General features: G+C 62.7%; 98 protein-coding genes, 3 pseudogenes and 1 riboswitch (1 of these 102 running past the window's edge). Of the genes and pseudogenes, 36 read left to right on the top strand and 65 right to left on the bottom strand.

What is annotated here, in order from left to right; all coding sequences use genetic code 11:
• The coding region annotated (locus tag ACK59Z_RS09290; protein WP_409292866.1) for a diguanylate cyclase crosses the window boundary (this coding region is incomplete at its 3' end): on the bottom strand, positions 1 to 458 show 458 of its 1,678 nt. 1,220 nt of the annotated region lie to the left of the window's left edge.
• A 152-nt stretch (positions 459 to 610) separates the two neighbouring features.
• Between ACK59Z_RS09290 and ACK59Z_RS09285 the strand changes: the two genes are divergently transcribed.
• Both ACK59Z_RS09285 and ACK59Z_RS09280 read left to right on the top strand, forming a co-directional pair.
• Entirely contained in the window at positions 611 to 1,111 is a 501-nt protein-coding gene (locus ACK59Z_RS09285; RefSeq protein ID WP_409292864.1) for a DUF4142 domain-containing protein, read from the top strand.
• A gap of 8 nt (positions 1,112 to 1,119) precedes the next feature.
• Entirely contained in the window at positions 1,120 to 1,371 is a 252-nt protein-coding gene (locus tag ACK59Z_RS09280; protein ID WP_108190842.1) for a hypothetical protein, read from the top strand.
• Between the two features lie 112 nt (positions 1,372 to 1,483).
• Here ACK59Z_RS09280 and ACK59Z_RS09275 read toward each other — a convergent pair whose 3' ends face one another.
• Together ACK59Z_RS09275 and ACK59Z_RS09270 are read right to left on the bottom strand one after the other, a co-directional pair.
• The gene (locus tag ACK59Z_RS09275; protein WP_108190843.1) at positions 1,484 to 2,470 is read right to left on the bottom strand and encodes a DNA-binding protein; all 987 of its coding nucleotides are present in this window, start codon (positions 2,468 to 2,470) and stop codon (positions 1,484 to 1,486) included.
• 305 nt (positions 2,471 to 2,775) lie between these two features.
• A pseudogene (locus ACK59Z_RS09270) lies at positions 2,776 to 2,949 on the bottom strand (transposase); the annotation flags it as partial.
• A gap of 40 nt (positions 2,950 to 2,989) precedes the next feature.
• Between ACK59Z_RS09270 and ACK59Z_RS09265 the strand changes: the two are divergent.
• Positions 2,990 to 3,206: pseudogene (locus ACK59Z_RS09265) on the top strand (IS5/IS1182 family transposase); the annotation flags it as partial.
• Here the strand turns inward: ACK59Z_RS09265 and ACK59Z_RS09260 are convergent.
• Positions 3,203 to 4,009 carry a membrane protein gene (locus tag ACK59Z_RS09260; protein WP_019751605.1) on the bottom strand — a complete coding sequence of 269 codons (807 nt, stop codon included), beginning with the start codon at positions 4,007 to 4,009 and terminating at the stop codon, positions 3,203 to 3,205. The pseudogene ACK59Z_RS09265 and the gene ACK59Z_RS09260 sit on opposite strands and share 4 nt — an antisense overlap.
• Before the next feature lie 656 nt (positions 4,010 to 4,665).
• On the opposite strand from ACK59Z_RS09260, the gene ACK59Z_RS09255 reads away from it, so the two are divergent.
• The 9 genes from ACK59Z_RS09255 (at position 4,666) to ACK59Z_RS09215 (ending at position 13,713) form a co-directional block, all read left to right on the top strand.
• The gene (locus ACK59Z_RS09255; protein ID WP_108190844.1) at positions 4,666 to 5,691 is read left to right on the top strand and encodes an ABC transporter substrate-binding protein; all 1,026 of its coding nucleotides are present in this window, start codon (positions 4,666 to 4,668) and stop codon (positions 5,689 to 5,691) included.
• A gap of 38 nt (positions 5,692 to 5,729) precedes the next feature.
• A complete protein-coding gene (locus ACK59Z_RS09250; RefSeq protein WP_070095452.1) occupies positions 5,730 to 6,755 on the top strand; it encodes an aromatic ring-hydroxylating dioxygenase subunit alpha in 1,026 nt (341 codons plus the stop codon).
• A gap of 65 nt (positions 6,756 to 6,820) precedes the next feature.
• Entirely contained in the window at positions 6,821 to 7,669 is an 849-nt protein-coding gene (locus ACK59Z_RS09245) for an ABC transporter ATP-binding protein (protein WP_104961692.1), read from the top strand.
• Positions 7,670 to 7,754: 85 nt separating this feature from the next.
• Positions 7,755 to 8,483: an ABC transporter permease gene (locus tag ACK59Z_RS09240; protein WP_014862030.1), complete on the top strand. Its 729-nt coding sequence runs from the start codon at positions 7,755 to 7,757 to the stop codon at positions 8,481 to 8,483.
• A gap of 38 nt (positions 8,484 to 8,521) precedes the next feature.
• Positions 8,522 to 9,952 (top strand): amidohydrolase family protein, encoded by a 1,431-nt coding sequence (locus tag ACK59Z_RS09235; protein WP_108190845.1) that lies wholly within the window; start codon positions 8,522 to 8,524, stop codon positions 9,950 to 9,952.
• The gene (locus ACK59Z_RS09230; protein ID WP_108190846.1) at positions 9,949 to 10,893 is read left to right on the top strand and encodes a PDR/VanB family oxidoreductase; all 945 of its coding nucleotides are present in this window, start codon (positions 9,949 to 9,951) and stop codon (positions 10,891 to 10,893) included. The genes ACK59Z_RS09235 and ACK59Z_RS09230 overlap by 4 nt, the downstream gene beginning before the upstream one ends.
• A gap of 187 nt (positions 10,894 to 11,080) precedes the next feature.
• Positions 11,081 to 11,686 (top strand): transcriptional regulator, encoded by a 606-nt coding sequence (locus ACK59Z_RS09225; protein ID WP_004374393.1) that lies wholly within the window; start codon positions 11,081 to 11,083, stop codon positions 11,684 to 11,686.
• Positions 11,687 to 11,779: 93 nt separating this feature from the next.
• Positions 11,780 to 12,769, top strand: coding sequence for a threonine/serine dehydratase (locus ACK59Z_RS09220; RefSeq protein ID WP_019751628.1), 990 nt, complete (start codon positions 11,780 to 11,782; stop codon positions 12,767 to 12,769).
• Entirely contained in the window at positions 12,766 to 13,713 is a 948-nt protein-coding gene (locus ACK59Z_RS09215) for an ornithine cyclodeaminase family protein (RefSeq protein WP_108190847.1), read from the top strand. The genes ACK59Z_RS09220 and ACK59Z_RS09215 overlap by 4 nt, the downstream gene beginning before the upstream one ends.
• A gap of 13 nt (positions 13,714 to 13,726) precedes the next feature.
• Here ACK59Z_RS09215 and codA read toward each other — a convergent pair whose 3' ends face one another.
• The 5 genes from codA to ACK59Z_RS09190 all read right to left on the bottom strand — a co-directional run bounded on the left by codA (position 13,727) and on the right by ACK59Z_RS09190 (position 18,990).
• On the bottom strand, positions 13,727 to 14,968 hold the full coding sequence (gene codA, locus ACK59Z_RS09210) for a cytosine deaminase (RefSeq protein WP_004374387.1): 1,242 nt from the start codon (positions 14,966 to 14,968) through the stop codon (positions 13,727 to 13,729).
• A gap of 4 nt (positions 14,969 to 14,972) precedes the next feature.
• Entirely contained in the window at positions 14,973 to 16,190 is a 1,218-nt protein-coding gene (locus tag ACK59Z_RS09205; protein WP_108190848.1) for a PucR family transcriptional regulator, read from the bottom strand.
• Positions 16,187 to 17,452, bottom strand: coding sequence for a cytosine permease (gene codB, locus ACK59Z_RS09200; protein ID WP_108190849.1), 1,266 nt, complete (start codon positions 17,450 to 17,452; stop codon positions 16,187 to 16,189). The genes ACK59Z_RS09205 and codB overlap by 4 nt, the downstream gene beginning before the upstream one ends.
• 228 nt (positions 17,453 to 17,680) lie before the next feature.
• Positions 17,681 to 18,346, bottom strand: a complete 666-nt coding sequence (gene tenA, locus ACK59Z_RS09195; RefSeq protein WP_409292858.1) for a thiaminase II — start codon at positions 18,344 to 18,346, stop codon at positions 17,681 to 17,683.
• A complete protein-coding gene (locus tag ACK59Z_RS09190) occupies positions 18,343 to 18,990 on the bottom strand; it encodes a TenA family protein (protein WP_108190851.1) in 648 nt (215 codons plus the stop codon). Before ACK59Z_RS09190 ends, tenA begins: the two co-directional genes overlap by 4 nt.
• 78 nt (positions 18,991 to 19,068) lie before the next feature.
• Positions 19,069 to 19,183, bottom strand: a riboswitch (TPP riboswitch).
• A gap of 241 nt (positions 19,184 to 19,424) precedes the next feature.
• Between ACK59Z_RS09190 and ACK59Z_RS09185 the strand changes: the two genes are divergently transcribed.
• From ACK59Z_RS09185 to ACK59Z_RS09170, 4 genes are all read left to right on the top strand, one after another.
• Positions 19,425 to 22,820, top strand: a complete 3,396-nt coding sequence (locus ACK59Z_RS09185; RefSeq protein ID WP_108190852.1) for an Ig-like domain-containing protein — start codon at positions 19,425 to 19,427, stop codon at positions 22,818 to 22,820.
• 55 nt (positions 22,821 to 22,875) lie between these two features.
• A complete protein-coding gene (locus ACK59Z_RS09180) occupies positions 22,876 to 23,859 on the top strand; it encodes an SCO family protein (protein WP_070095460.1) in 984 nt (327 codons plus the stop codon).
• 81 nt (positions 23,860 to 23,940) lie between these two features.
• A complete protein-coding gene (locus tag ACK59Z_RS09175) occupies positions 23,941 to 26,256 on the top strand; it encodes a putative bifunctional diguanylate cyclase/phosphodiesterase (protein WP_409292855.1) in 2,316 nt (771 codons plus the stop codon).
• Between the two features lie 60 nt (positions 26,257 to 26,316).
• Positions 26,317 to 27,297, top strand: coding sequence for a site-specific integrase (locus tag ACK59Z_RS09170; RefSeq protein WP_020192552.1), 981 nt, complete (start codon positions 26,317 to 26,319; stop codon positions 27,295 to 27,297).
• On the opposite strand, the gene ACK59Z_RS09165 is transcribed toward ACK59Z_RS09170, so the two are convergent.
• The gene (locus tag ACK59Z_RS09165) at positions 27,287 to 28,327 is read right to left on the bottom strand and encodes an SMP-30/gluconolactonase/LRE family protein (RefSeq protein WP_108190854.1); all 1,041 of its coding nucleotides are present in this window, start codon (positions 28,325 to 28,327) and stop codon (positions 27,287 to 27,289) included. The genes ACK59Z_RS09170 and ACK59Z_RS09165 overlap by 11 nt on opposite strands.
• Before the next feature lie 127 nt (positions 28,328 to 28,454).
• Here ACK59Z_RS09165 and ACK59Z_RS09160 point away from each other — a divergent pair, with 127 nt between their 5' ends.
• Complete coding sequence (locus ACK59Z_RS09160) at positions 28,455 to 29,354, top strand: LysR family transcriptional regulator (RefSeq protein WP_004374362.1); 900 nt, start codon at positions 28,455 to 28,457, stop codon at positions 29,352 to 29,354.
• 19 nt (positions 29,355 to 29,373) lie between these two features.
• Here ACK59Z_RS09160 and ACK59Z_RS09155 read toward each other — a convergent pair whose 3' ends face one another.
• Both ACK59Z_RS09155 and ACK59Z_RS09150 read right to left on the bottom strand, forming a co-directional pair.
• The gene (locus ACK59Z_RS09155; RefSeq protein ID WP_108190856.1) at positions 29,374 to 30,513 is read right to left on the bottom strand and encodes a glycerate kinase; all 1,140 of its coding nucleotides are present in this window, start codon (positions 30,511 to 30,513) and stop codon (positions 29,374 to 29,376) included.
• Between the two features lie 141 nt (positions 30,514 to 30,654).
• Positions 30,655 to 31,752 (bottom strand): sugar diacid recognition domain-containing protein, encoded by a 1,098-nt coding sequence (locus tag ACK59Z_RS09150; RefSeq protein WP_019751640.1) that lies wholly within the window; start codon positions 31,750 to 31,752, stop codon positions 30,655 to 30,657.
• Positions 31,753 to 31,915: 163 nt separating this feature from the next.
• On the opposite strand from ACK59Z_RS09150, the gene ACK59Z_RS09145 reads away from it, so the two are divergent.
• The 4 genes from ACK59Z_RS09145 (at position 31,916) to ACK59Z_RS09130 (ending at position 37,205) form a co-directional block, all read left to right on the top strand.
• Entirely contained in the window at positions 31,916 to 33,244 is a 1,329-nt protein-coding gene (locus ACK59Z_RS09145; RefSeq protein ID WP_108190858.1) for an MFS transporter, read from the top strand.
• Positions 33,245 to 33,408: 164 nt separating this feature from the next.
• Positions 33,409 to 34,929 carry an FAD-dependent oxidoreductase gene (locus ACK59Z_RS09140; protein WP_108190859.1) on the top strand — a complete coding sequence of 507 codons (1,521 nt, stop codon included), beginning with the start codon at positions 33,409 to 33,411 and terminating at the stop codon, positions 34,927 to 34,929.
• A gap of 72 nt (positions 34,930 to 35,001) precedes the next feature.
• Complete coding sequence (locus ACK59Z_RS09135; RefSeq protein WP_108190860.1) at positions 35,002 to 36,012, top strand: aldo/keto reductase; 1,011 nt, start codon at positions 35,002 to 35,004, stop codon at positions 36,010 to 36,012.
• Positions 36,013 to 36,107: 95 nt separating this feature from the next.
• The gene (locus ACK59Z_RS09130) at positions 36,108 to 37,205 is read left to right on the top strand and encodes an alkene reductase (protein ID WP_108190861.1); all 1,098 of its coding nucleotides are present in this window, start codon (positions 36,108 to 36,110) and stop codon (positions 37,203 to 37,205) included.
• 42 nt (positions 37,206 to 37,247) lie between these two features.
• On the opposite strand, the gene ACK59Z_RS09125 is transcribed toward ACK59Z_RS09130, so the two are convergent.
• From ACK59Z_RS09125 to hisN, 14 genes are all read right to left on the bottom strand, one after another.
• Complete coding sequence (locus tag ACK59Z_RS09125) at positions 37,248 to 38,228, bottom strand: LLM class flavin-dependent oxidoreductase (RefSeq protein ID WP_004374344.1); 981 nt, start codon at positions 38,226 to 38,228, stop codon at positions 37,248 to 37,250.
• A gap of 100 nt (positions 38,229 to 38,328) precedes the next feature.
• Positions 38,329 to 39,240, bottom strand: a complete 912-nt coding sequence (locus ACK59Z_RS09120) for a LysR family transcriptional regulator (protein WP_070095469.1) — start codon at positions 39,238 to 39,240, stop codon at positions 38,329 to 38,331.
• A gap of 68 nt (positions 39,241 to 39,308) precedes the next feature.
• Positions 39,309 to 40,388, bottom strand: a complete 1,080-nt coding sequence (locus ACK59Z_RS09115; protein WP_108190862.1) for a metal-dependent hydrolase — start codon at positions 40,386 to 40,388, stop codon at positions 39,309 to 39,311.
• Positions 40,389 to 40,462: 74 nt separating this feature from the next.
• Positions 40,463 to 41,713, bottom strand: a complete 1,251-nt coding sequence (locus ACK59Z_RS09110; protein WP_004374339.1) for an OprD family porin — start codon at positions 41,711 to 41,713, stop codon at positions 40,463 to 40,465.
• Positions 41,714 to 41,767: 54 nt separating this feature from the next.
• A complete protein-coding gene (locus tag ACK59Z_RS09105; RefSeq protein WP_409292849.1) occupies positions 41,768 to 42,967 on the bottom strand; it encodes a benzoate/H(+) symporter BenE family transporter in 1,200 nt (399 codons plus the stop codon).
• 146 nt (positions 42,968 to 43,113) lie between these two features.
• Complete coding sequence (gene catA, locus ACK59Z_RS09100) at positions 43,114 to 44,028, bottom strand: catechol 1,2-dioxygenase (RefSeq protein WP_004576272.1); 915 nt, start codon at positions 44,026 to 44,028, stop codon at positions 43,114 to 43,116.
• 29 nt (positions 44,029 to 44,057) lie between these two features.
• A complete protein-coding gene (locus ACK59Z_RS09095; RefSeq protein WP_014859580.1) occupies positions 44,058 to 45,386 on the bottom strand; it encodes an aromatic acid/H+ symport family MFS transporter in 1,329 nt (442 codons plus the stop codon).
• Positions 45,387 to 45,443: 57 nt separating this feature from the next.
• Positions 45,444 to 46,205, bottom strand: a complete 762-nt coding sequence (locus ACK59Z_RS09090; RefSeq protein WP_409292846.1) for a 1,6-dihydroxycyclohexa-2,4-diene-1-carboxylate dehydrogenase — start codon at positions 46,203 to 46,205, stop codon at positions 45,444 to 45,446.
• Between the two features lie 194 nt (positions 46,206 to 46,399).
• Positions 46,400 to 47,410: a benzoate 1,2-dioxygenase electron transfer component BenC gene (benC, locus tag ACK59Z_RS09085; protein WP_014756669.1), complete on the bottom strand. Its 1,011-nt coding sequence runs from the start codon at positions 47,408 to 47,410 to the stop codon at positions 46,400 to 46,402.
• A gap of 72 nt (positions 47,411 to 47,482) precedes the next feature.
• Positions 47,483 to 47,968, bottom strand: a complete 486-nt coding sequence (benB, locus tag ACK59Z_RS09080) for a benzoate 1,2-dioxygenase small subunit (RefSeq protein ID WP_004576276.1) — start codon at positions 47,966 to 47,968, stop codon at positions 47,483 to 47,485.
• Positions 47,965 to 49,323 (bottom strand): benzoate 1,2-dioxygenase large subunit, encoded by a 1,359-nt coding sequence (gene benA, locus ACK59Z_RS09075; RefSeq protein WP_409292844.1) that lies wholly within the window; start codon positions 49,321 to 49,323, stop codon positions 47,965 to 47,967. The genes benB and benA overlap by 4 nt, the downstream gene beginning before the upstream one ends.
• Positions 49,324 to 49,482: 159 nt before the next feature.
• Positions 49,483 to 50,439 carry an AraC family transcriptional regulator gene (locus ACK59Z_RS09070; protein ID WP_012052360.1) on the bottom strand — a complete coding sequence of 319 codons (957 nt, stop codon included), beginning with the start codon at positions 50,437 to 50,439 and terminating at the stop codon, positions 49,483 to 49,485.
• Between the two features lie 299 nt (positions 50,440 to 50,738).
• Positions 50,739 to 51,470, bottom strand: coding sequence for a hypothetical protein (locus ACK59Z_RS09065; RefSeq protein WP_012052361.1), 732 nt, complete (start codon positions 51,468 to 51,470; stop codon positions 50,739 to 50,741).
• Between the two features lie 188 nt (positions 51,471 to 51,658).
• Positions 51,659 to 52,450 carry a histidinol-phosphatase gene (gene hisN / locus ACK59Z_RS09060; RefSeq protein WP_108190866.1) on the bottom strand — a complete coding sequence of 264 codons (792 nt, stop codon included), beginning with the start codon at positions 52,448 to 52,450 and terminating at the stop codon, positions 51,659 to 51,661.
• Between the two features lie 125 nt (positions 52,451 to 52,575).
• Between hisN and ACK59Z_RS09055 the strand changes: the two genes are divergently transcribed.
• Positions 52,576 to 53,466 (top strand): universal stress protein, encoded by an 891-nt coding sequence (locus tag ACK59Z_RS09055; RefSeq protein WP_014756665.1) that lies wholly within the window; start codon positions 52,576 to 52,578, stop codon positions 53,464 to 53,466.
• Between the two features lie 254 nt (positions 53,467 to 53,720).
• On the top strand, positions 53,721 to 55,841 hold the full coding sequence (locus ACK59Z_RS09050; RefSeq protein WP_409292842.1) for a TonB-dependent siderophore receptor: 2,121 nt from the start codon (positions 53,721 to 53,723) through the stop codon (positions 55,839 to 55,841).
• A gap of 31 nt (positions 55,842 to 55,872) precedes the next feature.
• On the opposite strand, the gene ACK59Z_RS09045 is transcribed toward ACK59Z_RS09050, so the two are convergent.
• The 3 genes from ACK59Z_RS09045 to ptrR all read right to left on the bottom strand — a co-directional run bounded on the left by ACK59Z_RS09045 (position 55,873) and on the right by ptrR (position 58,083).
• Complete coding sequence (locus ACK59Z_RS09045) at positions 55,873 to 56,394, bottom strand: acyloxyacyl hydrolase (RefSeq protein ID WP_004374308.1); 522 nt, start codon at positions 56,392 to 56,394, stop codon at positions 55,873 to 55,875.
• 252 nt (positions 56,395 to 56,646) lie between these two features.
• Positions 56,647 to 57,090 carry a hypothetical protein gene (locus ACK59Z_RS09040; protein ID WP_004374305.1) on the bottom strand — a complete coding sequence of 148 codons (444 nt, stop codon included), beginning with the start codon at positions 57,088 to 57,090 and terminating at the stop codon, positions 56,647 to 56,649.
• A 126-nt stretch (positions 57,091 to 57,216) separates the two neighbouring features.
• A complete protein-coding gene (ptrR, locus tag ACK59Z_RS09035) occupies positions 57,217 to 58,083 on the bottom strand; it encodes a putrescine utilization regulator PtrR (protein WP_004374302.1) in 867 nt (288 codons plus the stop codon).
• A 107-nt stretch (positions 58,084 to 58,190) separates the two neighbouring features.
• On the opposite strand from ptrR, the gene ACK59Z_RS09030 reads away from it, so the two are divergent.
• On the top strand, positions 58,191 to 59,576 hold the full coding sequence (locus ACK59Z_RS09030; protein ID WP_004576278.1) for an aldehyde dehydrogenase family protein: 1,386 nt from the start codon (positions 58,191 to 58,193) through the stop codon (positions 59,574 to 59,576).
• 37 nt (positions 59,577 to 59,613) lie between these two features.
• On the opposite strand, the gene ACK59Z_RS09025 is transcribed toward ACK59Z_RS09030, so the two are convergent.
• Both ACK59Z_RS09025 and ACK59Z_RS09020 read right to left on the bottom strand, forming a co-directional pair.
• Complete coding sequence (locus tag ACK59Z_RS09025; protein WP_004576279.1) at positions 59,614 to 61,524, bottom strand: AAA family ATPase; 1,911 nt, start codon at positions 61,522 to 61,524, stop codon at positions 59,614 to 59,616.
• Between the two features lie 78 nt (positions 61,525 to 61,602).
• Positions 61,603 to 62,502 carry a helix-turn-helix domain-containing protein gene (locus ACK59Z_RS09020; RefSeq protein WP_004374296.1) on the bottom strand — a complete coding sequence of 300 codons (900 nt, stop codon included), beginning with the start codon at positions 62,500 to 62,502 and terminating at the stop codon, positions 61,603 to 61,605.
• A gap of 183 nt (positions 62,503 to 62,685) precedes the next feature.
• On the opposite strand from ACK59Z_RS09020, the gene ACK59Z_RS09015 reads away from it, so the two are divergent.
• The 4 genes from ACK59Z_RS09015 (at position 62,686) to ACK59Z_RS09000 (ending at position 67,341) form a co-directional block, all read left to right on the top strand.
• Positions 62,686 to 64,044, top strand: coding sequence for a glutamine synthetase family protein (locus tag ACK59Z_RS09015; protein WP_004374294.1), 1,359 nt, complete (start codon positions 62,686 to 62,688; stop codon positions 64,042 to 64,044).
• An 81-nt stretch (positions 64,045 to 64,125) separates the two neighbouring features.
• Positions 64,126 to 65,214, top strand: a complete 1,089-nt coding sequence (locus ACK59Z_RS09010) for a polyamine ABC transporter substrate-binding protein (protein ID WP_004374291.1) — start codon at positions 64,126 to 64,128, stop codon at positions 65,212 to 65,214.
• A gap of 13 nt (positions 65,215 to 65,227) precedes the next feature.
• A complete protein-coding gene (locus tag ACK59Z_RS09005; RefSeq protein WP_409292839.1) occupies positions 65,228 to 66,523 on the top strand; it encodes an NAD(P)/FAD-dependent oxidoreductase in 1,296 nt (431 codons plus the stop codon).
• Positions 66,524 to 66,663: 140 nt separating this feature from the next.
• A complete protein-coding gene (locus tag ACK59Z_RS09000; RefSeq protein ID WP_004374288.1) occupies positions 66,664 to 67,341 on the top strand; it encodes a DUF3313 domain-containing protein in 678 nt (225 codons plus the stop codon).
• A gap of 69 nt (positions 67,342 to 67,410) precedes the next feature.
• Here the strand turns inward: ACK59Z_RS09000 and ACK59Z_RS08995 are convergent, their stop codons facing one another.
• Positions 67,411 to 68,787, bottom strand: a complete 1,377-nt coding sequence (locus ACK59Z_RS08995) for an L-serine ammonia-lyase (protein WP_070095475.1) — start codon at positions 68,785 to 68,787, stop codon at positions 67,411 to 67,413.
• Positions 68,788 to 68,933: 146 nt separating this feature from the next.
• On the opposite strand from ACK59Z_RS08995, the gene ACK59Z_RS08990 reads away from it, so the two are divergent.
• A complete protein-coding gene (locus ACK59Z_RS08990; RefSeq protein WP_012052371.1) occupies positions 68,934 to 69,875 on the top strand; it encodes a LysR substrate-binding domain-containing protein in 942 nt (313 codons plus the stop codon).
• A gap of 33 nt (positions 69,876 to 69,908) precedes the next feature.
• On the opposite strand, the gene ACK59Z_RS08985 is transcribed toward ACK59Z_RS08990, so the two are convergent.
• From ACK59Z_RS08985 to ACK59Z_RS08935, 11 genes are all read right to left on the bottom strand, one after another.
• Positions 69,909 to 71,330 (bottom strand): undecaprenyl-phosphate glucose phosphotransferase, encoded by a 1,422-nt coding sequence (locus tag ACK59Z_RS08985; RefSeq protein ID WP_004374281.1) that lies wholly within the window; start codon positions 71,328 to 71,330, stop codon positions 69,909 to 69,911.
• A 177-nt stretch (positions 71,331 to 71,507) separates the two neighbouring features.
• Positions 71,508 to 72,260, bottom strand: a complete 753-nt coding sequence (locus ACK59Z_RS08980) for a WecB/TagA/CpsF family glycosyltransferase (RefSeq protein WP_070095477.1) — start codon at positions 72,258 to 72,260, stop codon at positions 71,508 to 71,510.
• A complete protein-coding gene (locus ACK59Z_RS08975) occupies positions 72,260 to 73,447 on the bottom strand; it encodes a glycosyltransferase family 2 protein (protein WP_409292837.1) in 1,188 nt (395 codons plus the stop codon). The genes ACK59Z_RS08980 and ACK59Z_RS08975 overlap by 1 nt, the downstream gene beginning before the upstream one ends.
• Positions 73,444 to 74,646: a glycosyltransferase family 4 protein gene (locus ACK59Z_RS08970; RefSeq protein WP_054888341.1), complete on the bottom strand. Its 1,203-nt coding sequence runs from the start codon at positions 74,644 to 74,646 to the stop codon at positions 73,444 to 73,446. Before ACK59Z_RS08970 ends, ACK59Z_RS08975 begins: the two co-directional genes overlap by 4 nt.
• Positions 74,647 to 74,695: 49 nt before the next feature.
• Complete coding sequence (locus ACK59Z_RS08965) at positions 74,696 to 75,700, bottom strand: VirK/YbjX family protein (RefSeq protein ID WP_019751663.1); 1,005 nt, start codon at positions 75,698 to 75,700, stop codon at positions 74,696 to 74,698.
• Between the two features lie 9 nt (positions 75,701 to 75,709).
• Positions 75,710 to 76,687: a glycosyltransferase family 2 protein gene (locus ACK59Z_RS08960; protein WP_012052376.1), complete on the bottom strand. Its 978-nt coding sequence runs from the start codon at positions 76,685 to 76,687 to the stop codon at positions 75,710 to 75,712.
• Positions 76,688 to 76,692: 5 nt separating this feature from the next.
• Positions 76,693 to 77,217: a serine O-acetyltransferase gene (locus tag ACK59Z_RS08955; RefSeq protein ID WP_054888344.1), complete on the bottom strand. Its 525-nt coding sequence runs from the start codon at positions 77,215 to 77,217 to the stop codon at positions 76,693 to 76,695.
• Between the two features lie 8 nt (positions 77,218 to 77,225).
• The gene (locus tag ACK59Z_RS08950; protein WP_108190875.1) at positions 77,226 to 78,182 is read right to left on the bottom strand and encodes a glycosyltransferase family 2 protein; all 957 of its coding nucleotides are present in this window, start codon (positions 78,180 to 78,182) and stop codon (positions 77,226 to 77,228) included.
• Positions 78,175 to 78,792: an acyltransferase gene (locus ACK59Z_RS08945; RefSeq protein WP_004374256.1), complete on the bottom strand. Its 618-nt coding sequence runs from the start codon at positions 78,790 to 78,792 to the stop codon at positions 78,175 to 78,177. Before ACK59Z_RS08945 ends, ACK59Z_RS08950 begins: the two co-directional genes overlap by 8 nt.
• Before the next feature lie 103 nt (positions 78,793 to 78,895).
• Positions 78,896 to 80,362 (bottom strand): GMC oxidoreductase, encoded by a 1,467-nt coding sequence (locus ACK59Z_RS08940; protein ID WP_409292833.1) that lies wholly within the window; start codon positions 80,360 to 80,362, stop codon positions 78,896 to 78,898.
• Between the two features lie 236 nt (positions 80,363 to 80,598).
• Positions 80,599 to 81,975, bottom strand: a complete 1,377-nt coding sequence (locus ACK59Z_RS08935) for an oligosaccharide flippase family protein (RefSeq protein ID WP_064328556.1) — start codon at positions 81,973 to 81,975, stop codon at positions 80,599 to 80,601.
• A 95-nt stretch (positions 81,976 to 82,070) separates the two neighbouring features.
• On the opposite strand from ACK59Z_RS08935, the gene ACK59Z_RS08930 reads away from it, so the two are divergent.
• The 3 genes from ACK59Z_RS08930 (at position 82,071) to galE (ending at position 87,274) form a co-directional block, all read left to right on the top strand.
• The gene (locus tag ACK59Z_RS08930) at positions 82,071 to 83,597 is read left to right on the top strand and encodes an O-antigen ligase (protein ID WP_004374249.1); all 1,527 of its coding nucleotides are present in this window, start codon (positions 82,071 to 82,073) and stop codon (positions 83,595 to 83,597) included.
• A 5-nt stretch (positions 83,598 to 83,602) separates the two neighbouring features.
• Entirely contained in the window at positions 83,603 to 86,203 is a 2,601-nt protein-coding gene (locus ACK59Z_RS08925; RefSeq protein ID WP_409292831.1) for a glycosyl hydrolase family 5, read from the top strand.
• Positions 86,204 to 86,308: 105 nt separating this feature from the next.
• Entirely contained in the window at positions 86,309 to 87,274 is a 966-nt protein-coding gene (gene galE, locus ACK59Z_RS08920) for a UDP-glucose 4-epimerase GalE (RefSeq protein ID WP_012052384.1), read from the top strand.
• Positions 87,275 to 87,337: 63 nt separating this feature from the next.
• Here the strand turns inward: galE and ACK59Z_RS08915 are convergent, their stop codons facing one another.
• The 9 genes from ACK59Z_RS08915 to ACK59Z_RS08875 form a co-directional block, all read right to left on the bottom strand.
• A complete protein-coding gene (locus ACK59Z_RS08915; RefSeq protein WP_004374244.1) occupies positions 87,338 to 88,144 on the bottom strand; it encodes a CpsD/CapB family tyrosine-protein kinase in 807 nt (268 codons plus the stop codon).
• An 11-nt stretch (positions 88,145 to 88,155) separates the two neighbouring features.
• Complete coding sequence (locus ACK59Z_RS08910) at positions 88,156 to 89,718, bottom strand: Wzz/FepE/Etk N-terminal domain-containing protein (RefSeq protein WP_019751668.1); 1,563 nt, start codon at positions 89,716 to 89,718, stop codon at positions 88,156 to 88,158.
• A gap of 19 nt (positions 89,719 to 89,737) precedes the next feature.
• Entirely contained in the window at positions 89,738 to 90,853 is a 1,116-nt protein-coding gene (locus ACK59Z_RS08905) for a hypothetical protein (RefSeq protein ID WP_019751669.1), read from the bottom strand.
• Positions 90,854 to 90,877: 24 nt separating this feature from the next.
• Complete coding sequence (locus tag ACK59Z_RS08900; protein WP_004374240.1) at positions 90,878 to 91,435, bottom strand: polysaccharide biosynthesis/export family protein; 558 nt, start codon at positions 91,433 to 91,435, stop codon at positions 90,878 to 90,880.
• A 260-nt stretch (positions 91,436 to 91,695) separates the two neighbouring features.
• Complete coding sequence (gene eppA / locus ACK59Z_RS08895; RefSeq protein ID WP_004374238.1) at positions 91,696 to 91,872, bottom strand: EPS-associated small membrane protein EppA; 177 nt, start codon at positions 91,870 to 91,872, stop codon at positions 91,696 to 91,698.
• 248 nt (positions 91,873 to 92,120) lie between these two features.
• Complete coding sequence (locus ACK59Z_RS08890; RefSeq protein ID WP_004374236.1) at positions 92,121 to 92,663, bottom strand: helix-turn-helix domain-containing protein; 543 nt, start codon at positions 92,661 to 92,663, stop codon at positions 92,121 to 92,123.
• Between the two features lie 76 nt (positions 92,664 to 92,739).
• Entirely contained in the window at positions 92,740 to 94,158 is a 1,419-nt protein-coding gene (locus ACK59Z_RS08885) for a short-chain fatty acid transporter (protein ID WP_004576289.1), read from the bottom strand.
• A 154-nt stretch (positions 94,159 to 94,312) separates the two neighbouring features.
• A complete protein-coding gene (locus ACK59Z_RS08880; RefSeq protein ID WP_004576290.1) occupies positions 94,313 to 94,969 on the bottom strand; it encodes a CoA transferase subunit B in 657 nt (218 codons plus the stop codon).
• A 35-nt stretch (positions 94,970 to 95,004) separates the two neighbouring features.
• Positions 95,005 to 95,703, bottom strand: coding sequence for a CoA transferase subunit A (locus ACK59Z_RS08875; RefSeq protein ID WP_004374230.1), 699 nt, complete (start codon positions 95,701 to 95,703; stop codon positions 95,005 to 95,007).
• 140 nt (positions 95,704 to 95,843) lie between these two features.
• Here ACK59Z_RS08875 and ACK59Z_RS08870 point away from each other — a divergent pair, with 140 nt between their 5' ends.
• Positions 95,844 to 96,749: a LysR family transcriptional regulator gene (locus ACK59Z_RS08870; RefSeq protein ID WP_004374224.1), complete on the top strand. Its 906-nt coding sequence runs from the start codon at positions 95,844 to 95,846 to the stop codon at positions 96,747 to 96,749.
• Entirely contained in the window at positions 96,737 to 97,558 is an 822-nt protein-coding gene (locus ACK59Z_RS08865) for an aldo/keto reductase (protein WP_012052390.1), read from the top strand. The genes ACK59Z_RS08870 and ACK59Z_RS08865 overlap by 13 nt, the downstream gene beginning before the upstream one ends.
• Positions 97,559 to 98,250: 692 nt before the next feature.
• Here the strand turns inward: ACK59Z_RS08865 and ACK59Z_RS08860 are convergent.
• Genes ACK59Z_RS08860 through lexA form a run of 4 tightly spaced genes read right to left on the bottom strand, consistent with a single transcriptional unit; the run spans position 98,251 to position 103,990 of the window.
• On the bottom strand, positions 98,251 to 101,331 hold the full coding sequence (locus ACK59Z_RS08860) for an error-prone DNA polymerase (RefSeq protein WP_100773936.1): 3,081 nt from the start codon (positions 101,329 to 101,331) through the stop codon (positions 98,251 to 98,253).
• Complete coding sequence (locus tag ACK59Z_RS08855; protein ID WP_004374216.1) at positions 101,328 to 102,746, bottom strand: DNA polymerase Y family protein; 1,419 nt, start codon at positions 102,744 to 102,746, stop codon at positions 101,328 to 101,330. Before ACK59Z_RS08855 ends, ACK59Z_RS08860 begins: the two co-directional genes overlap by 4 nt.
• Before the next feature lie 6 nt (positions 102,747 to 102,752).
• Positions 102,753 to 103,373, bottom strand: coding sequence for a translesion DNA synthesis-associated protein ImuA (gene imuA / locus ACK59Z_RS08850; protein ID WP_004374214.1), 621 nt, complete (start codon positions 103,371 to 103,373; stop codon positions 102,753 to 102,755).
• Positions 103,373 to 103,990 (bottom strand): transcriptional repressor LexA, encoded by a 618-nt coding sequence (lexA, locus tag ACK59Z_RS08845; RefSeq protein ID WP_012052394.1) that lies wholly within the window; start codon positions 103,988 to 103,990, stop codon positions 103,373 to 103,375. Before lexA ends, imuA begins: the two co-directional genes overlap by 1 nt.
• Positions 103,991 to 104,081: 91 nt before the next feature.
• On the opposite strand from lexA, the gene ACK59Z_RS08840 reads away from it, so the two are divergent.
• Complete coding sequence (locus tag ACK59Z_RS08840; RefSeq protein ID WP_014862049.1) at positions 104,082 to 104,765, top strand: HAD family phosphatase; 684 nt, start codon at positions 104,082 to 104,084, stop codon at positions 104,763 to 104,765.
• Here the strand turns inward: ACK59Z_RS08840 and ACK59Z_RS08835 are convergent.
• Genes ACK59Z_RS08835 through ACK59Z_RS08820 form a run of 4 tightly spaced genes read right to left on the bottom strand, consistent with a single transcriptional unit; the run spans position 104,762 to position 109,057 of the window.
• Positions 104,762 to 106,147, bottom strand: a complete 1,386-nt coding sequence (locus tag ACK59Z_RS08835) for an MFS transporter (RefSeq protein WP_108191976.1) — start codon at positions 106,145 to 106,147, stop codon at positions 104,762 to 104,764. The genes ACK59Z_RS08840 and ACK59Z_RS08835 overlap by 4 nt on opposite strands.
• Before the next feature lie 44 nt (positions 106,148 to 106,191).
• Positions 106,192 to 106,518, bottom strand: a complete 327-nt coding sequence (locus ACK59Z_RS08830) for an NIPSNAP family protein (protein ID WP_004374204.1) — start codon at positions 106,516 to 106,518, stop codon at positions 106,192 to 106,194.
• Entirely contained in the window at positions 106,518 to 108,233 is a 1,716-nt protein-coding gene (locus ACK59Z_RS08825; protein WP_017147617.1) for an FAD-dependent oxidoreductase, read from the bottom strand. The genes ACK59Z_RS08830 and ACK59Z_RS08825 overlap by 1 nt, the downstream gene beginning before the upstream one ends.
• Entirely contained in the window at positions 108,230 to 109,057 is an 828-nt protein-coding gene (locus ACK59Z_RS08820; RefSeq protein WP_012052398.1) for an SDR family NAD(P)-dependent oxidoreductase, read from the bottom strand. Before ACK59Z_RS08820 ends, ACK59Z_RS08825 begins: the two co-directional genes overlap by 4 nt.
• Positions 109,058 to 109,233: 176 nt before the next feature.
• Here ACK59Z_RS08820 and ACK59Z_RS08815 point away from each other — a divergent pair, with 176 nt between their 5' ends.
• Positions 109,234 to 110,106: a helix-turn-helix domain-containing protein gene (locus tag ACK59Z_RS08815; RefSeq protein WP_409292826.1), complete on the top strand. Its 873-nt coding sequence runs from the start codon at positions 109,234 to 109,236 to the stop codon at positions 110,104 to 110,106.
• Positions 110,107 to 110,184: 78 nt separating this feature from the next.
• Here ACK59Z_RS08815 and ACK59Z_RS08810 read toward each other — a convergent pair whose 3' ends face one another.
• From ACK59Z_RS08810 to ACK59Z_RS08790, 5 genes and pseudogenes are all read right to left on the bottom strand, one after another.
• Positions 110,185 to 110,958, bottom strand: coding sequence for an IclR family transcriptional regulator (locus tag ACK59Z_RS08810; RefSeq protein ID WP_004576295.1), 774 nt, complete (start codon positions 110,956 to 110,958; stop codon positions 110,185 to 110,187).
• A 64-nt stretch (positions 110,959 to 111,022) separates the two neighbouring features.
• Positions 111,023 to 112,480 carry an amidase gene (locus ACK59Z_RS08805; RefSeq protein ID WP_409292824.1) on the bottom strand — a complete coding sequence of 486 codons (1,458 nt, stop codon included), beginning with the start codon at positions 112,478 to 112,480 and terminating at the stop codon, positions 111,023 to 111,025.
• The gene (locus tag ACK59Z_RS08800) at positions 112,477 to 113,787 is read right to left on the bottom strand and encodes a citrate-proton symporter (RefSeq protein ID WP_098090242.1); all 1,311 of its coding nucleotides are present in this window, start codon (positions 113,785 to 113,787) and stop codon (positions 112,477 to 112,479) included. The genes ACK59Z_RS08805 and ACK59Z_RS08800 overlap by 4 nt, the downstream gene beginning before the upstream one ends.
• Positions 113,788 to 113,870: 83 nt before the next feature.
• Positions 113,871 to 115,046, bottom strand: coding sequence for a M20 aminoacylase family protein (locus tag ACK59Z_RS08795; protein WP_060545162.1), 1,176 nt, complete (start codon positions 115,044 to 115,046; stop codon positions 113,871 to 113,873).
• 171 nt (positions 115,047 to 115,217) lie between these two features.
• A pseudogene (locus ACK59Z_RS08790) lies at positions 115,218 to 115,343 on the bottom strand (sugar-binding protein); the annotation flags it as partial.

The raw sequence follows: 115,343 nt of genomic DNA, 5'->3' as shown, positions 1-115,343 counted from the left end.
TGATAGGCGAAGTAGTCCCGGTCGGCGTTATTGGCGTTGGGCGGGATGGCCGCCTGATCAGTGACGATCCAGCTGCCGTCCGGGCCGTAAACGAAAAGCCCGTGCAACTGCGGCATGATGCTTTTTTGCTGGGCCAGCAAGGCGTGCAGGCGGGGCCGGTCGATGTGATCGAAACCATCGCCTTCCAGCCGCTCGGCCAAGGCTGCGGTAATGGCGTCGACCTGGCGGATGGCGTCCTCGGCGTGCTGCGCCGTGGCTCGGGCCAGGTTGCTGACCATGTTCTCGGCATTGTTATAGGCAAAGCGGTAGTCGCGCCAGATGCGCCAACCTTCCACCAGTACAAATGCCAGCATCACCACCAGCATGAACGCCAGTACCAGGCGGAACAGCGCCACCGCGCGGCCCTCGCCACTTATGGCGTAAAGCCCATCGTCGTCCTGTTTCCTGGCTGCGCACATTGGAATCCCTGGCCGTACCGCGTTCGCCGTCTTCACTATAGATCAGCGTCGCACGGTCGGAACCGGCGGCAAAAAAGATTAAACCTTTGCCCCGCCTTCCCCCTCAACCGTACGCGACATTGAGGTCGCGCCACGGTTTAAAGGAGTGAAGCATGAAGAGTCTCTTCATCAGACGCGTTGGTTTTTCCATGGTGTTGGGCCTGGCATCGGTGCAAGCAATGGCCGCGACTTCCGATGATTTCGTCGATGCAGCCACCGAGGCCGGCATTGCCGAAATGGTGACTGGCAAGCTGGCTCAGGAGAAAAGCCAAAACGCCGAGATCAAGACATTCGCCCAGCAAATGGTCACCGACCACACCCAGGCCAACCAGAAACTCGGCGACATTGCCCGCAAACTGGACATTTCGGTTCCGGATGAAGCCGCGATGACCGACAAGATCAAGAAAATGATCCTGGAGTGGCGCGATGAGTCCTTCGACAAGTCGTACCTCAACAACCAGGTCGACGCTCACGAAAAAGCGGTGGAGCTGTTCAAGAAAGAGGCTGCATCGTCCGACAAGGCTGAACTGAAGGCCTTTGCCAGCGAAACGCTGCCCAAACTCGAACAGCACCTGGAGCAGGCCAAAGCCCTTCAGTCCAAGCACGGCAAGTGAGGCCGCACATGAGTAACGATGCATTGAAGACCGAAGTACTTACCCGCCTGCTGCATGCGCACCCCGAAGGGCTAGGCAAGGAAGTGCTGGACAACTACCGCGGCGAAAAGGCGGTGGCCGGCATGCTCAAGACGTTGCAGGAAGCCGGCTTGATTCACGACGGTAGCGTGGCGATAAGCAGTGATCATCAGATCAGCGTGCACTACCCGATCAAGCTGTCGGCGGCAGGCGTAGAGGCCGCCAGGCGCGCTGAAGGCTGACAGTCGTCTGTGGTGACCGTCGCCGGCAAGCCGGTTCCCAAGGGATCGCACATGGCTTGCCGGCAACGAGACCAGTAATCAAGGAAGAAACCACCCACCAGGAAACGCCTGATTAATCTGCGACCGGGGCCAACTGCGCGCGACACTGCGCCAGCGCCTCGTCACGCGCCTTCAACTGCTCCTCAAGCCACTGCAACTGCCGCGCCTGCTCGGTGCACACGTCGCGCCTGGCTTCAAGGCTCTGGGCTTGCACATCCAGCTGCCGGCGCATCTCTTCGCTGGCGCCTTGTGCCTGGGCCAGGATCGTGCGCAGGCCTTGGATCTGCGCATCGCGTTGTTCCAGCAACTCATCCTGCGCCCGGCATTCACTGGCCGCCTGACGATGCTCTCCCAGCAAACGCTCATTGTCACGGTGCAAGCGGGTAAGTTCGTCCTGCTTGACGATCATGCCCTGCTGCATCTGACGTAATTCCACCTGCATCTGCTGCAACTGCGCTTCGTGGCGGCGCTGTTCCTGCTCACGCTGTTCACGGCTGGCATTGCGGTAGTGCTCCAGGGCGTCGCGGGCATGGCGGTGCTTGTCTTCCAACGATTTGACCTGCTCGTCCTTGTCAGCCAGGCGCACCTGCAACTCACCCAGCGACTGGTTGAGGCTGGCACTGCGCAGCTGTTCAGCTTGCAGCGTGCTCTGCGTGGACAACAGTTTTTCTGTCTCTGCAGCCAATGCCGCTGCATCGATCTTGTGTTGCTGGTGCGCTGCAGCCAGTGCCTGCTTGGCGATTTCCAGCTGCGCCTCAAGCGTCTCGCGCTGTTGCGTGAAGGTGCTCTCGGCCTGCTCGATCTTCAGGTCGGCCTCGTCCTGCAGCTGGGTTGCCAGTTGCCCAACCAAGCGGCTCAGCACATCGCTCAGCGCAACCCCGCCTTCGGAAGCCACCGGCTGCTGGCCGTTCAGTTCCTTGAGGTAGCGGTGAATCGTGGTTTTGGAGCCGGTATTACCCAACTCGATACGTATGGCATCGATGCTGGGGTTCTCACCCCGGGCGATCAGTGCCTGACGCGCCTGCTGCACTACCACCTTGTTGATACCGCCACGGGCCATGCTTGCTCCTACGATTTTGTACTGTGTTATGTACCATGTAATTACGTACCAATTATGGCGATAGCAAACCTCTCCTGCAAACATTTCCTCAGGTGGAATAATCACGGCTTATCGCATGTTAGTCTAAAAATCACTTGGATTTAGCTGACGCAGCAGCGCTCATGACTAAACCTGTGAACAATCGCGAACTGAAGGCTCTGATACAGGCGAGCGGACGTGTTAGTGATAATGAGCCGCTAGGCATCTCGCGAGGGTGGTGGCTGGCCCAGATTAGCTTCACAGCCGTGACCGCCTCGAAGGCCTGCATCGGTTCGGCGTTTGATCTCTGCGTTGAGCCGCTCAAGCGGATTGGTATCGCGCAACTGCCGCCGGCGCGCCTTGGGAAATGCCGTACGCGCCAGCACTTCATCCTCGCAGCCGTCCATGAGCATCGCGATCTTGGGATACTTCTCGCGATCAGCGATACCCGGCCACTGCTGGACGAGCGCAGCGTTAAGCCAAGCCAACATGGGCACCCGCATGCGCTCAATGAAGTGCAATCCAAAGCGTGGTTTACCCAGACTGTTTGATCGGCCCAAGTACCAACAGCACAACATCATCGAGCGCATGTCTGGCTGACTGAAGGGAACCGCCGGGTCGTGACACCCTTCGACAAGCTTACGAAAAGCTATGCCGCAGTTGTCTCGCTGGCTTGTCCATGCGGTGTTTGCGACATCTGCATTCGTACAGAGCCTAGAAATGCACCTTGATCAATGCACTCAATGCGTTCTGATCGGTCGGAAAACCGTGGCTGTCTTCAATGCCATATTTGTCGGACCAATAGTCCCACTCGATTCCCGCATAGAAACGCGCCGGCGCTTGCCCCATCGCCTTACCAACGTCGTACTTGATCTGGGGGTTGAAGTGGAAACTCTTGGCTACATAGTTCGAGGTACCCTTCGTCCCCACATCATTGACGTACCACTCCAGATAACCGTCGAACAGAATGTCTGAGCGGCCGAGCGGTATCGTCATGGCCCAGGTCGGGTTGATCTGCCACTGTCCAGACGCTTTGCCGGTTATCCCATCGGGCTTGCGGTAGTAAGTGTTCAGTGAAAAACGATCAAAACCAGGCAGGTTCAGGTCAACAGCGGGCCCAAGCAGGTACTTTCGATTGCGCCCTTCTCCGCGCTCATAGGTGGCAGCGATCAACACATCCTTGACGATGCCATAGCTGAGACGGTGGCCACTGATTTTGCCGAGCGACAGTCGCGGTGAAAACTCGCCGTAATAGGTGTAGCCATCGTTGCCGGACAAGCCGTTGGACCACTTGTTATCGACGAACAAGAACATGTCGCCCCACGTCCAGCCACTGGCGTGCTCGAAGGTGATGGTTTGCTGGATATCGTTGCCGGTGCCATCGACTTTATAACCATGCCCGTAGAGGTAGCTGAGGCTGTTGTTGCTCCACATCAGCGGATTCGCCTGGGCACTGCCCGTGGCCAGCGCGCAGAGTGGGACGACGCTGTGAAGCAGCCAGGAAAGAGCGTTCGGTTTCATTTGCATCCCTTGGGTCGTGATTGTTGGTTTTCGCCAGCAAGGGTATGCAGCAGCGGACGACCTCTCCTCTGGCCCCGGCTCATGCCGAGGCGCCACCCTTGCCGGGGGAGCGGCACGAGGCCGCCAGAGCAATGTCCCATGCCATCTTTTGGCACTGACCGCTTCTACTCGAGTTAGCGCAAAGCAGGGCTCGTGCCAACTAATCGGATACACGTAGATTGCTTATTGTGCGCAATCTTTATCACCAATGAACACCATATGCGCAGAGTATTGCGCACTTTATTAGTGCTCAATCGGTACGTTCTGCACCTTCTCAACTCACGCGTCAGTCCCGGCCCCCTCGGATGCGGGTCGCTACACCGCAAAGTCAGCGGCTTCATGAAATTGGCATGCTTCTGGCTTCTTGTATCAGCGAGTAGAAGCGGTCAGTGCCAGGCATGGCATGGGGCATTGCTCTTGCGTCCTTCGGGGCGTACATCCGAGCGGATGTTTGAACGAGGCTATGGCAGCCCCGGGCAAGAGAGCAATGTCAGTCGCCAGTTCACGCCCTTTTGCTTCGCGACGCCATTCTCTTCCCACGTTCTCTCCGCCCGGCTCCTTCGCTGTCGCGCTATCCGGCGCACGGCGGTTTTTTGAATCGGGGTGAAGAACACATGATGAAAACGCGTTTTGCCTTGGCTCGCCCGCTACGCTCGCTGTTGGCAGCAGCGTTGCTCCCCACCACGCTGACCATCGCTCCGCTGGCGATCGCTGGCGACAAAGTGGTGTTGCTGACCTCTTGGTATGCTCAGGCCGAACAGGGCGGCTTCTACCAGGCACTGGCCGATGGGTTGTACGAAAAGGAAGGCCTGGATGTGTCCATCCGAATGGGTGGACCACAGGTCAATGGCATGCAACTGCTGGTCAGCAAGCAAGCTGATTTCATCGTCAACTATGACCTGCAGATTCTAAAAAGTGTCGAGCAAGGCCTGCCAGTGGTCGCAGTGGCTGCGCCCTTCCAGGGAGACCCGCAAGGGTTGATGACCCACGCGGACGTCGGCGGACTTGATGCTCTCGGCGGCAAGCCTGTGCTGGTGTCCACCTCGGGCCAGCAAACCTGGTGGCCTTGGCTGAAGGGTAAATATCAATTGGCTGACAACCAGGCGCGGCCTTACACCTTCAACCTGCAACCCTTTTTAGCCGACCCGCAAACCACACAACAGGCGTATGCCAGCTCGGAACTGTTCCAGGCGATAAAGGCAGGCGTGACGCCTAACTTTTTCCTCTTCGCAGATGCCGGTTATCCACCCTACGGATCCACCGTGGTCACCCGTCAAGACATCATCGCTCAGCACCCGGAGCGGGTAGCAGGTTTCGTGCGCGCCTCCATGGAGGGTTGGAAGCGCTATCTGGATGACCCCAGCGCCGGCAATGCACTGATCAAGCGCGACAACCCCAACATGACCGATGAACTGCTGGCCTGGGGCGTCTCGACCCTCAAGCAGTACCGCCTGGTCACCGGTGGAGAGGCCGCAACCCAGGGGATCGGCACCATGACTGACAGCCGCTGGCAAGCGACCCGCGACTTCATGGTCGAGGCGGGTCTGCTCGGTCCCGACGCACCTTGGCGCAACGCTTACACCACGCGCTTTGTGCAAGACCTGAAGGTACTCCCTGAGGCCGAGCAGGTCGGCAGCCGCTGAACACCATAACAAGCTCAACGCTGTGAGGAATCCTGATTATGTTGGTTACCAAACAACCTGTATTGCGCCGTTTCTGGTATGCCCTGCTACCTATGACAGCCCTCGAAGACGGCCCCAAGCCATTCACCCTGCTGGGTGAAGCGCTGGTGTTGTGGAAGCGTCCCGATGGTACCCCGGTGGCAATGCAGGACCGCTGCTGCCACCGCACCGCCAAACTGTCCAAAGGCTTCGTCAGTGCTGAGGGCAATATCGCCTGCGGGTACCACGGCTGGGAATACGACTGCACCGGCACATGCGTGAAGATCCCGCAGAATCCCACCGGCGCTATTCCTCCGGGTGCCGCGGTGAAGGCTTATCACTGCCAGGAAAAGTACGGCTATGCCTGGGTCAGCCTGGACGACCCGCTACAACCGATCCCTGAGTTCCCGGAAGACGGCACCCCCGGTTACCGACGCATCTTCCAGTTTTACGAAGAGTGGAAGACCAGCCCGCTGCGGGTCATGGAGAATTCCTTCGACAACTCGCACTTTTCCTTCGTGCACAAGGCCAATTTCGGCTTGTTCGACCAGCCGCAACCGGCCAGTTACGAATTTCGCGAAACCGATTATGGCTTCGAAGCCGAGACCCGCGTGCCGATCCGCAACCCCGAGGCAAGCTTCCGTATCACCGGTACGACCGAGCCGATCACCCAACGGCACCTGCTCAACCGCTATTACCTGCCCTTCTCTCGGCGCTTTGGCTGCATGTATCCGGACAGCGGCATCCACCACATCATCTACAACTGCGCCACGCCCATCGACGACAACCGACTGATGCTCGTGCAGTGGTTGTATCGCAACGACAGCGAAGAGCAATGCTCGACCCAGGAACTGATCGACTGGGACGCGGCGATCACAGCCGAAGACCGCGACATCCTGGAGGCCACCGATCCTGACGCCTGTGTCGACACCCGCCGCAGGGTGGAACTGCACATGCCATCGGACAAGCCTGGGTTGGTTATCCGTCGGCAACTATTGGGTCTGCTTGAAGCCCATGGCGAGAGCGAAGTGTTCCTCAGCCACTGACACTTGCCCAACGCCCCGGTGCGCCGGGGCATTCACCACCGCTCATGACCCACGGGGAGAGCGCTATGTTGATGCAGACCCTATCCAAGGCCGACGTCCAGCCGCAGGCCCTGCCGAACACCATCGGTGTGGACACCCCTTTGTTCGCCAATCAGGTGGAAAAAACCTACAGCAATGGCACCCATGCCTTGAGCCGCGTGAAACTGGCGATCGAACGCGGCGAGTTCGTCTCGCTCTTGGGCCCGTCGGGGTGTGGCAAAAGCACCCTGCTGAAAATGTTCGCCGGGCTCGAACAGCCCTCCGCCGGCCATGTGCGCTGGTGGGGCAAGGATGCCCCGGGTACGGACCACCACGCAGGCACACCGGGGCGCAGCCTGGCCATGGTGTTCCAGGAAGCCACCCTGATGCCATGGGCCAAAGTGCACGACAACGTGCGCTTGCCCCTGGACTTGGCCGGCGCCCCCAAGGCCCAGAGCCAGCCCAAGGTGCAAGCCGCCCTGGAACTGGTGGGGCTGGGCAAGTTCGGCGACGTTTACCCGCGGGAGCTCTCCGGCGGTATGCAGATGCGCGCCTCCATTGCCCGGGCATTAGCCACCGAACCCAATCTGCTGCTGATGGACGAACCCTTCGGCGCCCTGGACGAGTTCACCCGCAACAAGCTCGATAGCGACCTGCGCCAGCTCTGGCTCCAGCGCGACCTGACGGTGGTATTCGTGACCCACAGCATCTTCGAGGCGGTGTACCTGTCTTCGCGGGTGATCGTGATGGGCGCGCGTCCCGGTCGAGTGATCGCCGATGTAATCATCGACGGCCCACTGGAGCGCGACGAGGCATACCGCACTTCACCGGCGTTCATCGAGCAATGCGCGCACCTGTCCCGACTCCTGGCCCAGGCCAATGGCGACCCTTCCTGAGAGCATCATCATGAGCCGACCCTCTACTCCCTGGCTACGCCATCCTTCTGTACTACGCATCGTTTCACCACTACTGGTTGGCGCCTTGCTGCTCGGCGTCTGGCAACTGGCATGCATCGCCTGGAAAGTCCCGGTGTACCTGGTACCGTCACCGGCTGATATCGGCCGCACCCTGGTCGCCGATGGCCCGATGCTGCTGGGGGCACTGTGGATGACCCTGAAGATCACCTTCCTGTCATTCGCCCTCGCCGTGGTCATCGGCACGCTGGCGGCGTTCGTGTTCGTGCAGAGCCGCGTCGTGGAGGCCAGTCTGTTTCCCTACGCGATTCTGCTGCAGGTCACGCCGGTGGTGGCCATCGCGCCGCTGATCATCATCTGGTGCAGCGACACGACCTTGGCGTTGGTGATCTGCGCCACGCTGGTGGCGATCTTCCCGATCATCGCCAACACCGTCCTGGGCCTGCGCAGCGTCAACCCTGGCCTGCTCAACCTGTTCCACCTGAACCGCGCCAGCCGCTGGCAAGTGCTGTTGCGCCTGCGCATTCCCAGCGCCTTACCGTGCTTTTTCGCTGGGTTGCGCATCGCCAGCGGCTTGGCATTGATCGGCGCGGTGGTGGCCGAGTTCGTCGCCGGTACGGGCGGCACGGGTGCGGGTCTGGCGTATCAGATCCTGCAAGCGGGATTCCAGCTCAACATCCCCCGCCTATTCGCCGCCCTGGTGTTGATCGCCCTGACCGGCGTGGCGCTGTTCAGCCTGATGGCTTTGCTGGCTCGGTTGAGCCTGCGCCACTGGCACGAAAGCGAACTGGGCTGACTTCCATGCAAAACGCCGTACTGCCTATGGAGACGAACATGAAACACACCAACAGCTGGTTGATCCGTAACGCCAGCGCCATCCTCACTGGCCTGCGCGGCGGCGCCGCGCGCCATGTGGGGCCGGACATCCGCATCACCCAGGGGCGTATCGCCGCCCTGGGCTCGCTGCAACCGTTACCAGGTGAGCAAGTGCTCGATGCCACCGATTGCGTGGTGTATCCAGGCTGGGTGAACACCCATCACCATCTGTTCCAGTCCTTACTCAAGGGCATTCCCGCTGGCATCGACCAGAGCCTCGGTGCCTGGTTGGGGGCCGTGCCCTATCGCTATCGCGGGCTGTTCGATGAGCACAGTTTCCGCTTGGCCGCACGGGTCGGGCTGGTGGAGCTGGCCCGCTCCGGCTGCAGCACGGTGGCCGACCATCATTACCTGTACTTGCCAGGCATGGCCTTCGACAGCGCACAGATCCTCTTCGAAGAGGCCGAGCGCCTGGGGCTGCGCTTCGTCCTTTGCCGGGGCGGCGCAACCCAGGTACGTCAGGCTGAAGGCCCCGCGACAGCCGGACCTGAGACCCTCACGCAGTACCTGGACGATGTTCAGCGCTTGGTGCAGGTCTACCATGATCCCGCCGACGATGCCTGGCGGCGTGTGGTAATGGCGCCGACCAGCCCGCCCTACTCCATGCCGCCCGAGCACCTGCGCGAGACCGCCCGCGCCGCGCGCCGCCTGGGCATCCGCCTGCACAGCCATTTGAGCGAAACCGTGGAGTACCAGAACGAAGTCCATGATCGCCACGGCCTCTCGCCCGTGGTGTTCTGCGCGGAGCAGGAATGGCTCGGGCCGGACGTGTGGTTCGCGCACCTGGTCAAGCTGAGCGCCGAAGAAATCCAGCTGCTGGGCGCCACCGGCACCGGCATCGCCCACTGCCCACAAAGCAATGGCCGGCTTGGCAGTGGTATCGCAGATATCGTTGCCATGGAGGCTGCAGGCATGTCGGTTTCGATCGGCGTGGATGGCGCTGCCTCCAACGAAGCCTGCGACATGATCAGCGAAACCCACGCCGCCTGGCTGATGCAAAGGGCCAAGGCCGGCGAACGCGCCATGGCCCGCCATGCCGGCGGCGATCTGGAGGGCGGTGCCCATGTCGCCAGCGTGGAGGACGTTGTGCGCTGGGGCACAGCAGGTGGCGCCCAGGTGCTGGGCCTGGACGCCATCGGCACGCTGCAGGTCGGCATGGCGGCGGACTTGGCGATCTACCGCCTCGATCAACCCCGCTACTTCGGTCTGCATGATCTGGGCATCGCGCCAGTGGTTGGCGGTGGCCGTCCGACGCTGCGGGCATTGCTGGTGGGCGGCCGCCTGAGCGTGGAAAACGATGCGCTTCCTGGCTTGGACCTCGCCGAACTGGGCAGCCAGGCACGCCAAGCTGTACTTCGTCTGCAACAGGCCGCGGGGGTACGCGCATGAGCTGGACGCCTCTGCAGGTGCGGGCCCTGCGCCTTGAAGCCGACGACGTGCTAGGTGTGGAACTGGCCCCGCCGAGTCCTGCTCCCCTGCCCTTCGACTGGGCACCCGGTGCTCATGTGGACCTGCGCCTGGGCAATGGCGTGGTACGCCAATACTCAGTGGTCAGCCTGCCCGAGGACGGTCATGTATACCTGGGCATCAAGCGCGAAAAAGCCTCCCGCGGCGGCTCGCAATGGCTGCACGAGCACCTGCGGCTGGGTGCCCGGGTGGAGGTGGGCCTGCCGCGCAACTTCTTTAACCTGCAACCTGGCACTGGACAGGTCGTCTTGGTGGCCGCAGGCATAGGAATCACGCCACTGCTCGCCATGTACCGGCAATGCCAAGCGCAAGGTCGGTCGGTGCGCTTGCTGTTTTTCACCCGCGATGCCAAACAGGTGCCTTTTGTCCAGTACCTCGATGCGAATACCGAGGTTCATGCAGGCTTGCGCGCCCCGATGATCGCCGGGTACCTGGAGGAACACCTGCCGGCCTGGGACGGCAGCGCAAGCCTCTATTGCTGTGGCCCTGCAGGTTTCATGGATTGTGTTGAGCACGTCGCGCTGGCAAGCGGCTGGCCAACCACAGCGCTTCATCGCGAACATTTCCAGGCCGCAGAGCCCACCTTGCACGTCGAGCGTCACTGCACGCTGGTGCTACAGCGCAGTCGTCTTCAGGTCGAGGTGCAACCGGGCGAAAGTTTGGTACAGGCGGCATCGCGGGCTGGCGTGGAGCTACCCGTGTCATGTGGGATGGGTATCTGCGGCGCCTGTGTCAGCCGGGTCATCGAGGGGCAGCCTGATCACCGCGACGAGTACCTCAGCGATGCCCAGCGCAACAGCGGAGAATGGATAACGCCCTGCGTATCGGGCTGCCGCAGCGCCCGGTTGGTGCTGGACGTTTGACCATCGCCCGCAGCTGCCCGACGGCCAACGGCTGACGGCAGCTGCGCACGCAAAACCGCTGACGCAGCAATGGCCGAGGCGAACGGCTCGCAGCCAGGACTTGATCCCGACCCGGTAAAGATCCGTCTTGTGCCCAGTATTCTCCAGGGCCACCATAGGCATTCTTCAACAGACCATTGGCTAATGCATGACACTGGAAAATTACCAGGCAATCGCTGAAAGCATTGCCCTGCTGCTGTACCCCCACGCGGAAGTCGTCATTCATGAGATACGCGGCCAGACAATCGTTCATATCGCCAATAATTTCTCACATCGCAAGCTCGGCGATGATTCAGCACTCGGTTCAGAACTGGGTGACCTTTTGAAGGGTACCAACCTTGGTCCCTACGAGAAGCTCAACTGGAACGGTCAGAAGGTCCGCTCGATCAGTGCTGTGCTGCACAATTCGCAAGGCGAAGCCGAGTATCTGATGTGCATCAATCTGAACGTGTCGGTGCTGGAACAGGCGCGTGTGGCATTGGATGCGTTCTTCCAGATGAGTCGGCTGGAGCCGCAACCGGATGCGTTGTTCCGCAACGATTGGCAGGAGCGCATCAACACCTTCCTGCAAGCGTGGCTGCAAGCGCATAACCTGTCGCTGCAGACCTTGAAGATGAAAGACAAACGCAACCTTGTCCTGGCCTTGCATGCCGAGGGTGCATTCGAGGGGCGCAGCGGCGCCGATTACGTTGCCAACGTCCTCAGCATGGGGCGGGCCACCGTGTACAAATACCTGAAGGAAGTCAGAGCCTAGGCGGTATTGCCTGGCTGTAGGCATACGCTCTTGCTATTGGTGGAATATAATTCTATTGTGGACAAATTATCCATATGCCTGCAAGGACCCGTCATGCCAGCCACCCCGTCCGTTGATGCCCAGTTCCTTGATACATTGCACCAAAACATTCAGGACGCCCATGCGGCGCTCCGCCCGGCCGTCAGCATTACCCCGCTCTTGCACAGCCCTCGTTTGTCGGCACTGACCGGCTGTGAAGTGCTGCTCAAATGCGAACACCTGCAGCACACCGGTTCATTCAAGTTTCGCGGTGCCAGCAACAAGATGCGCCTGCTGCCGGCCGAGGCGCGCAAGCAGGGAGTGATAGCCGCCTCATCCGGTAACCACGGGCAGGCCCTGGCCCTGGCCGGCAAGATGGCGGGCGTGCCAGTGAAGGTCTACACCACCACGGGCGCATCGGCATACAAAACAGAGGCAATGCGCATGCTGGGCGCCGAAGTGGTCTGCCTGCCCACCGACCCGCTGAGTGCAGAGCTGGAAGCCGCCAGGCAAGCCAAGGCCCACGGCGTACCCTTCGTATCCCCCTACAACGACCTGCAAGTCATTGCCGGCCAGGGCACCATAGGCATGGAGTTGTTCGAGCAGGCGCCAGACCTGGACGCGGTGTTCGTTGCCGTGGGCGGTGGCGGGATGATTTCCGGCATCGGCGCCGCCCTGCGCGTCCTCAAGCCGGGTACTGAGATCATCGGCTGCTGGCCGGCAAATGACCCAACGCTGCAGCAATCACTCAAGGCCGGTGAAATCATCGAATTGGATGCCTGCGAAACGCTGTCGGACGGCACGGCTGGCGGCGTCGAGCCAGGCTCCATCACCTTCCCGCTTTGCCAGGCGCTGCTCACCGATACCGTGCTGGTCAGCGAGGACGAAATCCGCTGCGCCATGCGCGATATCGCCAGCAGTGAGCGCTGGATCATCGAAGGCGCTGCAGCGGTTGCGGTCGCCGGCATGCAGAAGCTCGCCGAACGCTATCAGGGCAAGCGTGTCGCGGTGATCCTGTGTGGCCGTAACATCCTGCTGGAAAAGTTCCTCGAGGCCGTTCAATGAAGGTCTTCAGCAAGGCGCAGATCATCGCCCGCTTCAACCCGGAGCTCGCGGTCAGCCAACTGGAGGAAGGCTTCATCGCCTATTCCGAAGGCAAGGTGCAGGTGCCGCCCGTGCAGGGCTTCGCATTCAAGGGCGCGAACGGTGACTGTTGCGTGAAGTCGGCCTACATCGAAGGCAGCCCGACCTTCACTGTCAAGCTTTCGACAGGCTTCTACGACAACCCGTCCAAGGGCCTGCCGAGCAATGATGGCTTGATGCTTGTGTTGTCTGCACACACCGGTCAGCCGCTGGCACTGCTGCAGGACCAAGGCTGGCTGACTGCCATGCGCACCGCGTTGGCCGGGCGTATCGCCGCCCGGCTGCTGGCGCCGGCCCAGGTCAAGGCCATTGGCATCCTCGGCACCGGCATGCAGGCGCAGATGCAGCTTGAGCAGCTTCGCGCGGTGACCGATTGCCGCCAGGTCATTGTCTGGGGCCGGCATGAACGCGGGCTTGCGGCCTATACCGCATTTGCCCGCGAACTGGGCTTCGGGGTGCACAGCACGCAGGATGCTGCCGAGGTTGCAGGCGCTGCAAACCTGATCGTCTGCACCACGCCTTCTCGCCAGGCGCTGTTGCACAGTGATTGGGTCCAGCCGGGTACGCATATCACCGCCGTCGGTGCCGATGCGCCCGGCAAGCAGGAACTGGACCCGGCACTGGTGGCCAGGGCAGACCGTATCATCGTCGACGCCATCGCCCAGTGCAGCCAGTACGGCGAAGTGGCCCATGCCCTCGGCAGTGGCCAGATCGACGCTCACCAGCTGATCGAGCTGGGTACGCTGCTGGCTGGCCGCGCCAAGGGGCGTGAGCACGACGGCCAGATTACCTTGGCGGACCTGACCGGTGTGGCAGTGCAGGATGCACAAGTCGCAAGCTACGCCTTGGCAGCCCTGTGCACCTGAGGCGACAACAGCGTCAGCGCAAACGTTGCACCTGCGCTGGCGTGCGCTGCATCAGCACCTTGCCATTGCGTACCGATACCAACGCGTGCCCCTGGCTGCGCACCATCTCGTAATCATCCGGCGCCGACAGCAGCAACAGGTTCGCCGGCCGCCCTACCTCTATGCCATAGCGCTCGCCCAGGTTCAGGGTGCGGGCGCTGTTGTCGGTAATCAGGTCCAGGCAGCGCTGCAGGTCTTCATAGCCGAGCATGTGACAGATATGCAGGCCGGCTTCGAGAATGCGCAGGATATTGCCATTGCCCAGTGGGTACCACGGGTCGACGATGGAGTCCTGGCCGAAGCACACGTTCATGCCGGCGCGGTCGATCTCGGCCACGCGGGTCACGCCACGACGCTTCGGGTAGTTGTCGAAGCGACCTTGCAGGTGAATGCTCTCGGTCGGGCACGACACGAAGTTGATGCCCGACAGCTTGAGCAGGCGGAACAGCTTGTAGCAATACGCATTGTCATACGAGCCCATGGCCACGGTGTGGCTGGCCGTGACCCGGGCCCCCATGCCGCGTACCCGCGCTTCTTCGGCCAACACTTCGAGGAAGCGTGATTGCGGGTCGTCGGTCTCGTCGCAGTGCACGTCCACCAGGCAGCCGGTACGCTCGGCCAGGTCCATCAGGAACTTCACCGACGATACCCCTTGGTCGCGGGTATTTTCGAAATGCGGAATGCCGCCGACGACGTCGGCGCCAATCGCCACGGCTTCAGTCATCAGCGCCCGGCCGTTGGCGTACGACTCGATGCCCTCCTGCGGGAAGGCGACAATCTGCAGGTCGATCAGCTCCCGCACTTCGTCACGCACCTCGACCATGGCCTTGAGCGCGGTGAGTTTTGGGTCGGTCACATCGACATGGGTGCGCACATGCTGGATACCGTGGTCCACCAGCATGCCGATGGTTTTTTTCGCACGGGTCTTGATGTCGTCGTGGGTGGTGATTTCCTTGCGCTCCGACCAGCGCTCGATGCCTTCGAACAACGTGCCGCTCATGTTCCACTTCGGCTCACCTGCGGTCAGCGTGGCATCTAGGTGAATGTGCGGCTCGACAAAGGGCGCGACCACCAGGTTTTGCCCGGCGTCCAGGTCATTGCCCGTAGCGGGCGCCACGACGTCGGTCTGGGGCACGATGGCGGCAATGCGCTCGCCGTTCAGTTCGACGCGGAACAGGCCAGGCTTGCCGCGCAGGCGTGCGTTGATGATGTTCATGCTGTTACTCCTTGCCGTGGGCTTCGCTCATGCGCCATACCAGCATGGCGACCGAAGCATTCATGCGAAAAAGCGGGTCGTCCAGCGACTGCCCGCTCAGTTGTTCGATGCGCTGGATGCGCTGATTGATCGTGTTGCGGTGCAGCCCCAGACGCTGTGCGGCCTTGAGCCCGTTGCCATTTTCCATGAGCAAGGCGTCGAGGGTATGCACCAAAGCATGGGCGTGTTTGCGCCCAGGGGCGATCAGCGGGCCGAGGGTGCGGCTGACGAAATCGTCAACCAGCGAGCGGTCGACAATACCTTGCAGCAGGCGCAACACGCCGAGCTCGCTGAAGTTGCAATAACCGTTGGCCGGGCGCAGATGCTGCGCCACATCCAGCGCCTGGCGTGCCTCGTTGAGGGCCTGGCGGTAGTGCGCGCAATCGTCAGCGAGGCTCGACAAGCCCATGTAAAGGCCCAGTTCATCAGTCGCGGCTTGCAACTGCCGGTACAGCGCGCCCAACGTCTCGGGTAAGTCGTGTGTATCGGCCAGCAGCACCACGAACAGGTCGCCCGGCAACTGCGCCGTCACACTGCCGGGCCGCTGGCGGCACCAGGCTTCGAGCTGGTCTTCCAGGGCCTGCCGGGTGGCCTGCCAGGTACGCTCGCCGTGGGCCAGCCCTTGGCGCTCGAACAAGGCGTCCACGCCCGTCAGGCGCAACGCCAGCAGGCGCCGCGGTTTATCCAGGGCCAGTTGCAGGTGTGCTGCCCGCTGCCGGGCAATCGCCAGGCTTGGGTAGTCGCCTGTGAGCAGTTGCCCAAGGATGTCGTTACGCGAGCGGCGCGCCTGGCTCATCTGTACCAGTGCAGTGCCGATCAGGTGGGTGACCACCACCATCTTCAGTGCGTAGGGCTGTTCGATCAGCGGCAAGCCCAGCTGCTCGGCGCGCGCGATAACGGGCGCCGGGATGCTCTGGATAAAACTGCCGCCGGTGAGAATCACCATGCCGGCAATGCCCACGGCGTCGCCATCCTCCACCAGGCTCAGCAGGTTGGCTTCGCCGCGCGGGTGATTGATGCCGGTGACGAATACCAGTTCACCGCCCATCACCCATTCGGCGATACCCTCGTTCTCCGCCACGTAAGGCCAGCGTACCCGCCGCTGCAGGTTGCGCGCGCCGGCCCGCACCTGCATTTCGTGCAGACCGGGCAAATGCAGGAGCTCGTCCAGCGCCAGGCTCACGGCTCGACGCCCGCCTGGCCGGGCGCGCGGCGGCGTGCGCCCAGCTCTAGAATGACGATGTAGCACACTGCCGAGGCGGCGATGCCCACCAGCGGCGCGACCCACGGTGAGGCATAGGCCAGTACAGCGCCCACGGCATAGGCAAACAGCCCGGTGAGGTTGTAGCGTGGCAGGTGTGCCGTACCCAGTGCCGGGTATTTGCCGCGGTGGCGGTACCAGAAATCAGCCATGATCACCCCACCCACCGGCGGAATGATCGACCCCAGCAGCACCAGGAACGGGATCAGCATTTCGTACATGCCACCCATCGCCAGCACAATGCCAACCCCGGCCGCCACCAGCGTTGCCGTGCGCCGGCGCTCGCTGCGCAACAAGTGGCAGGCGGCGGCCGACACGTTGTAGATGGTCGGACCCTGAATGGTCCACAGGTTCAGGCACAGCATCACCACGGCCGCGAACGACAGGCCCTGCAGCATCATCACGTCGACGATATCGGCCTGCTGATAAACCATCGCGCACCACGCCCCGGCCACCACCATCAGGCCGTTGCCAAGGAGGAATGCCACCACGCTGGCGATCACCGCTACCCGGCCACTGCGTGCCAGCCGTGTCCAATTGGTGGCTTGGGTGGCGCCACTGGCGAAGGTGCCGAAGACCATGGTCACTGCCGCCGAAAAGGTCATGGTTTCATGCGGGACGACTGCAGCCAGGCCGGCAAAGCCACCGGCATCGCGGGTGGCGATGTGCATGGACACCAACAGCAGCACGAACATCAATGGCACCGACACCCGCGACAACAGGTCCAGCCCCTTGAACCCGATGATGGCCGTAATGCTGAAACCCAGCCCGAACAGCACCATCAACGGCATGCCGAAACCATCCGCCAGCCCCAGCAGCTTGACCAGCACGATGGCCACCGTGGCCGTACCCCAGGCATACCAGCCCAGTTCGGCAAAACCCAGCAGAAAGTCCGAGAGCCGGCTCCCCGCTTCACCAAAACAGAAGCGCCCCATCAACACGATATTCAGCCCGCTGCGTGAGGCGATGAAGGCCAGCACTGCGGCATACAAGGCAAGCAAACTGTTGCCGAGGGTAGCCACCCACAGCATGTCGACAAAACTGAATGCCATGCCCAGCTTGCCGCCGGCGAACATCGTGCCGGTAAAGAAGGTGAAGCTGAACAAGACCATCGCGATCGGCAGCAGGCCCTTGCGGGCGGAATGGGGGGCTTCGCTGAGTGGAAATTCGCTGGGTGAGCTCATTGCACGGGGCTCCGGGTGTGTAGTTGGGAGCGGAAAGAGCAATATGCGGGCCGCTTTTTCCTGCGCCGCCGCCCGGAAGAAATCGGGCTGCTCGCCCAGAATTCCCTATGCACTGTGCACATTAAAGCTGCGATTTGACGATCTGGAGTGTGCGGGACGACTTATTTTGAGGCGCTCATGCACCAAAGCGGGCCTGGGCTGGGTAGTAATCACCCAGCCCACGGCGGTTTACACGGTCCCGTCCAACCCCATTTGCCAGAAATCAGCCTCCAGGCTGGAGGCCTGGCCAAAAATCCCTGCCAGTTCGGCGAACCGCTGCTCGGTCATGCTGCGCGCCGCCAGTTCATCCAGGTGCTTGCGCGCTGCTGCGGCCACCCCTTGGTAGCCCTCCCCGGCATACTCGCCAATCCACTCGCGGTAGGGGTGATTGCTCAAGTCGCCAATACGCTCGGCCAGGGTCCGGCCGATTTCGGCATAGCCGATCACGCAAGGTGCCAGTGCCACGTGCAGCTCCAGCAGGTCGCCGGCTGCGCCGCAGTCCAACACATAACGGGTGTATGCCACCGTGGCCTGATGCTCTGGCGCGGCCTCGATGTCTGCCTGGGTCAAGCCCCAGCGCGCACACAGGCGCACGTGCAGCTCGGTTTCATCCAGGATCGCCGCCAGCCCGGCCTGCGCTGCACGAATGTCGGCCGGGCGGCGGCTCTTGTAGGCAGCCAACGCCCAGGCGCGGGCGAACTGGATCAGGAACAGATAATCCTGCACAAGGTAGGTCCGGAACGCTTCCTCGCTCAGCGTGCCCTCGCCCATCTGACGCACGAAGTCATGGTCTACGTAGCGGTTCCATTGTGGCGAGGCAGCGGCCTTGAGGCGCTCGAAGATATCCATGTTCATTTGCCCTCCGGGTACACTGCATCGAAGAAAGCCAGCTCCAGCGCCACGGTGCGCTGGTAGAAGTCACTTGCCAATGCGGCCTCCTGCGGGCCGACGCGGTCCAGTTCGGCCTGCAGGAAAGCGACGAATGCCTGGAATGCCGGGTTGTCATGCAGGGTAATCCACTCGGCATGGACGAAGTTGTCCGGCATCGGTTTCGGCGCCTTGAGTGCCCAGTCCAGGTACAGGCCTTCGGCGACGTTCAGCACCGCCAGTGCCGCTGCGTAGGAACGGGTGGCTGCCGCTTCGCGCATGATCGCCTTGAAACCTGCGGTAGGCGCGCTATCGGCCGGTTCACTGCGTTGCGCCGGGCTGACACCCAAGGCCTCGAAGGCACGCAGGAAGTAGGTGTTCTCGTCACTGCAGATCATCCCGGCAAAGCGGCCGAAGCGCAGGCGGGCTTCAAACGTGTCAGCGGTGGCGATGGCCGCGCCTAGCAGGGTCACGAAGCTGTCGAGGAAACGGTGGTCCTGAACCAGGTAGTCGACCATGATCGGGTCCGGCAGGCTGCCGTCGCACAATCGGGTCACGAAACGGTGGCCAACGGCCGCCGACCAGGTCGGCTCGCTCTGGCGGCGCAGGGACTGGCTGAAACGTTCGGTCATGTTGCTGTCCTTGATGAGGGTGACAGCGAGACCTTGAAAGTTGGCATGGACTGGCCTCGCAGTGAGGCCGGCAAAAAGGCAGGTTACAAGCCCCATCCCTTCGCCGGCATGATCCGGATCAGGTTCGAAGGGTCACCGCGCTGCAGCGTTCAGCGGTTTCTCAGCCCATTGCCGGGCTCCCCTTGGTGGCGCTCAGGTATACCCGAGGGCGCCGCGCCTGTCACTACCCAAACGGTGGGCAATGGTGACCCGCTAATGGGTATCTGTCCCCATTCTTGACGCGCCATCTTTTAGTGCACGCCAGATACTGCAAGGTTTTGTATGTCAAAGCATTACTGAAATATCGGTTGGCATAGCTGTTGCTGATGGCCATTTAACGGGCAAAACGCCATTGATGGCTTAAGGCCCTAAGGCCGCAAAAGAGGCTTAAGCCAATGAAAACACCTGCTGCGAGTCACGCGTCCAGACGCGTGTTCCATCTGTCCTCTGTCACGGCACTGATGATCAGCCTCGGATTGATCACGGCCATGGCATCCCCCCTCGACGACAACAGCATGCCACCGCCGACCGACCCGTCGGCCTACACCGACCAGCCGGACGACCCGACCGCTACCCTGCTTGAGCTGAACACCATGCCGGAGGCCAACGAAGGCTCGCTGGAGCTGACCGATGGCGCGTATGGCGACCGCAACACGGTAGGCACCGACAACGTGCTGCCGCCTGCCCTGCAAACGTCGGACAAGTACCCTACCAACGGCAAACCCAGCCCGTTGTTCGGTGCGCAACCTTTCACCCAGCAACTGTTGCTGTTCGAAGAATTCGGGCCAGAGAAGCTCGACCCGACCACGCCGGTGCCCGATCTGACCTTCCCGGTACCGACCCTCGGCGCGGCACCCGCGCAAGACCCCAACGTGGTAGCACGCAGCGGCCCCAGTGGCAACGCACTGGAAGCGTTCCTCAAGCAACCCGGCCTGTACCCGTTTCCGACCCAGTACGCCAACGTGCTGGACCGCAACCCATGGAAGGCGCAGATCGAGATGTTCCTCAACCGCCAGCCGGTCGGCTCGCCCGCTGAAGGCCGGCCACCAGGAAAAGGCTGGTCGCACCAGCGCTGGAACGAGTTTTACCCGCAGGCAGCGTTCAAGACCGCCCAGGCCGGTGCGCGCATCAACCTCGGCCTGCGCGACCGTAAGCAACTGCACAACTATGCCGTCGGTGAATTTGCCCCGGGCGGCCTGTACTACCAGACCTCCGACATTCCGACCACGCTGGGCACCACCAAGGGCATCGACACACGCTTCCATCCGAACATGCCGCTGCAAAACCACAAATCGCTCTGGACCTTCGACGGCACCTTCCCGCCCAAACTGCTGATGGTGCGCTACGGCCAGCCAATTCTGATGCGCCATTACAATGCCCTGCCGATTGACCCCTCGGCCAACGGTGGCTTTGGCCTGCATACCATTTCGACCCACGAGCACAACGGCCACTCGCCGGCCGAAAGCGACGGCTTTGCCAACGCGTACTTCTTCCCCGGCCAGTACTACGACTACCGCTGGCCGGTGCAGCTGGCCGGCTACGACACCATCAACACCCGTGCCCAGGACCCGCGTGCAGCTTTCCCCTGCTCGCCGGGTGAAACTTTGTTCGTCAACGATGGTTCACCGGGCCTGAAAACCTGCGAGAACGGCAGTATCAAGATTCGTGGCGACTGGCGCGAAACCATGAGTACCCACTGGTTCCACGACCACATGATGGATTTCACGGCACAGAACGTCTACAAGGGCAACGCCGTGATGATGAACTACTACAGCGCCCTGGACCGCGGCAACGAGGCCCTGCAGGACGGTGTCAACCTGCGCTTCCCAAGCGGGTCAGCCATGCCTTGGGGGAACCGTGACTATGACGTCAACCTGGTGATTGCCGACAAAGCCTGGGATGCCAATGGCCAGCTGTGGTTCAACCCGTTCAACACGGACGGCTTCCTCGCTGACCAGATCCTGGTCAACTGGCAGTACAAGCCCAGGCTCAAGGTGCGTGCGCGCAGTTACCGCTTCCGTCTCCTCAACGGCTCGGTGTCGCGCTACTTCAAGTTCGCCGTGGTGCGGGAGATTGCCGGTACCAGTGGTGAGTTCAAAGGCCCGTCCGGCTCCAACCTGTCGTATGCGCGGGTGCCGTTCCACATGATCGCCAACGACGGCAACATCATGGAACACGCGGTGCCATTCGACGGCACGATGGACCTCAATGGTGACGGCAACCTGCAAGACAACAACGGCGTCTTGCCGTTGCAGGCCATTGCCGAGCGCTACGACATCATCATCAACTTCGCCAAGAACGGCATCAAGGCCGGCGACAAGCTGTACTTCGTCAACCTGATGGAGCACGACTCCGGCAAAGGTCCGAAGCAAGCTATCCCGTTGGCCGACGTGCTGTCGGAAAAATACAAGGCGGTAATCAAGCAGACCAGCAAAGGCCCGCAGTGGGACAACGGCGACCCGGCTGTCGGCAAGTTTCTGCAACTGTGGGTGCAACCGTACACCGGCCAGGACCTGAGCATGGACCCGGTAGCCTATGAGCCGGCCAAGCCAGGCAAGGCCGCAGGCCTGAAAATGCTGCCCCTGCCCATTGACCGCGACGCCGCAGCCGACCAGGCCAAACTCAAGGATGCCCGCCACCGCGAGTTCATCTTTGGCCGCTCTGACGGCACGGACACCACCCCGTGGACCATCAAGACCGACGGCGGCTTTGGCTACAGCATGGACCCACGCCGTATCAGTGCCGCACCGCAACTGGCCAACCAGTCCACCGACGGTGGTTTCAGCGGCGACGGCACCCTGGAAGTGTGGAAAATCGTCAACGGCGGCAATGGCTGGAGCCACCCGGTACACGTGCACTTCGAGGAAGGCGTGATTCTTAGCCGCGACGGCAAGGCCCCGCCAGAATGGGAAAAATGGGCGCGCAAGGATGTGTACCGTATCGGGTCGGAACCTGATTCGTCCGAAGAGGTGGAAATGGCCATCCGCTTCCGCGAGTTCGCAGGCACCTACATGGAGCACTGCCACAACACCCAGCACGAGGACTCTTCGATGCTGCTGCGCTGGGACCTTGAACACCCGGGGCAGTTCCAGGTAATGCCCACCCCGCTGCCAGGATGGGATGGCGTGCGTTACATGGCCTCGGTAGGCCTGCCAACGTTCCGCACCAAAACCGATGACGACGATGACGACCCGGCCAACAAACCACCTGTCGTGGCCAACGACAGTGCCGCAACGACTGCAGGCAAGCCGATCACCCTGAACGTGCTGGCCAACGACAGCGACCCGGACGGCAACGTACCGCTCACGGTCACCGGCCTCAGCCAGCCGGACTCCGGCCAGGGTACCGTGAGCACTGACGGCAGCACAGTGACGTACACCCCACCCGCTACGGTCGCCACGCCGTTCACGGCCAGCTTCAATTACACGGCGCGTGATACCAAGGGGGCCGACTCGGTGACCCCGGCCACGGTCAGCATCGCCGTCACCCCAGCAGTGGCGGCCGACGAGCTCAAGGTCACCAGTGCCACAGTGCAACTGCGTAGCGGCAACCGGTTCACCTGGGATGTGCAGGGGACAACCACGGTGGCCACGGGCAACAGCATCAGCGTGACTGCAGCAACCACCGGTGGTCCGGTAAGCCTGGGGAACGCGACGCTGACTGCCACGACTACGGGGGCCCGTTGGCGGGTAGCGGTGACCACCACCGGCTTTGGCCCGGCCACGCCAGCGACGGTCACGGTGAAATCGACGCTGGGCCAGACGGTGACAGCGCCAGTCACATACAAGTGAGTGCAAAGCGGGGCCGCCATGCGGCCCCCATCAGCCAACCCACGAGGACCGCATCATGCCCGGCTCATGGCGATTCCTGCTGGTACTGGCGTTGTTCGCCGCCAGCATTCCGTTCTGGCCGTTGCAACCCCAACGAACGGTGGCCGAAGCAGCGGCCTCTCCCTGGGGGGCCAGCTATTTCCCCAACATCCCCCTGCTCACTCAGGATGGCGAAAAAGTGCATTTCTTCGACGACCTGATCAAGGACAAGGTGGTCGCCATCAACTTCATCTTTACCGGCTGCTCCGATTCCTGCCCAGTGGAAACCGCTCGCCTGCGCCAGGTACAGAAAATCCTCGGTGACCGGGTCGGCAAAGACATCTTCCTCTACTCCATCAGCATCGACCCCTATAACGACACCCCCGCCACCCTCAAACGCTATGCCGAAAAGTTCGGCATCGGCCCAGGCTGGACCTTGCTGACCGGCGAACCCGACGACATCGAGCAACTACGCCGCAGCCTGGGGCTGTGGATCGATGGCCTGGAAAACGGCCGCTCCAAAGACCACAACCTGAGCCTCATCATCGGCAACCAGGCCACCGGCCGCTGGATGAAAGCCTCGCCTTTCGAAAGCCCGTACATCCTCGCAGACCGCCTGGGCAACAGCCTGCACAACTGGAAGCAGGCCAGCGCCATGAGCAATGACTACGCTCAGGCTCCGCAAATTCGCTCACCCAGCAGCGGCGAGCAGATATTCCGTACCCGTTGCTCGTCCTGCCATACCGTGGGCAACACCGAGCCAGGCCAGCCAGGCATCGGCCCCGACCTGCTGGGCGTGACCCGTCAGCGTGACGCCAACTGGCTGGTCCGCTGGCTGAAGGTGCCCGACCAGATGCTGGCCGAAAAAGACCCCTTGGCCATGCTGCTGTTCGAACAATACAACCGCCTGGCCATGCCCAACATGCGCTTGGGCGATGCCGAAGTTAGCGCATTGATGAGCTACCTCGAAGAGGAAACGGCTCGCCTGCAAACACCCATGGCTAATAGGGAAATCCCCTAAAGGCTATTAGCCACCAGTCATCAGGCTGTCATCTTATTGTCGTATTTTCCGAGCATCACCCAGGGTCGGGAACTATCAGCAGTGATTCGCCGTTCGCTTTCCTCCACCAGCCTTCTGCGACTGCTGATCCTGATGCTCTGTGCAGCGACCCTGGCCTTTCTCTGGGGGCTGCACGTCACGCAGAAAGCCGCCGCCCGACAGAATGCACTGTCGGCCAAGGCCATCGAGCACCTGAACCTGGCCAGCATCGTGGGCGAAAACCTCCGACAGCTTGTCGACCGCGCCCAGGCGATGGGTCGTGTTACCCAGGACGACATGAAAGCGCGGCGCCAAGGCAACCTCAGCCTGGCAGCAGACCCAGTGTTCAAGCGCTTGAGCCTGTACGACCGACAAGGCCGGCTGCTAGCGGCCAGCCATACCGATGAGGCCGCCGAGTTGCCGGCAGACTGGTTGCGCCAACTGCAGCGGCACATTGACCGCTACGGTTTCAAACCTTTCCTGCCGAGCATTCAGCCTGTCAGCCAAACCGCTGCCCTGCCCACTTGGCGCCTGCCCTTCCTGCTGCCGTTGACCAATTCGACTGGCCGGGAAATCGACAACATTTTGCTGGTGCACTTGGACGTCGGCTACCTGGCGGTGCTGTTCCAGCCTATCGACCTGGGCAACAGTGGCCTGGTGCGTCTGCTGCAGGATGACGGCCTGGAGCGGCTGCGCATCGACAACAGCGGCGTGGTGACTGCCGGCGACCTATTGCAGCCCCCGCTGCCGGCGCTAGACACCGAAGCGGGCATGCTGACCCAGTACGTAGCGGGTGATGCCTACCAAAGCGTGTACCGCCGTGTACCTGAGCAAGGCTTCAGCGTGGTGGTCAGCCAGCGCCAGGCAGAAATCCTCGCACCCTCGACGCTGGCCTATTCCCGGCAGTTCTGGTTGAACCTGAGCATGACCCTGATGATCCTGGCCAGCCTGCTATGGACCTTGCGCCTGCTGCGCAAACGCCAGGAGGCGTTCGACGCGCTGGAACATGCCCAGCAAGTCAATCAGCAGCTGATCGTGCGCCTGGAGGACGAACACCGGCGCAGCAGCCACGCCGCCGCCACCGACCACCTCAGTGGCCTGCACAACCGCCGCCAGTTCGTCGAAGTGGCCAGCCAGGTGCTGACTCGGCAACGTGGCAAGCGCCGACTGATGGCGATCCTGTTCATCGACATGGACCGTTTCAAGTCGATCAACGACTCGCTCGGCCACAAGATTGGTGACCTGCTGCTACAGGCTGTGGCCGGGCGTATCCAGCGCCTGCTGGAGCCCGGCGACGAGGCTTCGCGCTTTGGCGGCGACGAATTCGTGGTGTTGCTGGCCGGTGAGCGCAGCGAGGAGCAGATCAACGCCTGGGTCCACGAACTGGTGCAAAAACTGTCGGCCACCTACGCCCTGGATGGCCAAGAGGTCAACACCAGCCCCAGTGTAGGGGTGAGCATCTGCCCGCGTGATGGCCAGGACATCGACAGCCTGATACGCAGTGCCGATGCGGCCATGTACTCGGCCAAGCAGGCAGGGCGCGCGCAGTATCGCTTTTTCGACCCCTCGCTGAACCTTGCCGATATCCAGGCGTTTACCCTTGAACAGGCCTTCGGCAGTGCCTTGGCCGAACGCCAATTCGTGCTGCACTACCAGCCACAGATGCGCCTGGACACCCACCAGGTGCTGGGCTACGAGGCGCTGGTGCGCTGGGACCACCCTGATTTCGGCCTGCTGTACCCGGACCGCTTCATCGGCCTGGCCGAGCGCAGTGGATTCATTGTCGAACTGGGTTGGGAGGTGCTGCGGCTGGCCTGTGAAGCCTTGTCGAGCTGGAATGCCCAAGGCCGCAAGACACGGCTGGCAGTCAATGTCTCCGCCCTGCAGCTGCGTCAAGCCGATTTTGCTGACCGGCTGCTGAGCAAATTGCAGCATCATGGCATCGCGCCCCAGCAACTGGAGCTGGAAATTACCGAAACCACAATCCTCGACCCCGAAGGCACGGCGGTGGCGCACCTGCATACGTTGCGCGGCGCAGGTTTGGGTATCAGTCTGGACGATTTTGGCCGTGGCTACGCCGGCTTTGCCCACCTGCATTCACTGCCCCTGAGCAAGCTGAAGATCGATCGTTCGCTGATCGCGGCGCTGTCCAACAGCCATGACGACAGCCCGATCGTGTCCTCCACCATCATCCTGGCCAAGCGCCTGGGCCTGGAAGTGGTGGCCGAGGGGGTGGAAACCCGTGAACAGGTGGTGTACCTGAAGCTTGCCGGCTGCGATATCGCCCAGGGCTACCACTTCAGCCGGCCACTGTCGCTGCCGCAGCTGTGGGTTTACCCGCCCTTCAACGGTATCGAGGACAAGGCATGCGTGTACTGAGCGCAACGGCAGGCTTGCCGATGGCGTTGGGCAAGGACAGGCAACGCATTTCGGTTTATCGTGTACCGATCACACACCGACACCCGCACCATGACCGATATCGAGCGCTACCTTCGCGCCGCCACCCGTGACAACACCCGGCGCAGCTACCAGGCCGCCATCGAGCACTTCGAAAGCCATTGGGGTGGCTTTCTCCCGGCCACCGCCGAGAGTATCGCCCGCTACCTGGCCGATCACGCCGACCAGCATGCAGTCAGTACCCTGCGTCAACGTCTGGCCGCGCTCAGCCAGTGGCACGTCGCCCAAGGCTTCCCCGATCCGACCAAGGCGCCGTTGGTGCGTCAGGTGCTACGCGGCATCCGCACCCTGCACCCGACGCCACCCAAACAGGCCGCCCCGCTGTTGCTGCAACACCTGCAAACCGCTGTGACGTGTTTCGAAGAAGAAGCCCGACAAGCCCGCGAGCACCATGATTTGGCAGCCCTGCGCCGGGCTCGCCGTGACAGCGCCTTGCTGTTGCTGGGTTTCTGGCGTGGTTTTCGCGGCGATGAGCTGGCACGCCTGCGCATCGAACACATCCAGGCACAAGCCGGTGTCGGCATCACGCTTTTCCTGCCGCGCAGCAAGGGCGACCGCGAAGCATTGGGCGTACAGCACCGCACCCCTGCGCTCAAGGCCTTGTGCCCTGTCACTGCCTACCTGCAATGGCTTGAAGTCGCCGGTATTGCCCATGGGCCGGTGTTCCGCAAACTCGACCGCTGGGGCAACCTTGGCGACAGCGCGCTCAACAGCAACAGCCTGGTGGGCCTGCTGCGGCGCATGCTGGAACGCGCCGGCGTGCCGGCGGCGCTGTATACCGGCCACTCGCTACGGCGTGGCTTCGCCACCTGGGCCACGGCCAATGGTTGGGAGCTGAAGTCGCTGATGAGCTATGTGGGCTGGAAAGACGCCAAGTCGGCGCTGCGCTACATCGACTCGGCGCAGCGTTTTGGCGATCTGGCCGTGCTACCGGCCAGTCAGGTGCAACCGCTTATTCCTTGAAGCTGTGCCTGGCGACGCCGCCCGTTTCCGGGCGGATGGCATACAGGTCGCCAGCGTCCGGATAATGGTGCAGGTCTTCTGGCGTCATGTCGTAACGCGCGGTGCTGATGTACAAGGTGTTCATCCCGGGCCCGCCAAAGCAGCAGCTGGTGGGGCACGGTACTGGCATCAACACCTGGTCGGTCAGGTACCCGTGGCGGTCGTAGCGCAGCAGGCAGCTGCCATGGTACTGGCACACCCACAGCCCGCCTTCGCGGTCCAGCGCCAGGCCATCCGGCCGGCCCAGTTCGGCGGGGGTTTCGGCAAACAGCGTGACAGCGCCCAGCCGGCCTTCGATGAGGTACTCGGCGCGGTAGATCGCTCGCGCCGCCGAATCAACGAAGTACACCGTGTGGCCGTCCTGCGACCAGGCAAGGCCGGTGGGCAAGCCCATGTCATCGTGGATCACCTGGTCGCTCAACTGCCAGTCAAAGCGAAAAAGCGCCCCGGTATTGCCACTGAGGGCCTCGTCCATCAGGCCGGTGACGAAGCGTCCCTGTGGGTCGCAGGCGCCATCGTTGAAGCGGTAAGTCGAGCGCGGATGGACCGATGCCGAATGCTGGCTCACCTTGCGTGTTGGCACATCGAAGATGGCCACGCTGGCATCCTCGGTGAAAATCAGGTTACCCCGGTCGGTCAGCGCCAGGGCGCCAATACGCGCGGCAGACTCGTAAAGGCAATCGACTTCGCCATCGGGTGCCAGGCAGTTGATGCGCCCGCCAGAGATATCGACAAAGTACAGCACGCCACTGCGTTCATCCCAGACCAGGCTTTCACCAAGGTCCGCGCGCGTGTTGGCCACTTTGACCGGCACGTAATTGCATTCCTTGATGCGGCTCCAGCGCTCGGCCACCTGCACACGGCCGAGGTCCCGAGGGTAGCTGACACTGCTGTATTCGTTGAAGCGCGTGGCGATGTGCTGGCTATTGCTGGTGCGCAAGGTGCAATCAGTGGGATGGCACAGCGCACCGGCCAGGTGAGTAACGGGCATTTCTGGCTACCTTCAATTCTCCTTTCTTACGATATCAACAAAAAAATCAATGACTTAATATTAAAAGCATGCAACTTTGATATCCCATGGATATCACCGCCGAGTCGCCACGCTGCAGGATTGCTGGATGATCGAAACACGTTTGCTCAGGCAGTTCATCGCCGTGGCCGAAGAGCTGCACTTTCACAAGGCCGCCCAGCGCCTGCACATGGCACAACCACCGCTGAGCCAGGCGATCAACCGGCTCGAGGAAAAGCTCGGTTTCGGCCTGCTTCTGCGCAACAAGCGCGGGGTGCGCCTGACCGCAGCGGGTGCAGCGTTTCTCGACACCGCCTACCGCACGCTTGCTGAACTGGAACAAGGGATCGAGTACGCGCGCAACGTTTCTGCGGGGGTCAGCGGCAAATTGACCATCACGGCCATTTCCATCGCTTATTACGACTCGCTGCTCAACCGCTTGCGCCGCTTTCGGGAGACTTATCCGAACGTGCAGCTGACCATCCGCGAGATGCCATCCGCTTCCCAGGCCAAGGCCTTGCTGGCCGGTGAGGCGGACATCGGCTTCATGCGCAGGCTACCGCTGCCGGCCGGCACCCTGGAGGCACGCTTGCTGCTTGACGAGCAGATCGTCATGGCGCTGCCCGCCAGCCATTCCAAGGCGCGGCACGAGGCCGTCGACTTGCGCGAGTTTGCCGATGAGGACTTCGTGTTCACCCCGCAAGCGCTGGGCGGGGGCTACCACGCACAGTTGGTTGCGCTGTGCGAGTCGGCCGGGTTCTACCCCAAGGTCGTGCAGGAGGCGGCGCAGATCCACACCCTGCTGGGTCTGGTGGCCTGCGGCTTTGGCGTGGCCCTGGTGCCGGAGTCGTTCGTCCGCTCGACCCCGCGCGAACGCGTGCGGTTTTGCCCGATCCGCCCTATCGATGACCAGCCCGCCCCAGGGCTTGGGCTGTACATGAAATGGAGCGCCCAAAATACTTCGCCAGCGCTGGCCAACTTCATTGCCATGTTCGAGACGCAGCAATAAGGCCATTTCTGCACGGTGTTCAGCCTCGCTTCGCGCAGCGCCACAGCCGACCTATATCACAAGCCCTGGCCTGCAACAGCTCGGCAGCATTTGCACACGCCTGCTCCAGGCTCATCGGTCCATTGGCCAGTGCAAATGCAGCGTCGACCCCATGGGCATACAACTGCTGATACCCCTCCCCCAAGGTCCCGGCCAGTACCACCACCGGCACGCCATGGCGCTTGGCAACCCGCGCCACCCCCATCGGCGTCTTGCCGCGCAGTGTCTGGGCATCGAAACGCCCCTCGCCCGTCACCACCAGGTCTGCCCCCTGCGCCAGGGCGTCAAGGCCAGCCAGCTCAGCCACGACTTCCACCCCAGGGCGGAACTGCGCGTCCATGAATGCCCGGGCAGCGAAGCCCATGCCACCGGCCGCGCCACAACCAGGGTAATCGCGCACATCCTCGCCCAACAACAGCGCACAATGGTCGGCAAAATGATTCAGCGCGTGGTCCAGCGCCTCCACTTGCTGCGGGTTGGCACCTTTCTGCGGGCCGAAGATCGCCGATGCGCCGTTGGCGCCACACAAGGGATTGTCGACATCCGCTGCGACTTCAAACTGCACCCCGGCCAGGCGCGGGTCGAGGCCGCTGGCGTCGATACGGGCCAGCTTGGCCAAGGCCAGGCCGCCCTCTTCCAGCGCTTGCCCGTCAGCATCCAGCAGGCGCAGGCCAAGCGCTCGCAACATACCACTGCCGGCATCGTTGGTGGCGCTGCCACCGATGGCCAGCACCACGCGCCGAGCGCCGGCGTCGAGGGCTGCGGCAATCAGCTCGCCGGTACCCCAGGTGCTGCTGCGGCAAGCATCGCGCTGGCCTGTTGGCACCTGTTGCAGGCCACTGGCCTGGGCCATTTCGATGATTGCGGTGCGACTTTGCGGCAACCAGCCCCAGCCAGCCTCGACGTGCTGCCCCAATGGCCCGCGCACGGCCTGGCGGCGCAATTCACCGCGGCTGGCGGCCAGGATCACCTCCATGGTGCCTTCGCCACCGTCGGCCATTGGGCACTCGACCAGTTCAGCCTCCGGCCACGCTTCGCTCAGGCCCGCAGCGATGGCGCGGGCGACACCGACAGCGTCTAGGCTGTCCTTGAACGAGTCGGGGGCAATGACGATCTTCATGGGGTTTCTCCTGTCCTGATGAGCGGCATGCTGACAGGTGGCTGCGCAGGTGGCCTCGGTCAAATGCACAAAACGCCGGCCGGGTTGTTTGGGCAGATGCCTTTTTGCCTGTTCTGGCCCAACCGCCGGCAAGTGAATACTTCAGTCAGCTGGCAACAGCTGCAACCCCAGATACAAGCTAAGCATCCCTTCCAGGCGCAGCGGGTCGACCTCACCCAGCTCGGCTATGCGCTCCAGTCGATAGCGCAGGCTGTTGCGGTGGATGCCCAGGGCATCGGCACAGGACTGGCTCTGGCCGTCATGTGCACACCAGGCGCGCAGGGTGGTGAGTAACTGGCCACTGCTGTCCTTGGCGCGGATGCGCTGCAACGGCTCCAGCAGCTCGTCCAGCGCGTCGTCGTTACGGTGGCGCCACAGCAGCGCCGGCAGCCGGTAGCGCTGCAGGCTGAGCAATCGTTCGCTGGGCAACACTTCGCGGCCATAGGCCAGCAAGTCACGCACCCGGCGGTAACCACGGCGTAACTGCTCCAGGCTCTGCGCTGCACTGCCCAGGGCCAGTCGCTCAATGTCCCAACCGTGGCGTTGCAGGCGTTCCAGCAGGCGCAGTTCATCCAGTGCCACGCCTGCCGGGCGGCACCACAGCAACGACTGGCGGGCCGGGCTGACGCACCAGCTATCCGGATAACGGCTCATCAACCATGCGGCCAGCGCCTCGGCAGGTGGCCCCGAGGCAATCTCGAACAGGCACGGTATCCGCGGTAGCTGAGGTTTCAAGCCCAACTGACGGGCTTCGTCCAGCAAGCGCGGCGAGTTACCGCTGCCGCCGAGCAATAGCGCCAGCAGGTCGTCACAGCGCTGCCTTCGCCATTGCTGGTCAGCCTGTAAATTGCGTTGGGCCAGCAGCATTTCGGCGGTCATGCGCACCAGCTCGCCATAGGTGCGCACCTGCTGCGGGTCGCCGGTCAGGCCCAACACGCCCATCAGCCGCCCATCGAGCATCAATGGCAGGTTCACGCCGGGCTGCACGCCCTTCAGGCACTTGGCCGCGTCGGTATCCAGTTCGACGATCCGGCCATTGGCCAAGACCAGCTGCGCGCCCTCGTGACGGGTGTTGATGCGCTCCGGCTCACCACTGCCCAGGATCAACCCCTGGCTGTCCATGACATTGACGTTGCAAGGCAAGATGGCCATTGCCCGGTCAACGATATCCTGCGCCAGGTCATGGTCGAGTTCGAACATTGCGGGGTCCTTTAGGTGTTTGGCTTTTGGGCTCGGGCACAGCAGCCTGGGCCAAGCGCTGTGCAAAAGCACAAAGACAGGCTAGCCGCAGTCCCCGAGACTCGTCAGGGCGAGCGCCGGAACAGGCGACGCGGCGAAAACCATAACAACAGAGAACCCGATCATGGCACACAGCCCCGCCCCTGACCAAGGCACGGACACCACCCGCAACGCGCTGTACCGGCGTATCACCTTGCGGCTGATTCCGTTCATTTTCATCTGCTACCTGTTCAACTACCTGGACCGCGTCAACGTCGGCTTTGCCAAGCTGCAGATGCTCGACGCCCTGAAATTCAGCGAAACGGTGTACGGCCTTGGCGCCGGCATCTTCTTCATCGGCTACGTACTGTGCGGCCTGCCGAGCAACCTGGCCCTCAACCGCTTCGGCCCACGGCGCTGGATCGCGCTGATGATGATCGCCTGGGGCAGCCTGTCCACCTGCCTGCTGTTCGTCACCACCCCTACCGAGTTCTACACCCTGCGCCTGCTCACCGGCGCTGCCGAAGCCGGCTTCTTCCCGGGTGTGGTGCTGTACCTCTCGCGCTGGTTCCCGGCGGCCCGGCGCGGCCGCATCATGGCCCTTTTCATGTCGGCGATCCCGGTATCGGGCCTGCTTGGCGGGCCGTTTTCCGGCTGGATCCTCGAACATTTTGCCGCCGGCCAGCACGGCCTGGCCGGCTGGCAGTGGATGTTCCTGATCCAGGGCCTGCCGACCGTGGCCTTGGGCGTACTGGCGGTGTTCCTGCTCAGTGACGGCTACCAGAAAGCCGCCTGGCTGAGCCCGGCTGAACGTCAGCTGATCGCTGCCGACCTGCAGGCCGATGCCGCAAGCAAACCGAGCACCACCAGCGACAGCGTGCTGGCCGTGTTGACCAACCCGCTGATCTGGACCTTCGGCTTCGTCTACTTCTGCATCCAGAGCGGCGTGTACGCGATCAACTTCTGGCTACCCTCGATCATCAAGAGCATGGGCTTCGACAACCCGCTGCTGATCGGCTGGCTCAGCGCCATCCCGTACCTGCTGGCGGGTGTATTCATGATTCTTTGCGGGCGCTCGGCCGACCTGCGCAACGAGCGCCGCTGGCACCTGGTGGTGCCAATGCTGATGGGCGCCGTCGGCCTGCTGATTGCGGTGAACTTCGCCGGCAACCCGAGCATTGCCATTCTTGGCTTGTCGATCGCCACCATGGGCGCGCTTACCGGTTTGCCGATGTTCTGGCCAATGCCGACTGCGCTGCTCAGTGCCGGAGCCGCCGTGGCAGGTCTGGCGATCATCAACTCGGTAGGCCAGATGGCGGGGTTTCTCAGCCCGTACCTGGTCGGGTTCATCAAGGACCAGACCGGCTCAACCGATGCCGCACTGTATTCGCTCGCGGCGTTGATCGTATTGGGTAGCCTGGTGGCCTTGCGTGTAACGCGAGCGGGTTCGCTGAGTACTGCACGGGCGAGTTGAGGCATTCGACGGCTTGCCCACTCCCACAAGCTTCAAGCCTGTGGGAGCGGGCAAGCCTGCAAAGAGGCCCACCCAATCCACACCCTCCACCGATCGTCAGCTCAACGCATCCCCTTCTCGCCCCAGGCGTCAAATGGTTCCAAAGGCCCCTTTGGAGAAGCCCCATGACCCAGTACGCCGTGGCCCGCTTGGCCCAGCTCGACGAACACCGCCCCCTGCGCGTGCAGGCCGGTAGCGAAGAACTCATCCTCGTCCGCCAAGGGGAGCAGGTACACGCTTATCAGGGCAACTGCCCCCATGCCGGGGCCCCACTCGACGAAGGCGTAGTCTGCGGTGGCCTGCTGGTCTGCCCTTGGCACAAAGCTGCGTTCGCCGTTGACGACGGCGTGGTTTGTGAGCCGCCTGCACTCGCCGACCTGCGCCGCTACAAGGCGTGGATCAAGGGCGATGAAGTCTGGGTCGATGACCAGCCCCTGTCGGCAAGCGAACCGCCCAGGCACAGCGATGCCCGCTGTTTCGTGGTGGTCGGCGCCGGTGCCGCCGGCAGCGCCGCCGTCGCCACCCTGCTGGCTCATGGCTTCGCGGGCAGGCTGGTATGGATCGATCAGGAGCGCCAGCCGGCCTACGATCGCACAGCACTGAGCAAATTCGTGATTGCCGGGCAGATGGCGCCCGATGAGGTCCCCGCGCTGCTCGAAGCCGACGCCCTGCGCAAGGGCCAACTGCAGCGCAAGCACGGCAAGGTGCGCACCCTGAACAGCCAGAAGCGCCAGGTCACCCTCGCCGATGGTCAGCAGATCGATTACGACGCCTGCCTGCTGGCAACCGGCGGTAAAGCACTGCGCCCAGACATTCCCGGCGCCGACCTGCCCGGGGTGTTCACCCTCCGCTCACTGGAAGATGCTGCACAGTTGCTCGACGCAGCCGAGCCTGGCCAACCGGTGGTCATCGTCGGTGACGGCTTCATCGGCCTGGAGGCAGCCTCGGCATTGCGCAAGTATGGCGTGCAGGTGCACGTGGTCTCGCGCCACGAAGTCCCTCTGGCCCGACAATTGGGCGAGCGTATCGGGCGCTGCATTCGCGCGCTGCATGAACGAAAAGGCATCACCTTCCACGGCCCCACCGAGGTCGAGCGGATCGAAGGCCAGGACAAGGTCGAAGCGGTGCAACTGGCCAATGGTGAACGGCTGCAGACCCCCTTGGTGCTGTTCGGCACCGGGGTAAAACCCGCCACCGCGTTCCTTCAAGGGGTGCCGCTTGGCGAAGACAAATCGGTGAGGGTCGACGCCGAAATGCGCGCAGCTGACGGTTTGTGGGCCGCAGGTGACATTGCCACCTTCCCGCTCACGGGGCGCCCGGTACGCATCGAGCACTGGCGCCTGGCCCAGCAACACGGGGTGATCGCCGCCGCCAACATGCTTGGCGAACAACGCCGTTATGCCGATGTACCGTTCTTTTGGACCTACCAGCATGGCCGTACCTATGAAGTGCTAGGCCATGCCAGAGACTGGAACCGGATCGAATTCGTCGGTGAGCCGGAAAACGGCGATTTCGTTGCCCTGCAGTGTGTGGATGAACGCGTCGAGGCCGTTATCGCCAAGGGTTACTCCGATGCCATGGCGATGCTGTCGCAACGCCTGAAGCGCCCCTTGAGCCTGCAGGAGGCTTTGGCGCTCATTGGCTGAGGGGTGCCTTTCAATGCATCCCGGTTGTGTGTAAAACAGGCAGGTCAGCCGACTGCATAAGGACCCACGCGCATGATCTACCGCCCCCTCGGCCACAGTGGCCTGCAGGTTTCCGCCCTTACCCTGGGCAGCATGATGTTCGGCGAGCAGACCCGTACCGAGGATGCCCTGCGCATCATCGACAAGGCCTGGGACCAAGGCATCAACTTCATCGACACCGCCGACGTGTACAACGCCGGGCGCTCGGAAGAAATCGTCGGTGAAGCCGTGGCGCGCCATCGCCATGACTGGGTCGTCGCCAGCAAGGTCGGCTTCGGCCCGGCCGACGGCCTGCCTAACCGCAGCGGGTTGTCGCGCAAGCACATCTTCAATGCCGTGGATGCCACGCTGACCCGCATGGACATGGACTACCTGGACATCTACTACCTGCACCGCGAAGACCACAAGGTTCCGCTGGAAGAGACCGTGCAGGCCATTGGCGACTTGTTGCGCCAAGGCAAGATCCGCTACTGGGGGGTGTCCAATTTCCGTGGCTGGCGCATTGCCGAGGTCTGCCATGTTGCCGAGCGCCTTGGTGTGCCCAGGCCGGTAGTCAGCCAGCCGCTGTACAACATCGTCAACCGCCAGGCCGAGCCCGAACAGCTCACTGCCGCCGCCGCCCATGGTCTGGGCGTCGTACCCTTCAGCCCGCTGGCCCGGGGCGTGCTCAGTGGCAAGTATGCGCCGGGCGCGGTGCCGGATGCCGGTAGCCGTGCAGGGCGGCAGGACAAACGCATCATGGAAGTGGAGTGGCGCCAGGAGTCGCTGACCATTGCCCGGCAGATTCAGACGTATGCAGAGGCCAAGGGGGTGGGTATTGTCGAATTCGCCATTGCCTGGGTGTTGAATAACCAATGGGTCAGTTCCGCGATTGTCGGGCCGCGGACCGAGGAGCAGTGGGATACCTATGGCGGCGCATTGGCGGTGAAGATTACCGCGGAGGATGAGGCGTTCATCGATTCGTTGGTAACACCAGGGCATGCGTCCACGCCGGGCTTCAATGACGTGGCGCATTATGTGAGTGGGCGGCTGGCGCGCAGCTGACGCATTGGGGAGCCCTGAGCCGGGCTCCCGGTCCCCCCTTTCCCCAATCACCTCGGTATCGTGCGCACCATTGGTTTTCCACCTCTGGAGCTGCAATGAAACTCTTGCAACCGCTGCAAATCGGCCCACTCACCCTGCCCAACCGCGTATTCATGGCCCCCCTCACCCGCCTGCGCAGCCTGGAGCCGGGTGATGTACCCACCGCGCTGATGGCCGAGTACTACCGTCAGCGCGCCAGTGCTGGCCTGATCATCACTGAAGCCACGCAAATCTCCTTCCAGGCCAAGGGCTATTCTGGCTCGCCCGGCATTCACAGCGCCGAACAGATCGCTGCCTGGAAGCACATCAACCAAGGCATCCATGCCGATGGCGGCCACAGCGCCGTGCAGGTGTGGCACACCGGGCGGGTGTCGCATACCTCGCTGCAACCTGGCGGCGAGGCGCCCGTGGCCCCTTCGGCGCTGCCGGCGGACGCACGCACCACCCTGCGTGACGCGCAAGGCAACCTGACACGCGTGGAAACCTCCGCACCCCGGGCGCTCAGCGAAGCGGAGATCGCTGGCATCGTCGCCGACTTTGGCCAGGCCGCGATCAACGCACGTGAAGCCGGCTTCGATTTCATCGAGTTGCACGCCGCCCACGGTTACCTGCTGCACCAGTTCCTCACCCCCAGTGCCAACCAGCGCGAAGACCGCTACGGCGGCAGCGTTGAAAACCGTGCGCGCATTGTGCTGGAGGCGGTGGACGCGGCCATTGCCAACTGGAGCGCTGACAGGGTCGGTATTCGCGTGTTCCCGTTGGGTGGTTTCAATGGTGTGGACAATGGCGAAGACCAGGAAGCCGCCGGCCTGTACCTGATCCGCGAGCTGGCCAAGCGCAACCTTGCCTACCTGCACCTGTCCGAGCCGGACTGGGCCGGTGGCAAGCCACTGCGTGACGAGTTCCGCCAGGCCATTCGCGCCGCCTACCCCGGGGTGATCATCGCGGCCGGTGCCTATACCGCCGAGAAAGGCGAAGACCTCATCGGGCGGGGTTTGATCGATGCCGTGGCGTTCGGGCGCGCCTACATTGCCAACCCCGACCTGGTGGAGCGTCTGCGGCTGCAAGCGCCGCTGAATGAGCACCGGGCGAAGTTCGATTACGCCAATGGGCCTGAAGGGTATACGGATTATCCGTTCCTGAAGCAGGCTTGATGCAAAAACGGGCGCTCTTGCGGGCGCCCGTTTTTTGTCGTGTCAGCCCAGTTCAGCCAGCGCCTGCGCTGCATAGGCATGTGACCGCTGCCGCGCCAGCGGGTCATGGATGCGGCAGTCGATCATCAGCTCGTCCGCCCCGGTCTGCTCGATCAGCGAGCGCAGCCCTTCCCTCACCCGTTCAGGCCCTCCGGCTACGGTGCAGGCCATCACCTGCTCGAGCACGGCGCGCTCGTGGTCCGGCAAGCGTTCGATGTAACCCTCTTGCGGCTTGGGCAGCAAGCCAAAGCGCCCGACATGCAGGTCCAGCATCCACTTGCGGTGGGAGCTGGCCAGGTAGTCCGCCTCAGCATCGCTGGCAGCGGCGAACAGGTTCATGCCAACCATCACATAGGGTTTGGCCAGTTGCGCGGAAGGCTGGAAGTTGGCGCGGTAATGGGCAATGGCCTGCAGCAGGTAACGCGGGGCAAAGTGCGAGGCGAAGGCATAAGGCAGGCCCAGCTTCGCCGCCAGGTCAGCACCGAACAGGCTGGAACCAAGGATCCACACCGGCACATCGTGCGCACCCGGTACGCCGCGCACCCGGCGTTTGCCGTTGTCCGCCAGGTAATCACGCAGCTCGGCGATGTCCTGGCTGAAATCACGCTCTGGCGCGGCGCCGCGCAATGCACGCACGGTCGGCCCGGACGTGCCTGGTGCACGGCCCAGGCCCAGGTCGATACGGCCCGGGTGCAATGTATCGAGGGTGCCAAACTGTTCGGCCACCACCAACGGCGCATGGTTGGGCAGCATGATGCCGCCAGCACCCACACGAATATGTCGGGTGGCGTTGGCGATTTCGTTGATCACCAGCGACGTGGCAGCCGAGCCAATGCCCGGCATGTCATGGTGCTCGGCGATCCAGTAGCGGCTGTAGTGCTGTTGCTCGACATGCCGCGCCAGCTGGCGGGATTCTTCGATCGCGTCGGCGAAGGTCTTGCCTTCGCCGATCATGACCAGATCCAGTACGGACAGTGCAGTCATGGGGTCTCCAGAGGGATTATCAGTGGCTGCCAGTTTCCATGCTGCGCCGCCAGCGATAAACCCGGTTTCAGGCCCGGCATAGGGGCCTGGCATTCCCCAATCAGTATTCCCAAGGCACGCCCGGCTCCCAGCTGGCCACCAACAAGTCGATGAAGCCGCGTACCCGAGGGGACAGGTGGCGCTTGCTTGGGTAGACGATGCGAATGGGGTCTGCCGGGGGGCGGTAAGCGTGCAGTACTTCCACCAGATTGCCAGCGCGCAGGTCGTCACCGGTGATATAGGTAGGCAGGTGAATCAGGCCAAAACCGGCCCGAGCGCCGTCAAGCATGGCCTCGGAACTGTCGATGTTCAGCCGCCCGGGATCTTCGCACAGGTGCAGCCCCGCTTCTGTGTGAAAGCGCCAGGGCATGGCCTTCTCGCCCGCCAGGAAGGCGATCTTGTCATGGCCATAGAGGTCGCCGGGCATCTGCGGTACACCGCGCTTCTCCAGGTACGCAGGCGATGCACAGGTCACGAACTGCTGCCAGGCGACGGTGCGCGTCAGCAATTGCGAATCTTCCTTAGGTGCACCGATGCGCACGGCGACGTCCACACCCTCTTCGACCAGATCAACGAAACGGTCGGTGAAGCGGATATCCGCCCGCAGTTCGGGCCATTGCTTGAGGTACTGGTCGAGGACCGGCAGGACATGGCGCTGCCCGAGCGACAGCGGTGCGGTCAGGCGCAGGGTGCCAGTGGGCTTGCCCCGGCGCAGGGCCATGGTGCTTTCGACCTCGTCCAGGTCATCCAGAATCTGCCGCCAGCGCTCGAACGCCACCAGGCCTTCATCGGTCAGGCTCAGCTTGCGCGTAGTGCGGTTGAGCAGGCGCACCGCCATGCGGGCTTCCAGGCGGGCGATGCTCTTGCCCACCGCTGAACGCGTCAGGCCCAGGCTGGTAGCCGCAGCGGTGAAGCTGCCGGCCTTCGCGACGCTGACGAAAGCGGCGATGTCGCCGAAGCGGTTGGGTTCCATGGTGTTTTCCTGACGCTGATCGAACCGCCATAGATGGGTGCAATTTCAGGCAATGCAAGGTTCCTGATCTAGTGGGGCTGCCTTGCAGCTTCCGTTTGCCCGAGGTAGCGATCGGTCCAGTTCGCCAGCGGCAGCGGCGGCTGCTGGTCGACAATGCGTCGCCAGATAAGCATCAGCTCTTGAGCGTTGAACAGCGAGCCAGGCCCGCTGCCTCGCCACGGCGAAGGCACACCGACCATCCACTGCCCTTGATGATCGCGCTGAGCCATGTTGAAGCGAAAGGTGTAATTCCCCGGGATCCCCATGCGCAGGTCGGTGACCACCAGTGCGTCGCCAATCTGGTCATAACGCAGCCAGTCATCGGTGAACCAGCGCAAGCGCTGGTGCAACGGGTCATTGTTCAGTGCTTGCGCCAGTTCCAGGTTGCGCGACAAGCGTTGCATTTCGGGTGGTTGCTGGTCGAGCATGCTGCTGATGCCCTCGTAGTAATCGCCATCCGGGGCCTTGGCCAACACCCGCCAGACCAGGCTGTTGAATGCCATCGGCACGGCACGCACCTCGCTCACGACGATACCTTGCTGGTCCAGTGCCGACTGGAAGCGCTGTTCGGCAGCCATGCGCCCCGCCAGGCCGAAACCCAGGTAGCAGGTACTGAACACCAGGGCCATGGTCAGCAGGCGGGTAGCCCTGCGGGTCACGCCCTTCATGAGGGTGAAGACCACCGCAGCCAGCAGCGGCACGGTGTAGACCGGGTCGATAATGAACACCGCCGCCCAGCTTTCCGGGGTGGTGTGCAAAGGCCAGAACAACTGCGTGCCGTAAACCGTAAAGGCGTCGAGCACCGGATGGGTTACCAATACCAGCCAGAACGCCAAAAAAAGCCTGGGCAAGGTATACCCCTTGCCGGGCCAGCGCCTGTTGACCAGCCAGGCCAACAGCAAGGCCAGGCCGGTGAGCACGAACAACGAGTGGGAGAAGCCGCGATGATAAGTCATCTGCGACACCGGGTCGGCATAGCGAATGATCACATCCAGGTCCGGCAGCGTGCCCAGTGCTGCACCATACAGCAACGAGCGTCGGCCCTGGATGCGCCCGAGCACGGTCCCTTGCAGCGCCGCGCCAAGTACGGCTTGGGTGATGGAGTCCAAGGTGGGGATTCCTGAAAGAGTCGTTTCCGCACGCTACCCTCATACACCCCTGATGCGCAATTCTCCTGGAAGGCTCAGAACAACTGCCAGGTGTACACCAGCGTCAGGCGGTTCTCGTCGATATCACTGCGGTAGTTGGAGCGCGCCATGGCGTTCCTCACCCGAATCCCCAACCCTTTCAGTGCCCCGCTCTGCACCGCATAGCCGATATCCAGATCACGCTCGCGATCACGCCCCTCGTAACCCAGCCCGGTGTCGACATTGTTACCGGTTATGTAGCGCACGGTCGCTGTCAGGCCCGGCACGCCCATGGCGGCGAAGTTGTAGTCGTAGCGCACCTGATACGAGCGTTCATCGGTGTAGGCAAACTCATAGGTCGGCACCTCGTTGCCCAGCGGCGAGATGTTGGCGAATACCCGTGGGAACGGGCTATCGCCATAAATGCCCTGGTAGCCGGCGTGGAAGCTGTGCCCGCCATGCCGGGCAGTGAACAGCGAGAAGAACGCCTGGTTGTCGATGTTGCCCAGCAGCGCATCGCCTTGCTCACGCGCGGTGAAATAACCCAGGTTGGCGCTGAGTACCCAGTCCCCGACGGGTTTGCTGTGCTTCAGGCCAACGAAACCTTGTTGGTAGATGTCCTCCAGCTGACCGTACCAAAGGCTGACGCTGCTCTGGTTGGCATTGAACGCATAGTCCCCTCCCACATAGTTGAACGCGTCGCTTTCGGCCTGTCGCATCGGCACATGGCCGAGCATCGCGTTCATCTTGCCGTCGCCACCTTCGTTGCGCAGGTGGGTGCTTTTCAAGTGCCCGGCCTGCATAGTCAGCCCGTCGATTTCCGACGAACTCAAACTCAGGCCCTGATAGGTGGGTGGCAACAGGCGAATATCACTGAAAGTCAGCACCGGCAGGTTCGGTTGCAGTTCACCTGCACGCAGTTCGGTTTTTGATATCCGCGCCTTGAAGGTCGGCGCCAGGCGGCTGTACTCATCGGCAGCACGGCCGTCGCCATGCACCGGCAACAGGCCGGTGTTGGTGCGGTCTGGACTGCTGTCCAGCTTGATGCCCAGCAAGCCCAGGGCGTCCACGCCAAAACCGACCGGGCCCGGGGTGTAGCCACTTTTGAAGTCGAGGATGAAACCCTGGGCCCACTCCTCGGCCTTGGACTGTTTGTTGGCCCCGACAATGTCGGAAAAATCGCGGCTGAAATAGTAGTTACGGGCACTCAGGGTGGCCTTCGAGTCCTCGAAGAAGCCGCCTTCGGCAGCCAGCAGTGGCTGGCTGAGCAGTGTCAGGCCCAGGGCAACGCAAGGGGTGTGGTTCATTCCGAAGCTCTCTTGATCTTGTTTTTATGGGTAAAGCGTTGGAAACACGGCAGTTCATGGGGTACGGCGCATCACCTCCCGGGCACCTGGTTGGCGCAGCCTCAGCAGCGCGTGTGCCAGCAGGCCGAACAGCAGCCCCCAGAACGCCGCCGACAGGCCCAGGAAAGCCACCCCCGAAGCGGTGACCAAGAAGGTGAATAGCCCGGCGTCGCGCTCGGCCGGTTCTGCCAGGCTGCGGACCAAGGCTTCGCTGATGGCGCCATACAGCGCCAAACCGGCCAGGGCCGCGATCAGGACGGCGGGAAAGGCGGCGAACAGTGACATCAAGGTGGCCCCGGCGATGCCCAGTAACAGGTACAACGCACTGCCAGCCACCGCGGCCACATAGCGCCGTTGCGGGTTTTCATGGGCTTCATGGCCGGTGCACAGGCTGGCGGTAACCGCCGCCAGGTTCAGCCCGTGGCAACCGAACGGCGCCAGAAGCGCCCCAGCCAGGGCACTGGCGCTGATCAGCGGGCTGGCCGGCGTCGGGTAGCCAGCGTTGCGCAGTACCGCCATACCCGGCATGAATTGCCCGGTCAGCGCCACCAGTACCATCGGCAGCGCCAGGCTGAATACCGCCGCCAGGCTGAACTGGGGGGTGATCCACTGGGGTGAGGCCAGTTCCAGCACCAGTGCCTCGCTGCGCAACGTACCGCCGGCCACGGTCACCAGCATGCCCACGCCCAGCACCGCAGCCACGGCATAGCGCGGCTGCACCCGACGCATCAGCACGTAGGTGACGAACATCGCCAGTACCAGCAGCGGTTGCACCGGCAAGGCGCGGAACACCTCGATGCCAAAACTGAACAGGATCCCGGCCTGCATACCGGCAGCGATAGAACCCGGCAGGCGCGCGATGATGCGGTCGAAGGCCCCGCTGATACCGATCAGCAGCAGGACCAGGTTGGCCACCAGGTAGGCGCCCACGGCCTGCGCCAGGCCCAGTTGCGGCAAGGCGGTGACCAACAGCGCCGACCCCGGGATCGACCAGGCGATCACTACCGGCACGCGGTAGCGCAGGCTGAGCAGCGCACCGAGCACCGCACTGCCCATGGACACGGCCCAGACCCAGGATGACAACTGCTGGTGCGACAGGCCGGCCGCTTCGGCGGCGTGGAAAATGATCACCAACGGGCCGGCGTAGGAGATCGTCGTGGCAATGCTGCCGGCGACGATGGCCGACACAGAGCAGTCCTTGATCAGCGTTTTCATGAAGCTTCTCGCAAGCCAGCGGCCGGCCTTTGTGGCGGGCTCTTGTTTGGGTGTTGGCTGCTTCGCGGGCTTGCCCGCTCCCACAACGACTGCACAGGCTTCACCTGTGGGAGCGGGCATGCCCGCGAAACAGCCCACTCGGTGGATCAGGCCTCCTGCAAAGCCCGCGGCCGCCCGCTGCGTTGCTCATCGGCACCGCCCTGGGCCTGCTGCAACTGGAAATCGAACTTCAGCTCGGCATGCCGACCCTCCGGCCCTTCGACGAACACCACCTCCCCGACCAGCCCGTCCCGTGTGGCATAGGCAAAGTCATCCCACAGGTACTTGTCCCCCGACAGGTTTATCTGCGTGGTCAGGTGCCGGTACCCGGGCGCCGAGATAAAGAAGTGCACATGCGCCGGGCGCTGGCCATGACGGCCCAGCAGGTCCAGGCACTCCTGGGTTGGCCCCTGCGGGTCGCAGCCATAACCCGATGGCACGATGGAGCGCGCGCGGTAGCGCCCTTGGGCATCGGTAACGATGCGCCGACGCAGGTTGTACGCCGACTGGCTTGGGTCGAAGAACGAATAGGTACCACGGGTATTGGCATGCCACAGGTCGACCGTGGCACCCGGCAGCGGGTGTCCGTGCGGGTCCAGCACCTGGCCTTCCAGGAACATCACCGTGGCCACGCCCTCCTCGCTGCCGTCGTCCATGCGCACTTCACCTTGGGCAATCGGTGCGCCAGCCACGTACAACGGGCCTTCGATGGTGCGTGGGGTACCGCCAACGCGCCCTGCCTCCTGGTCCTTGGCATCCTGCAGCAGGTCGAGGAAGTGTTCGATGCCCAGCCCCGCCACCAGCAACCCGGCCTCGCCGCGACCGCCCAGGCGGTTGAGGTAGTCGACAGCGTGCCAGAACTCGTCTTCGCTGATGTCCAGGTCTTCGATCAGCCGCGCGGTATCCTGCAGCAGGCGCTGCACGATGCGTTTGAGGCGTGGGTTGCCGGCCGCATTACCAAAGCCTGCGGCCTCCTCGAAGAACTGCTGTACCTCGGCAGTATGGGAAATGTTCACGGTCATGGGGGTTACCTCGTCTTGTTCTGTTCGGTTCAGGCCTGCGCCGCCAGGGCCTGGGCGTGGCGCCGACCACTGGCCAGGTGCACGGCCATGGCCAGCGCGGCGATGGCGCCAGGAATGGCGAAGGCGATGAAATTGAGTTGAAGTGGCAGGTTGATGCCCATCAGCGCACCGCCCAGCAGCGGGCCGACGATGGCGCCATTACGGCCGATGCCCGAGGCCCAGCCCAGGCCGGTAGAGCGCACCGACAGGCCGTACATCTGCGCAGCGCCGGCGTACAGCAGAATCTGCGTACCAATGGTGGTGGCGCCGGCAATGAAGATCAGCAGGTACAGCACCGGCATCGGGCTGTTTACCCCCAGCAGGCTGATCGACAATGCGGCGGCAATGAAGAACGCCACCTTCACCTTGACCAGGTTGTAGCGGTCGCCCAGCCAGCCGCCGAGGATTGCCCCAGCCATGCCGCCAAAGTTCAGTGCCAGCAGGAATGACAGGCTTGAGCCCAGGCTGTAGCCGGCGTTGGCCATCAGCTTTGGCAGCCAGGAACTCAGTGCGTAGACCATCAGCAGGCAGCAGAAGAACGCAACCCACAACGCCAGGGTGCGAATCGCCAGGCCATTGCGGAACAGTTCCAGCACCGAAGCGCCGCTGCCTTTGCGGTCGGCCGCCTGAAGCACATCATCGGCCTGGACATCGCAGTCCGGGTCCAGCCGTTTGAGCAATGTGCGTGCTTCCTCGATACGGCCTTGGCGCACCAGGAAGCCGATGGATTCAGGCAAGTAGTAAAGAATCACTGGTAACAGCAGCAGAGGCACCGCTGCGGCGAAGAACATCGACTCCCAGCCAAAACGCGGCAGCATGAAGATGCCGACACCTGCCGACAGCATGCCGCCCAGCGAATAACCACTGAACATGATCGCCACCAGCGTGCTGCGCAGGCGCTTGGGCGCGTATTCGTTCATCAGTGCCACGGCGTTGGGCATCAGGCCGCCACAGCCCAGGCCGGCGATGAAGCGGTAGATGCCAAACTCGCTCGGGCTGCTGGCAAAGCCGTTGAGAATGGTCGCCCCCGAGAACAAGGCGAAACAGATGGCAATGCCCTTCTTGCGCCCGATGCGGTCGGCCAGGCTGCCGAAGGCCAGGGCGCCGAACATCATGCCGAACAGCGCATAGCTGCCCAGTGCACCAGCCTGCAACGGGGTCAGGCCCCACTCTTTCATGATGACCGGCAGTACCACACCGTAGATGAACAGGTCATAGCCGTCGAAAATCAGCAGCAGGCCGCACCAGGCCATGACCATCCAGTGAAACGGGGAAAAGCGCGCATTGTCGATGATCGGGTGTACATCAAGGGTTCGCATGGCATCTGTCGCTCTTGTTTTTGTTTTGGAAGAAAACTTTTGCCTTGAGGTTGCAGTTCAGCCGAGGTCGCCGCCCCCAACCGGCAAGGTCACGCCGGTGATGTACGAGGCTTCGTCGGACGCGAGGAACAGAATGGCCCCCACCTGCTCGTCGATGCTGCCGTAGCGGTGCATCAGGCTGCTGTCGAGGGTCTGGTCGACGATCTGCTGGTACCAGCGCTTTTCCTGCTCGGTTTGCGCTGCACTGTTGCGCGGTACCCGCCGGGGCGGTGCTTCGGTGCCGCCGGGCGCAGTGGCGTTGACGCGGATGCCACGGCCAGCCGTTTCGAAGGCCAGGCAGGCGGTGAGCGCATTGACGCCGCCTTTGGCCGCGCCATAGGGCACACGGTTGACGCCACGGGTGGCGATGGACGAAACGTTGACGATGACGCCGCTGCCACGCTCAAGCATGTAGGGCAGCGCGGCATGGCAGCACCACAGTGTCGGGAATAGCGAACGGCGCACTTCGGCCTCGATCTGCTCGACATCGTAGTGCTCGAAAGGCTTGGCCCAGATGGTGCCGCCGACGTTGTTGACCAAGATGTCGAGGCGGCCGAAGGTTTCCACCGCACTGGCCATGACCCGGGCGCAGTCGGTGTGTTGCTCCAGGTCGGCGGTGAGGGTAAGCATGCCTTCACCCGCCAGCTCGTGGACCAGTTCAGAACGGTCTACGGCCACCACTTGCGCACCTTCGGCCTTCAGCCGCCAGCACACGCCACGGCCGATGCCTTGTGCAGCGCCGGTGACCAGGGCGACCTTGCCTTGGAATCTGTTGTTCATATGCAAATCTCCAGTTCGCGAGAGACCCTGTGGCTGCAACTGTCTTGCTCAAAGCCTGAAAGGCTGCGCGATCACTGTGGGAGCGGGCTTGCCCGCGAACACGGGCGAAGCCCGTGCCATCCACCGCGCAACCTGCTTCGCGGGCTCGCCCGCTCCCACAGGGTCGGCGTATTGCTTTGAATCAGAGGGGGCTGTCAGGCCGCAGCCGCAAACTTCTCGTAGTAGAAGTTGGCCGGGGTAATGCCCTGTTCGCGCACGTACTGGCTGACCGCTTCCACCATGGGTGGCGGGCCGCACAGGTACACATCCACATCGCCGTCATTGAGGTGGCGTGGCTCGATGTGCTGGGTGACATAGCCCTTCTGCGGGTACTGGCTGTCCGGGTTGGCGACGCAGGCGCTGTAGGTGAAATTGGGGATGCGTGCCGCCAGCGCTTGCAGGCGGTCGAGCTCGACCAGGTCGAAGTCGTTGGTCACGCCGTAGATCAGGTGCAACGGGTGCTCACTGCCCTGCTCGGCGATCTTTTCCAGCATCGCGGTGAAGGGTGCCAGCCCGGTACCACCGGCCAACAGCAACAGCGGGCGCTGGATCGGCCGCAGGTAGAAGCTGCCCAACGGCCCGGCCAGGCTCAGGCTGTCGCCGGCTTTGGCAAGGTTGGTCAGGAAGCTGCTCATCAGCCCACCCGGTACGTTGCGGATCAGGAAGCTGACTTCGCCGTCCTTCTGCAGCGAGCTGAACGAGTAGGCCCGGCTCTGCTCGCTGCCCGGCACCTTGAGGTTGACATACTGCCCCGGCAGGAAGGCCAGACGGCTCAGGGCCTCACCCTTGATCGACAGGGCAATGGTGCTGACCGACAGCTGGCGAACATCGCTGATGGCGGCCTCGAAACTGGCCTGCTCGGTCTTGCACAGTTGCGACGAAGCCGGGATGCGGATGACGCAGTCGCTTTCGGCGCGCATCTGGCACGTCAGCACGTAGCCTTCGGCGATTTCGTCTTCGCTCAAGGCGTCTTCGATGAAGTTGTCGCCAAGGTCATAACGACCGGACTCAGCCTTGCACTTGCAGGTCCCGCAAGCGCCGTCACGGCAGTCCAGCGGAATGTTTATGCCTTGGCGGTAAGCGGCGTCGGCCACGGTTTCCTGACCGGTGGCTTCAATGAAACGGGTAACCCCGTCTTCGAAATTCAGTGCGATCTGGTAGCTCATGTTGCACCTCGCGGGCGAGCCGGGCCACGGCGCATCACAAGACGCACCGGGCAATGCTCGCAAAACCCTGTATCAGATGTGGTAGATGTCGATGACCTGGCGGACGTAGTCGTTCTTCAGCACCACCTTCTTGGCCTTGATCAGCGGCTGCTCGCCGCGCAAGTCGAGGGTGTAGAAGCTGGTGCCGAAGTAACTGTCGGTGGTCTTGTAGCGGAAGCTCAGGGTGTGCCAGTTGAAGCGCACCTGGCAGCTGCCCTCGCCCTGCTCGACGATCTCGATGTTGCTGATGTTGTGCGAGGTGCGGGTGTCGGGCACGGTCGCACTGGAGCGCTCGGTCTTGATGCGGAACACGCGGTCTTCCAGGCCGCCACGGTTGCCGTACCAGATCAGCGAGATTTCGCTTTGTGGGTCTTCGGTGAGGGTGTCGTCATCGTCCCAGCTCGGCATCCAGAAGCTGGCATCGCTGGCGTACAGTTCCAGCCACTGGTCCCACTGGGCATCGTCCAGGTAGCGTGCTTCGCGGTACAGGAAGTCGCGCACGGTGTCATACAAGCTCATTGCACGGCCTCCACGGGGATCAGCTGCTGTTCGTCCTTGAGGGCCTGGATCATGGTGTCTTGCCAGTACTTGTGCTGCAGCACGAACAGGCCTTCATCCTCGGTGCGCACGCCCGACAGCAGGGGTTTGAGTTCAATCTCCTTGGCCGCCTCATCGGCGCCTTCGACCCAGTGTTTCGCGCCGCGAGACATGTCGTTCCAGCCGGTGCCGCCGCCATAGCCGGTCTGGCACGAGCGGAATTCTTCCAGGTCGTCCGGGGTGGCCATGCCGCTGACGTTGAAGAAGTCTTCGTACTGGCGGATACGCTTGGCGCGAGCATCGGCGCTCTCGCCTTTCGGCGCGATGCAGTAGATGGTGATTTCGGTCTTGTTCACCGAAATCGGCCGGGCAACGCGGATCTGCGAGCTGAACTGGTCCATCAGGTACACGTTGGGGTACAGGCACAGGTTGCGCGAGTTTTCGATCATCCAGTCGGCGCGCGCCTGGCCGAAATCGGCGGCCAGTTGGTCGCGGCGCTCATAGGCCGGGCGGTCTTCCGGGTTGGCCCAACGGGTCCACAGCAGCAGGTGGCCGTGGTCGAAGGAATAGAAACCGCCGCCCTGCTTGGCCCAGGCGCCAGCACTCATGGTCTTGATCTCGTCACCCGCCTCGCGCTGCTTGCGCTGGTTCTGGGTGGCGGCGTAGTTCCAGTGCACGGAGCTTACGTGGTAGCCGTCAGCGCCGTTTTCGGCGGTGAGCTTCCAGTTGCCTTCGTAAATGTACGAGCTGGCACCGCGCAGCACTTCCAGGCCTTCAGGCGACTGATCGACGATCATGTCGATGATCTTCGCTGACTCGCCCAGGTGCTCGACCAGCGGTTTCACGTCGGCGTTCAGGCTGCCGAACAAAAAGCCCCGGTACGACTCGAAGCGTGCCACCTTGGTCAGGTCGTGGGAGCCGTCGCAGTTGAAGCTGTCGGGGTAGCCGGCGTTGCTCGGGTCTTTCACCTTCAGCAGTTTGCCGCTGTTGTTGAACGTCCAGCCGTGGAACGGGCAGGTGTAGCTGGAACGGTTGCCGCGCTTGTGCCGGCACAGCATGGCACCGCGGTGGCTGCAGGCGTTGAGGAAGGCATTGAGCTCACCGTCCTTGTTGCGCGCGATGAAAATCGGCTGGCGCCCCATGGTCAGGGTGAGGAAGTCATTCTTCTCGGGGATCTGGCTTTCGTGGGCCAGGTAGATCCAGTTGCCCTCGAAGATGTGTTTCATCTCCAGGTCAAACAGGCGTGGGTCGGTGAACATCTCGCGCTTGCAGCGGTAGACGCCCTTTTCACGGTCGTCCTCAAGCATGGCATTGAGGTAGTCGAATCCCAGGGACATGGCCAGGGTCTCCCTTGTTATTGTTTAGACCTGGTCAGGTTAGAGGCTGGGATTGGGTCGCAATATCCGGTTTGTGCGGGGTGCTATCCGTTTTGTGCAGGTTGAGGTGACAGGTTCAAGCGTCTCTTCGCGGGCGTACCCGCGAGAGACCGGTACGGTTTAACGCCGGTTGCGCAAGGTTTCGGACGGCAATTCGCCAAACTGCTGTCGATACACCTCGGAAAAACGCCCGAGGTGCAGAAAACCATAATCCATGGCCAGTTCGGTCACGCTACGTACCGAGCAACTGGCATCGCCCAGGCAGGCACGCACCTGTTCCAGCTTGCGTTGTCGTACGTACTGCTTGGGTGTGGTCTGCAGGTGCCGGTCGAACAGCGCATACAACGAGCGCAGGCTCATGCACGCCTGCTCCGCCAGTGCCTCCGCTGTCAGCTCGAACTTAAGGTTGCGATCGATGTAGTCGATGATCCGCTCCAGGCTTGCACCCGGTGAGCTGAGGCTCTCGCGGCGGATATTGGTGCTCATCAGGGTCAGCAGCTTGCTGGCGACAATCTGACTGTAATGGCCCTGCACCCTGGGCAGCGAATCGCTCACTTCCGCCTCATGACAAACCATGGCCAGCAGGTTCACGAAGCCATCCAGTTCATCCAGCCGATAATGGTTGCGCAAGAAGCGCACACCGCCATCGGGCCTTTGCCAGCGCTGTTCATCGCAGATCGAGTCCAGCAGCCGGGTTGGCACCTTGAGGATGAACTTCTCGCAGTCTTCTGAGTAAGTCAGGTCAACCGGGTCGTCCGGGTTGATCAGCAGCAATTCGCCCGGCACCAGGTGCTGCTCGCGCTTGTGCCCGCGCCACAGGCAGTTGCCATTGAGCAAGACTTGCAGGTGGTAGATGGTTTCCAGCGCGGGCGACGTCACGCGAACACTGCCGCCATAGCTGATACGGCACAGGTCGAGCTCGGCGAACTTGCGATGGCTGAGGCTGGCCTGGGGGTGGGTGGTGCGGGACAGACCGATGCAATGCTGGCCTACATGCTGGTTCACATAATCGGACACAGCGTAAGGGTCGGCGTGGTGAAACACGCTACTGCGCTCGCTCAGCAGGCGGCTTTCCATAGGCAAGGCACTCGGTATCGTTATTGTTCTGGTCGCCGCGCCCTACCGCCTTGTGGGCTGTGGTTGCGGTCATCACGGTCATTCTATCGGGCTGGCAGCGCGTAGCAGGGGCAGGCGACAGCCGGCGGACAGGGACACTACAGCAAAAAGGCGGGGGTTGGGCAATGCAACGATGGGATTGGCTGGGCGGATAGCGGACAGGTCAGGCGTCATACGTGTTCGTTTATCGAACAGTATCTTCCGGTACTCGCGTGGCCTGCACATGGTGGCGGACCAAACGCTCCTGCAACGACCGTCATTCACTGCACCGGCAGGAAGTTCATCAGCAACAGGCTCTGCGCGTAATTCAAGCCTATGCGCCGATAACGTTCATCCAGCAACTCGGCCAGCAAATCCAGCCGCGCGACGATCTTGCCGAACTCAACGGCAAAACTCAGGTTGCTGCCCTCCTCCGAGATCTCGTTCGAGAACAGCAGCAACACCCCATTGGCATCTTGCCGCTGGCTGAGCATCCATGTTGCCTTCTCGATATTGCGCGCGGCGTTGTTGACGAACAGGGGGTCGATGGTATCGGTCATGTAGAACTCGGTACGCCCGCCATGCGCGGTGATCAGCATGCTGCCAATGGCGTAGATGAAGGCGCCGACCCGGTCCCCACGAAACTCTGGGCTCAGGGCGTAGCTCAATGCCGCCAGGTCACGGCGGTTGCCCAGTTGTGGCAACGGCCGGCGCTGTTCGATGGCAATGCGGATCTGTCGCTCGGCGGTGGCGGCGTCCAGGTAGCCAGACATCTTCCACTGGCTGGGGTTGCGCAGGTACAGCTTGTTCATCAGCAGGTACAGGCTTTGCAGGTTGTCGCGCATCGACAGCGTGGCCAGGCGGTCGACGCTGGTCTGAAACAGCTCGCTGGGTTTACCGTTGCCGAGCTGGTTGACCATGTCACGGCCCTGCTGCTGCGTACAGGCGCACAGGCATGCCAGGGCACTTGTCAGAAGCAGGCGGGGGAGGAAATTCGGGTAGCTTGCAACCATCGGCACCGGGTCGATATTCGGCGGCTGCGCCGGGAGTCAGCGCGGCCTGGCCAAGCATAGAGCCCGAAAATGGGAAAAAGTGCGGTGGCTGGAGAGAATGCAAACCTGTGGCGGCCTCTTCGCGGGTGAACCCGCCCCCCCCCAAGAAGGGACTCGCCCGCGAAGAGGCCAGGGCCGACGAGCCCGGATCACATGGCGTGGCGCAGCATCTCCAGCACCTGCGCATGCAGCGCAGGGTCACCACAGGCCACCACGCACCCGCCATCCTGCGCCGAACTGCCATCCCACGCCGTGATCACGCCACCCGCCCCTTCGATGATCGGCATCAGCGCCTGTACGTCATACGGCTGAAGGCTCGCTTCGACAATCACGTCGACAAAGCCCGAGGCCAGCATGCAGTAGGCATAGCAATCACCGCCATATCGCATCAACCGCGCCTTGCCGGCGACCGCTTCGAATGCCGCCTTGCGCTCGGCGGTGTCGAACATGTCCGGCGTGGTGCACATCAGCGTGGCGGCAGATAGGTCGGTGCAGGCACGTGTCTTCAGGGGCGTGCCACTGCGCCAGGCGCCTGCCGGGGTACCCACGAAACGTTCGCCGGTGAACGGCTGGTTCATCACCCCCACCACGGGTTGTGTGCCATCATTCAGGGCAATCAAGGTGCCCCACAGCGGCAAGCCGGTAATGAACGCCCGGGTGCCGTCGATCGGGTCGAGCACCCAGGTCAACGGGCTGCTGCCCACTGCAACGCCGGCCTCTTCGCCAAGAATGCCGTGCTCGGGGTAACGTGCCTGGATCAACTCACGCATGGCGTCTTCAGCGGCCTTGTCGGCCACGGTCACCGGGTCGTACAGACGCCCGCCCTTGTCCTCGACATCCAGGCTGGCGCGGAAGTACGGCGCGATCGCTGCAGCGGCAGCATCGGCCAATTGCTCGGCAAAGGCGCGATACTCAACGATCTGTTCAGCACTCAGGGACATGGGACGGGCCTCGTGACAATGATGGGGCACGCATCATACCCGACACATCGCCCCGGTGTACGCTGCGGCAGTCTAGACTGAACATGATCAGGTCACCGGGGGGCTGCCACACGTGGAGGTGTGCGATGAGCCAGTTCAAACGTCTGTTCGTCATGCTCGGCCCGCAAATGCGTCATACGCCTGCGCTGCAACGCGCGGCGGCGTTGGCAGAGTCCAGCGGTGCCCTGCTGGATATCAATGTGTTCGTCGACGACGTCGACACCTTTGGCTTGATGAGCGATGGTCGTGAGCGTGAGCGGCTGCTCAGCGACAACCGCCAATGGCTGGCGGATGAGGCCGAACAGCTGAGCGATGCCGGTGTGGACGTGTCCACCGAGCTGTTGTTGACCCGCGACCCGCTGGGCAGCGTACTGGAACGGGTCGAACGGCTGGGCTGCGATCTGTTGGTCAAGGACGTACAGCACGAGCCCGTACTCAAACGCCTGCTGGTCACGCCGCTGGACTGGCAGTTGCTCAAGGACAGCCCGGTCGCCGTGCATCTGGTCAGCGACATTCGCCTACCCCTGCCACGGCAGATCGCCGCCGCGGTGGACCTGAACAGCCATGGCGCTGGCGAGCACCTGGACGAGCAGGTCATCCACTGCGCCCATGACCTGGCCCTGCAGTGCAACGCCGAACTGCACCTGCTGCATGTGTGCGACGCAGCCAAGACCCACATCGCCGACTTCGGCGCCGGTACGGTCACCATGCCCGGCTTCGACAGCAGTGTGCGAACCGCGCAGCGAGCGGCGTTCAACCGCCTGGGCGACCATCACCAGATCCCGCTGGAGCGCCGACACTTCCTCGAAGGGGCTGCGATCAGGGCCATTGCCCAGTTCGTCGGCCACAACCGGGTGGACGTGATCGTCATGGGCAGCCACCGGCATGACGCCATGCAGACATTCCTGGGCGGGACAACGGCGCATGTGCTGGAACACCCGCTGTGCAATGTGTTGGCGATCAAGGCTGTTCGCTGAGCTTCAGCAGGCTGCCCAGGGGCCAGGCAGGAATAACCTTGTACTGCGAAGAGGCACTTCCAGCCACGGAGCAGCTCCTAACCTGTCAGCCCCTTCGCAGTGCCTGCAGGCACTGTTGTCACTGACACTTCATCTCCCTTGGTTTCTGGTACACCAGTGCCACTCAAAATTAATGCATTTGATAATGATTCGTAGTATGTTCGCGGCATTTCCCGACCCAGCCCTTAGCGCCTTATTCAAGGACCGTACCGTCGATGCGCCGCACGTTCGTTTCGCTTTGTGTGCTTCATGCTGTCTCCCCGCTGGCCTTTGCCGAGCCTGAAACGCTCAGCGACCCTAACCAGATAGAACTCCAGGCCCTGAGCATCACCAGTACTGCCGACAGCGAACGCGCCGACGGCCCGGTCGAAGGCTACAAGGCCACCCGCTCGGCCAGTGCCACCCGCACCGACACGGCGCTGCACGAAACCCCGCAATCGGTCAGCGTGGTGCCCAAGGATGTGCTGGTAGACACGGGCGCCACGCGCCTGCAGGACGGCCTGGACTACGCCGGGGGTGTCGGCCGCGCCAACAACTTCGGCGGCCAGGGCCTGACAACGTTCACCGTGCGTGGCTTCACGACCGGGGAGTTCTATCGCAACGGCTTTCCGATCAACCGCGGTTACCCCAATGCTCCGGATGCCAACACCGTCGAGCGCCTGGAGGTCATCCGTGGCCCGGCCAGCAGCCTGTACGGCCGTGGCGACCCCGGCGGTACGTTCAACGTGGTCAGCAAGCAGCCGTTGCCCGAGTCCAAGGTCACCCTTGGCAGCCAGTTCGACGACCAGGGCATGCACCGTGCCACCCTTGATGCCACCGGGCCGCTGAGCCAGGACGGCTCGCTGGCCTACCGCCTGAACGTACTGGGCGAAGGCGGCGACAGCTTCCGCGACGATGTCGAAAGCGAACGCTACGATGTCGCCCCTGTTATCAGCTGGCAGGTCAACGACGCCACGAAGATCACCTTCGAAGGCGACTTCATGCGCAACAACCACCCCCTCGATCGCGGCCTGACCCGCTACCCCACCCAGACCGGCAGCGCCTCGCGCGATACCTATATCTGGGAAAAAGGCAGCGACAACCTGCTGCACAATGACAACAACATGGCCCAGGTGCGCTTCGAGCACCTGCTCAATGACAACTGGTCGCTGGCTGGCGGGTTCCAGTTCCTCGATGGCTCGCTCAAGGGCAACGCTGTCGAAGCCGACGGCGCACCGGCAGATGGACGCACGCTGCAGCGCAACTTCAACTACCGCAAGCTGGAGTGGACCGACCGCGACTGGCAGCTGAACCTGACCGGGCATTTTGACACCGGCAATTTCAGCCATACCTTGTTGACCGGGGTCGAATACGAGAACTACGACTACAACTCGATCATCCAGCGTTCCTCGGCAGCCTACCCGATCGACATCTACAACCCGGTACTGGGCCAGCTGCGTCCGGCCCTGAACCGCACCACCACCTGGGACAAGGAAAACCTGCAGACGTGGGCGTTCTTCATTCAGGACCAAGTGACACTGACCGAGCGTTTGAAGGCATTGGCAGGCGTGCGCTTCGAGCGTTTCGAGCATGACTATGACAACAAGCTGAACAATGCCGGCGATTTCAGCAAGGGCGAAAACGGCGTCACACCCCGCCTTGGCTTGATCTACGACCTAACAGATACCCTGGCGGTCTACGCCAACACCGCACGCTCGTTCAAACCCAATACGGGCACGCCGGCCAGTGGCGGTGGTTTCGACCCGGAGAAGGGCAAATCCTACGAGCTGGGTGTGAAATGGGAGTCACTCGACCGCCAGTTGAGTGTCGACGCGGCGATCTACCACATCGTCAAGGAGAACGTCCTGACGCGCGACCCGGTGAATACCAACTACAGCTTGGCCGCCGGGGAAGTGCGCAGCCGCGGGCTGGATATCAACATCGCCGGTAATATCACGCCTGAGTGGCGAGTAATCGGTGGCTACGCCTATGTCGATGCCGAAGTTACCAAGGACAACCGCCTGCCGACGGGAACGCGACTGGCCAACATCCCGCGCAACAGCTTCAGCCTGCTCAACACATATGAGTTCCAGGACGGTTTTGCCAAAGGTGTTGGGCTAGGACTTGGGGTGAAGTATGTGGATGACCGCAATGGCCAGACCGAGGCGGTCACCTACAACATGGACCAGTACACCGTGGTTGACCTGCTGACGTTCTACAAGGTCAACGAACACGTGCGGTTGAACCTGGACGTGAAAAACGTGTTCAACAAGGGGTATGACGAGGGGGCGTTCAACAGCTACGTATACCCCGGCGCACCGCGCACGGTGCAGGCCGGCGTTTCGTATACCTTCTGAATTGCCGGGGCCGCGCCGCGGCCCCGTCATGTCAGAACGCTGTGCTATAGAACAGCGAGTACGACTCTATGCCGTCGTTTGGCTGCTTTATACCGGCGTTGGAGTAGTGCATGGCACGGATGCCTACCTTCTGTTCTCCCGGCAACTTCAGGCCAAAGCCGATACGGTCTTCAAAGTTGACCGCCGACCCCAGTCGCTGGTCGCCCACGTCGGTCTTTGAAAACGCTGCCAAGCCAATACCTGCCTCGATGTAAGGCGTGTAGGTAAAGCCGCTGAACTCATACGTGAACACCGGGCTGAACGACAGCGAGTGCGCACCACTGGCATCGCCACCTTCCCAATAGGTGTAGGCCGCATCCCAGTAACCGCTCACATGGCCGGCGCTGCTTTCCAGCCATGTCTTGTCCCAGTCGAACGACAGGCCGATACGGTACGTCATGTCACCTTGGCCAGTGGCGCCCACGGCACCTGATATCTGCGCAGCCTGAACCAGATCGGCCCCGGCAAAGGCCAGCACTGCAACGGCCAGCGAAGCGGCTAGACGGGTTTTCATCAACGACTCTCCTGATGGTCTACACGGCAAGCGGGGGCTTGGGCCCCTCGATGTTTGCGCTGACCGGTGCATCCAGACCGGTCATACGAAGTAATACTTTTCTGATTATTGTCCAGATAATCAGAAAGTTGGAAGTATATTGCCACTATTGGCTAAAACACTCGGTAAAGATGTGCTTGCCGGGCACAGGCATTCGCGAGGCGTGACCTTACCCCAGGCAGGAGCACATCCGTACTCCTGCCTGTCTCTTCATCAACGCCAATTAAGGCTAACGGTCGTGGGGGCCTTGCCCGTGACGGCCGCCCACTGCTGCACCGCCTGACCTTGGGCATTGCCAATGACCTTGTATTTGCCGGGAGGCAGCTGCACATACAGCAGTGGCCCGGCATCGGCGACGCTGATCACGGGCTGGCCCTGGGCAGTCTGGATATCGACGGTGGCCCCGCTCTGGAACTTGCCTTCCGGGCCGGTCGAAAGCTCTACGTGCAGGTCATAACCCGTGGTCTTGCGCAGGGCATTGGCCTCGTCCTGGCCGATACCGCCCTGCAGGTAGCGCACGCCATTCTGCTCCTGCGGTTGCAACTGCACGGCCTGCATGTCGATGGGGGCATTGAGGTCGGCGGCGGCGGCCAGGGTCCATGGCAGGGCCAGGGTGATCAGTAAGGCTGCGCCGAGCGCATAGTGATGGTTACGCATGGTACGACCCTCCTTTCGAGGATGGCTTACCTAGCATTTGATCCTCCCAGCGAAGGGGTGTTCGTGCTGATGCCTGGTCATGGAGATGAAATTCACTTCAGATAATCAGGTTATCGAGTGAAAACATCAGCTTGCGCGGCCTTCTTCAAGCAACTTCACGAACATGCTCAAACTGCGCGAGACCGTCCCCCGTCGCCATACCAGCCAGGTTTTCAGATAGCGGAAGTCCTCCGACATTGGCCAGGCGCTGACGGTGCTGCACCCGGGCATATTGTCGAGCATGCTGCGCGGCAGCATGGCCAGGCCGGCACCCGCACTGACGCAGGCCAACATGCCGTGGTACGACTCCATTTCGTGGATCTTGCCCGGTACCGCTTGGTCCTGCACGAACCAGTTCTCGAAGTGATGGCGGTATGAGCAGTTGGCACGGAAGGCGTAGATGCTTTCACCGTTCACGTCCTGGGCGCGGGTCACCGGTGTATGGTTGAGCGGCGCAATGACCATCATCTCTTCCTCGAACACCGGAATGCCCTCCAGCGTCGGGTGCAGCACCGGGCCGTCGACGAACGCGGCCACCAGGCGGCCAGACAGCACGCCTTCGAGCATGGTCCCGGAGGGCCCGGTGGACAGGTCAAGGTCAACCTTGGGGTAGCGTTGGTTGTAGGCGGCCAGCAGCGCCGGGATGCGCACCGCAGCCGTGCTTTCCAGCGATCCGAGGGCAAAGGTGCCCTGCGGGTCTTCACCCGCCACGGTCAGCCGCGCCTCATGGACCAGGTCGAGGATGCGCCGGGTGTATTCGAGGAAGTTCCAACCCGCAGGCGACAGGCGCAGGCGGCTCTTCTCCCGAATGAACAGTTCTACACCCAAGTCCTCCTCCAGTTGCTTGATGCGCGTGGTCAGGTTCGACGGCACCCGATGGATGTGCTGCGCGGCGGCGCTGATGCTGCCCTGCTCTGCCACGGCCTTGAAGATCTCCAGTTGCACCAGGTCCACAGGCATTCTCCAAACGTGAATGTTTCGCTCATTATTATTCAGTTTTCATTAAAGCCATAGCCCACTAGTCTGGCCTCATTGATTAACAACAACGAGAGTGTCCCGCCATGAGCGCGATCAGCAGCCTGACCCACGCCATCTCCCTCGACCCGTACAGCGGCGAGCAGATTGGCGCCTACCCGTTCGACACCGACGCCGCACTGGAAGCGGCGCTGCAACGTGCCAAGGTTGGCTATCGCCAGTGGCGCCAGGTGTCGCTGGGTCAGCGCAGCGAGTACCTGCTGGCCCTGGCCGGTACCCTCGAAGCCAAGGCTGAAGCTTTCGCGCACATGATCAGCCGTGAAATTGGCAAGCCGATCGCCCAGGCCCGTGGTGAAGTCGCCAAATGCGTTGGACTGTGCCGCTGGTACGCTGAGCACGGCCCGGCCATGCTCGCCGCCGAGCCGACCCAGGTCGAAAAAGCCCGTATCGAATACCGCCCGCTGGGCCCGATCCTGGCCGTGATGCCGTGGAACTTCCCGGTCTGGCAGGTGCTGCGCGGCGCCGTGCCGGCGATTCTGGCGGGTAACACCTACGTGCTCAAGCACGCACCGAACGTAATGGGCAGCGCCTACCTGATGGGTGAGCTGTTCAAGGATGCCGGCCTGCCGGAAGGCGTGTTCGAAGTGTTGAACGTGACCCCGGATGGCGTCACCCGCGCCATCAACGATCCGCGCATCGCCGCCGTGACCCTGACCGGCAGCGTGCGTGCCGGCATGGCGATTGGTGCACAGGCCGGTGCCGCGCTGAAGAAGTGCGTGTTGGAGCTGGGTGGCTCCGATCCCTTCATCGTGCTGGCCGATGCCGACCTGGATGCTGCCGTCCAGGCCGCGGTGATAGGCCGCTACCAGAACACCGGCCAGGTGTGCGCCGCCGCCAAGCGCCTGATCGTGGAAGCCAGCATCGTCGATGCGTTCACCCACAAGTTCGTTGAAGCCACTCGCCAGTTGAAAGTCGGCAACCCGCTGGAGGACGACACCTATATCGGCCCGATGGCCCGCTATGACCTGCGCGACGAGTTGGACGGCCAGGTTCAGGCGACGTTGGCCGAAGGCGCCACGTTGCTGCTGGGCGGCAACAAGGTCGAAGGCGTGGCCAACTTCTACGCGCCGACCGTGTTCGCCAATGTCACCCCGGACATGACCGCGTTCAAGCAGGAGCTGTTCGGCCCGGTAGCGGCGATCATCACTGCACGCGATGCCGACCATGCCGTGGAACTGGCCAACGACAGCGAGTTTGGCCTGGCCTCGACCATCTACACAGCCGACTATGCGCTGGCCGAACGCATGACCGCCGCGCTGGACACTGGCGGCGTGTTCATCAACGGCTACTGCGCTTCCGACCCCCGCGTGGCGTTTGGTGGCGTGAAGAAGAGTGGTTTCGGCCGTGAGCTGTCGCACTTTGGTGTGCGCGAGTTCACCAATGCCCAGACGGTGTGGCTGGACCGTAACTGATTCATGACCCTGGGGCTGCTTTGCAGCCCCAGCTGCGTCAATCCCGAACCTGGTCCTTGACCCAGTCCAGCATCCCCCCCGGCACGATCAGTTCATGCCGCGCCCGCGAACAGGCGGTATATAACCCCGCCAGCATACGCGCCCGCTCATTGCGGTTACCCGCCACCTGTGGCGCCACCATCAGCTCCGGCGACACCATCACCCGGGCAAACTCCATGTTCTTCACATCCCGTACTCGCCCCAGGAACAGCTTCGGCGCCTTGTCCCAGCGGTAACGGCTCTTGGCCTTGGCAAAGTGCTCCGGCGTGTAGCCCTTGCGCAGCATATTGGCCACGGCGACGAACGCTTTGTCATCGCCCTTGTCCTGTTCCAGCGCCTGCCAGCTGGCATAGCGGAACAGCATCGGGTGGCGCGGCCGGGTGCCGTAGCGGTACAGCTCGATGCAATCCTCGACGAACAGCTCGAAGTCCTTGCGAGCGCTTTTCAGCAACAAGAACGGCACCCCCTGATGCGTCAGGCGCTGGAACCAGCCAAACAGGCCCCATTCATCATCGACGATAAGCGCCGTGGGCTGTTCCGGCACCATCACCGTATCGAAGAAACTGACCCGGGTGTAGTGCTCGGCGTTGCCACTGAAGGCCGCCTGGATCGTGGCCGGGTGCGCCTGGATCAGCGGGTTGAGCACATTGTCCATTGCCGGCCCGGCGCGCAGTGAATGGTCGATGCAGCGTTGCCGGATGAAGCTGCCATGGTGCGGGCTGAGGCCGTTGAGGTTCTGCAGTTCGTCACCCAGGGTAATGATCGACTGCGGACTGCGATCGAGTACCGCCAGCATCGGTGCCGACAGCTCGTGGGCCTCGTCGACGATGACATGGGTGTAACGGCTGTCGATCACATGCTCGGTCAGCGACAGCAGCTTGACCCGGTGGTAGTCACGCACCGGTAGCTGAATGTCCCGCGCCGACGGGCGAATCAGCTCTTGCCAGTACAGACGCGCCTTTTCCAGCAGCACCTCCTGATCCAGCGGCGAGGTGCCAGGCCCGGCCCAGGGCAAGTGATGCAGCTGAAGCTGGGTATCGGCACTGTGGCAGAACGTGCGCACGGCGCGGATGCACAAGGCAACCACGTCACGCGCTGCGAGCGGGCCGATATCAGGGATGGCCAGCCAGCGCACCACTTGCGCTTCCTGGGGGCGCCAGGACAGCTTGGTGCGGTATGGATCGCGCAATCGCCAGCCGTTGCTGGTGAGGTCACGGTTGAGCAGCTCGTCAGCCAATTGGCCGAAGGTCAGCGCGGTATAGGCGGCAGCGTCCTTGACCCGCGCCTGCAGCGCGCGCAACTGCCCTTCGGTCAAGGCCAGCAGCAAGGTGCGCTGTGGCTCCAGCAGCCGGGCGAACTGGTGAATCAGGAAGGTCTTGCCGGTGCCGGCGAAACCTTGCACAGCCACCGACTCGTCGACGCCACTGAGGAATTCACGCAGCAGGCGGTTCTGCTGGTCGCTGAGCATCAAATCACTGGCCAGCGACGGCAGGTACACTGGGTGCAGCGGCGTGGCCCGTTGGCGGTAGCGGTCGGCGAACTGGAAGTTCCACTGGCCTTCGTCGTCCAGCCATTCGTCCGCCTGGTACTCCACTTCGGCCGACAGCAGTGCAATGCCATTTTCGCCCAGCATGCCCAGGCCCATGGCGAACGCTTCGCGATCGAATTGCTGCGCTACCTGGGCCTGGAAGCGCCCGGGGGCGACACCTTCGACTTCGTTTGCGATGCGCACGATTTCGGCGAAACGACGCTCCTGCGCGTCGGCCGACGCGGTGGCAGGCTGGCGTGGCAGGTTTTGCACGAACAGCACGGCAGCGGCATCGAGCACACTGGCGGTGGTGAAGAACTCGGTTACGGCGGCGCTGGCGAGGCGGTCAGCCTGGTCGCTGGGCAAAGGCAGGTAGAACATCGGCACCTCGGGTGAAATCAGGGCGGCACGATAGCAACTTTCGGCACGAGATGCTGGGTTCAGTTTTGGCGTGCCCCCTCAACCCCTGCCCCGCCTCAACGTCTCGCTCGGAAACTCCTTGAACAACTGCCGGTAACTCTCTGAAAATCTTCCCAAATGCCAGAACGACCAACGCATCGCCACCTCGGCGACAGTCACCCCTCCTCCCCGCAAAAGATCGCGCCGCGCGCCGTTCAACCGGCGCAGCCGCAACCAGTGCGCAGGCGGCATGCCGGTGAATGCTTTGAACGCCTGCTGCAACTGACGCAATGAAACCCCGGCAACCTCCGCCAGCTCCACCAGGTTCAGCGTTTCTTCCGGGCAGTCGGCCGCCCATTCGCTGACCCGGTGCATGATCGCCCTTTCCTCGTCCCGCCGCCCCAGGGCCACGCCCTGTAAACGCTGGCTGGCGTTGTCAAGAATGAACAGGCAGTCCTCCAGCAACTGCTCAGCCAGGGCCTGCCCCTGCAACGGGCAACCCTCCTCGCCCAGCCGGGTCAAGGTGGCGCTGAGCCAGCTGCCGAACAGCGCATTCTGGCCGCTGCCCAATGGCACCATGAACAACCCTTCCAGACGCTGCGGGTCTAGCCCATGGCGGGCCAGGAACGCCTGGTCGAACACGACCGCCACTTCGTGGTAGTTCTCCGGTGTGATCCAGATATTGCGACTTTGTTCGTTCAGCAGGTACAGGCTGTTCTCGCTGCGGTCGAAGCAAAACGCCAGCGAGCCGCTTGGCGCGCGGAAAAACTGCTCCACCCGGGTGTTCAGGCGCTCTTCGTACACCTCCACACCCTCCAGCCCCAGACAACGCAGCTCACCGCTGAAGTACCCGGGCGACATCTGCCGGTACTGCTGCTGCCAGCCAGGGGTGGCGCGCACTTGCTCGGTGACGTCAGTGGTGTGGAAAGCCTGGACCTTCAACGCATTGGCGGTTGTCACACATCGTCCTGTATGCACTCTTTTGGTGCATTCGATACTGAAGAAAGTGGATAGATTGCCCCGGGGGGCTGCGACCAAGATAGTCTGCAGCGCGTCACCTGGGAAGCGTAACGCCTTCGCAACTGTTCAACGGTTTTCGCAAGCGCCCACGCTCCCCCACTAAAACCCAACCAAGAGGTCTGTATGAACGCCCCCTTCGATCAGCTGTCCACCTGGCTGAAAGAACACCGGATCACCGAAGTCGAATGCGTGATCAGCGACTTGACCGGCATCGCCCGCGGCAAGATTGCGCCCACCGCCAAGTTCCTCCATGAGCGAGGCATGCGCCTGCCAGAAAGCGTGCTGCTGCAGACGGTCACCGGCGACTACGTCGACGATGACATCTATTACAACCTGCTCGACGCCGCCGACATCGACATGGTCTGCCGCCCCGATCCCACCGCCGTTTACCAGATCCCGTGGGCGATCGAGCCAACCGCGATCGTGATCCACGACACCTTCGACAAGCAAGGCAACCCTATCGAGCTTTCGCCACGCAACGTGCTGAAGAAGGTGCTCAAGCTGTACGCCGACAAGGGCTGGCAGCCGATCGTCGCGCCCGAGATGGAGTTCTACCTGACCAAGCGCTGCGAAGACCCGGATTTGCCACTGCAGGTACCACTGGGGCGTTCCGGCCGTGCTGAAAGTGGCCGTCAGTCGTTCTCGATCGACGCCGCCAACGAATTCGACCCCCTGTTCGAGGACGTCTACGACTGGTGCGAGATCCAGGGCCTGGACCTGGATACGCTGATCCACGAAGACGGCCCGGCGCAGATGGAAATCAACTTCCGTCACGGCGACGCGCTGGACCTGGCCGACCAGATCACCGTGTTCAAGCGCACCATGCGCGAGGCCGCGCTCAAGCACAACGTGGCCGCCACGTTCATGGCAAAGCCGATCACCGATGAACCCGGCAGTGCCATGCACCTGCACCAGAGCGTGGTCGACATCGCCACTGGCAAACCGATCTTCGCCAACGAAGACGGCAGCATGAGCCCGCTGTTTCTGCATCACATCGGCGGCTTGCAGAAGTACATCCCCAAGCTGCTGCCGATGTTCGCGCCCAACGTCAACTCGTTCCGCCGCTTCCTGCCGGATACCTCGGCACCGGTCAACGTCGAGTGGGGCGAAGAAAACCGCACGGCCGGCCTGCGTGTGCCCACGTCCAGCCCTGAGGCGATGCGGGTGGAAAACCGCCTGCCGGGCGCCGATGCCAACCCTTACCTGGCCATCGCTGCCAGCCTGCTGTGCGGCTACCTGGGCATGGTCGAGCAGATCGACCCTAGCGCACCGGTGCAGGGCCGCGCCTATGAGCGACGCAACCTGCGCCTGCCGATCACCATCGAGGATGCGCTGCAGCACATGGAAGACTGCGAAACCGTGCAGCAGTACCTGGGCAAGCAGTTCGTCCAGGGCTACGTGGCGGTAAAGCGCGCCGAGCACGAGAACTACAAGCGCGTCATCAGCTCGTGGGAGCGTGAATTCCTGATGCTGAGTGTCTGATCCACCGCGAGGGGTGCTTTGCACCCCATGCACAGGCAAGCCTGCTCTGAACTCCAAGAACAAGACCAACGAGGTGTTCCCATGCGTCATCTGCAAGCCCTGATCCCCGCTGCATTCACCCTGCTGTTCGCCACCACCACCCAGGCCGCGCCCACGGTCAGTGTGTACAACTGGACCGACTACATCGGTGACACCACCCTGGCCGACTTCCAGGCCAGCAGCGGAATCAAGGTGGTCTATGACGTGTTCGACTCCAACGAAACCCTTGAAGGCAAGCTGTTGGCCGGGCGCACGGGTTATGACGTGGTGGTACCGTCCAACCACTTTCTCGCCCGCCAGGCCCAGGCCGGCGCCTTCCTGCCGCTGGACCGCAGCAAGCTGCCGAACTGGCAGCACCTGGACCCCAAACTGCTCAAGCAACTTGAACAGAACGACCCCGGCAACCAGTACGCCGTGCCTTACCTGTGGGGCACCAATGGCATCGGCTACAACGTCGACAAGGTCAAGGCGGCACTGGGTGTGGACCATATCGACTCATGGGCGGTGCTGTTCGAGCCCGAGAACCTGAAAAAGCTCAAGCAGTGCGGCGTGGCATTCATGGACTCGCCCGACGAACTGTTCCCGGCCGTGCTCAACTACCTGGGCATGGACCCGCGCAGCGAAAAACCGGGCGACTACGCCAAGGCCGAGGCCCGCCTGCTCGAACTGCGCCCCTATATCACCTACTTCCACTCCTCCAAGTACGTCTCTGACCTTGCGAACGGCGATGTCTGCGTAGCGTTCGGCTACTCCGGCGACGTGTTCCAGGCCGCCAACCGCGCCGTAGAGGCGAAAAACGGCGTGAAGGTCGCCTACAGCATTCCCAAGGAAGGCAGCAACCTGTGGTTCGACCTGCTGGCCATCCCCAAGGACGCCAACAACCCCGAGCAGGCCCTGGCGTTCATCAACTACCTGCTCGACCCCAAAGTGATCGCCAAGGTCAGCGCCACGGTCGGCTATGCCAACGCCAACCCGGACGCCAAGGCCTACATGGATGCATCGCTGGTGAACAACCCCGAGATCTACCCACCCCAGGAGGTGCTGGACAAGCTGTACATCTCCAGCACCCCGAGCCCAAAAATCATGCGCGTCATGACCCGCTCCTGGAGCAAGATCAAGTCCAACCGCTGAGTCGAGAACGCTCATGTCTTTCAATACCCAACACACCGCCTCGTACTACGCCGCCACCGCGCGCGACGCGGCACCCTACCCCAGCCTGGACAGTGAACTGACGGCCGACGTATGCGTGATCGGCGGCGGACTGACTGGGGTCAATACAGCCCTGGAGCTGGCCGAGCGCGGCCTCTCGGTGGTACTGCTGGAAGCCCGACGCATCGGCTGGGGCGCCAGTGGGCGCAATGGCGGCCAGCTGATTCGCGGTATCGGCCATGATGTCAGCGGCTTTGCCCGGCATGTTGGCCAGGACGGTGTGCGCTACCTGAAGCAGGCCGGCATCGACTCAGTGGAACTGGTGGCCGAGCGCATCGCCCGCTACGGCATTGCCTGCGACCTGCGCTGGGGCTTCTGCGAACTGGCCAACACCACGGCGCAGTTCGCGGCCTTCAAGGAGGAACAGGACGACCTGGCCGCCCTGGGCTATCGCCATGAAACACGCCTGGTCAGCGCCGGGCAGTTGAACGAGATCGTCGCCAGCGACCAGTACGCTGGCGGCCTGGTCGACATGGGCTCGGGCCACCTGCACCCACTTGACCTGGTCCAGGGCGAAGCCCGTGCGGCCCACAGCCTCGGCGTGCGCATTTTCGAGCAAAGCCCGGTGCTGCGTATTGAGCACGGGCCCAGGTTGACGCTGCACACGGCGCGCGGCAAGGTGCGCGCAAGCAGCCTGGTGCTGGGCTGCAATGCGCACCTCGATGAACTGGAACCGCGCCTGAGCGGCAAGGTACTGCCGGCCGGCAGCTATGTGGTGGCCACCGAACCCTTCCCCGAAGCGCTGGCCAGCAGCCTGATCCCGCAGAACATGGCGCTGTGCGACCAGAAGGTCGGCCTGGACTACTACCGCCTCACCGCAGACCGCCGCTTGCTGTTCGGTGGCGCCTGCCACTATTCCGGGCGCGACCCTAAAGACATCGGCGCGTACATGCGGCCGAAGGTATTGAAGGTGTTCCCGCAACTGGCCAACGTGCGTATCGACTACCAGTGGGGTGGCATGATTGGTATCACCGCCAACCGTTTCCCCCAGGTCGGGCGCCTGAACCAGCACCCCAACGTGTATTACGCCCAGGGCTATTCAGGCCACGGGCTGAACGTGACGCACTGGACGGCGAAACTGCTGGCCGAAAGCATCGCCCTCGGCCACAGCCACGGCCTGGATGTGTTCAGCGCCGTGCCGCACCTGACCTTCCCCGGCGGCAAGGCCCTGCGCTCACCCCTGCTGGCACTGGGCATGTTGTGGTACCGCTTGCGTGAGGCCCTGGGTTGAGTGGGCCACAACGTTTGCAGCGCCCCTCAGGGCGAGCCACGCACTGTGTTCTTTTCAAAGAGGATTGCCCCGTACACTGGCCAACTGCCTCGCACCTGCTAGCGTTGTTGAGGCCGACCTCTCACGGATGCCTTTTCATCATGAAATCATTGCCTCGCATTACCCTGTTGTGCGCCGCGCTGCTTGCCGTGGCCGCCTGCTCCAGCAACCGCGTGGACCCCAAGGATTACTCCGGCTTCCTCAAAGACTACAGCCGGCTGCAAGAGGCCAAGAGCCCGTCGGGTGACCCGGTCATGCGCTGGATCGACCCCAAGGTCAATATCAATCAATACAGCCAGGTATTCGTCGAGCCAAGCCAGTTCTACCCCAAGCCGCAGCCCACAGCGGTTATCTCGCAGCAGACGCTGCAGGAAATCACCCGCTACTTCAACGAGGCCCTGCGCCGCGAAATGGGCAGCGTGATGCCGTTGGCCAAGGGGCCTGGCCCGGGCGTGATCGTGGTACGCCCGGCGATCACGGCAGTGTCCACCAGTAACGAGGGCCTCAAGCCTTACGAGGTGATCCCTATCGCGCTTATCGCGGCGGGAGTGAATACCGCCATGGGTGGACGTGACCAGGACGTGGATGTCGGTGTGGAGGCAGCGTTCCTGGACGGCGCCAGCCAGAAGGTACTGGCCCAGGTGGTCCGCAAGGGCGCGGGCCAGGAACTGGAGAACGATACCCAGAAGCTGACCTTGAATGACGTCAAGCCGGTGCTCGATGGCTGGGCCAAAGACATGCGTGCGAGCTTCCTGGCAGCCAAGCAGAAAGGCCGCTGAGTCCGTCGCAACCGGGTTCAGGAGCGGCCCATCGTGACACAAGGCCGCTCCAGTTGACCGCGTTGAAACTCAGCACTCGACAAAAGCGACCGCCAAACCGCCGCGCGAGGTTTCCTTGTAATTGGCATGCATGTCCGCCCCGGTATCACGCATGGTGCGGATCACCCGGTCGAGCGAGATGAAGTGCTCGCCATCCCCCCGCAGCGCCATCTGCACAGCATTGATCGCCTTGACCGCAGCAATCGCATTGCGCTCGATGCACGGCACCTGCACCAGGCCACCCACCGGGTCGCAGGTCAGCCCAAGGTTGTGCTCCAGGGCAATTTCGGCGGCGTTTTCAAGCTGGGGCGGCGTAGCACCCAGTACCTGCGCCAAGCCGGCAGCAGCCATCGAACAGGCTGAGCCCACCTCCCCCTGACAACCCACCTCAGCACCGGAAATCGAGGCGTTCTTTTTGCACAGGATGCCAACCGCCGCTGCGCCAAGCAGGAAGTCCACCACATCAGCATCGCAGGCACCGGGGTTGAACTTCATGTAATAGTGCAGCACCGCCGGGATAATGCCGGCTGCCCCGTTGGTGGGCGCGGTAACCATACGCCCACCGGCGGCATTCTCTTCATTGACCGCCAAGGCGAACAGGTTGACCCACTCCATGGCGCCAAGGGTCGAGCCGATCACGTTGGGCTTGCCCAACTCCTGCAGGCTGCGATGCAACCGCGCGGCGCGGCGCTTGACGTGCAAGCCGCCCGGCAGGACGCCCTCGTTGCGCAGGCCGTTCGCCACGCACTCACGCATGGCTGCCCAGATGCGCAGCAAGCCCTCGCGCACCTCGGCCTCCGGGCGCCAGGCGCATTCGTTGGCCATCATCAGTTGCGCCACGCTCAGGTTGTGGGCCTTGCACAAAGCCAGCAGTTGGGCACCACTGTCGAATTCATAAGGCAGCATCACGGCATTCGTGTCGCTTGCCGGCGCATCGATCTCGGCTTGCTCGACGATGAAGCCGCCGCCCACCGAAAAATAGGTCTGGCTCAACAGGCTGTGCTGCCCGTCCATGGCTTCTAGGCTCATGGCATTGGGGTGATAAGGCAGGCTCTCGTCGAGCAGCAGCATGTCACGGCCATAGTCGAAGGCCAGCGGATGGCTACCGTCGAGCATCAGGCAGTGCTCTTGCAGGACCTGTCCGATGCGCGACTCGATCGTGGACGGGTCGATACGGTCCGGCCACTGGCCCATCAAGCCTAGCAGGCACGCGCGGTCGGTGGCATGGCCAACCCCGGTAGCCGACAGCGAGCCATACAGCCGCACTTGCACGCGCGTTACCCGCGCCAGCACCCCCTGCTCACGCAAGGCCTGGGCAAAGGTAGCCGCCGCCCGCATCGGGCCCACGGTATGGGAACTGGACGGCCCGATGCCAATTTTGAAAAGGTCGAAAACACTGATAGCCATGCTAATGCCTGACCCTACCCTGATATGCATCCAGGGTACGGTTGTCTGAAGAAATTGAGCGTTATTGCGAATTTGCGCGATACTGCCGCGCTGGCTCACGGATGACCAACGAAACTTCCTAAGCAAGCCTTTAGTGGTACTAAACGATGCGACGACAACTCAATGGTCAGATGTTCGTCTGGCTGCATGTATTTGCCTGCGCAGCCCGGCACTTGTCCTTCACCCGCTGTGCCGAAGAGCTGCACATCACCCCGGGCGCGGTCAGCCAGCAGATGCGCCAACTGGAAGAGCGCCTGGGCTACCGGCTGTTCCTGCGCCGGGCGCGCGGCGTGGAGCTGAGCGCCGAGGGGCAACGCCTGGCCCAGACGGTGGCCGAGGCCTACGGCAGTATCGAAGCCGAGCTGCTGCGGCTGGACGCGGGGGAAATCCGCGGCACATTGCGTGTGCGTTCGATCCCCTCGTTCCTGGCCAAATGGCTCACGCCGCGCTTACCGCGTTTTCAACAGCGCTACCCGGACATCGAACTGCGCCTGGTCGCCGAAGACAGCGCCCAGGCGCTGACCCCGGGTGACTTCGACCTGGCCATCGACCTGAACGATGGTAGCTACCCAGGCATGCTCTCGACGCCGCTGCTGGACGAGCAGATCTTCCCGGTGTGCTCACCTGCACTGCTACGCGGGCGCCCACCGCTGCACGGCCCCGCTGACCTGGCGCACTACCCGCTGCTGCATGACATCACCGCCTGGCGTGGCAGTTCGGAATATGCCGAGTGGGAGTTCTACCTGGAAGGCATCGGCGCCGCCGGCCTGGATGTACGGCGCGGGCACACCTTCAACCGCAACCACCTGACCATCGAGGCGGCGATTGCCGGTATCGGCGTGGCGATTGCACGACGCACGCTGCTCAATGACGAACTGGAGCGCGGCGCACTGATCGTGCCCTTTGGTGTACCGATCGCCAACCACAAGCGTTATGTGGTGCATTACCCGCCAGGCGGCTTGAACCAGCCAGGTGCGCGGGCGGTGCATGACTGGCTGGTGGAAGAAGCGCGGGGGTTCAGGGCGTTGCATCCGTTGAACAAGGAATAGCCACTTCTGCGCGCTTGAGCAGGGGTGCTACGCTCAATAAGCCTGCTTACCGGTGAAGGCATTGAGCGTGCGCACCAGGATCACGAAGTCCAGCCACAACGACCAATTGTTGATGTACTCGATGTCCGAGTCGACTCGCTGGATCATTTGCTCGATATCCTTGGTCTCCCCCCTGAACCCGCGCACCTGCGCCAAACCTGTCATGCCGGGCTTGATATTGTGGCGGGCAAAGTAGTCAACGATATCCTGCGAATACAAGGTGTCATGTTGCAAGGCATGCGGCCGCGGCCCTACCAGGGACATTTCCCCGGTCAGCACATTGAACAATTGTGGCAGTTCATCAAGGCTTGTACGCCGGATAAAGGCGCCGACCCGGGTCAACCGTGGGTCATTCTTCTGCGCCTGCTTGACCACACCTGCTTCCGGTTGGTGAACATGCATGCTGCGAAACTTCCAGATACGGAACGATTCTCCTGTCCAGCCGGTACGTTCCTGGCGGAAGAACACCGGCCCGCGGCTATCGATCTTGATGGCCAGCGCAACAGCCAGCAATACGGGTGATGCAAACAGCAAAATCAACGCGGCCAGCACCCGGTCCTCAAGGTTTTTCAAGAACAGGCTCATGCCCGTCAAGGGTGTCTCCGACAAGGTCAGCACCGGAATGCCGGCAATTTCCCGCACGCTGTGGTTGATCAGGCGCAACGAGAAGATATCCGGCACCCAGTTCACCGCAATGCACTTGTCGAGCAATTTGAAGTAAACGTCGTTGATGACCTCGGAGCCACCCAGTGGCGTCACCAGGTACACCGTACGAATGCCGTGTTGGGCCACCAGCTCGTCGAGGTCGCCAATATGCCCCAGCACTGGCAGGCGCTGCTTGCCCTCGGCACTCTCCAACCCCTGCCCATCGCCTTTGTCGAGCAGCACGCAGCCCAGCACTCGTTCGCCAAACCACGGGTTGTTGCTGATTTTCTGATACAGGAAGTTGGCCAGGTCACCGTTGCCGATGATCAGGGCATTGTCCAGGCGCGCATGCGCACTAAAGCGCTTTTGCAGTTCGCGCACGGCAAAATGCAAGAATAGCTGGGCGACATAACCAATGACGAACAGTTGCACCACCAATAGCCGTGAATAGGTTTCGCTCTGTTTGGTCAGGAACGCCATGACGACCAGGAAGCAAAACGTTGCCGACCAGGCCTTGAACAGGCGGAACGCCTTGATCGAAAGCCCGACGTTGGTGCGGTAGATGGCGTAATGATCATAAATGACTGCCAGTGCGCCAATCAGCAACAGCAGCATGATCACGTAATCGGATGTGATATAGCCGAACTGGTCGTAGATCAGGTACCAGGCAATACCGGTGACGGCAATACCATCGAGGCCGGCCTGAATGGCGTTACTGACACTGCTTCTTCTCTGGAGTAAGGAACGACTGCTTCTGGGTTCGAAAACCATTTCAGACCTCATCAAAATGAGCGTAGCAAGTGCCTTCCATCAAACAGCAAGTCTTGAAAACAGGTTACGCAAAACCCGTGCAGCAGGCGCGTGGCGCCCTCAAGCGATTGATATCACTGTAGCAGCCACCCGCTGCTGGCGTACCCGGAATCACCGCTTGTGCGAACTTTGACCGATTCATAGGGCCCGCCTGGCCGAAACCGCCGCCCGCCGGTACAGCAGGGTGCGCAACAGGAATAGCGGATTGCCCACCACGTAACGCATGAACAGGCGCTTGGGTTCGCGCAGCAGGCGGTACAGCCACTCGCCCCCCAAACGCCGCAGCCATTCGGGGGCACGGCTGACCTTGCCGCCGAGGAAGTCCAGGATCGCCCCACCGCACACGATCAGGCATGGCCCACCAGTGACTGCCAACTCCGCTGCCACCGCTTCTTGCTTGGGCATGCCCATGCCCAGCACGATCAGCTCGGGTTGCTGCTCGCGGGCCAACTGCAAATAGGTTTCAAGGCTGGCGAAACCATCGTGAACCGACACCGGCACGATGCCAAACTCGGCTTCACAGCGCCGCACGGCCTGGTCCAGGTAGGGTTGCCGGGTGCCCCAGAAGGCGACCTTGCGCCCTCGGTAAGCAGCCATGAGCCTGGGAATGAAGTCAGTGCCGTTCATGTTCAGCCCAGGTTCCAGGCCCAGGCGGCGATACAGAATCGCCATACCGGCGCCATCGCGCAGCAGCACATCTGCGGCCGACAGTGCCTGGCTGTAGCCACCATCGCGCACCACCAGGTTCATCGCATGGGCGTTGACGAAGCCCAGCACGGTGCCCGTATCCGGCGTAGTCAGGCGGTCGAGAAGACGTTGAACAGCGGCGTCATCAGCGATCACTTCCAGCTGGTCGATCACACGCTTCCAGCGATTCTGCCACTGATCCATCAGTCGTCATCCCGTTTTGAACGCACCCATTCAACCTGGCGCTTGATCAGGAAACTCAGGTACAAGGGCATTTTCCTGGCCGCGTAAAACGGCGCGTACAACAACACCGAGAACGGTATCACTTCACGGCAGAAGCGCGCCCAGGCCAACATCACAGCGAAGGCCAGCAAGGCCAAACCGGCAAAGGCGAGCCACGCGGGCGCCGCCAGGCCGAACAGCAGGTACGCCAGCCAGGTCACCAGGTTAAGCCCGAGCAAGGTCAGTACCAGCAACGCCAGGGGCGGCACCAGCAGGTCCAGGGTCAAGGCCGCCAGGCTAGCGTTGCGCTGGGTGATTGCAGCCATCGCCCGTTTGGGTGCGTCGGCAAGCATCAAGCCCAGATGGCCATGCTCCCAGCGGGTGCGTTGGCTGTTGAGGCCTTGCTGGCTGAGCGGGAACTGGCTAGTGACCAGTGCCTCGGGGCAGAAAGCAGGCGGTTTACCCTGCTGGCAAAGGTCCAGGCCCAGCTTCACATCCTCGACCAGATGACCATTGGCCAGGTTGATCAGGCTCAGATCGTGCCAGCCGAACGCCATGCCCGCGCCCATCAGCTGGCATGGCAGGCCCAAGCGCGCCCAGCCGCGTGGCCGCACCAGGTTCTTGACCCGCCAGGCAAACTCGGCAACTTGCACCCGCAACCCGGCACCTGCCGGTGCACGCATCAGGTACAGCGACTGTACCGGGCGGGCAAGTGCGTGGCAGCGGCGCGCCAGGCAATCGATCGCCCCCTCGCCCACCTGGCAGTCGGCATCCACCACGATGACCACCTCGGGCGGCCGCTGAGCCAGATGGCGCACGCCGAAATCCAATGCGTAACCTTTGCCGCGCAACCGCGTATTGTGGCGCTCTACCACTTCGGCGCCGGCCTCACGTGCCAACTGGGCCGTGTCATCCGAACAGTTGTCCGCCACGACCAGCAAGCGGTCGCCGTCCAGCAGTTGCGGCGTAACGCTCGCCAGCATCGCGCGAATGATCAATGCCTCATCGTGGGCGGGCACCAACACCGCCACTCGCGGGCGCTCGCCAACGCCCTTGGGCCTCGACCGCGCCGGCAGGCAAGCCAGCAACACTTGCAGCACCAGCACCAACACCGGTACCAGGACGATGATCGCCAACAGGCCCAGTAACCAACCCAATACACTTATCATGCGTATGCCTTGAAATAGCCGGCCAGCCTGGCCGCCTCGGTGTCGATGTCATGCCGTTGCACCACACGCTGGTAGGCCACCTCGCCCATGCGCTGCAGTACCTCGGCCGGTTGCGCCAGGCAGTCGGCCATGGCTGTTGCCAGCTCGTCCACGGCGCCGGCAGGGAACAGCCAGCCGTTCTCGCCAGGCCGCACCAGCTCGGGGATACCCGCTACATAGGTGGTGAGCACGGGTCGACGCAAGGCCATGGCCTCCATGATGACCACGGGCAAGCCCTCGGCGAAACTGGGTAGCACCAGCGCACGGGCGGCCAGGATTTCCTCACGTACCTGCGCACTGCTGATCCAGCCAGTGATACGCACTTGCTGCTGCAAGTCGTGCCGGGCAATCAAGGCCTCGATCTGCTCGCGCATTTCACCGTCACCCGCCAGCACCAGCTCGAAGGTGATCGACTGGGCAGCGAGACAGCGCGCCGCTTCGAGCAACAGCAGCTGGCCCTTCTGTTCGCACAGGCGCCCAACACACACCAGCCGTGGCGCCGATGGCACATCGACTGGCGCCACCTCATGGAAACCACGCTCCAGTCCGCAATGCACCACCTTCACCTTGCCCCAGTGCTCGTGCGCCACCCAACGGTACAGCTGGCTTCGTCCGTACGAGCTCACCGCCGCGACAAAGGCGGCGCGCTGCACCTTCTCACCCATGTGCAAGAACTGTGGTTTGTCGAATTCTTCCGGCCCGTGCACGGTAAAGCTGTATGCCGGCCCGCCCAGGACGTTGGCCAGCATCACCACTTCAGTAGAGTTGGTGCCGAAATGCGCGTGCACATGTGTTGCCTCCCCAGCCTGCAACCATTGCAGCACCAGGCAGGCCTCGGCCAGGTAGACCAGGTGGTAGGGCCAGGCACGGTCGGCCCGCAGGCCAAGGCGCATGGCCAGCCCCAGCGCCTGGAAAAACCGCCGCGGCTGCGTACGCAGTACTTGCCACGTCGGTGCCAACAACCCCTTGAGCCCACCTTGCAATACGTAGCGGGTCTTGCCCCGTTCGGTTGCGTCCTCGGCATCCTGCACCTCGGCGTCCCACCCACGCAGGGCTATACGTTGCACCTCAACCCCCTGGCGCTCCAGCGCCAGAATTTCGCGACGGATGAAACTGTGGCTGACTTTCGGGTACTGATTGATGAAGTAAGCAATATGCATACGAATCCAGATCCAAACCCGCTTGATGACCAACCTTCCCTGGCAACCTTCACTTCAGGCTGTCGACTACGGGCGGCCTGTCTACTGCCGATGCACTCACAGCAAATGCATCCCCCTGTTTTCCTTGTAGTCCAAGGTTGTGGTTGCTGCTTGGCAATGCTGCCTGCAAGCGGGTGAAAACATCGTCAAGCAATGCCTGGCGGCGGCGGTACATCGCCCGTTTCTTGGCCGGAATGTCAGCTTCCGCCCGTTGCGCCGGTGCTAGAGGCAGGGTAAAAAAGTCCTCACGGTCAGACGCTGTGGCGCCATGTTCCTGCCATATCACGTCGTAGTTGGCCGCCAGGTCCTGGCCCTTGTCGCTGCCAAAATAGGGATGGCGATGGTGCCGGCAGGCGTCACTGACGGCATACAGCTGTGTCACACCCAGGGTCCTGCCCAGGCATTTCAACGCTTCGAGCAACAGGCTGCGTGGCCGCAACCCTTCGAAGTCCTTGGTCAGGTCACGGTAGATAGCCAGTGAGGTTTCGCTGTCGATACCTTTGTGAATACCCTGCACCGCACCGATGAACAGGCTGGTCTCACCTTGGCTGCGGCCCAGGGTGAAGGCCAGGGATGCCACACGCAGGTCGGCCTGGAACAGGTTCAGCACCAGCTCGCCTTCGCGCTTGAACCAGATTGGTCGGTCCAGTACCAGGCAACAGCCCGGCGAGTGGCTGGACAGGTCACACAACTTCAGGTTTTCGTCGCGCCCCAGCAACAGCAACGCCGGGAACTGCCCAGCCACCTGTTCAAAGTGCGAAGCCACCACCTCCAGACGCTGTGGCGCCTCCCAGCATCGGCTGATGTAAGGCCATTGCACGACACCGATACAATCCACACCCAGGCGCTGCAAACCGTGCGGGCCCAGCGCCGCCGTCATGCGCTGCAGGAACCCGTTCAGCTCAGGCCACTGCCTGGCGATCTGCCGTGCCAACTTGTACTTGTTGTGCATCGCCCGCAACGAGTAACCCGGTTGCAAGGTAAACACGCTTTTCACGAGGGTGCCGAGCATCATGGGGTTCTCTCACTTGTACTCGATCAAAGCCGATTTGCCAGCCGCAAGGCGGTGGCGCAGGAACTTCAGCTGGCCGAGCATTTCCGGAAATTTGCCCAACACCAGAAACACAGCCTGCAGCCAGTTCTCGCGCGTCGACTTGCCGCCGCGGCGGGCCAGGCGCACGGCCTGCAGTGGGTAGATCAACAGCAAGAGCAGGCCCCAGCCGCCCAGCAGCAGGCAGGCCAGCGCGATCACCAAGGGTATGCCCAGGCCCCACAACCAGGCCCGACGTGACTCACGCAGCCAATGCCGCTCGGGTGGCTGGCCATGCAGGTAGGCGCCCTCGGCATAGGCGTGCCCAGCACGCAGGCTACGCCGCCACCACTGGCTGAAACGGGTCATGCCGGCATCGTGCAGGGTCATCTCGGCAGCCAGTCGCCAGATTTTCCAGCCGTTGGCCCGCAAACGCACACACAGTTCAGGCTCTTCTCCGGCAATCAGGTCAGGCCGGAAGCCACCCACAGCTGCAAAAGCGTCTGCCCGCATCAGTGCATCGCCACCACAGGCCTTGGCCTCACCGACCGGGGTATCCCACTCCAGGTCGCACAGCAAGTTGTACACCGACCGCTGCGGGAAGCGCTCACGCCGGCGACCACACACCACTGCCACGGCGGGGTGCTGCTCAAGAAAAGCCTGCGCCGTGGCCAGCCAGCTGGCATTCACCTCGCAGTCGCCATCGACGAACTGTACCAGTTGCATCGATGGCAACAGGCGCTGCAAGGCGGCAAAACCTTCATTGCGGGCGCGTGCGGCGGTGAACGGGATACTCATGTCCAGCGCCAGCACTGCCACGCCAAGGTTGGCGGCCAACTGCAGCGAACCATCGGTGGAACCCGAGTCGACGTACATGACTTTGTCGGCCCCGTGCGCCAGCGAAACAAGGCAGCGCTCGAGGCGCTGGCCTTCATTGCGGCCGATTACCACCACCCCGATCACCGTTGCCATAGGCCTCACTCGACCGACGCCGTGGCGGCCGGTTGCCGGGCCTTGATGATGGCCGGCACCCCCACTGCCAGTGAATTGTCAGGCACATCTACCAGCACGACGGCATTGGCGCCGATGATCACGTTGTTGCCGATGCGAATACTGCCCAGCACCTTGGCCCCGGTGCCGATGTCGACGTTGTTGCCGAACACCGGGGCAATCGGCTCGTCGACATTCTTCAGGCCCACCACCACGCCGTTGCGGATACGGCAGTCATCGCCGAAGCGGGCATAGCCGCTGACAACGATGCCGCCAAAATGATCGATGACGAAGTTGCGCCCGATCACCACTTCGCACGGCAGTTCGATACCGGTGATGATCTGGACGAATTTGAACAGCACCTTGTAGATGAGCGAGCACAGTTTGCGCAGCAGTGCCGGGCGCAGCGTATAGCGCCAGCGACCAAAGCGGTACACCAGCAATACCCAGAAGCCCTGGGCGCCCCAGTCCCCGCCATGGGCACGCAGGTCGGCGCGAATATTCTCGAACATGGCTCCACCTACCTTGTCGGTTGGCTGGCGTACCGGGTCTTGAACAGCAAAGACCAGGTTGCCCGGCAATGACGCCAGCAGGCCTGTATGGCGCCCCAGCCGCGTCGTTTCAACAGCGCCTTGAGTGCCAGCACCCAGTCGCCCAGCGTCACCAGCAGCATGTGCAGGGCAAGCCCCGCCACCCCGTGATGCTTGCGAAAGTACAGCAACTCGCTTTCGATCTGATAGGACGAGATCTGCCGGCTGGCAGCCTCCAGCTCCGCCACCGACTTGGAGCTTTCGCCACCGATATGCACCACCGTGGTATGCGGGTAGAACACCACTTTCCAGCCCGCTTCCTTCACCCGCTTGCAGTGGTCCACCTCCTCGTAATAAAGGAAATAGCGCGGGTCGAACAAACCCACCTTGTCGAGTACTTCGCGGCGTACCAGGTAGAAGCAGCCGGGCAACCAGTCACACTCGCGCACAGAGGCGTGGTCCCAGTTCATTTCGTCGACCATCTTCAGCCCTGGGAAGAACCGCCCCAACCCGGTACGCCCAACGAACACATTGAGCGGCGTGGGGAAGTAGCGACAGCTTGGTTGCAGGTCGCCATCGCGCCCCTCCAGGCGCACCCCCAGTACGCCGCACTCCGGGTGGGCGTCCATGTAGTCGAGCGTTTTTTGCAGCGAGTCGGCGGCAACGAAGGCATCGGTATTGAGCAGCAAGGCGTACTTGCCCTTGAGGTGCGCCAACAACTGGTTGTTGGCCCGGCCGAACCCCACGTTCTGCTTGTTGCTCAGCAGCAGAGCCTCGGGGCACACCTGGGCCATGCGCTGCACCGAGTCATCGCGCGAGGCATTGTCGACCACCAGGTAGCTGGCCAGCCGCTCGCTGTCGGCCCGGCGCAGTGCATCGAACATCGGCTGCAGCAGTCCAGCGGTATTGAAGTTCACCACCATGACATCCACAGGTTTGCTAGCCATTTTTGCCGTCCCCGAAGAAATACTGACGTCTTTGCGCCATCAATAGCGGTTCAACTTCCGGGTCATAGGCCCCGTTGCGCTGCTTCACCAGATCTATCCATGGGTAGGCTTCGCAACGTGCCTCGACCCGTTGGATCAACTGCTCGGTGGTACAGATGAACACGGCCGGGTTGCCACCATAGACGGTGCCTGGTGGCACGTCCTTGGTCACCACCGCCCCTGCCGCCACGATGGATTCGGGCCCGATGGTCACGCGAGGCATCACGATCGCACCATGGCCGATGAAGCAATTGTCCTTGATGTCGATGAAACCGACCGAATCCAGGTGCTTGCCAAAGCGATGCTCGATCAGCAATACCACCCCGTCATGACCGATCAAGGTGCAGTCGGACAGGCCCACGCTGTTGCCGATGCGGACCAGCGACGGGTCGAGAAACTTGCAGCCTGTATTGACGAAGAAATTGCTGCCAACCGAGTGAAAGTTGCCCCATCGGGCCAGATAGGCCCCCCATTCAAGACCAGAGGGGTTGCAGAACCTCCTGTAGAATTTGCCCCCTCGCCCGGTTGCATGGGCGTAGTGCGCCACTGCCTTGCGTATCCATCCCTTCATACTGCCTGGCCTCGCGATCTGAACAATCTGGAGTGTCCTGAGGCGTTCCGGTCTCGTTCTTCTAGGTGCTGACCGCATCGCACTCACCCGTGTACAACCCGCATCACGCAGCGGCGCTGCCGGCCGCTTTCAACTTGTTATCGAGGTGGTCGGCCAGCCGCACGGCAAATTGCAACAGCGGCATGGTCGGGTTGGAGGCGCCGCCCTTGGCAAAAATGCTGCTGCCGGCGACATACAGGTTTTCGGTACCGAACACCTTGCAATTGGCATCGACTACACCGAACTGCGGCGAGGCGGCCATACGCGTGGTGCCCATGTGATGGGCATGGGGTGCCATTTTCAGCGGAATCGAGGTGTCATAGACGAAATCGTTGAGTTTGACGAACCCCAGATCCATGTCGGCGAACTGCTTGGCCAGTTCGCTGCCAATGCACTTGATGGTGTGCCGGTCTTCGGCGCTCAGCACCCAATTGACATTGACCTTGGCCACGCCCAGCGCATCCTTTTGGTCCAGCAACGAAATACGGCTGTGCAGGTTGGGGAACTGCTCAATCATGGTGCTGATAATGCCGTCACCCGGGCAACTGAACTTGGCGACGAAGGCGACCTTGTTGGCAAACCCCATGTCGCAGGCCAGGCTCTCGAGAAAATACTTGACCTCGGCAGTGCGGCCATAGGTTTTCACATCGGCCAGCAGGGCGGCGGTGACATTGCCTTTACCGGCCTTGTACTCGTCGACGAAAGCATCGGTGGTGTAGTACTGGCGCGGCTCTGGGTCCTGCCCGGACTTAAGGATAAAAGTGCCCATTTCGATGTTCAGGTGTTCCATGAAACACCCGCCGACCAGCCCTTCCTTGCCCACCACGCCTGCAGCCACCAAGGTCTCGCTGTTGAGCAACTGCCGGGCATTCTCGATGGCACCTGTGGCCAGAATGAAATTGCCAGCCACCAGGCGTTGACGATTGCGCTCATAGTCGGACAAAACCACCGCAGTCAGGTGGCCGGAAGCCTTGTCGAACTCCAGGTCGACGCAATTACAGTTGATGAATACGTCCAGGCCTGGGGTCTGCTCCAGTGCTGAAGCGTACTTTTGCGCAAAGCGTGTCGGCGTGCTGAGCAGAAAACGGTCCGCCTCGAAGTCACCACCATTGAGGCCGGCATTCACCGCGCGAAAATCCGAGCCAGGCGCCAGATCGACGATCTCCATCGCTGCCGGCAGGAAGCCTTCGATCTCCGAGTAGGGAATTGGCCAGCCCGGCAAGTCGCCTGGCGGGGCGACGGCAAAATCCGAGGGAGTGAATGGACGGCAACGGCCAGCCCAGTGATTGGAGGTACCACCCAGGTAACGCAGGCGGGTTTCCTCGGCATACAGTTCCAGGCCGGTGGATGAGCACGCGTACAAGCCTTGCGAGTGCGGCGCATATTCACGCCCCCCGCCTTCGGCGATCATGACGCTCCAGCCGGCGGCTGCCAGGCGCAAGCCCAAGGTTATACCCGCCGGGCCGGCCCCGATGATGCAGAAGTCATAGTGGTCGCGCAGCGCCTTCTGCTGCTGAAAGTCCTTGATCATACTGACGCGTTCCGGAAGTAACGGGACGGTAATACCCAACCGTTGATTACCACGAACCCGGGCTTTTCGACCGGCTTGCCGGCAACGGCCGCCGAGGCGCCGAACACCGCCCCCCCCACACTGAGCAAGACACAACTCTGGAGAAAACCTCTACGACCCAACTGCGCATTACAAAAAGTGAGCTTCTCCATGATCCCGTGACCTGTAGCCATGAAAGTTACACCCAGCAAACTGCGCTACAGCCAGTTGAAAAAGGCCGTCAACAGTGCCCCGCACAGCGCCCCGACCAGCAACATCGGCAGGACCATCAGCTCACGTTTGAGGCTGAAGATATCCAGTTTGCAGTTCACATACACAACCAGCACAAGCGTTGGCACAGCATGCAGGGCAACCCCCCAGATCGCCCACTCCACCCCGCCAATTGCCAGTAGTAGCGGCAACAGCCCCCATAACGAGACCAGGCGGATAATGTTGTCCATGGCCTGGTACTTGGTCAGGCCCAAGGCAATCCACACCTGATGAGCCAAGGTATAGCGCAATACGATGAACGATAGCGAGAGAATCGCCAGCATCGGCCCGGCTTCGCGGTAGCGATCGTCATACATCCAGCCGATCAGCAGCGGGCTGGCGGTCAGGAAACCGCCACAAATGAACAGCACCAGCAGGTCGACCAGCAGCCGAAAACGGAAATACAGCGCTTTCAGGCGCGGCTTGTCGTCGGCCCTGGCCGCCTCGCTGAAAGCAGGCAGCGCCACCGCGCCGACAATTTTCATGAGCGCGGTCTGCACCGCACCCAGGATCAGCACGGCGATCGAATACACACCCAGTTGCGCCGCCGACATGCTGGCGCCAAACCATATGCGGTCGCCGTACATCGCCAGTACGCCGACCATCGACGACAACAGGATCCAACGGCCAAACACGATCAACTCGGTCAGCGCCGAACGGTCCCAGCGCAGGTGGTTGGTGGGCCCCTCCAGGGCGGTGTGCCCCAACACGGTCCAGACGACCGCCGAAACCAGGCCTGATAACACCAGCGCCCAGATCGAATGGGTCAGCAAGCCCAGCACCAGCATCACCACCAGGCCAGCCACCTGCGAGGCAAGGTCGACCAGCACCACGCGCTTTTGTTGGAAAGTTCGTACCGCCACATCTATCTTGGTGGACTGGAAACCCCAGATGACCGCCGACAGGCCGGTGACCGCCAGTACCATCGGCAGTACCGGCGCGGCATAAGTAGAGTCTGCCGGCCACAGCTCAGCCAGTTGTGCCAACCAGGCCCCCAGGGCCAGCAGCAGGGTAAGGGCAAACAGCAGGAAACCGCGGATGATCTGCACGGTCCAGGCGGTATTGAGAAAATCTGGATCGTCACCACGGTGGCTCTGGATGATGTTCTGGCGCAGGCCGACATCGGAAAGCAAATGCAGCAGTATCGAAACAGTGGTGGCAATGACCATCACGCCGAACATTTCCGGCAGCAGCAAGCGGGCCATGATCAGATTGCCGCCCAGGCGCATCACCTGTGAAGCCACCTGCGAGACCAGGTTCCATGAACCGGCCCTCAGGGCCCGCTTGCGCAGGCTCGCGGCGGCTGACACATCAATCGACGGCATGACTTCAATCTCTGACTGATTGGCTAAAAGTCACTATAGTTTCAATTAGCCACGATGCTAGCCGTTGCCCACCGAAGGAAAGGTGTACATAGCCGATGCCTGAACATTTTCGTGCGTTGATCGTCATCCTGTTTTTGGCGAGCGTGGTCTTCCTGATGGCGCGCCGGCCTGCCACCGACCTGATTCCGCTCAGCGACTACAAGCGCCGGCGCAATCTGTGGTTCCTGCTGACCCTGCTGGCTTTTTTCTCGCACAGCTTCTGGCTGTACCTGGGCGTGGGCGCGGTCGTCCTGTTGCTGGCCGGGCGCCGCGAGCACAACCCCATGGCGCTGTTCTACATGCTGCTGTTCCTGATCCCGCCAGCGTCGGTGCAGGTGCCCGGGTTTGGCGTGGTCAATTACCTGGTCGACCTGAACCATATTCGCCTGCTGAGCCTGTGCGTGCTGCTGCCGGCCGCGCTGCACCTGCGCCGCCAGGGTGACACCCTGCGCTTTGGCCGCACCTGGGCTGATAAATTGCTGGCGGCCGGCCTGCTGTTGCTGAGCGTGCTCTATTTACGCGAAACCACGCCTACCGACACGCTGCGCCAGGCGCTGTACCTGTATGTCGACGTACTCCTGCCGTATTACGTGGCCAGCCGTGGCCTGCGTCAGATCAGCGACTTCAAGGACACCCTGCTGGCCTTCGTACTCGCCTCTTTCGTCATGGCGCTGATCGCTGTGGCCGAGTATGTGCGCCACTGGTTACTGTACAGCGCCCTGGTCGACGCCATGGGCGTGCCATGGAGCATGTCCGGCTACCTGAGCCGCGGCGGTGCGCTGCGGGCGAGCGTCACCACCGGCCAGGCGATTGTACTGGGTTACGTAATGAGCGTGGCCATCGGCCTGTTCCTGTTCGTGCAAGGCTATGTGCAACGCCCGCTGCACAGGGCCATGGGCGCCCTGCTGCTGGCCGCCGGGCTGTTCGCGCCATTGTCGCGTGGCCCGTGGATCGGCGCCGTGGTCATCGTGGTGGTGTTCATTGCCCTGGGCAAAGGCGCCGTCAAGCGCCTGGCGCTGCTGGGTGCGGCTGGCATGCTGGCGTTGCCCTTGCTGACTGTCGTGCCTGGCGGCGACAAGGTGCTGGACCTGTTGCCGTACATCGGCAGCATCGAGAAAGAGAACATCACCTACCGCGAGCGGCTGATGGACAACGCCTGGATCGTCATCCAGCGCAACCCATTGTTCGGCTCCTTCGATTTCCGTAACACACCCGAAATGCAGGCGATGATCCAGGGCGAGGGCATCATCGATATCGTCAACACCTACATCAACCTGGCGCTGCGGGCCGGCCTGGTCGGGCTAGGCCTGTTCGTGGCGTTCTTTGCCGTGCTGCTGCTGGGTATCCGCAGGGCCATGCTCAGTTTTGCCGACAAGGATGACGAACGACGACAGCTCGGCCGGGTGTTGCTGGCAACGCTGATCGGCATTCTGGTCATCATCTTCACCGTCAGCAGCATCACCTTCATCCCGGTGGTGTACTGGTCTATCGCAGGGCTGGGCGTGGCCTACATCCAGATGGTTCGCCGCCTGCACAACAGCCCGGCCGTTGAGCTGGCAGAACCCGACCTACAACCCAGGTAATGCTCATGAATAGGCTGTCCCTGCGTCATTACGTGCGCCTTTCGGCCATTGCCGGCCTGGCCCTGCTGCCGCTGGCCAGCGGGGCTTCAGACTGGCAGATCAGTGTCAATGAGCAAAATGGCTTGCCTACCGTGACACACGGCGGTGGCCCGGTCATGAAGGCCAAATTCGATTTCTGGGCTGCCAACTGGAGCTGGACCGGTTTCTATACCGACTTCAAGGTCAATGGCCCTTACCACTACACGCTGCGGGGCAAGAACAAGGAACTGGACTTCGACCTGCAGGCTGACATCCGTAAGGAACAGGCACAAACCCTGAGCTGGGCCTTCGACCTCGACGCCCACAGCCGCCAGAACGGTGTCATGGGTGGCGGCATGGTGTTCCAGTTCGATCCGGCACAAATCGCCGGCGACATGGGGGCCCCGCAGTTGCTGCCCGACAACCGCGGCTGGACGTGGGGCAAGGCCGACCAGGGTCGCCGCATCGAAATGCGCTTCGACCCGCCACTGGCCAAGGTCTATTTCGAGCGCGGCAACCCGTCCGAGCTGCGCGCATTCCTCTACAAGGACCCGATCAGCGCCGGCCGCCAGCAGCTCAAGGCTGTGCTCAACGTGACCGGCGACATCGAACTCGGCCCGACGCCCACCGAGCGCTTCGGCCTGGCAGACCCCGCCAAGTGGCCTGATGACCAACTGGACTGGCGCACCTCGCCGGTGGACCTGTCGTTCCTCAACGCAGCGGAAAAACCCGCCGGCAAGCGTGGCTTCGTCAAGGCGGTCGGCGACCAGTTGATGTTCGCCGACAACACCCCAATACGCTTCTGGGGCACCAACCTGTCGGCCTACTCGCTGTTCAAAAGCCCCGACGACGAAATACGCCAACAGGCCAAACGCCTCTCGGCACTGGGTTTCAACCTGGTGCGCCTGCATCACCACGACTCGCCCTGGGTCAGCCCCAACGTATTTGGCGACGGCACCTTGGTGCGCGATACCCAGCAGCTCAGCACCGAATCGCTGCGCAAGCTCGACCTGTGGATCAAGTCACTCAAGGACGAAGGCATCTACATCTGGCTGGACATGCATGTGCAGCGTGCGTTTACCGCCAACGACAATATCGAAGACTTCAAGGAGCTGCCCGAGAAGGATGGTCGCGTCGACCTGAAGGGTTACGCCTACGTGAACGACAGTATCCAGCAAGCGATGAAACGCTTCGCCGAGCAGTACCTGACCCATGTGAACGAATACACGGGCCTGGCCTACAAGGACGACCCGGCCATCGCCGCCGTGCTGATCACCAACGAGAATGACCTGACCCAGCATTACGGCAACGCCCTGATGCCGAACAAGGATGTACCGCGCCACAGCGAGCGCTACATGACCGCAGCCAAGGCCTTTGCCAAACAGTTTGACCTGCCCGCCGACCTGACCTGGCGTGCCTGGGAGCATGGGCCGTCGAAGCTGTTGCTCAACGAGCTGGAACAACGCTTCAATGCCGACATGATCGCCCACTTGCGCAGCGTGGGCGTGAAAGTCCCCATTGCGACCACCAGCACCTGGGGCGGCAATGGGCTTAGCGCACTGCCGGCACTGAGCGTTGGTGATGTCATCGACGCCCACAGCTACGGCGACGCAGGCCAATTGGAGAAGAACCCGCTGACCAGCGACGGCATGATCGACTGGATTGCTGCCGCCCAGGTCGTCGGCAAACCGCTGACCGTCACCGAGTGGAACGCCGAGCCCTTCCCGCTGCCGGACCGTCACTCGCTACCCATTTACATCGCCGGCACTGCCAGCCACCAAGGCTGGGACGCCATGCTGCAATACGCCTACAGCCAACAAGCATTCAACCCAGGTTGGCGCACGGCGGACAACTGGCACGCGTACAACGACCCGTCGATGATCGCCACCCTACCCGCCGCTGCCCTGCTCTATCGCCGTGCGGACGTGAAACCCGCCACCACTCGCTACGTGTTCGCACCGACACCAGACACCCTGTACAACCAGGAAATCACCCCGCGTAACTCACCGCTGTTGCGCACGGCCATGGAAAAGGGCCAGTTGCAGATCGCCCTGCCACACACGCCGCAATTGCCCTGGCTAAAACCCGCGCCCATCCCGGCAGGCGCGCAGGTGCTGCATGACCCGGGGCAATCGCTGCTGGCCGCCGATGCCACCGAGTCGGTGACCGATACGGGCGAGCTCAGGCGCAACTGGCAACAAGGCATCTACACCATCGACACGCCACTGACCCAGGCCGCCAGCGGCTGGCTGGGCGGCCGCCCGGTCAACCTGGGTGCCATTCAGATACAAGCGAAAACGCCTTACGCCAGCGTCGTGGTCCAGAGCCTGGACGGCAAGCCACTGGGCCAGTCGCGCGAGCTTCTGCTGTCTCTGGGCACCCGTGCCATGCCCAAGGCCGATGACAAGACGCCGTTCAATGTCGAGCCCCTTGAAGGCCGCCTGGACATCAAGGCACCCGCCGGCCTGAAACTGTTCGCCCGCGATGCACGGGAGCAGCTGAAACCGCTGCCGGTGGCCTACAAGGAAGGGCAATACACCATTACCTTCGACGGAACCTACATGTCCAATTGGCTATTCTTGAAATAGAGCATATGGCCATCTACGCTCAGGTCACCTGTAGCTGATCATCCCACCTGCACGTGTCAGGGAGTGTTCACTGCGTCTGTAAACAGCAGATTCCAGGAGGTGGGGATGAAATATCTGGTTGTGGGTGGTGCAGGCTACATTGGCTCGCACATGGTCAAGCACCTGCTCGCCGCCGGCCATGAAGTGCTGGTGGCGGACCTGGTCTCACCTGGCCCCGGTATCCAGTGGGCCAAGCTCGACATCGCCGACGAAGCCGCACTGGATGTGCTGTTTGGCGTGTGCCGCTTCGATGCGGTGTTTCACTTCGCCTCGTTCATTCAAGTGGGCGAGTCGGTCAGTGCACCCGGCAAGTACTACCAGAACAACGTCGCAGCCACCCTTTCCCTGCTGCAGGCCATGGTCAATGCCGGCATCAGGCACCTGGTGTTTTCTTCGAGTGCCGCCGTTTACGGCAACCCGCAGTACGTGCCGATCGATGAAGCGCACACCAAGGGACCGATCAACCCGTACGGGTTGAGCAAATGGATGGTCGAGCAGATTCTTGAGGACTTCGACCGGGCCTATGGTTTGAAGTCGGTATGCCTGCGCTATTTCAATGCAGCGGGCGCTGACCCGGAAGGCCAGCTAGGCGAGCGTCATGAACCGGAAACCCATCTGATCCCCTTGATCCTGCAGGCTGCATCTGGCCGGCGTGAGGCGGTGACAGTGTTTGGTCGCGACTACGACACACCGGATGGCACCTGCATACGCGACTACGTGCATGTGGCAGACCTGGCGGCGGCCCATGCACTGGCAGTGGATTATTTACTGGACGGTGGCGAGCGTGCCGCGTTCAACCTGGGCAATGGCCTGGGCTTTTCGGTGCAGCAGGTGATCGATACGGCCCGGGCAGTGACCGGGCGACAGATCAATGCCCTTGACGCACCGCGTCGCGCCGGCGACCCGCCACGGCTGGTGGCGGATGCGAGCAAAGCCATGCAGGTGCTGGGCTGGCGCCCGGCATTCGCCTCATTGGAGCAGATTGTGCGGCATGCGTGGCAATGGGAGTTACAGTATCCCTGGGAGCGCTGAGTTGCCCTCGGCTTCCTGTAGGCGCAGCACAAGGCTGCGCCTACAGGCGCATTGCCAGAAGGCTCAGTAATAGGTGCGCGGCTGTTCGTCAGCCTTGTTCAACACTGTCCCGATCAGGTTCACCGTGGCCAGGTGATGCAGGCAATCCTCGATTTCCTTCTTGTTGTTCATCCCGTTGGCCACCACCAGCAATACGCAGTCGAACTTGGGCATCACGGTGATCGCATCGTCCGAGCTGAGCAGCGGTGGCAAATCGAAAATGCAGATGCGCGATTCGTAGCGGTTGCGCAAATCGCCAATCAGGTTGTTCACCTTGGGCGAGGACAGCATCTCGGTCGACAGAGGCACGGGTACCCGCGTTGGCAGCACCACGAAGCGCGGCAAGGTGGGGTTGACCAGACAGTCCTGCAACTCGGCCTTGTCCGTCAGAAACTCGTTCAGTGCCTGCTCCATGGGCAGCCCCAGGTAACTGCCGACCTTGGGCCGACGCAGGTCGAAGTCCACCAGCAACGCAGTCTTGGTGGTGTGGTGGGCAATACTCATGGCCAGGTTGATCGCCAGCATTGTCTTGCCCGCTTCCGGCGTTGGCGAGGTGATGGCCAAGGTACGCCAGCCGTTCTCGTCCATGGCCCTGAGCACCTGCGTACGCAACAGGTCGATCGGCCCGTTCATGTTGGAGTTCTTGTTGTACGCCACGATGCGGTTACGCTCCAGGTGGTCTGCACGCAGCGGCACCACCTTGGTGTTCACGTAATCGAACTGACCCGGCACTTCGGCCAGCGCCGTACCAGGGGCGGGAGACAGTGCCTGGGGGGTACCCGGGGTAACCTGATGAATATTGTTGCCAACAGCCGGCTTGATCCTGTCCATCACTGCTTTCCCTATACAAACCGAGACATGACTTTGTACAACAGCACATCCAGTGGCATGTAGAACACGTGCACCAGCCCTATCATGATAGCTGCCAACGCCAGTGCCGCCAGGATCAGGCGATTGCGCCAGCGCTTGCGTCGAGCCACGTCGGCCCGGGTATCGATATAAGGCAGTGCCACCAGTACCCGTTTGCCCAGCAGACTTTCCAGGGCACCAACGCCACGCACGCGCTGATTGAGCATTTCCAGCAGCATCACCAACGCCCCGCCACCGGCCGGTGCCAGCACCAGACCCAGCGCAGCGATTTTCTTGCGGTTAGGCTTGATCGGCTTCTCAGGCAACAGAGGAGGCTCCAGCAGCACAAAGCGTTCAGCCTTGTTTTCCTGCTCGAGGCTTTCGGTAATCTTTGCGCCCATTTCCTTGGCACGAATCTCTTCGTATTTCTTGCGCGCGTTGTCGTGGTCACGCATCAAGGTCACCAGACCACGCTCGACTTGCGGCGCCTCGAGGATCTCGGCTTCGTAGCCTTCCATTTTCCGGGTCAGCTCACGCTTTTGTTCTGCCAGCGAGGCAATACGCACCTGGGCGGCGCTCATCTTGGCGCGAACACGGGCCGCGTCGAGGCTGACCGTGGACACGGCCGCAGTGCTCCCCCCACTGGCTTCGAGTGCCTGTATCTTGCGTTTGACCGACACTACATCCGGGTGGGCATCCTTGTAACGGGTCAGCAGCTGCGCGTATTCGGCTTTCAGGCTTGGCAGGTCCTCGGGCTGGTCGGCACGGGTTGGCCGGGTGCCCTCGGCAGCCTTGGTGGCAAGGCCGGCATTGGCCGCAGACAGCTCCAGCTCAAGGTAGCGCAGCTCCTCCTGGGCAGCCTTGTAGTCACGGTCGACCTCACGGAATTCCAGCTCCGCCCGCGACAGCATGTTCATCCGCAGGGTCTGGTGCTCGGGCAAGGCATTGGCATGGGCCTGCTTGAAATCGGCCAGCTGATTTTCCAGGGTGGCCAGCTCGGCACCCAGCTTATTGGCTTCCTGGGTGAGGAATTCGGTGGTTTCGTTGGCCCGCTCGGTGCGCTGCTTGAGGTTTTCGTTGAGGAACAGCGTCACCAGTTCATCGGCGACTTCCTTGGCTACTTGTGCCTGTTTGTGCTCGAACGACACATTGAACGCCACGGTCGCCTCACCACGACCGCGCACGAAGGTGGTAAGGGTTTCGACCACGATCGCGTTGCGCATCTGGTCGATCTTGTCGCTTTCGCTGAAGCGCTTGTCGGCGAAGAGCTCGTACTTGCCGATGATGCGCAGCAGGTTGTCGCGGGTCATCACCCGTTGGCGGATCACCTCGATGCGCTCATCGGCAAAACTGGTGTTGTTGGTCGACACCAGCTCAGGCGAAATCTGCTGCGACTCCACCAGAATGGTGCCGGTCGACTGATAGATCGGCGGCACCATCAGCGCGACGGCCACGGTCGCGGCGAGAATGACTGCGGCACTCACCCCTAACACCAGGGCCCTGTCCTTGATAATGGCGATGTAATCTCTGAGGGAGAGCTCGTAGTCAGACTTCATAGGGCCACCTGCCTGCAGTTCAGATGTCGGGGTACCTGTACGTCAACGTCAAACCAACGATCGTAGCGGTCGCATCCGGTACATGGTCCTGCTGCCGTTCCTTGTACATCAGCGACAGGCGCAGGTCCCAGTAAGGCGAAAACTGGCGGCTGGCCCATACGCTGTAAGTCTGCAGCGTGTTGGGCGACTGCCCTTTGCTGTCTTGCCACGCGGCGTCGGCACCGACCCGGGACAACTCGGTCAGCGCATAGCTCCACACACCACGCACCTGGTCCAGCTCGGCGAAGCCGCCTTCGGCGCTTGCTACCGTGCTGCGCTCGGCGGTAAAGCTGGCGTCGGCACGCGGGCCGGTGTAAAGCAGCGCAACACCACCCTCCCCGCGCCGGCCGCCGTCATCACCTGACACTTGGTTGACGCCAACATGGGCATCGGCGCTCAAGCCTTCGGCAAGCTGGTATTTGATGCCGACTGCCGGGGTGTAGCTGTTGGAAGCGGTCGCGGTAAGGTCCTGTTCTGGCTCATAGCGCCGGGCACCAAAACGGGTATACAGGTCAGCTCGCTCACTCCAGGCGTAAGTCCAGGTAAAGACGTTCGCCAGTTCGTCGTAGCCCGTCAGCGTGCTGATGTCATAACGGGCACGGCTGTAGGTGGTTTCGTTGCTCAAGGTACTGCGCTCGGTCACCGCCTGGCTCCAGTTGCCAGTCAAGGTGTAAAGCTTCTGCGTACCGTCGGTGGTAATCACCCCGGTATCCAGTACTGTCCCCGACAATGTCGAGCTTTCGTTGTAGCGCCCCACCAGGCCGAACCGCCCCCGCTCGGTGGTACGCTGCCAACCCAGGCTGATGTCAGGGTCTTCACGGTCATCGACGATATCCGTATCGGACGAGCGCAGCACATGCATGCCAAGCCCCAACCTCAATTCGTCACGGTCGAAAGTACCAATCAGGGTGTAATCCGGCGCGATGATCGTGCGCGTTATGCCCTTTTCCCCCGAGGTCAACAGCAATGGGTTGCTGTCGTATTCGACGGATGTCGGTACCACCACCGTAGACTGCCAATTTGCCGCCAGTACCGCGTCCGTGAACGGCAAGACCAGGATTGCCGTTGCAATGCGAGTTGTTCTAAGAAGAGGCATTAAATGTTCTTATTAAAGGCAAGATCAAGGAACGACCAGCGTATCGCCAGCCTGAAGTTGGATGTTGGTGGACATGTCCCGCCCAGACACCAGGTCCTTATATCGCACGGGCAGGATCTTTTGGGAAGCACCGGTGCCGCGGACCACCTTGATTTCGCTTTCATCCGCAAACTTGTCCAGGCCGCCCGACATGCTCAGCGCCTGCAATACGGCCGTGGGGCCTGCCATTTGCACAGGCCCGGGCTTGATCACTTTGCCCTGTACATAGACCATGTTGCCGGCAATGCTTTTGACGACAACGCTGACGTTAGGGTCGGGGAGGAATTTTTCGAGTTTGGCAGCGACCTGCTTTTCCACTGCCGTCACATCCAGCCCGGCAACATTGATGCGCCCGGCCAAGGGGAAGGTGATACTGCCATCGGGAAGTACGGTGGCTTCTTGACGCAGGCTGTCTTCCTGCCACACCGATACCATCACCACATCGCCGGGGCTGAGCAGGTAGGCAGCACTGCTCTGGTCGGCGTTACCGGCGCCAGACCACACCGTCAGCATGCAGAAAGCGGCAAACATTGAACGCACCATGAGGGTCCCTCCGGCCAAATGGCCCGACAAAGAGCACTGAATGAGAACAACACACCAACTCTCGCTCCGCTTCACGGCGCACAGCTGCCGTGATGGCCTCGACCTTCCTGGAGGCCCTTGCCTTGACGCTGCAGACGTGGCTGCAACGCCTTGTAAACGTTGGTCCTACGGGCTACTGGGAATATAGCAACGGTTGGAGAATTCACAAGCCATGCTTGTGGCCTCGCAGCAAGGGGTCACTTTAGGACCCGGTATACGGCTCAGATCTTTCTGCGGTTGGCAACGGCAACAAAACCGACCACAGCAAAGGCAAAGAACCAGCCTGCAGTTGAAACAGGAATGATACTGTTCTGATTTATATACGAATCCGCTGCGCGGGCAGCACCACTTAGCATCACCAGCAAGAACATCGATTTGATTATCAGAGTCGTGCGCATACTCCCCTCCTAAAAACAGGAAAATCAATTAGTTATTGGCGCTGTGCTGCGGGAGTTGTTTCGTTGTTGACTTGAGCTTATGGGCACAATGACACTACGTCAATGATCCGACACCATAATAAAATTCAATGAGCGATGGGCGCATTCGTCAAAAAAACGGCATGCAGATTATGCAAGGGAGGGATGATGCGATGACCATGGCGTTTCACAGCTGAGAACACGTGGGGGCATGATTGCCCCCTGCGGTTTCATTCGTCTGCGTGGTGAACCACAACCAGTAACTGCGCCGGTGTCGCACCTACCGAGCGCAGGCGGTGCGGCGTCTGGGCATTGAAATGCAGGGCGTCGCCCTGCTCCAGCAACACCCGCTCACTCATGAAATCCACTTCCACCTGGCCTGCGTGAACAAACAGGAACTCTTCGCCCTGGTGTTCCTTGAACGTGGGGTCGCTGAACTCGGACGGCGGCTGAATCAGAAACGGCAGCAGGCTGCGCTGGCCAACCTGACTGGTGAGGGCCGCGTACCCCGGCCCTTGCCCATCGCCCACCAAGGCCTGGCGCTCGGTACGGCGCACCAGGCTGTAGCGGCTCTGACCGGGCTGTTCTTCGGCGAACAGCTCTTCTACATTGACGTTCAGTGCCCTCGCCAGTTTCAGCGCCGCAGCGATCGAGGGCGTGTTGAGGCCGCGCTCGACCTTGGACAGGTAGCTTTTGGTCATGCCAGTCTTTTCGGCCAGCATTTCCAGGGTCATCCCCAGTTTCTTACGCAGCAGTTTCAATCGGATAGACATGTGACGCGGGTTTCCCAGGCTGAGGCAGCCATGATACGCGTCTGAAAGCTGGCGCCAAGTCTCCAGGGGCCTCGAATCAAGGCATCACGGGCGGCACGTACTGCAGCGTTGTACCCAGCGCCCAGAGCAACACCAGCACCAACGGCACATGCACCAGCAATTGCACGAACGAGAAACCGATCAGGTCGCGCGCCTTGAGCCCCAGCACGCCCAGCAGCGGCAGCATGTAGAACGGGTTGATCAGGTTCGGCAAAGCTTCGGCCGCGTTGTAGATCTGCACGGCCCACCCCAGGTGGTACTGCAGGTCGTTGGCCACCAGCATCACGTAAGGGGCCTCGATGATCCACTTGCCGCCACCTGAAGGGATGAAGAAGCCCAGCACCGCCGAATACACGCCCATCAGCACGGCATACGTGTCATGGGTGGCAATCTGGGTGAAGAACAGTGAAATATGGTGGGCCAGCGTCTGTTCATCGACGCCCTTCACCTGCGTGAGGATAGCGGCGATCGAACCATACAGCGGGAACTGGATGAGCACACCGGTGGTGGTCGGTACCGCGCGTGCCACCGCGTCAAGGAAGCTGCGTGGGCGCCAGTGCAGCAAAGCACCGAGCATGATGAACAACAGGTTGTAGGTGTTGAGCCCCGAGATGGCGGTAATCGCAGGTTTTGTCGCAAACTCCTGATACAGCCAGCCAGCAGCCAAGGCCACCAACAGCAGGATCAGGATCGGGCTGTGTTCCAGCCACTCCCCCGGGCGCGTGCGTTGCGGCGCGGGTGGCGCTGTGAAGCTGGGGTCGACACCGCAGTCTTCTGCGCTACGTGCGCTGTTCGGGCCCGGAGCGGTGGCATAGGCGATCACCAGCGAGACCACCACCAGTGCCGCCAACATCACGCCGGACTGCCAGAGAAAGATGGTTTCGGTAAACGGGATCACCCCGGTTATCGACAGGATTGAAGGTGGCAGGCTGGCCGGGTTGGCCTGCAGCTGCGCCGCCGAGGATGACAGGCCCAACGCCCACACCGCACCCAGGCCCAGGTAAGCCGCCGCACCCGCAGCGCGGTAGTCCATCTTCAGGTCGGTGCGCCTTGCCAGGGCGCGCACCAACAAACCTCCAAACACCAGCGACAGCCCCCAGTTGAGCAAGGAGGCCAGCATCGAGATCAGTGCTACCCAGCACACTGCCGAGCGCCCATTGCCGGGGATGCGCGCCAGGCGATCGATCAGCCTCGCGGCGGGCGGCGAGCTGGCCACCACATAACCGCCGATGACCACGAAGGCCATCTGCATGGTGAACGGTATCAGGCTCCAGAAGCCGTCGCCAAACGCCTTGGCGGTGTCGGTCGGTTTGGCGCCCATGGCCAGTGCGCCGATACACACCAGCAGCACCGCCAGCGCGGCGAACACCCAGGAGTCGGGGAACCAGCGTTCAGCCCAGTTGGAGCAGCGCAAGGCAAAGCGCGCGGAGCGGCTGTCTTGAATTTCAGCGGCCACGGTTGAATTCCTTTTATTGGTTTTATGGGATGAAGCGGTATTGCCAGGCAACGCAAAAAACCTGTGGGAACGGGTTGACCCGCGAATGCGGCGGTCAATGTACCGACGCATTCGCGGGGCAACCCGCGCCTACAGGGTGAGATCACGTCATGCCTTAGAAGGTCATTTCCTTCACATCATCCGGCACGATCAGTTTGCCGGCGGTTTTCTCGATGATTTCCTCGACGCTGACCCCTGGCGCGGTCTCGCGCAGGATGAAGGCGCCGTCTTCGATTTCCAGGTAGGCCAGGTCGGTCAGCACCTTGCGGATGCAGCCTGCACCGGTCAACGGCAGGCTGCACTGTGGCAGCAACTTGGACTCGCCGTCCTTGGAGGCGTGGGTCATGGTAACGATGATGTTGTCGGCGCCGGCCACCAGGTCCATGGCCCCGCCCATGCCCTTGACCAGCTTGCCCGGAATCATCCACGAGGCGATGTTGCCCTGCACGTCCACCTCGAAAGCCCCCAGTACGGTCAGGTCGACGTGGCCGCCACGGATCATGGCGAACGATTGTGCCGAATCGAAAATCGAGGCGCCGCGGCGGGCGGTGACCGTTTGCTTGCCGGCATTGATCATGTCGGCATCGAGAGTGCTTTCGGTGGGGAATTCGCCCATGCCGAGCAGGCCGTTTTCCGATTGCAGCATCACATCCATGTCGGCGGGTACATAGTTGGCCACCAAGGTGGGGATGCCGATGCCCAGATTGACGTAGTAACCGTCCTTCAGTTCACGGGCAACGCGTTGCGCCATCTGTTCGCGGGTCAGTGCCATGGTCAGGATCTCTTTATTGTTCGGGTGGATGGCGCTCAGGCCTTGACGGTGCGCTTTTCGATACGTTTTTCGAAGGTGCCGACGATGACACGGTCCACGTAGATGCCCGGGGTGTGGATTTCGCTTGGCAGCAACACGCCGGGTTCGACGATTTCTTCCACTTCGACCACGGTGATCTTGCCGGCGGTGGCCGCCAGCGGGTTGAAGTTTTGCGCAGTGTTGCGGTACACCACGTTGCCGTAGTGGTCGGCCTTCCAGCCCTTGACGATGGCGAAGTCACCGGTGATGGACTCTTCCAGGATGTACTTGCGGCCCTTGAACTCGCGGACTTCCTTGCCGTCGGCAACCGGGGTGCCATAGCCGGTGGCGGTGTAGAACGCCGGAATGCCGGCACCACCTGCGCGCATTTTTTCGGCGAGGGTGCCCTGTGGGGTCAGTTCCACTTCCAGCTCGCCACTGAGCAACTGGCGTTCGAACTCGGCGTTTTCGCCCACGTAGGAGGCGATCATCTTGCGAATCTGCCGGTCTTCCAGCAGCACGCCCAGACCAAAACCGTCAACGCCGCAGTTGTTGGAAACCACGGTCAGGCCCTTGACGCCACGCCGCTTGATTTCGCTGATAAGGTTTTCCGGGATGCCGCACAGGCCGAAACCACCGGCCAGTACCGTCATGTTGTCGGTCAGGCCTTCGAGGGCCTGTTCATAGGTTGCAACGCGCTTGTCCAGTCCGGCCATGCTGATCCGCCTTTTGTAGTTGTTTAACCGACGAGGCTGTCGGTGAGCGTGTGCAGACATCTTCACCGCAAGCGACTGATTTGTTAATTTTGTTTTCGTCATCGATTGATAATTTTTACAAAACAAACGATAGGCCCGACATGAACGTCAAACAATTGCGCGCCTTTGTCGCCGTGGCCAAGTACCAGAGCTTCGCCCAGGCCGGTGAACACCTGCACGTTTCGCAACCGGCACTGAGCCTGACCATCAAGGCGCTGGAAGAAAACCTCGGCGGCGCCCTGCTCAGCCGCACCACGCGCAGCGTCAGCCTGACTGCCGAAGGCGAAGTGCTGCTGCCACTGGCACGCCGCCTGCTGGCCGACTGGGACGACACCGAAGAGATGCTGCGCCAGCGCTTTACCCTGCAATTGGGCCGTGTGTCAGTGGCGGCCATGCCGGCTTTTGCCGGCAACCTGTTGCCCCACGCGCTCAAGGTGTTTCGCCAGCGCTACCCCAAGGTCAACGTCACGGTGCACGACGTGATCAACGAACAGGTACAGGAACTGGTACGCCATCGCCGCGTCGAACTGGGCATCGGCTTCGAGCCGGATAACATCGATGGGCTGGACTTCCACCCGTTGTACATGGACCGCTTCGTTGCGGTAGTGGCCGCTGACTCGCCCTTGGCGCTGCTGCCCCAGGTCAGCTGGGCACAGCTGATGGCCGAAGATTTCGTGGCCCTGCAGCGCCCTTCGGCGGTGCGCCTGCTGATGGAGCAGAATGTGGCGGCCCGCCACGGCAAGCTGGCAGTCGCGTTCGAAAGCCACCAGCTGACGACCATCGGCCGCATGGTGGCCAGCGGCCTGGGGGTCAGTGCTGTGCCGGCGCTGTGCATCAACCAGATGCAGGAGCTGGGTGCCCGCTGCGTAACCTTGGTCGAGCCCACTGTCGAGCGGCGCATCGGCGTGATTGCCCTCAGCGAGCACAAGCTTTCCACCGCAGCGCAGGCACTGCTTGAGGTGCTTCTTTCCAATACCCGGATCCCGGAGGTGACATGCGTTACGTAAATCTGGCAGGCACGAGTGTTCCAGCCATCGGCCAAGGCACCTGGTACATGGGCGAAGACCCAGGTCGCAAGGCTGCCGAAGTCGCGGCGCTGCAACAGGGCATCGAGCTGGGCCTGAACCTGATCGACACCGCCGAGATGTATGCCGAAGGGGGGGCAGAAGAGGTCGTTGGCCAAGCCATTGCCGGGCGCCGCGACCGGGTATTTCTGGTCAGCAAGGTCTACCCGCACAATGCCGGCCTGCGCGGCATGGCGGCTGCCTGCGAACGCAGCCTCACGCGCCTGGGCACTGATTGCATCGACCTGTACCTGCTGCACTGGCGTGGTCAGCACCCGCTGGAGGAAACCGTCGAAGGCTTCGAGCGCTTGCGCGAGCAGGGCAAGATCAAGCGTTGGGGCGTGTCCAACTTCGACGTCGACGACCTGCGCGAACTGCACAACCCTGATTGTGCCACCAACCAGGTGTTGTATAACCCGGCCCAGCGCGGCATCGAATTCGACTTGCTACCGTGGTGCGAAAAACGTGGCTTGCCAACCATGGCCTACTGCCCGCTGGCTCAGGCCGGGCGCTTGTTGCAGCACCCGGTACTGGCGGAAATCGCCGAGCGCCATGGCGCCACACCGGCCCAGGTCTGCCTGGCCTGGGTGACCCGCGATGACGGCGTGATCGCCATCCCCAAGGCGGTGGCGCCCGAGCACGTGCGGCTCAATGCGGCGGCGGGAGCGCTGACCTTGACCGGTGAAGACCTGCGGGCGATCGACCGGGCGTTCCCCGCACCGACGCGCAAGCAGCGGTTGGCGATGGTGTAACCGGCGAGCGCAAGCTGGACCAGCAGGCGACCTCTGTGGGCGCGGGCATGCCCGCGAACACCGGCAAGGCCGGTGCCCTGCAACGCGGTGGCTGCTTCGCGGGCTCGCCCGCTCCCACAGACCGCGCAAGTACCGAGCGTTGAGCAACTGCGCCACCACCGCCCGCCGCTGCCGTTCGCCAAGCGCAATCTGGACCAGGACGCGACCTTTGGGAGCAACTGTCTTGCTCAATTTCTAAAAGCTGGCGCGATCCCTGTGGGAGCGGGCATGCCCGCGAACACCGGCAAGGCCGGTGCCATGCAACGCGGTGCCTGCTTCGCGGGCTCGCCCGCTCCCACAGGAGACCGCGCAAGTACCGAGCGTTGAGCAAGCCTTGAGCAACTGCGCCACCCGCCGCTGCCGTTCGCCAAGCGCAATCTGGCCCAGGACAGACCTTTGGGAGCAACTGTCTTGCTCACTTTCTAAAAGCTGGCGCGATCCCTGTGGGAGCTCAGGCCTAGTGGCAAACGTGGCAGTCGACCAAGGTATAACGCACCGTGGCCGATGAATGATTGGGGCAGGCTCAAAGTTGCAGGCGGTCAATGTGGGGCATGCCCGCGAACACCGGCAAGGCCGGTGCCCTGCAACGCGGTGGCTGCTTCGCGGGCTCGCCCGCACCCACAGGGAACCGCGCAAGTACCGAGCGTTGGGGGTCAGTGGAAATCCCGGCTGCGTACATCCAGCCCTTGCAACAGCGGACTCACATCCTCCAACCGCCGCGCAATCAGGTGCCGCACCCCATTCTCCTGCTCCAACCGCCCACTGACCTTGAGCAACTGGGAACCCACCAGCGCCCGCCGCTGCCGTTCGGCCAGCGCACGCCACACCACCACGTTGACCATGCCATGTTCGTCTTCCAAAGTAACGAAGGTCACACCGCTGGCGGTTTGAGGCCGTTGCCGGCCCACCACCAGCCCGGCCACGGCAATGTTGTCGCCATGCTCCACACCCTGCAATTCACTGGAGCTGCGACACCCCAGTGCCCTCAGGCGAGCGCGCAACAGGGCCAGCGGATGTGGGCCAAGCGTAGTGCCGAGGGTTTGATAATCGGCCATCAGGTCCTCGCCCACGGTTGGCACGGGCAATTGCACCGGTTCTTCAGGCAAGGCCTGCACATCGGCGAACAACGGCAGCTGCGGCTGCACCGCCGCCACCTGCCAGCGCGCCTGATGCCGATCGCTGGCCAAGGCGCGCAGCGCACCGCCATCAGCCAGGCGGGCACGGGCCCGTGCGTCCAGGCCGGCGCGCAGGCACAGGTCTTCGACGTTGCGCCACGGCCGCTGCGCCCTCGCCTGCTGCACGCGCCTGGCATCGGCTTCGGCCAGGCCACGCACCAGTCGCAGGCCCATGCGAATGGCAAGGGTGCCCTCAGCATCAGGCTCCAGGGTGCAGTCCCAGTCGCTGTGGCAGACATCCACCGGCCGTACCTCGATACCTTGGCGGCGAGCCTCTTGCAGCAACTGATCAGGGCTGTAGAAGCCCATCGGCCAACTGTTGACCAACGCACAGGTGAAAATCGCCGGCTCATGGCACTTCAGCCAACTGCTGGCATAGCACAGCAAGGCAAAGCTGGCCGCATGCGACTCAGGAAAGCCATAGCTGCCAAACCCCTTGATCTGCTCGAAGATGCGCTCGGCAAACGCCAGCGTGTAACCATTGCGCAACATGCCCTGCACCAGCCGTTCGCGGTGCGGTTCCAGGCCGCCGTGGCGCTTCCAGGCTGCCATGCTGCGACGCAACTGGTCGGCCTCGCCCGGGGTATAGTCGGCCGCGACCATCGCCAGCTCCATCACCTGCTCCTGGAACAGCGGCACGCCCAAGGTACGTTCGAACACTTCCTTCAGTTGCGGCGACGGATACGTCACCGGTTCCTGCTTTAGGCGCCGGCGCAGGTACGGGTGCACCATGTCACCCTGAATCGGCCCGGGGCGGACGATGGCAACCTCGATGACCAGGTCGTAGAACTTTTGGGGCCGCAGCCGCGGCAACATGGCCATTTGCGCGCGTGACTCGATCTGGAACACGCCCATGGTCTCGGCACGGCTGATCATGGCGTAGGTGGCCGGGTCTTCGCTGGGGATGGTCGCCAGGGTCAGGTGCCGGCCACGGTGGTGCTGCAGCAGGTCGAAGCAGCGGCGCAAGGCGCTGAGCATGCCCAACGCCAGTACGTCGACCTTGAGCAGGCCAACCATGTCCAGGTCATCCTTATCCCACTGGATCACCGTGCGCTCCGGCATCGCGGCATTCTCCACCGGCACCAGCTGGTCGAGCGGTTGCTGGGAGATGACAAAACCGCCCGGGTGCTGTGACAGGTGCCGGGGGAAGCCGATCAGTTCGCCGGCCAGCACCAGCACCCGCCGCAGCGAAGGGCTGCCCGCTTCGAAACCGGCTTCGGCCAGGCGCTGGTCATCGGGTATGCGATCGCTCCAGCGGCCACAGCATTTGGCCAGGGCATCCACCTGGTCGGCAGGTAGCCCCAGCACCCGCGCCACATCCCGCACCGCACCGGCGGCATGGTAGGTGTTGACTACCGCAGTGAGCGCCGCCCGGTGCCGGCCATAGCGACGGAACACATACTGGATCACCTCCTCGCGCCGGTCGTGTTCGAAGTCCACGTCGATGTCCGGCGGCTCGTTGCGCTCGCGCGACAGGAAGCGCTCGAACAGCAGGTGGTGTTTCATGGGGTCAAGCTCGGTGATGCCCAGTACGAAGCACACCACCGAGTTGGCTGCCGACCCCCGGCCCTGGCATAGGATGCGCTGACTGCGGGCGAAGGCGACAATGTCGTGCACCGTCAGGAAGTAGCTTTCGTAGCCCAGCTCTTCGATCAGCCCCAGTTCCTTGGCAAGCACAGCCCGCACCTTGCCACTCGGCCCGCCTGGCCAGCGCAGCGGCAGGCCTTGCTCGCACAATTCACGCAGCCAGCTTGCCGGGGTATGCCCCTCGGGCACCAGTTCGCGTGGGTACTGGTAGTTCAGTTCGCTCAGGTCAAACTGGCAGCGCCGGGCAATGACCAGGGTCTCGGCCAGCAGGTCGAGCGGATACAACTCGGCCAGTTGCGCCTGGCTGCGCAGGTGCCGTTCGCCATTGGCAAACAGAAAGCGCCCGGCCTCGCTCACCTGGCAATGCTGGCGGATGGCAGTCATGCAGTCCTGCAAGGCACGGCGACCACGCACGTGCATGTGCACGTCGCCACAGGCCACGGCGCGGATACCCACATCAGCCGCCAGTGCCCGCAACCGTTGCAGGCGCATGGCATCGTCACTGCCCCGGTGCAGGTGCACGGCCAGCCACAGGCGCTCAGCGAACACACTGCGCAGCCACGCGCCGGTAGCGGTATCGCCACTGTCAGCGGCCACCCACAAGGCCAGCAGGCCTTGGTGGTGCAGCAGCAAGTCATCACGAAACAGCTGGTACGCACCCTTCTCTGCCCGCCGCCGGGCACGGGTGATCAGCGCGCACAGGTTCTGGTAGCCGGTCAGATTCTCGACCAGCAGCACCAGCTTGGGCCCGTCGCACAATTGCACCTCGCTGCCAACGATCAGCCGCAACTGGTGCACCTTGGCTGCCTGCCAGGCGCGCACGATACCGGCCAGCGTGCATTCGTCAGTGATTGCCAAGGCCTGGTAGCCCTGCTCGCGCGCACGCCGGAACAGCTCGTCGGCGCTCGATGCACCGCGCTGGAAGCTGAAGTTGGAAAGGCAATGCAGCTCGGCATAACCCGGGGTGTTCATGCGAACCAACCCTGCAGCCAAAGCGGGCCGGCCTGGCTCAGGTCGCGGTAGGCCCAGCCGCGCAGGCCGTCGCGGGTTTCGATGCGGTAGTAGTCGCGACGCACATCGCCGCCATCCCACCAACCTGATTCGATGCGTTCGGCATAGCCCTGCACCTGGTAGGCGGCGTCATCCAGCGCGATCGGTGCCGACAACAGCCACCCCGGGCGGCTGCCCGCTGCAACCGGCATGTTGCCTTGGGCACCCTGCTCCACCAACTGCCAGGCGCATTCGGGGCGGTGATCGGCGGCTGCGCCAAGCCCCTTGACGGCCTCATCCCCCAGGCGGGCGCGCAACCGCTCACGCAATTGCGCCCAGGGTTGCGCCTGTTGCGCCCGCGGGTCGAACAACGCCTGATGCTGTGGCACGAAGGGTGGCAAGTCTTCGGCAACCAGCCGCAGGTTGCGCACCGGTGCGGGTATGCGCAGCGGCTCAAGGCGCCCACGGGCTAGCTCGAACAGCATCGCAGCATCGCGTTCGGCCGCCAGCAGGCCCACCTTGAGCAGGGTATCCGGCCCCTCGGCGTGCTCCAGATGCAGGCAGAAGCGCTGCACGCCACAGTCTCGCCCGGCCAGAAATGCAGCAAGGTCGTTGAGCATGCGCCGCAGCGGGAACAACAGCGCCTGGTGCGATTCGACGTCGAAGTTGAGTTCCAGCCGGGTTTCAAAACGGTCCGGTGGCTGGTAGAAATCCAGCCCCAGGTTGCGCAGGCCGAGCAACTGGTCGAGGTGCAGCTGCACCTGGGCCGCAAAGCGCCTGGCCAAGGTATCGCGCGGCAAGGCCAATACCTGGCCCAGCTGGTGCAAGCCCATGCGGGCAAACGCTTCGGCCGCCTCTGCCGGCAGGCCGACGCGCGTGATGGGCATGCCCAGCAGCGCCGCTCGGGTGGCGTCGACATCGCCCACGGCCAGGCCATCGTGGCCATTGGCGAGCATGCGAGCAGCCACCGGGTTGCTGGCCAGGACAATGCGTTGACGCAGGCCCAGTTCTGCCAGTTCCTGACGCAGACGTGCCTCGAACAAGGGCCAGGGTCCGAACAGTTGCAGGCTGGAGCCCACTTCCAGCAGCAGCGCCCGTGGGTAATGCAGGCTGACCTGGGCACTGAAGCGGTAGGCCCAGGCCGCCAGCAGCTGTTGCACCTGATCGATGCGTTTGGGGTCGGCTTCGACACAGGTGAAGCCATCGGCCAAGGCACGCGCTGCGGTCAGGGTTTGCCCGGCCCGCAGGCCCAGTGCAGCGGCCGCCGGGTTGACTGCCTGCAACACGCGCCGCTGGGTCGGCCCGCCAATCAGCACCAAAGGCGTGTCAGGGTCGTCACGCTCACGCAGGACGGTGTCCAGCGCAAGCTGCGGGAGCAGGATGCAGGCCCAGAGCATGGTGCATCAGCCCCGCCCCGGGCAGGGAATAGGCAGCGCTGGAGGCATGCCACCCCGGCTTTTCAGCACGCGCCATTGCGCCGGGCGTGTGTCGACTGCAATGCGCAGCGCTGCGGGTGAAGGGTTGTGCGACGCCTGCTGCGGCCTGCAGGCGAACGCCAGTGCCTGCCCGGTTTCGGCCGCTACCTGCAAGCGCCGCAGGGCGCGGTCATCGGCACGTTCCGGCCAGCACAGCACCGCCGCGCAACTGCCCGAGCGCAGGCACTGTTCGGCAGCCCACAGGGCATCGGCAGGCTCGGCATCCACCTGTACCAGCCAGCGCAGGTCCACCCCCGCTGCCTGCCAGGCCGGTGCAAAAGGGATGAAGGGTGGAGCCACCAGCACCACTCTGCTGGCTTCTGCACTCAGCCGGGCCAGGGTTGGCCACAGCAACTGCAATTCGCCACAGCCGGGGTTGGCCAGCAACAGCTCGCTCAGTGCTGCCGCCGGCCAGCCACCTTCCGGCAAACGTTCGTCGAGGGCCGCATGGCCGGTGGGCTGCAGCCCGAGTGGCCGCGCCTGGGCCTGCCGGCCGCGCCATACCCGGCGCTGCTCCAGCAGCCTGTCGAGGTCGACCACGGCGCCCATCAGTCACGCCTCAGCAAGCCGCAGAACACGCCTTCGATGAAAAAGTCCTGTTCGGGCTGCACATCGATCGGCGCATAGGCCGGGTTGCGTGGCAACAGCCGGTAAGTGCCGCCTTGGCGTTGCAGGCGCTTGATGGTCACTTCGCCGTCCAGGCGCGCAACAACGATTTGCCCGTCGCGGGCGTCGGCCTGTTGCAGGATGCCGACCAGGTCACCGTCAAAGATGCCGTCGTCGATCATCGAGTCGCCCCGCACCTTCAGCAGGTAGTCGGGGGTACGGCGGAACAGGCTGGGGTCGAGCAGCAACTGCTCGTGGATGTCCAGGTCCGGGCCGATGGGGGCACCCGCCGCCACCTGGCCCAGCACGGGTATTTCGAGGATTTCCGGCCGGCGCAGCGGTTCGGCCAGGCGTATGCCCCGGGCCTGGTTTGGCGTGACATCGATGTAACCGGCCTGGCACAGGGCGGTGATGTGCTTGCGCGCAACGCTGCGCGAGGCAAAACCGAAGCGCGTGGCGATATCGGCCAGGCTCGGCGGCTGACCATGCTCGGCAATGCGCTCACGGATAAATTCGAAAATGGCGCGGCGTTTGGGGGTAAGAGTGTCCATGGAGCACATTTGTACTCTTTTCGGAGCACGCTGAACAGCCCCCTTCGTCGTCAGCTTTGGTTATGATCCCCTGGCTTGTGTTTTTTCATCTGGATATCCCATGCTGACCGCCCTGCTGTTCGACCTTGACGGTACCCTCACCGACACTGACACCCTGCACCTGCAGGCCTTTCGCCAACTGCTGCGCGAACACGACGGCCGCGAGCTGAGCCAGGCGCAGTTCGACGCCCAGGTCAGCGGCCGCGCCAACGCCGAGCTGTTCGCCGAGCTGTTCAGTGGCGCCAGCGTCGAACAGTGCCAGGCGTTGGCCGACCGCAAGGAAGCGCTGTTCCGCGCGATGTCGCCGTCGCTTGAGCCGATGCCAGGCCTGTTGCGCCTGCTGGAGCATGCCCAGGCCCATGACATCGGCATGTGCGTGGTGACCAACGCACCGCGGCTGAACGCCGAGCACATGCTGAACGCCATGGGCCTGGGCCAGCACTTTGAACATGTGCTGGTGGCCGAAGAACTGGCACGGCCCAAACCGGACCCGCTGCCCTACCTCACCGGCCTGCAGCGGCTGGGTGCCGAGGCCGGGCAAGCGCTGGCCTTCGAGGACTCATTACCGGGGACGGCTGCAGCCAGTGGCGCGGGGATCTTTACCGTGGGCGTGGCCACGACGCAGACCCCGGAGCGGTTGCTGGCGGCGGGCGCCAGGCTGGTTGTCGACGATTTCAATGATGCGGCGTTGTGGGCGTTGATCGAGCGTATGGCTTCAGACAGGGGCTGTGTTCCCGAAGGCTAGGGAGTGGGAGCCGAACCTGCTGGCGCTGCAGCCGGTGTGCCGGGGGTACAACCGGGAACGCTAAGCCGTGACGCCGCATTTCGCCCCTGCAGCCATACCGCCAAAGCCGCCAACCCTGCGGGTAGCAATAACGAAGCGAATACCTGGGCAAAGCTCCAGCCCAGTGCCAGCATCTGTGCCCCGGCAAAGGCACTGAGAATCGCACCCAGGCGCCCGATGCCGCTCATCCAGCTGGCGCCGGTCGCCCGTGCTTCAGTCGGGTAAAAAGCCGCCGCCAGTGCATTCATGCCAACACTTGCCCCATTAAGGCCAAAGCCCACAGCGCTCGCAACCGCACACAACCAGGCGAAGTCCGCAGCGACCTGACCAATTGCAAAAATCACCGCACCACTGAACAGGAAGGTCAGTACCAGCACGCGCTGCGCCGGGTAGCGATCCATGGCCCAACCCACCGAAATCGCGCCCAACGGGCCGCCAATCTGGAAACAGGCGGTGACGATGGCCGCTTCGGCCACCGAAAACCCGCCCCCCTCCTTTACCAGCGTCGGCAACCAGCCGCTGAACAGATAGACCAGGAACAGCGCCAGCACGTATCCACCCCAGAGCATGCAGGTACCAAAGCGATACCGCGCAGAGAGGATGGTGCCGATTGCACCGCCTGCAGCCTGGGCTTTACCGGGCAAGACAAAGGTCGTGTCGGCGTTGACATGCTCAGGTGCCAGGCGACGGACAATGGCCAGAATGCGCTTGCGGTCCGCCCCCTTGCTGACCAGGAACGTCACCGATTCCGGCAGGCGCCAATACAGCAACGGCAGGACCATCAGCGGCAACACCCCACCCAATGCCAGGACACTGCGCCAGCCCAGGTTCGGAATCATCCAGGCGCTGACGAAGCCACCTGCCGCCGCGCCCAGGGAGAACCCGCAGAATGCCAGGGTAATGAGCAGCGAGCGGCTGCGTGCCGGGGCATACTCGCTGACCAGGGTGCTGGCATTGGGCATGGCTGCGCCCAGGCCCAGGCCGGTCAGAAAGCGCAACGCGACCAGGGCTTCCAGGTTGGGTGAAAAGGCCGAGGCCAGTGTCCAGAGGCCGAACAGCAGGACGCTGCACAGCAACACCGCCTTGCGCCCGTAACGGTCCGCCAAGGGGCCGGCAATCAAGGCGCCAAGTGCCAGGCCGATCAACGCGGCGCTCAATACCGGGCCCAGACTTTGCGCATCCAGGCCCCAATCGCTTTTCAATTGCGGGGCAATGAAGCCGATGATGGCGACGTCCAGGCCGTCCAGGGCGATGATGAGAAAGCCGAGGAACACCACCCATTTCTGGTAACGGCCGATGGGTTGCTGGTCGATCAGTTGGCGCACGTCGAGTGTGTTGTTCATAGGTATCACCTGTTGTTGTTTTTATGACGGTGTTTGTCGCAGCCCTAGTGGAAAAGGCTGGGTAAGCGCACAGGCCTTATGATGCGTGTTTCCTGAGCCACCACCAGGTCGCGGGTGGCATGCAGGTATGCGGCAAAGTCCGGGTCGGCATCCCGCGCTGCGCTGCGCTTCTCGAAGTCATCGAGGCTGTCATAGCCCCACAAGTGCACCACCTGGTTCAACGGCCCGATGCTGCTGGTGTAAAACGCCAGGGGTGCACCGAGGTGGCGCAGCAGGATCGGCATCGCCAGCTGGTCGAACGCCTCGAGAAAGGCCGCCATGCCGCGCGGGCGAATGGTGTAGATGCGGTGGTCGACCACAGGCTTGTCCATCACGCCACCTCCCGTGCGTTGCCCGCCGCCAGCCCCTGCTCGACACCCGCTAGATGGCGCCCGGTGATGTAGGCAAAGGTCATGATCGGCCCCAGGGTGATGCCCGCCCCGGGGTAGTTGCCGCCCATGATGCTGGCGCGGTCGTTACCCACCGCATACAGGCCGTCGATGACTTGCCCGTCGGCCGCCAACACTTCACCGGTCACACGGGTGCGCAGCCCGTCGAAAGTGCCCAGATCGCCCATGATCACTTTCACGGCAAAGTACGGTCCCTCGCCAACCGGCGCTACGCACGGGTTGGGTTGTTGCTGCGGGTCGGCCAGGTAGCGATTGAAGCTGGTGCTGCCGCGGCCGAACTGACGGTCTTCGCCGTGGACAGCGCCAAGGTTGTACTCGCGCACAGTCTGCTCCAGCCCTTGCGCATCGATACCGGCCTTGCCGGCCAACTCCGCCAGGGTCTGGCCCTTGAGCAGGTAGCCGTTGCGCAGCAATGGCCCCAGCGGCATCGGCGCAGGCTTGGCAAAGCCCAGCCCGTATTTGGCCAGGGTGCGGCGGTCGCACACCAGCCACATGGCGGTTTCTGCCTGGTCGGAACACGCCTCGATCAGCGCTGCACCCACGTCGTGGTAGGCATTCGACTCATTGGTGAATCGCTGCCCCGAACGCAGCACGCCGATCACACCCGGCTTGTAGCGGTCGAGCAAGTGCGGAAAGGCAATATGCCGCCCACCACCCACCGGCACCTTCGATACCGGCATCCAGGCTGCAGGTGCCTGCAGGCAGATATCGACCTTTGCTCCCAGCGCCTCGGCCATGCGCGCACCATCGCCGGTGTTGCCCGCTGGCACCGGTGAAAAATGCTCGCCGCCACGCCGTACATGCGGGTAGGCCTGGCGCAGCCGTTGCAGGTCATGGGAGAAACCGCCACAGGCCAGCACCACCCCACGCCGGGCCTCGATGCGCTGCTCGCTGCCGGCCTGCCCGGTCACCGCCCCCACTACCCGCGCCCCTTCGCGCAGCAACTGCCGCGCCGGGGTGCCTGTGAGAATCGGAATGCCCAGGTCCAGTGCCGAGCGTACCAGCCGTGCCGCCAGGGCATTGCCACTGGTGACCTGGGTGCCGCGTCGGTACAAGGCCAGCTCCTTCAAATGGGTCAGCAGGCGTTTGGCCACGTAGGCGAACGAGGTCAACGAACGGGTGACATTGAAGAAGTGCTTGAGGTCGGCATTCGACGAGTTGAACATCATGCCGATGAAGGTGATGGTCTTCAGCGGCGGGCGCAGCCGCGCCATGTCGGGCCCCAGACCACGGATGTCATAAGGTGCGGCCAGTATCGAGCGGCCCACATCGACGCCGCCTTCCACCTGCGGGTGATAATCGGGGTACAGCGTGGGCACGAACTTGACTGCCGTCTCGCGCTCGAAAAACTCAACCATCTGCGGCGCGTAGCGCAAGAATGCCTCCACCCCGGCCGCATCGAAGCAGGCACCGGTTTCGTTGCGCAGGTAGGTCATGGCCGCTGCTTGGCTGTCATTGCCCCCGTGCCGGGTGCCCGGCACCCACAGCACGCCGCCGGAAAACGCCGTGGTACCGCCGAAGCACGCCTCCTTTTCGATGACGATCACATCCAGGCCAAGCTTTTTCGCCGTGATGGCTGTCGCCAGGCCGCCAGCACCCGCACCGATGACCAGTACATCGCAGCTACGCGTACTCATTGGCCTGCCCCCTCGAAGCCAGGGCGCGGGATCAATGCCATGGGCATGCTTTCCAGTCCGCCATCCACGGTCAGCTCGGCGCCGTTGATATAGTCGGCGCGGCGGCTGGCCAGAAACAGCACGGCTTCGGCGATGTCTTGCGGCTCACCGATGCGCTGGTTGGCGGTCATGGCGCTACGCCGGCGCGCCACCTGTGGGTCGGCATAGAACGCCGCCGACAATGGCGTGCGGATCAAACCCGGGCATACGGCGTTGCTGCGCACACCGCGCGGCCCCCATTCCACGGCGATCTGCCGCGACAACATGCTGACGCCTGCCTTCGCCGCGCTGTAAGCGCCACTGTTGGGTTGCGGGTAATGGGCTGCAATCGAGGCCACATGCACGATACGGCCCTGGCCGCAGTCCAGCATGGAACGGCCAAAGGCCTGGGCACACAAAAGGTAGCCACTGAGGTTGACCGCCAGCACCTGGTTCCATTGTTCCAGGCTTAGCGTGTCCAGCGCACCGGGGCGCAGCACGCTGGCATTGTTGACCAGTACATCGCAGCGCCCATGCAGCGCCTGTACCTGGGCCGCAGCCTGCTCCACGCTGGCCGGATCGGCAATGTCGCAGGCCAGGGCACTGACTTCGCCTGCACTGTGTTCCCCCAGGGTGGCCGCCAGTTCGCGGCATTTGTCCAGGTCGCGGTCAAGCAGCACCACGTGGGCCTGCTGCTCCACCAAGGCTGCGGCCAATGCTGCGCCAATGCCGCCGGCCGCGCCGGTCACCACGCATACGGCCGACTCCAGGCCTAGCCACTGAGAAAGGATCTTGTTGTTGTGCATGCTGTTCTCCAGAGCGTTGCTTGTTCTGGGCAACAGGCTATGGCCGGCAGGCCCACCGGCAGAATGGACAAAACCTGCAACCAGCCCCACATTCCCGTCAATTTGCCCACTGCGCCCTGAAGCCTGCGGGCAGCTATGGCACAGTAGCGGGTACTGAACAGAACAATTACAACACCATGAACAAGATCCCCAATTACGCCCTGTACGGTGAAACCGCGCAGCCGGTGTGGCACGAAGCCTTGCATGTGGAGCAGATATCCCAGCGCTCTGGCGCGCACAACTGGGAGATTGCCGCACACCGTCACGAAGGCTTGCTGCAGCTGTTGTACCTGCAAAGCGGTGGCGGCGAGGTGCTGTTCGACATTGACCGGTTTCAGGTTCATGCACCCTGCGTGGTGTACGTCCCGGCGCAGGTGGTGCATGGATTTCATTGGGCCAGCCAGGTAGAAGGCCAGGTAATCACGGCTGCGCAGCACCCGCTGGATAGCATCGCCCAGGTGCTGGCACCCAACGTGCGGGTGCAACTGCGCAAACCACAGGTGATTGCCCTGCCCCACTGGGCCGCCGATGAAGACCCGTTGCTGCCCCTGTTTCGGGCCCTGCGCGAGGAATACCACAACCGCGCCCGCGAGCATGTGGCCAGCAGCATGGCGCTATTGCTGGCACTGATGATCCATGTCCTGCGCCATGAGCCGTACATGCCCGCAGGTGAGCAGCGCCCAGTATCAAGACGCAGCCAGCAACTGACGGCTTTTCGCGAGCTGGTAGACATGCACTACCGCGCGCACTGGCCACTGGCGGAATACGCCGCCGAGTTGGGCATGACCCTGGTGACGTTGGGGCGGTTGTGCCAGGAACACCTGGGCATGACGCCGATGAATGTGATCAATGCCCGACTGGTGCTGGAGGCCAAGCGCATGCTCGGGCATTCGAGCCTGAGCGTGAAAGAGATCGCCCATGAGCTGGGGTTTGCCGATGTGGGGTATTTCAGCCGGTTCTTTCGCAAGCAGGCGGGGGTGAGCCCTAGCGGATTTCGGGAGGGCCAGTAACGCCCCGCAGGCTCTGTGGGCGGTACTGGCAATGCACGCGTCTGTGGCTTACCCGCGAAGAAACCCGTGCAGGAAACATCAAACAGCCAAGGCCCGCTGCACTTCCCCCACCGTGGTCGCCAAACTGCTCAGGTGCAGGCTCGACACCCGCTCCACCGGCGCCTGATCCAGCGGCCATTGCAAGGCAATGCTGCCGACCAGGCGCCCTTCGGCATGTACCGGCAAGGCAATGGCGCGGATCAGGAACGGCAGGCGCACCGGGTATTCCCAGTAGCCTTCGGTGCGCTGACCAAAGCCCTTGTGCGCTTGTTCTTCGATATCGCGCAACAACCCGTCGTCACCCAGCCGCTCATGGGCCGCCAGGCGCTGCACTTCGTCCACCGCCAGCTCCCCCAGGCACGCCCGCCCCATTGCCGAATGAAACAGGCTGGCATGCTGCCCAACGATCTGACTGGTGAGCGGATAGCGCTTGCGCAGCACCTGGGGGATGGCGCTTTCCATCACCTCCAGCCGCTGGCCGTCGAAACACGACAGGTCAGCGACCAGTCCGGTGCGCTCACTCAGCTCCAGCAGCATGGGCGCTGCGCTTTCCACCAGGCGCCGCTTGAAACGCAACTGGCGGTCACCGAACAGGCGTCGCGCGCACAGCCGGTAGCGCCGGTCGGCAAGGCCGCGGTACACCCAGCCTTGCGCCTGCAAGGTGGCGATCATGCGCGACACCGTGGCCTTGGGCAGCGCCGTCAGGTAGTGCAGTTCTTCCAGGCCCAACGCCTGGTGTTCGCCCAGCAGGTCGACAATGGCCAGCGCCCGCTCCACCGAACGCACGCCGCCGCTGTCTGCCGTGATGCCCATGGGTATGACCTCCTTGTAGCGGGATGGTCAGGATAGCCAGCAAGATCCGCGCCTGCCCGTGCTTTCATGGCGCAAGCAGGCGTTGTGGCGGGCAGCGCACCACCCAGCGGGTGAGCTGTTCATGGGCATACGCCAGCTGCAGCACGGCATGGTCGGCCTGCGCCGGGCCTATGATTTGCAGGCCCATGGGCAACCCGGCGGCATTGAACCCCACCGGCACGCTGATGCTCGGCAAGCCGGCCAAGGTCGGCCCGATCACCACTTCCATCCAGCGGTGGTAGGTGTCCATTGCCCGCCCCCCGACCACCGCCGGCCATGGCTGGCGTGCATCGAAAGGGAACACCTGGGCCGAGGGCAACAGCAGGAAGTCGTAACGCTCGAACAGCTTGCCCATGGCGCGGTACCAGTCACTGCGGTCCAACGAAGCCTGGTACAGCGCCGCCGCACTCAGCTGCAAGCCACCTTCCACCTCCCACTGTGCTTCGGGCTTGAGCAATGCGCGCTTGCCGGGGTCGGCATAGGCTGCGCCGAGGTTGCCATGCACCAGGAAGTGGCGGTGGGTCAGCCAGCATTGCCACAAGCGCGCCAGGTCGAATGCCGGCTGGCAGGCCTCGACCTGGCAGCCCAGCTCGGCAAAGTCGGGCAGCGCCGACTCGCACAGGCTCATTACCCCGTCATCCATCGGCAGATAGCCGTTGTAGTCGCCCAGCCAGCCCACCCGTACTCCGCGAAAATCGCGCGGCAAGCCAACGGCAAAATCGCGCCAGCCTTCGCTCAGCGACAGCGGCGCCCGGGCATCAACACCCGCCTGTATCGACAGCAGCCGCGCCACGTCGACTACACTGCGGCCCATCGGCCCTTCTGTGGCCAACTGCTGCACGAACAGCTCGGGCGCCGGCCCATGCGGCACGCGGCCCTGCGATGGGCGCAGGCCGAACAGGTTATTGAACGCCGCCGGGTTGCGCAGCGAGCCCATCATGTCGCTGCCGTCGGCCACCGGCAGCAAGCGCATGGCCAGCGCCGCTGCAGCCCCACCGCTGCTGCCACCCGCCACCCGCGACGGGTCGTAGGCGTTGGTGGTGGTGCCAAACAAGGGGTTGTAGCTTTGCGAGCCCAGGCCAAACTCGGGCACATTGCTCTTGCCCATGATCAATGCCCCACTCGCCCGCACCCGCGCCACGCTGATCGCATCCTGCTCGGGTACCTGCTCGGCAAACAGCGGCGAGCCGAGCGTGGTACGCAGCCCGGCCGTGGCGGCGAGGTCCTTGATTGCCTGCGGCATGCCATGCATCCAGCCGCGCGAGTGGCCACGGGCCAGTTCGCGGTCACGCGTCTCGGCCTCGGCCAGCAGCACTTCGGCCGGGCGCAGCGAGACCAGTGCATTGACCTGCCGATTGAAGCGCTCGACATGCCCCAGGTAAGCCTGCATCACCTCCCGGCATGACAACTGGCGGGCATGGATGGCCTGGGACAGTGCCTCGGCATCGAGGGCAACAATGGGGTCGATGGCTAGCGGCTTCACGGTTTTACTCCAAGGTTGAAGGCGGCAGGCTTGACTGCCCGCGGTGCTTCTTTCAGGCAATAGGTGCCCAGCAATGTCAGCAGGCAGGCAAACAGCACGTAGAACGCCGGCGCCACTGGGGTGCCGAGCACCTGGGTGAGCCAGGTCACGATCAACGGGGCAAAGCCACCGAACACCATCACCGCCACGTTGTAGGCCACCGACACGCCGGTGGAACGCACCTGGACCGGGAATTGTTCGGCCAGGGCAGTAGGTGCCGGGCCGAAGAAGCCACCGATGGCCGTGCACAACAGCAGTTGCATGACCAACAGGCGCTCCAGGGAAGGCGCAGCGGCCACCCACACATACAGTGGGTAAACCATCACGAAGAACGCCAGGGTGAAGGCCATCAGCACCGGGCGCCGCCCCAGCCGGTCAGACAGCGCCCCGGATAACGGAATCACGAGGGTCATCAGCCCCACGGCGAGCATCTGCACCAGCAGCACCTGGTCCAGCGGCAGGCCTAGGCTTTTGTGGGCGAAGGTCGGCATGTTCACCAGCACCACGTAGAACGATACCGTCGCGCCGCAGGCCAACCCCATCGACACCAGCAGGCTGCGCCGGTGTTCACGCAGCACCTGCCACAGGCCGGGCGACTGGCCCTTGGCATGGCGACGCGCCTCGACAAACGCCTCAGGCTCCTCCATATGCTTGCGAATCCACAGCCCGACCGGCCCGATCAGCAGGCCCAGCACGAACGGGATGCGCCAGCCCCAGCTGTCCAGCGCCTCAGGCGAGCACAGGTGGGTAACCAACGCCACCATTGCCGCCCCGGAAAACACCGCCAGGCACTGCCCTACCAATTGCCACGAACCATACAGGCCCTTGCGGTGGGCAGGCGCGCTTTCCACCAGAAATGCCGTGGCGCTGGCATATTCACCACCGGTGGCAAAGCCCTGCAGCATGCGCGCCACCACGATCAGCAGCGGCGCAGCCATGCCGATGGCCAGGTAGTCGGGCGCGAAGGCGATCATGGCGATGGACACGGTCATCAGGCGGATGATCATCTGCATGGCCGCCTTGCGGCCCTTGCGGTCGGAATACATGCCCAGCAGCACGCCGCCCACCGGGCGCATGAAAAACCCGACGCCGAAGGTGGCAAGGGCCATCAGCAGCGAGGCGTACGCGTCGTCGGACGGGAAGAACTGCCGGGCGATGATGCTGGCCAGAAAGCCATACACGATAAAGTCATACCATTCCAGGGCGTTGCCAATAACGGCGGCCACCACTTGCCGGGTACGCGACACGCCGGTGCTCGAAGTCTGCATAGGGAACACTCCACACAATGATTGGGTGATCGCCCAGGCGCAGTCGCGCCCGGGTTCCAGCGGCAGTGGTCAAAAAGGGACAATCAGGCAGGTGCCAACCAGCGCTCTGCCAGCGCGCCCCAATAGGCGGCGCCGGTCAGCAGGATGTCGTCGTTGAAGTCGTAGGCCGGGTTGTGCACCATCGGCCGCGATACACCATTGCCGATGAACAGGTAGGCCCCCGGGCAGCGCTGCAGCATCCAGGCGAAGTCTTCGCTGCCCATCAGCTTGCGGGTGTTGCCATCCACAGCCTGGGCGCCCAGCAACTCGACCCCTACTTGGGTGGCAAAGGCGTTTTCAGCGGCATGGTTGACCAGCACCGGGTAGGCCGGGCGGTGCTCGATGCTGGCGCGGCAGCCAAAGCTCTCGGCCTGACTGACGATGATTGCCCGCACCCGCTCAAGGGCCTGCGCCCGCACCTCGGCGTTCAGTGCGCGCAGGCTAAGGCGCAACAGCGCCTGTTGCGGAATCACGTTGGCCGCTTCGCCGGCCTGCAACGCGCCGACGGTGACCACTGCCGCCTCCTGCGCATCGATATTGCGCGCCACCACGGTTTGCAGCGCCATCACCACACTGGCGGCCGCCACCAACGGGTCGACGGTCAGGTGCGGCATCGAGCCATGGCCACCCACCCCGTCCAGGGTCACCGTCAGCAGGTCTTGCGAAGCCATCATCGGCCCTTCACGAAACCCCAGGTGCCCGGCCGGCAGCCCTGGCATGTTGTGCATGCCGAATAGCGCATCACATGGGAAGCGCTCCAACAGGCCGTCGGCCAGCATCGCCTCGGCCCCGCCCTGGCCCTCCTCGGCCGGCTGGAAGATCAGTGTCAGCGTGCCGTCGAACTGCCGGGTGGCCGCCAGGTAGCGCGCGGCGCCAAGCAGCATGGTGGTGTGCCCGTCATGACCACAGGCGTGCATGCAGCCTGGGTGCTGGCTGCTGTATGCCGCGCCCGTTGCTTCGTGGATGGGCAGCGCGTCCATGTCGGCGCGCAGGCCCAGCCGGCGGGGGCTGCTGCCATTGCGCAGCACGCCGACCACGCCGGTCTTGCCGATACCGGTGTGCACTTCATAGCCCCATTCCTCCAGCAGTCGGGCGACCAATGCCGAGGTGCGGCTTTCTTCAAAGCCCAGTTCCGGGTGAGCGTGGATATCGTGACGGATCGCGTGCAGGTCGCTGGCCACGTCGGCGAGCCAGGCCTGGATATGCTGATGTCGGGACATGTGGAGTCTCCTCGCGCGGGTGGTTTCCCGTTCTTGTTGTTCGCCTTCAGGTCACGACAGGTGAGGCAGGTCGTGCTTGGCTCACAGATAAGCGCGAGTGACGCGGGATCACAAACGAATGTGGTTCCGCCCAGCGGAACCAGTCGGGGGGAAAAGCGGAATGGGTGTGGAGCTGGAGTCGTAGGCAAAGCTGTACGTGGCGTTGTTTTCGTTGAATAGTGCGATCAAGCGCTGCGCTTTGTCTTACTCGTACCGAACCCGCTGGCCCTTGGCATCCTGGCGGCTGCTCGGCAGGCC

Origin of the sequence: Pseudomonas sp. KCJK9058 (genome assembly GCF_046230975.1) — a bacterium.
Classification (GTDB): domain Bacteria; phylum Pseudomonadota; class Gammaproteobacteria; order Pseudomonadales; family Pseudomonadaceae; genus Aquipseudomonas; species Aquipseudomonas alloputida.
This window is presented reverse-complemented; position numbering and strand designations above follow the sequence as displayed.

Bases quoted from the DNA above. Each gene is read 5' to 3' on its own strand.
- ACK59Z_RS08940 (WP_409292833.1), bottom strand. From the start codon at position 80,362: ATGATCAAGGACTTTCAGCAGCAGAAGGCGCTGCGCGACCACTATGAC.
- ACK59Z_RS09235 (WP_108190845.1), top strand. From the start codon at position 8,522: ATGAAACACACCAACAGCTGGTTGATCCGTAACGCCAGCGCCATCCTC.
- ACK59Z_RS09045 (WP_004374308.1), bottom strand. From the start codon at position 56,394: ATGAAAACCCGTCTAGCCGCTTCGCTGGCCGTTGCAGTGCTGGCCTTT.
- ACK59Z_RS08800 (WP_098090242.1), bottom strand. From the start codon at position 113,787: ATGCAGACTTCGAGCACCGGCGTGTCGCGTACCCGGCAAGTGGTGGCC.
- ACK59Z_RS09125 (WP_004374344.1), bottom strand. From the start codon at position 38,228: ATGACTGCACTGTCCGTACTGGATCTGGTCATGATCGGCGAAGGCAAG.
- ACK59Z_RS08925 (WP_409292831.1), top strand. From the start codon at position 83,603: ATGAATAGGCTGTCCCTGCGTCATTACGTGCGCCTTTCGGCCATTGCC.
- benC (WP_014756669.1), bottom strand. From the start codon at position 47,410: ATGAGCTACCAGATCGCACTGAATTTCGAAGACGGGGTTACCCGTTTC.
- ACK59Z_RS09260 (WP_019751605.1), bottom strand. From the start codon at position 4,009: ATGAAACCGAACGCTCTTTCCTGGCTGCTTCACAGCGTCGTCCCACTC.
- ACK59Z_RS08900 (WP_004374240.1), bottom strand. From the start codon at position 91,435: ATGGTGCGTTCAATGTTTGCCGCTTTCTGCATGCTGACGGTGTGGTCT.
- lexA (WP_012052394.1), bottom strand. From the start codon at position 103,990: ATGTGCTCCATGGACACTCTTACCCCCAAACGCCGCGCCATTTTCGAA.
- ACK59Z_RS08870 (WP_004374224.1), top strand. From the start codon at position 95,844: ATGAACGTCAAACAATTGCGCGCCTTTGTCGCCGTGGCCAAGTACCAG.
- ACK59Z_RS09250 (WP_070095452.1), top strand. From the start codon at position 5,730: ATGTTGGTTACCAAACAACCTGTATTGCGCCGTTTCTGGTATGCCCTG.
- ACK59Z_RS09160 (WP_004374362.1), top strand. From the start codon at position 28,455: ATGATCGAAACACGTTTGCTCAGGCAGTTCATCGCCGTGGCCGAAGAG.
- ACK59Z_RS09040 (WP_004374305.1), bottom strand. From the start codon at position 57,090: ATGCGTAACCATCACTATGCGCTCGGCGCAGCCTTACTGATCACCCTG.
- ACK59Z_RS08880 (WP_004576290.1), bottom strand. From the start codon at position 94,969: ATGGCACTGACCCGCGAACAGATGGCGCAACGCGTTGCCCGTGAACTG.
- ACK59Z_RS08990 (WP_012052371.1), top strand. From the start codon at position 68,934: ATGCGACGACAACTCAATGGTCAGATGTTCGTCTGGCTGCATGTATTT.
- ACK59Z_RS08960 (WP_012052376.1), bottom strand. From the start codon at position 76,687: ATGGCAACGGTGATCGGGGTGGTGGTAATCGGCCGCAATGAAGGCCAG.
- ACK59Z_RS09145 (WP_108190858.1), top strand. From the start codon at position 31,916: ATGGCACACAGCCCCGCCCCTGACCAAGGCACGGACACCACCCGCAAC.
- ACK59Z_RS08985 (WP_004374281.1), bottom strand. From the start codon at position 71,330: ATGGTTTTCGAACCCAGAAGCAGTCGTTCCTTACTCCAGAGAAGAAGC.
- ACK59Z_RS08975 (WP_409292837.1), bottom strand. From the start codon at position 73,447: ATGATAAGTGTATTGGGTTGGTTACTGGGCCTGTTGGCGATCATCGTC.
- ACK59Z_RS09225 (WP_004374393.1), top strand. From the start codon at position 11,081: ATGACACTGGAAAATTACCAGGCAATCGCTGAAAGCATTGCCCTGCTG.
- ACK59Z_RS09165 (WP_108190854.1), bottom strand. From the start codon at position 28,327: ATGCCCGTTACTCACCTGGCCGGTGCGCTGTGCCATCCCACTGATTGC.
- ACK59Z_RS08910 (WP_019751668.1), bottom strand. From the start codon at position 89,718: ATGAAGTCTGACTACGAGCTCTCCCTCAGAGATTACATCGCCATTATC.
- ACK59Z_RS08840 (WP_014862049.1), top strand. From the start codon at position 104,082: ATGCTGACCGCCCTGCTGTTCGACCTTGACGGTACCCTCACCGACACT.
- ACK59Z_RS09255 (WP_108190844.1), top strand. From the start codon at position 4,666: ATGAAAACGCGTTTTGCCTTGGCTCGCCCGCTACGCTCGCTGTTGGCA.
- ACK59Z_RS09120 (WP_070095469.1), bottom strand. From the start codon at position 39,240: ATGGAACCCAACCGCTTCGGCGACATCGCCGCTTTCGTCAGCGTCGCG.
- codA (WP_004374387.1), bottom strand. From the start codon at position 14,968: ATGAACATCATCAACGCACGCCTGCGCGGCAAGCCTGGCCTGTTCCGC.
- tenA (WP_409292858.1), bottom strand. From the start codon at position 18,346: ATGAACATGGATATCTTCGAGCGCCTCAAGGCCGCTGCCTCGCCACAA.
- ACK59Z_RS08965 (WP_019751663.1), bottom strand. From the start codon at position 75,700: ATGATGCTCGGCACCCTCGTGAAAAGCGTGTTTACCTTGCAACCGGGT.
- ACK59Z_RS08830 (WP_004374204.1), bottom strand. From the start codon at position 106,518: ATGGACAAGCCTGTGGTCGACCACCGCATCTACACCATTCGCCCGCGC.
- ACK59Z_RS08890 (WP_004374236.1), bottom strand. From the start codon at position 92,663: ATGTCTATCCGATTGAAACTGCTGCGTAAGAAACTGGGGATGACCCTG.
- galE (WP_012052384.1), top strand. From the start codon at position 86,309: ATGAAATATCTGGTTGTGGGTGGTGCAGGCTACATTGGCTCGCACATG.
- ACK59Z_RS09155 (WP_108190856.1), bottom strand. From the start codon at position 30,513: ATGAAGATCGTCATTGCCCCCGACTCGTTCAAGGACAGCCTAGACGCT.
- ACK59Z_RS09275 (WP_108190843.1), bottom strand. From the start codon at position 2,470: ATGGCCCGTGGCGGTATCAACAAGGTGGTAGTGCAGCAGGCGCGTCAG.
- benB (WP_004576276.1), bottom strand. From the start codon at position 47,968: ATGAGCTTGTATGACACCGTGCGCGACTTCCTGTACCGCGAAGCACGC.
- ACK59Z_RS09135 (WP_108190860.1), top strand. From the start codon at position 35,002: ATGATCTACCGCCCCCTCGGCCACAGTGGCCTGCAGGTTTCCGCCCTT.
- ACK59Z_RS08995 (WP_070095475.1), bottom strand. From the start codon at position 68,787: ATGGCTATCAGTGTTTTCGACCTTTTCAAAATTGGCATCGGGCCGTCC.
- ACK59Z_RS08875 (WP_004374230.1), bottom strand. From the start codon at position 95,703: ATGGCCGGACTGGACAAGCGCGTTGCAACCTATGAACAGGCCCTCGAA.
- ACK59Z_RS09190 (WP_108190851.1), bottom strand. From the start codon at position 18,990: ATGACCGAACGTTTCAGCCAGTCCCTGCGCCGCCAGAGCGAGCCGACC.
- eppA (WP_004374238.1), bottom strand. From the start codon at position 91,872: ATGCGCACGACTCTGATAATCAAATCGATGTTCTTGCTGGTGATGCTA.
- ACK59Z_RS08820 (WP_012052398.1), bottom strand. From the start codon at position 109,057: ATGCACAACAACAAGATCCTTTCTCAGTGGCTAGGCCTGGAGTCGGCC.
- ACK59Z_RS09110 (WP_004374339.1), bottom strand. From the start codon at position 41,713: ATGAACCACACCCCTTGCGTTGCCCTGGGCCTGACACTGCTCAGCCAG.
- ACK59Z_RS09285 (WP_409292864.1), top strand. From the start codon at position 611: ATGAAGAGTCTCTTCATCAGACGCGTTGGTTTTTCCATGGTGTTGGGC.
- ACK59Z_RS09130 (WP_108190861.1), top strand. From the start codon at position 36,108: ATGAAACTCTTGCAACCGCTGCAAATCGGCCCACTCACCCTGCCCAAC.
- ACK59Z_RS08930 (WP_004374249.1), top strand. From the start codon at position 82,071: ATGCCTGAACATTTTCGTGCGTTGATCGTCATCCTGTTTTTGGCGAGC.
- imuA (WP_004374214.1), bottom strand. From the start codon at position 103,373: ATGGGCGCCGTGGTCGACCTCGACAGGCTGCTGGAGCAGCGCCGGGTA.
- ACK59Z_RS09230 (WP_108190846.1), top strand. From the start codon at position 9,949: ATGAGCTGGACGCCTCTGCAGGTGCGGGCCCTGCGCCTTGAAGCCGAC.
- benA (WP_409292844.1), bottom strand. From the start codon at position 49,323: ATGTCCCTGGGATTCGACTACCTCAATGCCATGCTTGAGGACGACCGT.
- ACK59Z_RS08970 (WP_054888341.1), bottom strand. From the start codon at position 74,646: ATGCATATTGCTTACTTCATCAATCAGTACCCGAAAGTCAGCCACAGT.
- ACK59Z_RS09150 (WP_019751640.1), bottom strand. From the start codon at position 31,752: ATGTTCGAACTCGACCATGACCTGGCGCAGGATATCGTTGACCGGGCA.
- ACK59Z_RS09105 (WP_409292849.1), bottom strand. From the start codon at position 42,967: ATGAAAACGCTGATCAAGGACTGCTCTGTGTCGGCCATCGTCGCCGGC.
- ACK59Z_RS09055 (WP_014756665.1), top strand. From the start codon at position 52,576: ATGAGCCAGTTCAAACGTCTGTTCGTCATGCTCGGCCCGCAAATGCGT.
- ACK59Z_RS09015 (WP_004374294.1), top strand. From the start codon at position 62,686: ATGAACGCCCCCTTCGATCAGCTGTCCACCTGGCTGAAAGAACACCGG.
- ACK59Z_RS08810 (WP_004576295.1), bottom strand. From the start codon at position 110,958: ATGGGCATCACGGCAGACAGCGGCGGCGTGCGTTCGGTGGAGCGGGCG.
- catA (WP_004576272.1), bottom strand. From the start codon at position 44,028: ATGACCGTGAACATTTCCCATACTGCCGAGGTACAGCAGTTCTTCGAG.
- ACK59Z_RS09070 (WP_012052360.1), bottom strand. From the start codon at position 50,439: ATGGAAAGCCGCCTGCTGAGCGAGCGCAGTAGCGTGTTTCACCACGCC.
- ACK59Z_RS09140 (WP_108190859.1), top strand. From the start codon at position 33,409: ATGACCCAGTACGCCGTGGCCCGCTTGGCCCAGCTCGACGAACACCGC.
- ACK59Z_RS08860 (WP_100773936.1), bottom strand. From the start codon at position 101,331: ATGAACACCCCGGGTTATGCCGAGCTGCATTGCCTTTCCAACTTCAGC.
- ACK59Z_RS09095 (WP_014859580.1), bottom strand. From the start codon at position 45,386: ATGCGAACCCTTGATGTACACCCGATCATCGACAATGCGCGCTTTTCC.
- ACK59Z_RS08980 (WP_070095477.1), bottom strand. From the start codon at position 72,260: ATGGATCAGTGGCAGAATCGCTGGAAGCGTGTGATCGACCAGCTGGAA.
- ACK59Z_RS08915 (WP_004374244.1), bottom strand. From the start codon at position 88,144: ATGGACAGGATCAAGCCGGCTGTTGGCAACAATATTCATCAGGTTACC.
- hisN (WP_108190866.1), bottom strand. From the start codon at position 52,450: ATGTCCCTGAGTGCTGAACAGATCGTTGAGTATCGCGCCTTTGCCGAG.
- ACK59Z_RS08950 (WP_108190875.1), bottom strand. From the start codon at position 78,182: ATGGCTAGCAAACCTGTGGATGTCATGGTGGTGAACTTCAATACCGCT.
- ACK59Z_RS09220 (WP_019751628.1), top strand. From the start codon at position 11,780: ATGCCAGCCACCCCGTCCGTTGATGCCCAGTTCCTTGATACATTGCAC.
- ACK59Z_RS09090 (WP_409292846.1), bottom strand. From the start codon at position 46,205: ATGAACAACAGATTCCAAGGCAAGGTCGCCCTGGTCACCGGCGCTGCA.
- ACK59Z_RS09010 (WP_004374291.1), top strand. From the start codon at position 64,126: ATGCGTCATCTGCAAGCCCTGATCCCCGCTGCATTCACCCTGCTGTTC.
- ACK59Z_RS08865 (WP_012052390.1), top strand. From the start codon at position 96,737: ATGCGTTACGTAAATCTGGCAGGCACGAGTGTTCCAGCCATCGGCCAA.
- ACK59Z_RS08825 (WP_017147617.1), bottom strand. From the start codon at position 108,233: ATGAGTACGCGTAGCTGCGATGTACTGGTCATCGGTGCGGGTGCTGGC.
- ACK59Z_RS09005 (WP_409292839.1), top strand. From the start codon at position 65,228: ATGTCTTTCAATACCCAACACACCGCCTCGTACTACGCCGCCACCGCG.
- ACK59Z_RS09280 (WP_108190842.1), top strand. From the start codon at position 1,120: ATGAGTAACGATGCATTGAAGACCGAAGTACTTACCCGCCTGCTGCAT.
- ACK59Z_RS08855 (WP_004374216.1), bottom strand. From the start codon at position 102,746: ATGCTCTGGGCCTGCATCCTGCTCCCGCAGCTTGCGCTGGACACCGTC.
- ACK59Z_RS09180 (WP_070095460.1), top strand. From the start codon at position 22,876: ATGCCCGGCTCATGGCGATTCCTGCTGGTACTGGCGTTGTTCGCCGCC.
- ACK59Z_RS08955 (WP_054888344.1), bottom strand. From the start codon at position 77,217: ATGTTCGAGAATATTCGCGCCGACCTGCGTGCCCATGGCGGGGACTGG.
- ACK59Z_RS08815 (WP_409292826.1), top strand. From the start codon at position 109,234: ATGAACAAGATCCCCAATTACGCCCTGTACGGTGAAACCGCGCAGCCG.
- ACK59Z_RS08835 (WP_108191976.1), bottom strand. From the start codon at position 106,147: ATGAACAACACACTCGACGTGCGCCAACTGATCGACCAGCAACCCATC.
- ACK59Z_RS08935 (WP_064328556.1), bottom strand. From the start codon at position 81,975: ATGCCGTCGATTGATGTGTCAGCCGCCGCGAGCCTGCGCAAGCGGGCC.
- ACK59Z_RS09000 (WP_004374288.1), top strand. From the start codon at position 66,664: ATGAAATCATTGCCTCGCATTACCCTGTTGTGCGCCGCGCTGCTTGCC.
- ACK59Z_RS08945 (WP_004374256.1), bottom strand. From the start codon at position 78,792: ATGAAGGGATGGATACGCAAGGCAGTGGCGCACTACGCCCATGCAACC.
- ACK59Z_RS09050 (WP_409292842.1), top strand. From the start codon at position 53,721: ATGCGCCGCACGTTCGTTTCGCTTTGTGTGCTTCATGCTGTCTCCCCG.
- ACK59Z_RS09065 (WP_012052361.1), bottom strand. From the start codon at position 51,470: ATGGTTGCAAGCTACCCGAATTTCCTCCCCCGCCTGCTTCTGACAAGT.
- ACK59Z_RS08905 (WP_019751669.1), bottom strand. From the start codon at position 90,853: ATGCCTCTTCTTAGAACAACTCGCATTGCAACGGCAATCCTGGTCTTG.
- codB (WP_108190849.1), bottom strand. From the start codon at position 17,452: ATGAGCTCACCCAGCGAATTTCCACTCAGCGAAGCCCCCCATTCCGCC.
- ACK59Z_RS09215 (WP_108190847.1), top strand. From the start codon at position 12,766: ATGAAGGTCTTCAGCAAGGCGCAGATCATCGCCCGCTTCAACCCGGAG.
- ACK59Z_RS09030 (WP_004576278.1), top strand. From the start codon at position 58,191: ATGAGCGCGATCAGCAGCCTGACCCACGCCATCTCCCTCGACCCGTAC.
- ACK59Z_RS09185 (WP_108190852.1), top strand. From the start codon at position 19,425: ATGAAAACACCTGCTGCGAGTCACGCGTCCAGACGCGTGTTCCATCTG.
- ACK59Z_RS09245 (WP_104961692.1), top strand. From the start codon at position 6,821: ATGTTGATGCAGACCCTATCCAAGGCCGACGTCCAGCCGCAGGCCCTG.
- ACK59Z_RS09025 (WP_004576279.1), bottom strand. From the start codon at position 61,524: ATGTTCTACCTGCCTTTGCCCAGCGACCAGGCTGACCGCCTCGCCAGC.
- ACK59Z_RS08795 (WP_060545162.1), bottom strand. From the start codon at position 115,046: ATGTCCCGACATCAGCATATCCAGGCCTGGCTCGCCGACGTGGCCAGC.